A 114,158-nucleotide genomic window follows, 5' to 3' on the forward strand; every position below is an offset into this window, starting at 1 on the left:
CGCTCGAGCAGGCCTATCGGCTCACGGTGGAGAAGCAGGGTGACAAGTGGTTCGTCAAGGACGTCCGCGGTGCGAGCCGGGCCGTGGAGTGAGGCCGGTGGCCGGGCCGGTGGTCGTGACGGCCATGAGCAGGAGGACCCACATTGATCGTGCAGACCATGGTGCAGACGCTGGAAGGTCTTGCCACCCCGGCCCCGAGCCCCACCGGAGTGGACACCCAGGGCCTCGCCGATTTCCTGCGTGGCTTCTTCGGTCCGCTCTTCCTGGTGGTCGTCTCGGTCGTTGCGATTTTTTTCCTTTTTACCCGTGAAATCACCAGGTTCGTGCAGTTCATTATTCTGGCGATCGGCATCGGCATTATTTTCTACGTACCCAACATCATCGAGGTGACGGCTCGGGCGATCGCGGGGGCGCTTGGCATCAGGTAGCCGGGATCGAGTAGCGGGAGAGGAGGGGGAACCAGGTGGATCTGCCCACGTACACCAATATCTGGCGGATCGAGAAGCGGCTGTACAAACTGTACGACCTTCGCCTGCCAATGCCGCTTCCGGTCGTCTGGATCGGTGTCTTTCTTGGGGTTCTGGCCGTCTGGACACTTCTTCTCCGGTTACTCCGCGTCCCTTTTGAAACCCCCTGGCACGTGCTCTATCTCGTGCCGCCCGGCGTGGTGACGTGGCTGTCCACCCGCCCGGTCATCGAGAACAAGCGGCTCACCGAGCTGCTCCAGTCGCAGCTCCGGTACCTGGGCGAGCCGCGCACCTGGTGCCGCATGGCCCCCGCCACGGAGCCGGACGAGATCCGGTTCGAGGCCCGCGTCTGGCGTCTGCCTCCGGAGGCCGCCCACGCCCTCGCGGCGAAGCGGGCGAAGCGCCGCGCCAAGGCGGAGGCGGCGGCCCGCAAGCGCGCCCGCGGCCGTGCGACCTCCCCGGCCACGGTCCCGGCGGCGCCGGCGGCGAAGTCCCCGGCGCCCTCCCCGGCGCGGGCGCTGCGGGGCCGCGCCGCGACCTCGGCCGCACCGCCGCTCGCCATCGGGGCGGGCGAGCCCGCGGCGGGGTCCGGGAACGGCGCGCGGGCCCGGGCGGGCGCGCCCGCGGAACCGGCCCTCCGGCCCGCGGAGCCGACGCCGGTCGCCGCCACGCCCGCCGTGCCGGGTGACGACGCCGCCGACCGCCACGTGGTGGGCGAGATCAACCCCGCCGTCGCGGCCGCGGCGGCCGCCGTCACCGGCGCACGCGCCGACGCGGACGCGGCCGGGGACGGCGCGACCGCCCGGCGCGACCGCGGACGGGCACGTGCCGACGACGGCACCGCGGCCCGGCACAAGGAGGCCGTCACCGCGGGGCGGCCCGATGACGCCGAGCGCGGCGTGGCCGAGCCCGTGCCCGTGGCGAGCGCGAGCACCGATGCCGCCCGGACCGCCGACGACGGGGCCGGCGCGGAGCGGCCGCTGCAGTGGGGCGACGTGACCACCCCGCCGTGGAGCAGCGCCGCGGCCGCGGCGGACGAGACCGGTGCCTCGGTGGAGACGCGGGAGGACGACGCCGTCACCTCGCCGGGAGGCGGCGTGGTACGGCTGCTGCCCGTGCTGGGCACCGATGTCCGGGTTGCCCGCCGGAGGGGCGAGCGGGGGCCCGCGGCCTCCGGGTCCACGCCGGAGGCGGGCGACCGGCCCGCCACGCCCGCCGGGCTCGGCGTCGAGGCCCTGCGCAGGCTGCGCCGCCTCGCCACCGGCGCCGAGCGCACGGCGGAGACCGGCCCGGCCGAGGCGCCCACGACCCCGTCGCCGTCCGCGGAGCCCTCGCCGGTGGCCGCGGAGACGGCGCACACCACCGCGCGGCGGGCGGAGGCCGCGCCGGATCGTGCGGCGACGGCCCCGGCGACCGGCGGCCCGGACCGGCCCGCCGACGCCACGGCGGACGAGCCCGTCACCGCGGCGAGCACTGCGGCGAGCACCGCGCCGAGCGGCGCCACCACGGACGCCGCCGCGGCGCATGGCACGGCGCACGGCACGGCGGTCGGCGGCACCGCGCCGACGGCCGCACCGCAGCAGGACGCCCGGCCGCCGGAAGCGGGCCGGACGAGCGCCGCGGCCGAGGACGCCGCGGCCGACGACGACCTCGCCGAGGCGCGGCGGCAGCACCGCAGGGGCAGGCCGCCCCGGCGCAGCCGGCCGCCGCAGCGGCGCGGCCCGGCCACCCCGGTCACGATCCGGGCCGTGCCCGCCCCCGACCCCGCCGAGGCGACCAACCCGGCCGCGCCCGCCGTACCCGACCCGGCGGTCCGCCGGTTCCCCGAGCCCAAGGTGCGCCGGGTGGAGGCGGTGGTCGGCCGCGACACCTCCGGCGGCTGGCGGCGGCTCGCCCAGGTCGTGGTCGGCGTGGGCACCGGCCGCAGCGACGGCAGCGAGATCGACGAGGCCCGCGCCCGGTCGGCGATCAGCACGAGCAAGCGCATCGTCGTGCTCGGCTGCACCGGCGGCGCCGGGCAGACCACCACCGCGCTCATGCTCGGCCACACCCTCGCCACCTACCGCGAGGACCGGGTGCTCGCCGTGGACGCCAACACCGGCCCGCGCACCCTGTCGCACATGATCGCGGCCGAGTCGCCGGAGACGCTCACCTCGCTGCTCGAAGGCCTCGACGAGGTGAGCGGCTACCTGAGCATGCGCGCCTACACCACCCGCTGCGCCTCCGGCCTGGAGGTGATCGCCGCCGACACCGACGAGCACGCCACGCAGCGGCTCGCCGACCGGTCGATCCTCTCCGACCAGCGGCTCGCCGAGGCGATCCGCATGCTCGACCGGCACTACAAGCTGATCCTGATCGACCCGGCCGCGGCCGTGGCCGCCCGCGTCCTGCCGTACGCGGACCAGCTCATCCTGGTCGCCCCGGCGAGCGCGGACGCCCCGGACGCGATCGCGATGACCTACGACTGGCTCGACGGCCACGGCTGCAGCGACCTGCGCCGCCGCGCGGTGCTCGTGGTGAACGGCGTGAGCCGCCGCAGCCAGGAGGACGTCGAGCAGGCCGAGAGCGTGGCGAGCGGCCGGTGCCGGGCGATCGTGCGGGTGCCGTGGGACGAGGAGCTCGCCCCCGGCGGCACCGAGCCGCTCGAGCTCGGCCACCTGCGGGCCGCGACCCGGCGCGCGTACGTGGCGCTCGCCGGCGTGGTGGCGAGCGGGCTCGGCGCGGAGCGGCTGCGGGACCGCGCGGCACGGGCGGCGAACGAGGACCGATGACGCGGCGAGAGAAGTGGTGAACCGGTGACCAGGGCGTCGAGGGCACGAAGCAGGCTGGCCGTACGGTATTTCGACGACCGCATCCTCCTCACCGACACGGCGGCCTGGGCGTACTTCCGGCTGCCGACGGTGAGCTACGAGTTCATCACCGCCGAGGAGCGCGAGGCCCTCGCCAACAACATCACGATCGCGCTCGCCGCGATCCGCATGCCGGACGCCGAGGTGCACCTGCGGGTCGCGCACCGCGCCTACCCGGCGGCCGAGTGGGCGATGCAGCTCAACGAGACCTCCGACCAGGGGCCGGGCTGGCGCGAGTACCTCGAGGAGATGTACCGCCACGTGTGGGCGAAGGACTTCTGGACCAAGGAGGTCTACCTCGGGGTACGGCTCGGCCAGCGCGGCGCCCAGCTCGGCACCGGCTTCCTCGCCCAGCTGTTCGGCGCGTACCGGCGCGGCGAGCGGATCCTCGGCCTCGAGGACGACCACGTGCCGGAGCGGGAGATCGACCGGTGGACCGACGCGGCCGAGCGGCTCGGCCGCGCCCTCGCCTCCAGCGCGCTGCACGCCCGGCACGCCACCGCCACCGAGATCGCCTGGCTGTTCCAGCACGCGGTCCACGGCTCGATCGGCGACCCGCCGCCCCCGGCGTCGCGGTCCCGCGGCTGGGGCCGGGGCGAGATCGAGATGCTCGTCGAGGGCCAGATCCACAACGGCCGGTCCATGCTGTGCGTGGAGCAGCCCGCGGGCGAGTCGTACGTGGCGCACCTGTCGTTCGCCCGCTTCCCCGACCTCATGCCGTTCCCGGACGGCGAGCCGTGGCTGCACTTCGCCGACCAGCTGCCGTTCCCGGTCGAGGTGTCGAGCCGGATGCGGCTGGTGCCGCCGGTGCGGGCGAGCCGCGACGTGGCGCGCAAGCTCGCGCACGCCCGGGACATGGACATCCACATCCGGGAGGCGGGCGCGGAGGCGCCGCTCGCGCTCGCCGAGCAGATCGACGCCGCCCGCATGCTCGAGCACGGCATCACCAAGGAGCGGCTGCCGTTCGTGTACGGCTGGCACCGGCTGATCGTGTCCGCCCCGACCGAGGAGATCTGCCGCCAGCGCATCGAGGCGGTGATCGAGCACTACCGCGACATGGGCATCGACGTGGTGAACTCCACCGGCGACCAGTGGTCGCTGTTCTGCGAGTCGCTGCCCGGCGACCGGGTGCGGGTGAACGCCTACGCCCAGCGGCAGCCGCTGCGCACCATCGCGGGCGGCATGGCCACGGCCACGGTGGAGCTCGGCGACCGGCCGGAGGAGGGCGGCTGGGTCGGGCCGTACATCGGGGAGACGCTCGGCCGGGCGCGGTCGATCGTGCACTTCGACCCGCTCGTCGCGGCGGTGCGCAACCGCCCCACGGCGATCGCGATCACCGGCGAGCCGGGCGGGGGTAAGACGACTCTGGCCCTGCTCCTCATCTATCAAATGGCGCTCCGAGGTGTCACCATCGCGGTGATCGACCCGAAAGGAGACGCCGAGTCGCTCGTGCGATTGCTGCAGAGGCGTGGCCGCAAGGCGCGCGTCGTCCCGCTGGGGTCGGCCGCGCCGGGCCTGCTCGACCCGTTCTCCTTCGGCGACGATCTCGCCACGAAGAAGACGATGGCGACCGAGACGCTGCGGCTGCTGCTGCCGCGCATGTCCGAGGAGCGCGAGTCGGCGATGATCCAGGCGGTGGCCGCGGTGGCGAACGGCCCGTCGCCGTCGCTCGGCAAGGTCGTGGAGTACCTCGAGCGGTCCGACGACCCGGCGTCGAAGAACCTCGGCGCGGTGCTGCGCTCGATGTCCGAGATGCACCTCGCCCGGCTGTGCTTCGACCCGTCGGGCGGGGAGCGGTTCGAGACCGCCGGGTGGACCACGGTGTTCACCCTCGGCGGGCTCACCCTGCCGGACGTGGCCACGAACCGCGACGACTACAGCTACGAGCAGCGGCTCTCGGTCGCGCTGCTCTACCTCGTGGCGCAGTTCGCCCGCGGGCTGATGAACGGCCTCGACCGGCGCCTGCCCAAGGCGATCTTCCTCGACGAGGCGTGGGCGATCACCTCCACGCCCGAGGGCGCCAAGCTCGTGCCCGAGGTGAGCCGCATGGGCCGGTCCCGCAACACCGCGCTCGTGCTGGTCTCGCAGAACGCCGGCGACCTGCTCAACGAGCAGGTGACGAACTGCCTGTCGTCGGTGTTCGCGTTCCGCTCCACCGAGCGGGTCGAGGTGGAGAACGTGATGGCGCTGCTCGGCGTGGAGCCGACCGAGGAGCACAAGGCCGTGCTGCGGTCGCTCGGCAACGGCGAGTGCATCTTCCGGGACCTCGACGGCCGCGCCGGCCGCATCGGGGTCGACCTGATCTCCGACGAGCTGCTGCGGTGGCTCGACACGAATCCGACGCATGACAAGCCCGTCGGCGAGGCCGACGATCCGCACGGCGGTGCGGACGTCACGGACGCTCGTCTCGGCGGCGTGCAAGGCGGGGGCACCGGCGGTTCGGGGGCGGTGACGCAGGAGGTGCGGTCATGAGGGTTCCCGTACGGGAACGGCGTAACCGGGTGGGCGGCACGGCGGGCACCGCGGCGAGGGCGCGCGAACCGGTACGGCGGCGCAGGCGGCTGGTGCGGCGGGTCGCGCTCGCGCTCGTCGCCGCGATCGGCCTCGCGCTGGCGCCGCTCGCCTTCCCGAACTCGGCGGCGGTCGCCGCGCCGTGCGACATGTCCGGGGATCTCACCCCGGCGGTGGTCGGCAGCGGCGTGGACGGCCTGATCAAGCCGCCCCCGGCGACCATCGCCGCCCCGGAGCCCGAGGGCGGGGCCGGCGACCCGTCGGGCACCGGGCCGCAGCAGGGCTCGGCCGGCCGACCCGAGCCGAAGACCAACTACGAGCGGTACGGCATGGCCGGCCAGTTCTGGCACACCTACGACCTCGGCTGCACCGACATGGGCGCGGTGCTCGGCAACGCCTGGGCCAACACGATCTTCTCCACCGCCAAGGCGCTCAACCGGCTCACCATCACCACCTACCAGGCCGCCGCCACCGAGGGGCCACTGCGGGCGATCAAGGACGTGGTGGACGACATCGTCACCAACCTCGCCAACGCCCTGTACTGGCCGTACCTGCGGGTGATCGTCATCCTCGCGGCGATCTGGCTCGCCTGGTACGGGCTGATCCGCAAGCGGGCGACCGTCACCACCGAGGGCGTCATCTGGATGGTGTGCGCGGTCACCGTCGCGGTGTGGTTCTTCAGCCGCCCGGGCGACTTCACCGGCATGGGCACCACGGTCACCGACAAGACCGGCGAGATCGTCACCTCGGCGTTCGCCGGGCTGCCCGGCGCGGCGGGCTCCTCCTGCCTGCCGCTGAAGGGCCAGGACGGGCCGGACGCGGTGCCCGCGTCCTACGACGGGGTGTCCGTGGTGGACCGCAACGCCGACCAGCTGTGGTCGACGTTCGTGTGCAAGCCGTGGCTGATGGGCGTGTTCGGCACCGCCGACCCGTCGACCACCCAGGTGAAGACCCTCGGCGCGAAGCTGCTCGACATCCAGGCGATCGACGTGCAGGAGCAGGGCGCGCAGCCGCAGAACTCCGCGGCGCACCAGGCCCGGTACGTCGAGGAGATCGTCACCCCGATGCGGAGCACCCCGACGTTCTTCCTGTTCCAGGGCAAGGACTGGACGTCGCGGCTCGGCATCGCGTTCGGCGCGCTCGTCGCCGCGGTGGTCGCGGGCCTGCTGATCTTCCTCGTCGCGGTGTCCCTGCTCGTGCTCAAGATCGGCTTTTTGATCCTGCTCATCCTCGGGCCGGTCTTCCTGCTCATCGGCGTGCACCCGGGCACCGGGCGGATCATCGCGATGCGCTGGCTGGAGATGCTCATCGGCACGCTGCTGCGGCAGGCCCTGCTCGCGCTGCTGCTCGGCGTGCTCGTGTACGGCTACGCGCTGATCATGTCCACCGGGCTGCCGTGGGGCATGCAGATCACGTTCATGGCGCTGCTCACCATCGCCACGTTCTTCTACCGGCGGCCGTTCCAGCACCTGTTCGCCTCGATGGACGGGCACACGATCACCACGCGGGTGCTCGGCGAGGCGGCCACCGCCCCGACCCTGTCGCGGGCCGCGGCGGTGCTGCCGCCGGTCATGGGCTACCGGGTCGGCCGGTGGACGCTGCGCCGCGCCGAGCCGCTCATCTCGGCGGCGGCCCGCGGCCACGCCGCCGGATCGGCCGCGGCCGCGGCGGCCACCGGGGTGGCCCAGGGCCGGGTGCGTGCCGAGGAGGGCGCGGCGGCGGGCGCTGCGGCCGGGGTCCGGGTGGCCGAGGGCGGCCGGCCCGCGCCGCTGGAGACCGAGGCGGCCGGGCGGCGCAGGCTCGCCGGGGCCGCGCCGCGGACCGGGTCGGCCCCGCCGCTGCGGCTGTCCGGCGGCTCGGGCGGCGCCACGGCGTCCGGCGCCGGCGCGGCGACGCGGGTGACCCGGGCCGCGGCGACCCGCGCCACCGAGGGCGGCTCGTCGCGCCTCGGCGGCTGGTTCAGCGGGTCCGGCGGCGGCTGGGCGTCGCACCGGTCCTCCGGCGGGTCGTCCCGGTCCTCCGGGAACGGCTCCGGCGGCGGGGGCTGGTTCGGCGGGCGGTCGCGCGGCTCGTCCGGCGGCTGGTTCGGTGGCGGCTCGCGCGGCTCCGGCGGGTCGGGCGGCTCGTCGCGGAGCTCCGGCACCGAGCGGTCGCGCTCCTCGTCGTCCGGCGGCGGCGGGCTGTTCGGCGGTGGCTCCTCGGCGCCGCGCCGTACCGCGGCCACCGTGCACGAGAGCGGGCCGTGGGCGCGCAACGGGTCGCGGCCCGAGCCGCCGCCGCTGTGGTTGCCGAGCCGTTCCGAGGAGGACACCGGGCCGTTCTGGCTGCGTCCGGCGAAGCGGGACTCCGACGACTAGGGACCGGCCGCGATGTCGCAGGGTATCGACGGCAGGAGGGTCGTCTTCGCCGCCGTGGTCGCCGTGCTCGCGGCCCTCGGCGTCTACCTGCTGGTCGCCCCCGACCCGCAGGACGGCGAGGCGGGCCCGGCCGGCACCCCGGCGGCGGGCGGCGGGGAGGGCACGGCGGCGCCGCGTGCCTCCGGCTCGGCCGCGCCCTCTCCACCCGCCTCGGTGAACCCGCAGGAGTTCGACATCTACGCCTACCTGCCGTGGTCGCGGGAGCAGCTCGCGGCCTCGGCGGACGTGGCGCGGCGGTTCCTCGCCCAGTACGCCACCCACCGGCACGACGAGGACCCGATCAGCTACGCGGAACGGCTGAAGTCGTTCACCACCACCGAGCTCGCCACCTCGCTCACCCGCACGGTCACCGACCCGCGGCGGGTGGAGCAGGAGCGGGCCGACCAGGTGGTGTCCGAGGGCACCGCGCGGATCCGGCAGATCCGCACGTTCGGGGAGAACTCCATCACCTGGGTGGGCACCGCGACCGAGCGCATCACCGCGGCGAGCGGGCGGCGGGAGGTGGTCCAGGAGTACGCGGTGACCACGATCCAGGTCGGTGAGGCCTGGAAGGTCTACGACTTCAACCTCGCCGAGGCCGGGCAGGAGGGCGACGCCGCCGGTCCGGCCCCCGGCGGCTCCGGCGGTGAGGAGCGGGCGGAATGACCGCCGGCGGCATGGGCTCCGGCCGCTCCCGGGGCCACCTGCTCATCGTCGTGCTCGCCCTGTCCGGGCTGCTGCTGGTGGTGCTCGTCGTGGCGCCGATGCTGCTCACCACGTTCACGCTGCCGTTCGGCGGCCTCGGCTTCGGCGCGGACTGCGCCGAGGCGGCCGCCGACCGCGAGGACCTCTCGAAGACGGCGCGGGACGACATCCCCGAGGACTACCTGAAGCTGTACAAGGAGCACGGCGCGCGGATCGGCGTGCAGTGGAACGTGCTCGCCGCGATCGGCAAGCGCGAGACCGACCACGGCCGCTCCACGCTGCCCGGGGTGCGCAGCGGCACCAACTACGCCGGGGCGGCCGGGCCGATGCAGTTCCTCATCAGCACCTGGGGCGGCAAGCCGCAGATCGACGTGCGGTCGGAGAAGTTCAACGGGTACGCCTCGGACGGCGACGGCGACGGCATCGGCGACGTGTACAACCCGGCCGACGCGATCCTCGGCGCGGCGAAGATGCTCAAGCGCAACGGCGCCCCCGACGACCTGCGGCGCGCGATCTTCGCCTACAACCACGCAACCTGGTACGTCGACCAGGTGCTCGAGATCGCCCGGCGGTACGCGGCCTCCGGCGAGGTGGAGACGCTGCCGGACTCGAACCCGCTGTGCGACCCGTCGTACGTGAACGGCGCGCCCAGCCGGCTCGTGGCCAAGATCCTCGACTACGCGCTCGCCCAGCGCGGCAAGCCGTACCGATGGGGCGGCACCGGGCCGGACGCGTTCGACTGCTCCGGCATCGTCTACATGGCCTACCGGCACGCCGGGCTGACGATCCCGCGCACCACGTTCGGCCAGTGGCCGTTCGGGGTGCGGATCGAGCCGGGCGAGGAGCAGCCGGGCGACCTGGTGTTCTTCAACACCGGCCCGGGCACCCGGCCGGACAGCCCGGGGCACGTCGGGCTCGTGGTCGCGCCGGGCAAGATGATCGAGGCGCGGTGCACGAACTGCGGGCCGATCAAGGTGACCACGTACCGGGACCGGCCGGCCCTGGTCGGCTTCACCCGGCCGCTGGAGAACCCCGAGGTGAAGGAGCAGGTGCGCCGCCTCGGCCTCGCCTGACGGTGTCCTCGTCCGGCCCGCCCCGGCCCGGTTCCGGCATTTCCCCGGCCGTGCCGTACCGGGGACCCAATGCGCCGGCGGGCATTCGCCGCGCATACGAAAGGTAACGGCTGCCCATCGACCACAATGCGGTCGTTCGCCGGTCGCCGCCGTCCTTTAGGGTCTTCTTTCATGGGCATAGTGGTGGGGGCCGCGATCATCTCGGACGGCAGGCTGCTCGCCGCGCAGCGTGCCGCGCCCGCGGAGCTCGCCGGGGGGTGGGAGTTCCCCGGCGGCAAGGTGCACCACGGGGAGACCGACGAGGAGGCGCTCATCCGGGAGTGCCAGGAGGAGCTCGGCGTCGTGGTCTCGCTCGGCGAGCGGGTGGGCGGGGACTGGCCGCTCGGCGACGACATGGTGCTGCGGGTGTGGTTCGCCACGGTCGTCGCGGGCACGCCGGTCGCCCGGGAGCACCTGGCGCTGCGCTGGCTCGCCCCGGACGAGCTGTTCGACGTGCCCTGGCTGCCCGGGGACCTGCCCGTGGTACGGCGGGTGCGGCAGATGCTGCCGGACCTGCTCGGCCTGAGCGAATGAACCGGGCGCCGGGGTACCAAAACCCGCGCGACCTGGGTGAATGACGCCGCGAATAGGACGCGCCACGAATTGCACCAAAGCGCCTGACTGGGAGTGTTGACGACTCGTGGCGCGATTTCTACTTTGCAGTTGCTTTCCCAAACTAGTATTCCTCTGACCCGAATTGCGAAGCGAGGACGGCGGAGGAACGGCGGTGATCCGATCCACCCGAATGACGGCGGTGACCGCCGTCGTGGCCTCGCTCGGCCTGACGGGTGCGGTGCTGCTCGCGGCCGCCCCCACGTTCGCGGCGAAGGCGTCGAGCCGGGCCGCCGCGGCCCCCACCGCCCCCGGCTTCACCGAGCCGGGCGGGGACCGGATCGACCCCGCCCAGCCCACGGTCGACGTCACCATGACCGTCACGGTGACGGCGCAGCCGACCGAGACCGCCGACCCGGTGGTGACGGTCACCACCACGGTCACCCCGGTGCCGACCGTGACCCGGACCAGGACCGTACGCCCGTCGCCGACCCCGCCGAGCGACCCGCCGGCCACCTCGCGCACCACCCAGCAGCCCGTCCTGCCCACGCAGGCGCCGATCCAGCCCCCGGCCTCGCCGCCGGACACGACCACGAGCGGGGAGCCCACCGAGCCGCCGATCACGTTGCCGTCGGCGTCCCCGTCGCCGGAGCAGACGCAGAGCGCCACGCCGGTGGACACCTCCACCGAGTTCACCGAGCCCACCCCGGACTCGGTGGCGATCGAGATCCGGAACGCCTCGCCGGAGTACGACGAGATCGGGGTGAGCCGGCAGCTCGCCGTACCCGGCATCCTGCTCGTGCTGCTGGTGATCTTCGCGGTGTTCCTGGTGCAGAGCCGGCTGCAGCGCATGGCGCACGCGGCGGTGCGCGGCGGCAAGGGCGCCCCGTCCGCCGGGACCGCGGCGGCGAGCCCGGCGCCGTACCCGTTCGCGCCCGCCTACGCACCGGTCATCGGGTTCGTCCCGGTGCAGCCGATCATGATGCAGCCGGGCTACTTCGGCCATCCGCCCGGGTACGTCGATCCGAGCACCGGCCTGCCGTACCCGGTGCCGCCGGGCGGGCCGATGCCGCCCGGCGCGGCCCCGCAGGCCTTCCCGCAGGCGCCCGCGCAGCCCGGCGCCGGGTATCCCGGCCAGGGCGTGTCCCAGGCGGGCCCGGCCGCGTCCTGGCAGCCCCAGGCGAACGTGCCGCAGGGCCACCAGGCCGCCCCGCCCGCGACCGGCCCGGTGTGGCCCGGCGGGGACCCGGCGGCGGGCGCTGCGGCCACGCCCGGCTCCGGCGCGCCCTCCGGCGGCTGGTTCACCCCGCGCGCCCGGACGTCCGGCGGGGGAGCGGGGCAGGCCGATCCCGACGCCGAGGCCACCTCGGTGCTGTTCGGCCGCCGGCGGCCCGCGGGGGCGCTCGAGCCCGGTCCCTCGGCGTCGATCCCCGGCCCGGCGGTGGAGACGGTCTCCATCGAGCGCCTCGGTCCCGACGGACGGCCGATCGGGCGCGAGGACGAGCAGGAGTCCGGCGAGCCGGACTCCGGCCCGAAGAAGGGCGCCGAGGGCAGGCGCCGCGGCCGCCACGCCAAGCCCTGACCCGGCCCACGCGCCCCCGGCGTACGGCACACCGCCGCGGACCTCGCATCCCCTCGCGCACGCCGTACGCGCGACCTTCCGGAAAAAGGGAAACGGGCGCGGATCCCCGTGACGAGGATCCGCGCCCGTGATGACGCGTGGCGGTCCGGGCGGCATCAGCGGCCGGCCTTCTCCGTCTTCTCCGAGCGCCGGAAGATCTTGCTGCCGAGCCAGACGAGCGGGTCGTAACGGCGGTCCACGACACGCTCCTTCATCGGGATCAGCGCGTTGTCAGTGATCTTGATGTGCTCGGGGCAGACCTCGGTGCAGCACTTGGTGATGTTGCAGAAGCCCAGGCCGTGCACGTCCTGCGCGAGGTCCTTGCGGTCCTCGACGTCGTAGGGGTGCATGTCCAGCTCCGCGATCCGCATGAGGAAACGCGGGCCCGCGAAGTGCGGCTTGTTCTCCTCGTGGTCGCGGATCACGTGGCAGACGTTGTTGCACATGAAGCATTCGATGCACTTGCGGAACTCCTGCGAGCGGTCCACATCGACCTGCTGCATGCGCATCTCGCCCGGCTTGACGTCCTTCGGCGGCGTGAAGGACGGGATCTGCCGCGCCTTCTCGTAGTTGAACGAGACGTCGGTGACCAGGTCCTTGATCACCGGGAACGTCCGCATCGGCGTGACGGTGATCGTCTCGTCCTCGGAGAAGGTGGACATCCGGGTCATACAGCCGAGGCGCGGCTTGCCGTTGATCTCCATGGCACAGGAGCCGCACTTGCCCGCCTTGCAGTTCCACCGCACGGCGAGGTCGGGCGCCTGGGTGGCCTGCAGCCGGTGCAGGACGTCGAGGACGACCTCGCCCTCGTTCACCTCGACGGTGTAGTCCTCCAGCCTGCCCTCGCCGCCCTCGCCACGCCAGACGCGGAACTTCGCCTTGTAGCTCATCTCAGCCCTTCTTCCCCGCCACGGCGTCGTAGTGTGCCAGCTCTTCGTCGGTCAGGTACTTGCTCAGCTCTTCCCGGTCGAACAGGGTGAGCAGGTCGTCCCGCATGAGCGGCTGGGGCTGCTCCTCGACGGCGACCGAGCCGTCGTCGGCGAGGGAGCAGACAAGCAGCTTGCGCCGCCACTCGGGCGACATCGCCGGGAAGTCGTCGCGGGTGTGGCCACCGCGGCTCTCCTCGCGGAGGAGCGCCGCCTTGCCCACGCACTCGGAGACGAGCAGCATGTTCCGCAGGTCGAGGGCGAGGTGCCAGCCGGGGTTGTAGATCCGGCCGCCCTCGGCGCCACAGTTCGCCGCGCGCTCCTTGAGCTTCGCGATGATCTCGAGCGCCTCGGTGATCTCGTCGGCCTTGCGGATGATGCCGACGAGGTCGTTCATCGTGCGCTGCAGCTCGGCGTGCACCTCGTACGGGTTCTCGCCGCCCTTGCGCTCCAGCGGCGCCAGGGCCTCGGCCTCGGCCCGCCGTACCTCGTCGGCGGAGACCTTGGGCCGGGTCTTCAGCGCGTCGACGTACGCGGCCGCGCCCGCGCCCGCCCGCCGGCCGAACACCAGCAGGTCGGACAGCGAGTTGCCGCCGAGCCGGTTGGAGCCGTGCATGCCGCCCGCGACCTCGCCGGCCGCGAACAGGCCGGGCACGGAGGCCGCCGCGGTGTCGGCGTCGACCTCCACGCCACCCATGATGTAGTGGCAGGTCGGGCCGACCTCCATCGGCTCCTTGGTGATGTCGACGTCCGCCAGCTCCTTGAACTGGTGGTACATCGACGGCAGCTTCCGCTTGATCACCTCGGGGGCGAGCCGGGTGGACACGTCGAGGAAGACGCCGCCGTGCGGGCTGCCCCGGCCGGCCTTCACCTCGGCGTTGATCGCGCGGGCGACCTCGTCACGCGGCAGCAGCTCGGGCGGGCGGCGGTTGTTCTGCTGGTCGGTGTACCAGCGGTCCGCCTCCTCCTCGGTGGTGGCGTACTTGTCCTTGAACACCTCGGGGATGTAGTTGAACATGAACCGCTTCCCCTCGGAGTTCCGGAGCACGCCACCGTCACCGCGCACCGACTCGGTGACGAGGATGCCGCGCACCGACGGCGGCCAGACCATCCCGGTGGGATGGAACTGGATGAACTCCATGTTGATGAGGTTCGCGCCCGCGCGCAGCGCCAGCGCGTGGCCGTCGCCGGTGTACTCCCAGGAGTTCGAGGTGACGCGGTAGGACTTGCCGATGCCGCCGGTGGCGAGCACCACCGCCGGGGCCTCGAAGACGACGAACCTACCGGTCTCCCGCCAGTAGCCGAACGCGCCGGCGATCGCGCCCTTCGGCCCGAACGCGGGGTTGTCGTCCTTGAGCAGCGTGGTGATCGTGCACTCGGCGAAGACCTTGATGAACGCCTCGGGGTCGCCGTGGACGCGCTCGTCCTCCTGCTGCAGCGCCACCACCCGCTGCTGCAGGGTGCGGATCAGCTCCAGGCCGGTACGGTCACCGACGTGGGCGAGCCGGGGGTACTCGTGACCGCCGAAGTTCCGCTGGCTGATCTTGCCGTCCGGCGTGCGGTCGAAGAGCGCACCCCACATCTCGAGCTCCCAGACGCGGTCCGGGGCCTCCTTGGCGTGCAGCTCGGCCATCCTCCAGTTGTTGAGGAACTTGCCGCCGCGCATGGTGTCGCGGAAGTGCACCTGCCAGTTGTCGTTGGGGTTGACGTTGCCCATCGCCGCGGCCGCGCCGCCCTCGGCCATGACCGTGTGCGCCTTGCCGAACAGCGACTTGCACACGATCGCCGTACGCTTGCCCTCCTGCCGGGCCTCGATCGCGGCGCGCAGTCCGGCTCCGCCGGCGCCGATGACGACGACGTCATATTGGTGACGTTCGATATCCATTTCTTCAGTTCCCTACGCGAACGGAAAGTCGATGATGCCCTTTGCGACGAGGCGCACGTACAGGTCGGCCACGATCACCGAGACCAGCGAGGCCCAGGCGAGCTGCTGGTGCTTGGCGTTCAGCTTGGAGATGTAGGTCCAGGCCTTGTAGCGCAGGGGGTGCCTGGAGAAGTGGTTGAGCCGCCCGGCGACGATGTGGCGGCAGGAGTGGCAGGAGATCGTGTACAGGACGATGAGGGCGGCGTTCACCACCAGGATGACCGTCCCCAGCCCGATGTGACCCCAGTTCCCGTTCTCGTCACGGAACGCCAGGATCGCGTCGAAGGTGAGGATGGCACCGATGAGGAGCGCCACGTACCAGAAGTAGCGGTGGATGTTCTGGATGATGAGCGGGAACCGGCGCTCACCGGTGTACTTCCGGTGCGGCTCGTTCACCGCGCAGGCCGGCGGCGACAGCCAGAACGACCGGTAGTAGGCCTTGCGGTAGTAGTAGCAGGTGAGACGGAAGCCGCCGGGGAAGGCGAGGATCAGCAGAGCCGGTGGCAGTACCCACCAGTCCCCGACCGGGGCCCACCCGAAAAGACGCGCGCCCTCCGGGCAGCTTGAGGCCAGGCAGGGCGAGGAGAACGGTGCGATGTACGGCTCGGCGAAGTAGTCGGGGTCGAAGGCCGCCCAGAGGCCGTACACGACGAAGCCCGTCAGGCCTAGGAAGGTGGCCAGTGGTCCCAGCCACCAGCGATCGGTCCGGAGGGTACGTGCGCGGATCTGGGCGCGGTGCTTCCGTTGCGTCGTGGGTTCTCTGGCCGGGGGCCCGGCCACCATCTGGGTCATCGGCGACCTCTCCACCTCCCCGGGACCTCACTCCGCTATGAGTGGTCCTGGTGAGTTTTTACTGAATGCCTTGTCATCGTCGCGGACCGCACAGCCTACTCGGCACGCGACTTGGTGGGGCATACGTTACGACGCCCGTCTCCCTCGTAGTGCAGAGGGGGTTCACCTAGGTGCAGCGCTTCATGTGATTTCGGTCACGTCGGACGCCGCGCCGCCGGGGGCGGCCGGTGGCCGTCGCCCGGTGCGGGGTGCCTGCCGATCGTGACGCGGAACTCGTCAATCCGGCGTTCTACCTGGTTGAACCGGTCGAAGTCTACCGGCCCCGGAAGGCCGGAGTTCGCATGCGGGCCGCCGCCGCGGCGGGTGGGCGGGGTCTTTCTCACGTGGCCAGAATCACAATCAGAATCCGATTCTAGCGAACTGTGCGCCCGCATCGCAGAACGGTTCTTGCGCGACACGCGCGGATCGAGGAAAATTCGCCGGTTCGCGGCCCCGCGGGGGTGCGACAGGAGTGACAGGAGAGCCGCCCCGGCACTCCCGGGGCGGCGGATTGGTGCTCCGGCCGTGGCGGCGCGGCCGAGGGTGACACGGCCGAGTGACCCGGCCGCGCCCGCGTTGGGCCTCAGGTGGTGGCGAGGGCGACGGTCGGGGAGAGACGCGCGGCGCGCATCGCCGGATAGATGCCCGCGAGCGTGCCGATCGCCCCCGGCCTGCTCGGGCGGGTACGGCGGGAGCGTCCCCGGGACGTTCCCAGGCCCGCCGGACGATCCGCCGCAGGCGGTCCGCCGCCCGCCGCCCGGGTGCCGCTGTGGCACCGGCTGGGCCTGCGCGCGGCTCACCCTGCTGTACGGCGTGCTGTTCTTCGTGGCCGGATCGACGCTGGTGTGGATCGGCTACCTGCTCGTCGCCCGGGCACTGGGCCAGCGGTTCGTGGTCAAGGTGGGCGCGGTACGGCTGCCGCCCTCGACGCCGGTGCCGGAGAGCAGCCCGGCCCCGACGGCGAGCCCGATGCCGGTCGAGGAGGTGCCGCCGCCGGAGTACGCGCAGGAGGTGGCCGCCGCCTACCAGGAGCGGGCCGAGGTGGTGCACGACGAGGTGCTGCGCTACCCGGTGCTCGTGATGATCGTCGTCGGCGTGGTGGCGCTGGCGTTCGGCCACCTCGTGGCGGACCGGGCGCTGCGCCCGCTCAACCGGGTCACCGAGACGGCCGAGCGGCTGTCGGAGAGCACGCTGCACGAGCGCATCGCGCTGCGCGGGCCGAACGACGAGGTGAAGCGGCTCGCCGACACCTTCGACGCGATGCTCGACCGGCTGCACCGGGTGTTCGACGCGCAGCGCCGGTTCATCGCCAACGCCTCGCACGAGCTGCGCACCCCGCTGGCGATCAACCGTACGGTGCTCGAGGTGTCGCTGGAGGATCCCGAGGCGTCGCCGGACCTGAAGGCGATGGCCCGCGCGCTGCTCGCCACCAACGCCCGCTACGAGCGGCCGATCGAGGGGCTACTGCTGCTCGCCCAGTCCGAGCAGGAGCCGGCGGTGCGCCGCGCGGTGGACCTGCGGCCGGACGTGCTGTCCGTGCTCGACCAGCTCGACATGCAGCCCCGCAAACGGCAGGTGACCGTGCACCGGGATCTCGCGCCCGCGGTCGCGCAGGGGGATCCGCTGCTGCTGGAACGCTGCGTGTACCACCTGCTGGAGAACGCGGTGAAGTACAACGTGCGCGGGGGAGACGTGTGGGTGACGGTGCGCGCGGCGAGGGTCCGCGACGGCGCCGCGCCTGGTGCCGGCGCCGGTCCGGGCTCCGGGTCCGGCGCGCACGGTGAGGGCGGCGAGGTGGTGGTGACGGTGGAGAACACCGGCCCGCTGGTGTCCCCGCACGAGGTGGACGACCTGTTCGAGCCGTTCCACCGTACGCAGGGGGAGCGGGTGCGCTCGTCGCGCGGGGCCGGTCGCGGCCTGTCGATCGTGCGCGCCATCGTGACCGTGCACGGCGGGTCGGTCGAGGCGCGGGCCCGGCCCGAGGGCGGCCTCGCCGTCACCGTGCGGCTGCCGTCCACCTGACCCGCTCAGCCGAGCTCCTCGATGACCTCGCGGCGGAGGGCGGCGAGGTCGAGGCCCGACTCGGCGATGACGCGGGCGCCGAGGCCGTCGCGTTCGCGGATCAAACCGAGCAGGACGTGGCCGTCGCCGATGTGGTTGTGCTTGAGCGCGATCGCCTCGCGCAGCGCGAGCTCCAGCACCTTCTTCGCCCGGCCGGTGAACGGGACGTGGCCGAGCGCGGACCGCCTGCTCCGGGCGGGCCGGTCGAGGGCGCCGGGGCCGAACGCGGCCTCCACCTTCTCCCGGACCGCGTTCAGGTCGATGCCGATCTCGCTGAGCAGCTCGGCGTCGAGATCCCGGTCCTGCCCGCTCAGCCGCCGCACGGCCTCGACCGCGGCCTCGTGGCCGAGCCCGTGCCGGATGAGGGTACGGCCGGCGAGGGTGTCCGGCATGGTGAGCATCGCGAGCAGGAGGTGCTCGGTCCCGATGTGCCCGTGGCCGAGCCTGCGGGACTCCGCCTGGGCGGCGGTGGTGAGCTGCCGGGCCTGCTTCGTGAATCGCTCGAACATCGTCAGTCGTCCCCTCGTGATCTGAAGAGTCCGCGCTTGGCGGCGTACTTCTTGTGCACCGCCTGCCGGGTCACGCCCAGCAGGTTCGCGATCTCCTGCCAGGTCCAGCCCTGTTCGCGCGCGTTGCGCACCTGAAGTTCCTCGAGCCGGTCGGCGAGCTCCCGCAGCGCGCGTACGGCCCGCAGGCCGATGGCCGGATCCCGGCTGCTCGCGTCCGCGGCGACCTTGGTGGTGTCCGTCATGGTGTCAACCTAAGTTGCCTCGCCGAAGCTGTCAACCCTGGTTGACGTCTCAGGCGGTGAAACACCCCGAGGCGGGCGCCGCGGCGCTTGTTACGGTGGCCGTGCGAAAGGAGGCGCGGACCATGACGGCGCGCGGGGTCTACACCCACGGTCACCACGAGTCGGTACTGCGGTCACACCGCTGGCGCACCGCCGAGAACTCGGCGGCCTACCTGCTGCCATACCTCACCCCGGGGATGCGGCTGCTCGACGTCGGCTGCGGACCCGGCACGATCACCGCCGACCTCGCCGCGATCGTCGCCCCCGGCACGGTGACGGCCCTGGAGGCGACCGAGGACGCGCTCGACCTCGCCAGGGCGGAGGCCGCGGCCCGCGGCCGGGCGAACATCGAGTTCGCGGTCGGCGACGCGCACGCGCTCGGCCTCCCCGACGACGCCTTCGACGCGGTCCACGCCCACCAGGTGCTCCAGCACCTCGCCGACCCGGTGCAGGCGCTGCGCGAGATGCGCCGGGTGTGCCGGCCCGGCGGCGTGGTCGCGGTGCGGGACTGCGACTACGCCGGCATGATCTGGTACCCGGAGCTCCCCGGGCTGGCGGAGTGGGCGGAGCTCAACTCGCGGGTGGTGCGCGGCAACGGCGGCGAGCCGAACGCGGGCCGCCGCCTGCTCTCCTGGGCGCGGGCCGCCGGGTTCACCGAGATCACGCCCACCGCCTCGGTGTGGTGCTTCGCCACCCCGGAGGACCGGGCCTGGTGGGGCGGCCTGTGGGCGGACCGCGTCCGCGCCTCCGCGTTCGCGGGCCACGCCCGCGGGCACGGCGCCACCGACGCCGACCTGGAGCGCATGGCGGCCGCGTGGCGGGAGTGGGCCGCCGCGGAGGACGGCTGGTTCGTCGTCCCCCACGGCGAGCTCATCTGCCGCGCCTGAGCGCTCAGGAGGCGTCCGGCGCGGGCACGCCGAGCGCCCGGCGCAGGAAGTCCACCTGCAGCAGCAGGAGGTTCTCGGCCACGACCTCCTGCGGGGTCATGTGGGTGACCCCGGACAGCGGCAGCACGGTGTGCGGGCGGCCCGCGGCGAGCAGCGCGGACGACAGCCGCAGGGTGTGCGCGGCGACCACGTTGTCGTCGGCGAGCCCGTGGATGAGCATGAGCGGGCGGGTCAGCTTCTCCGCGTCCGCGATGATCGAGGACCGGTCGTAGGCGTCCGGGTGCTCGTCCGGGTGGCCGAGGTAGCGCTCGGTGTAGCCGGTGTCGTACAGCCGCCAGTCGGTGACCGGCGCGCCCGCGATCGCCGCGTGGAACACGTCGGGGCGGCGCAGCACGGCGAGCGCGGCGAGGAAGCCGCCGAACGACCAGCCGCGGATCGCGACCCGGTCGAGGTCGAGGTCGTCCGGGTACCGCCGGGCCACGTCGTGCAGCGCGTCCACCTGGTCCTCGAGCACCGGCGTGGCGAGGTCGAGGTGGACCGCCCGCTCGAACGCCGGGCCCCGGCCGGGCGTGCCGCGGCCGTCGGTGACGATCACCGCGAACCCCTGCTCGGCGAACCACTGCGACACCAGGAAGGCCCCCTGCGCGGCGAGCACCCGCTGGGCGTGCGGCCCGCCGTACGGGTCCATGAGCACCGGCAGCCGGGCCGAGCCGGGCCTGTGCCAGGAGGGGAGCAGCAGCGCGGTGGCGAGCTCCCGCTCACCCGCGCGCAGCAGCGACACCCGCAGGTCGAGGCCGGGCCGCTCGGCGAACGAGGCGATCGGTACGGCGGGCCGTCCCGGCGCGTGCACCCGCACCGCGACGCCCTCCTCGTCGAGCGACTGCCGGACCACGAGCAGCGTGCCGCCCGCGAGCCGCCCGGAGTGCACGCCGGGCCCCGCCGGGCTCACCCGTTCCACGCCGCCCTGCGGCGACCAGGTGTACAGGTGGATCGACGTGGGGTCGTCCTCGCTCGCCCGGAACAGCACGGTGTCGCCGTCCACGTCGCTGACCCCGCGCACCTGCAGCCCGGGCGGGGTGACCGCGCGGTCCCCGGCGAACAGCCGGTTCGTGTCGCCGTCGATCGCGATCAACACCGGCGTCCCGTCCGACAGGAACGCGGGCACGCCCGCGTGCACGTCCACCCACGCCGGGTCGGTGTCCTCGCGCAGCAGCGTGGTCTCCCCGGTCGCCGGGTCGACCCGCCACAGCCGGATCGTCCGCTGGTCCCGCGGCATGGTCACGATGACCAGGCCGTGCCTGCTCCACCGGGCGTTCGCCAGGTACTCGTCCTCGAACGGCACGGGGACGCGCGTCCCGTCGAGCCCGATCACGAACAGGCCGACCTCGGCGTTCGCGGTGCCGGCCGCCGGGTAGGCCATCGCCGTGGGCTCGCGGTCCGGGTTCGCCGGGTCGGCGATGTGCCAGCGGGTCACCGGCGCGTCGTCCGCGCGCTCGACGAGCAGCGCGGTGCCGTCCGGGGACCACCAGTAGCCGCGGAACCGGCTCAGCTCCTCGGCGGCGATGAACTCGGCGAGGCCGTACGTGACCGTCTCCGTCTCGGGCTCGGCGAGCGCGCGGTCCTCGCCGGTGGCGAGGTCGATCACGTGCAGCGCGCCGCCGGTGACGTACGCGACGCGGCCGCCGTCCGGGGAGAGGCGCGGGTCCACGACCGGCCCGGCGGTCTCCAGGCGGCGCACCCCGAACTCCCCGTCGCGCAGCCCCGCCAGGTACAGCGTGCCGGAGAGGGCGAAGACCGCGGCGGTCACCTCGCGGTCGGTGGCGTACGCGACGATGCCGCCCGCCTGCTCGCGGGCGCGCTCGCGGCGGGCGCGCTCCTCGGGCGGCAGGTCCTCCTCGGCCGGGGCGAGCCGCCGCGGGTCGACGATCATCCGCTCGGCCCCGGTGGCGACGTCGAACTCCCACAGGCCCGTCACCGGATCGGTGCCGGAGGTGGTACGCAGGAAGACGATGCGGCCGCCGTCCGGGCTGAGCGTGAAGTCGCGCGGCACCCCGAGGGTGAACCGGCGGGTCCGGGCGTGCAGGCGCGGAAAGCTCTGGGTCATGGACACCAATCCTGCCAGTGCCGATACGCTCGAAACATGAGTGATCGGCGGTTACTTCTCGTGCACGCCCACCCCGACGACGAGAGCATCACCACCGGCGCCACCATCGCCAAGTACGCCGCGGAGGGCGCGCACGTCACGCTGGTCACGTGCACCCTCGGCGAGGAGGGGGAGATCATCCCGCCCGAGCTGGCGCACCTCGCCGCCGACCGGGAGGACCGGCTCGGCGAGCACCGCATCGGCGAGCTCGCCGCGGCGTGCGCCGCGCTCGGCGTGCGGGACCACCGGTTCCTCGGCGGGCCCGGCCGGTGGCGGGACTCCGGCATGATGGGCGCCGCCTCGAACGACCACCCGCGCTGCTTCTGGCGGGCGGACGTGGACGAGGCCGCCGGGGAGCTCGTGAAGATCATCCGCGAGGTGCGGCCGCAGGTGCTCGTCACCTACGACGAGAACGGGTTCTACGGGCACCCCGACCACATCCAGGCGCACCGGGTGGCCTGGCGCGCGTTCCACCTCGCCGCCGACCCGGCCTACGGCGAGGGCGAGCCGTGGCCGATCGCGAAGTTCTACCACACCGCGCTGCCGCGGTCGGTGATCAAGCGCATGGCCGACGACCTGCGGCGCAGCGACGTGGGGTTCCTCCCGGCCGACGCGGTCGACGAGCCGTCGTACGGCTGCGCGGACGAGGACGTGACCACCGAGATCGACGCGCGGGAGCACGTCGCGGCGAAGCTCGCCGCGCTGCGCGCGCACGCCACGCAGGTCACCGTGCGGGGACAGTGGTTCGCGCTGTCGAACAACATCGGCCAGGAGGCCCTCGGGGTGGAGTACTTCATCCTGCGGGCCGGGGTGCGCGGGCCGGCCGGCGTCGGCGCGCCGTACGAGACCGGCGGGCTCGGCGAGCCGTACGACCGGGAAGACGATCTGTTCGCCGGGGTCGACCAAGGGTGATCGATGCGCAACATGCCTGCTGAGCCGCCCGGAGCGGGGGAGGGACCCGGCACGGCCGAGCGGGCCGTCCCGCCGGGGGCGGCCGAGCCCGCCGTGGCCGGCGCCGGGAACGCGGGAGGCGCCGGAGACGCGGCGGGCGCCGCGCCGGAGCCACCGGATCGCCCGGCGGACGCGAGCGACGCGGACGGCACGGAGGGCGCCGACGGCAAGGACGGCCAGGAGCCGCCGGGGGAGGGCGAAGCGGTGCCGGACTCCGCGGCCGAGGAGGTCGGCCAGGCGATGCTCACCGGGGCCACGTACGGCGTGCTGTTCGTGCTCGGGGTGTTCCTCGGCATCGTCGGCGCGCTGGAGCACTCCTGGTACCTCACCGGCGGCTTCCCGACGGTCGCGATCGCCTGGCTGGCCGTGCTGTTCGCGGTGCCGTACGCGATGGCCCGGCTGATGGGCACCCGCCTCGCCGCGGTGATGGTCGCGGTCGGCTGGGGGATGATCTCGGCGGTGCTCGCGGTGCACCGCGCCGAGGGCGACCTCGTCATCGCGGGCACGTTGCCCGGCTACGTCTACCTGTACGGCGGCATGGTGGCGGTGGCGGTCGCCGTGGTGCTCGCGCCGTCCTCGTCGAACGGGTCGTGGCTGCTCACCCCGCGGTTCGGCGCCCCGCCGCCGGACCGGGACGGCGGGCGGCCGGACTAGGCGGGCCCGGGCTTTCCCGCCGGGCCGCGGGCGCGGACAATCGAGCCATGGGCGCCTGGCTCCGGATCCGGCAGGTGGTGAACCTCCTCAACCTGTCCACGCCGCTCGGCCTGCTCATCGCCGTGGTGGGCCGGGCGCGGATCCGGCGCGGCGCGTACGGGCTCATCCTCGCCTGCGGATTCCGCATCCCGACGATGGCCGGGGCGTTCACGGTCGGGAACGTGGTGCTGACCGGCCGGGACGAGGGCTACCTCACCGGCCGGCTGCTGGAGCACGAGTCGCGGCACGCCACCCAGTACGCCTGGTGCCTCGGCCTGCCGATGATCGTGCTCTACCTGCTCGCCTCGGCCGCCTCCGTCGCGATCTGCGGCAACCCCGGCTCGTGGAACGTGTTCGAGCGGCGCGCGAACCTCGCCGACGGCGGCTACCGGGACGTCCCCCCGTGGTGGCGGGCCGCGCGGCGGCGCGCGGGCGGCGATCCGGGCCGGGCCGCCGGGTGAGTCGCGCCGCGGATTCCGCGGCTTTTTGCGGCTGATTTCCCGATGTGTGCGAAGACATTCTGAAAATCGGCTGAGCGACGCATGTTTTCCACCGAGCGGGAATGATCAAGGTTGGGCGACGCGCGTCCGGCGGCGTTCGTCCAGACCAGACAGCGCTACGAACAGGAGCGTCCATGTCGCAGACCGTTCGTCGTGGAAGCCTCGCCCCGGCCCCGCCCCGCGAACGGGGCCGGCCGTCGCACTTCAGGGACCGCCTCACCCACCCGGCGCCGGGCTTCCGGGAGGTCCTGCTGGTCGCCTGGTACGGGGCCCTGCGCCGGGAGAACGGGGACGCCGACCGCATCCCGGTGAAACGCACCGGGCTGCCCCCGGTGACCGCCACCGACACCGCGGTCACCTGGGTCGGCCACGCCACCTACGTGCTGCGCATCGGCGGCCTGACCGTGCTCACCGACCCGGTCTGGTCGCAGCGCATCCCGGGCGTGCGCCCGCGGCTCACCCCGCCGGGCGTGGCGTGGAGCGACCTGCCGCCGGTGGACGCGATCGTGATCAGCCACAACCACTACGACCACCTCGACGCGCCCACGGTCCGCCGGCTGCCCCGGGACGTCGCGGTCTTCGTGCCGCTCGGGCTGCGCCGCTGGTTCACCCGCCGGGGCTTTGCCAACGTGACCGAGCTCGACTGGTGGGAGAGCGCCGAGCTCGGCGGGGTGACCTTCGCCTTCGTGCCCGCCCACCACTGGAGCCGCCGCGGCGTGTTCGACACCTGCCGCACCCTGTGGGGCGGCTGGGTCCTCGACACCGAACGGCACCGCGTCTACTTCGCCGGGGACACCGCCTACGGCCACCACTTCCGGGACATCGGCGACCGCCACCCGGGCATCGACCTCGCGCTCATGCCGGTCGGCGCGTACGAGCCGCGCCGGTACCTCAGCGGCGCGCACGTCGACCCGGCCGAGGCGGTGCAGGCCTGCCTCGACGTGGGCGCGCGGCGCATGGCCACGATGCACTGGGGCACGTTCGCGCTCTCCGCCGAGCCGCCGCTCGCCCCGGTCGAGGAGGCGCGCCGGGCGTGGGCCGCGCACGGCCGGGACCCGGCCGACCTGTGGGACCTCGCCGTCGGCGAGACCCGGCTGCTGCCCGGCTGACGCTCGCGACTCGGTCGCGGCTCAGTCGAGGACCACCTTCTGCCCCTCCGGGGTGTCGGCGACCTTCACGCCCATCGCGGCGAGCTCCTCGCGCAGCCGGTCGGACGTGGCCCAGTCGCGTGCCGCCCGGGCGCGCTCGCGCCGCTCGAGCAGCTCGGCCGCCCCCGGCGGGAGCGTGGGCGCGGCCCCGATGTCCCGGGACAGGTCGAGCCCGAGGACGTGGTCGAGCTCGAGGAAGGTCTCGAACCGGGACCCGGGCGGCACCGACTCGTCCCGCTCCAGCTCGCGCAGCACGCGCAGCGCGGCCGGCGTGTCGAGGTCGTCGTCGAGCGCGGCCTTCGCCCGCGCGGCGTACTCGGCCGCCATCGGCCGGCTGGGGTGCTCGGCCCACTCCGCCACCCGCCGCCGCCAGCGCCGCAGCGTGCGGTCGGCCGCGCGCAGCGTGTCCCAGGTGAGGTTCATCTGCTGCCGGTACCGGTGCTCCAGCATCGCCAGCCGTACGGCGAGCGGGTCGAGCCCGGCCTCGACCACGTCGCGGACGAGCACGACGTTCCCCGCCGACTTGGCCATCTTGCGCCCGTTGAACAGCAGGTGCTCGCCGTGCACCCAGTGCGCGACGACCTCGTGGCCCACCGCCGCGTTCGACTGCGCCCGCTCGTCCTCGTGGTGCGGGAAGCGCAGGTCGATGCCGCCGGTGTGGATGTCGAACCGGTCGCCGAGGTAGCGCAGCGACATCGCCGAGCACTCCACGTGCCAGCCGGGGAAGCCGCGTCCCCACGGCGCCTCCCAGGTCAGCTCCCGGTGGGAGTGTTTCCACAGCGCCCAGTCGGCGTGGAACCGTTTCCGCGGGTCGGGTTTGTCGAACCGGTGGCCGGGTTTCAGCTCGTCAAGGCGATTTCCCGAAATCTCGCCATAATCCGGGAAAGATTGGGCGGAGAAGAAGACCGACCCGTCGTCCACGACGTACGCGTGGCCCTTCTCGATCAGCTTCGCGATCAGCTCGATCATGAGGTCGATCGACTCGGTCGCCCGCGGCGTGTACTCCGGCGGCCGGATGTTGAGCGCCGCGATGTCCTGGCGGAACGCGTCCTCGTAGAACCGCGCGACGTCGAGCGCCGACCGCCCCTCGGCCCGCGCCTGCCGCAGGATCTTGTCCTCGCCGGTCGGATCGATCTCCGCGTCGTCCACGAGATGCCCGACATCGGTGATGTTCTGGCACACCACCACCCGCAACCCGTGCCGCTCGCACACCCGCCGGATCATGTCCGACAGCAGGTACGAGCGCAGGTTGCCCACGTGCGCGTACCGGTACACGGTGGGCCCGCAGGTGTACATCCGCAGTCCCCGCGCCCCGTCCGGCACGACCTGCTCCACCCGCCTCGCCTTCGTGTCGTACAGCCGCAGCATGCCTCGAGCCTAGACGACCGCCCCGCACCCGCCCAGGCGCGCGGCGAGCGGCATCCGGTACGGCGGGGCTCAGGCGGCGGTGGGGTCGAGGAAGGAGAGGATGTCGGTGTCGCCGCGCTCGCGCAGCACGGCGAGGATCTCCTCCTTCATCGTGCCCTCGGGCAGCCCGAGCCGGGCGCCGATCAGGCGCAGTCCCTCGGCCTCCGAGGCGACCGGGGCGGTGTACCCGATCAGGTGGAGGGCGCGGGCGAGCGGCGGCAGCTGCGGGGAGGCCGCGGGCAGGAACCGGGTGAGCAGCTCGCCGGCGTCGGAGACGGTGAGGAAGACGTGGTCGCCCTCCATCGCGTTGTACTCCTGCAGGATCGTCCGGATCGAGCCCACGGTCGGCCGGTCGGTCCAGGTGATCGGCACGTCGCCGCTCGGCGTGCTCGTGGTGACCCCGCCGCCGGGGGCGAGGCCGAGGTGGGCGGCGAACCCCGGGGGCAGCGGGAAGCTCGCCCCGCGCAGGTGGTCGGCGGTGACGTCGATGCGGTGCCACCAGCGGCCGTCCCGGCTGCGGAAGCAGCGCACCGAGAGCGCGACGTCCTTGCGGGTCTGGTAAGGGTCCGGCTGGTCCACCCGGATCCACCCGGGCTGGGCGGTCTCGTAGCCGGGCGCGCCCGGGTAGCCGCGCCCGGCCGCCCCGGCCATGCCGTACCGGCCGGGCACCTCCGGGCCCGCGGGCGCGGCGGGCTGCTCGGCGGCGGGACGGTCCGCCTCGCGGGCGCCCATCTCCGGCATCTCGGGCACGCCTGCGTACTCCTCGCCGCCCCAGCGGCGCAGGCCGTACCGGTCGCGGTCGACGCGCAGGAACCGCTCGTCCGAGGCGAGCTGGTTGCGGATGCCGACGAGGCTGTAGTCCTCGCCGATGCGCCGCTGGATCTCCTCCGGGGTGAGCGGCTCGCCCGCCACGGCGAGCACGGCCTCGGCCTTGTCGCCCGCGCTGCGCGGCCAGGGCACCACGTGCCCGTCGAGGATGCGCAGGTTCGGCACCGAGGCGAGCCAGCGTTCGGCCACGTCCTCGCGGATGCCGAGCCGGGCGACGAGCGCGACCGCGTCGTCGAGCTTCACCGGGCCGTCGGTGAACAGCTGCCGGGTCTTCTCCCGCAGCTCGTCCGCGCCGCCCGCGACGAGCCAGCCGTCCACCTGCTCGTAACCGGCGAGCAGGGTGCGCACGAACCGCCAGGCGGGCACGCCGAGCGTGCGCAGCTCGGTCCGGTGCCACGGCACCGCCGCGGCGAGGTCGTCGGCCGGTACGGCGGCGCCGAGCCGGCCGCGCAGCCAGTTGAGGTGCGCCACCAGCGGGGCCGCCTCCGGCCGGGTGAGCGCCTCGTCGACGTGGTCGCGCAGGTCGCGCTCGATCTGCCGGATGCGCTCCCGGGTGACCGAGAACCGCTGGGCGAGCTCGTCGAGGGTGACCCGGTGCTCGGCGTACACCCGGTCCCGGGCGATCGCGAGCTGCCGCTCGTCGAGGTCGGCGAACAGCTCGTCGATGAGCTCGGGCAGCGGCCGGTCCGGGCGGGCGGGCGTCTCCGGCAGCCTGCCGGTCTCGGAGGCCATGAGCCGGTCGAGCACCTCGGAGAAGAGCCGCTGCACGGTCTCCCGGTCGCCGGGGGTGCGCAGGCTCTCCGCCGGATCGACGAACCTGAGCAGCGGCAGCACGTCACCGAGCGGGATATGGCCCCAGTTGGCGATGGCGAGGTCCGCGAGCCGGGCCGCCACCTGGGGGGTGCCGATCAGGGCGCAGGCGCGGTCGAGCGGGAGCGCCTGCCACCACGCGTCGGGCAGCCGCGGGTCGTTCGCGATCGGCTCCACCTGTCCGGGCGGGGTCCAGCGCAGGGGAGGCACGATGTCGCACAGGCTCAGGTTCATCGGTTCCAACCGGACACGGAATATGAAGAAGAAATCATCAAATATCGGGAGATGTGCGGATTAGCGTAGGGGATCAGGGCGGCAGGAAGGGACTGGCCCGTCCCGTATAGGAAACGTAGAGCACCTCGCGCGTCCTCGTGCAGGCGGTGTAGAGCAGGCCCCGCTCACGCTGCATGTCGTGGGCGCGGGCCGCGGCGTCCTCCTCGGCCGGGGTGAGCGCCTCCGGCGCGGGGACGACCCCGTCCGCCACCCCTATCACGGCGACCCGGGTGAGCTCCAGCCCTTTCATGCCGTGCAGGCTGGTGACCTTCACGTCGACGCCCGCCTCGCGCAGCGCGGCCCGCGCCGCCCGGACCAGCTCGGGCGAGCGCGCCGCCACCGCCACGTCCTCCGGCGCGGCGCCCTCCGCGAGCCACTGCCGCACCTGCGCGACGAGCCCGGCGAGCTCGGCCTCGAGCGACACGTACCCGCGCACCACCGGCCGCTCGCCGCCGCGGATCGCCCGCAGCCCGTCGAACCCGGTGCTGCCCGCCACCAGCCCGTCGGCCGGGCCGCCGCCGCGCAGCCGTACCGCCCAGGTGAGGATCTCCCGGGGCACCCGGTAACAGGTGCTCAGGTGCGCCCGGCGGGCCGGGATGCCCACGTCGTCGAGGGACACGTGGGTGTCGAACATGCGCTGGTGCGGGTCGCCCACGACGAAGACGTCGTCGGGCCCGGGCGGCACCGCGGCGCGCAGCAGCCGCCACTGCGCCGGGTGCAGGTCCTGCGCCTCGTCCACGATGAGATACCGGTACGGCTCGCGCCGCCGCCCGCCCGCCTCGAGCAGGTCGCCGGTGCTGCGGCCGAGCACCAGCGACGCCTCGGCGGCGAGCTGGAGCAGGGTGCGCCGCCCGGTGGCGGCGAGCCGCGCCTGGAACTCCTCGATGCACGCCCACACCGTGCGGCGCTCGTCCGGGCCGAGCTCCACGCCGCGGCCGACGCGCGGGGCGGCGAGGTACTCGTCCAGGCCGCGCAGGTTCTGCGCGAGCACCACCTGCTCCCACTCGCGGGCGAGGAACGCCGGGCCGCGGCCGCAGCCCACCGCCGCGGCGGCCTGCCGCCACAGCTCGGCGAGCTCGCCCGGCTGGGCGAGCTTCGGCGGCCTGCCCTCGGCGTCGGCCACGATCCGGTGGGCCAGCCGGTCGATGTTCACCACCTCGACGCGGCGCCGCGCCTCCTCGTCGTCGATGAGCAGGTCGAGCCGCGCGGACAGGTCGGCGGCGAGCCCCTGGGAGAGGGTGACGAACAGCACCGTGCCCTCGGCGCGCCGGGCGAGGTGGGCGGCCCGGTGCAGCGCGACGAGCGTCTTGCCGGTGCCCGCGCCGCCGGTGACGAGCACCGGCTCGGGGTAGCCGTCGCCGTGGGCGAGCCGGTGCTGCGGCGGGTCGAGGAAGGTGCACCACGCCGGCCGGGTGAGGATGCGCTCGAGCGTGGCCGGGCCGGCGAAGGCGGCCTGGTCCGGGCTGCGGGCGAGCGCGGCGACGAAGTCGTCGGGGTCGATGTCGCCGGCGGGGACCGCCCGCCGGGCGTCGAGCGCGCGCCAGGCCGCGGCCATGCTGCCGCCCTGGGCGAGCACCGCGAGCGGGGCGTACTGGCTCTCCGGCAGCAGCGGCTCGGCCGCCGCGAGGTGGGACTCGGTGCTCATCAGCCGGACCAGCCGCAGCAGCCGCAGGTCGATGCCGAGGTGGAGCAGGTCGCCGTCGCACACGTGGGCGAGCAGCCGCCGGTCGGTGGCGGCGGCCGCGCGGCGCAGCGCGGGCTCGATCTCGTCGAGTGCCTCGGCGTCCCAGCTCTCCACCACCCCGATCGCGCTGTTCACCGTGTACCGGTGGCGGCGCGCGTAGGTCCACGCCTGCTCGTCGGGCAGCACGGTGATGAACCAGTAGAGGTCGCCCACCCGCAGCGCCACCGCCCGCAGCCCGTCGGCGAGCCGTAACGTCACCACGCGGCGGTCCCGGGCGTGCCGTACCCGCTCGGGGACCGGGGCGTCGGGGGCGCCCGCGAGGAACCGGCGGACCGCGGCCAGGACGTCCTTGCGCGCCGGCCACGCCAGACCGTTCAGCTCCCTGGGGAACTCTGGGGAGATCGCGAGTCGCGGCACGGACACCTCGGCTGGGTGGTACGGGGTTCGGTGGGGCTGCGCGTCACGAGGGACGGAATGTGCCGGGTGGCTGCGCTACCGGGGTGGGGACATGGGTGGCTCGCGATGCCGAACAGTGATCAGTGGGTGACCGGGGTGGCGAGCAGCGAGAGCAGGTCGCGGTCGCCCCGCTCACGCAGCCGCCCGAGCAGGTCGGCGCGCGGCGTCGCGCCGTCCATGCCCACGCGCGTGGCGATCACCCGCAGCGCCTGGTCCATGGTGCCTCCCGGCGCGGTGTAGCCCACCAGCCGCAGCGCCTGGGCGGCCTTGTCGCCGCCGGCCACCGCGGGCAGGTGCCGGGCGCGCAGCATGCCGTCCTCGGTCACCGTGACGAACAGGTGCCCGCCCACCTGGGCGCCCGCCTCGATCAGCAGCGGGCGGATCGTCTCCAGCGCCGGGCGCGCCTGCCAGGCGAGGGTGAGCTCCCCGGTGGCGCACCGCACGGTACGGCTCTCGCCGGGCTGCATGCCGAGGTAGGCGGCGAACCCGCTGGGGATCGCGCACGGCCCGCCCGCGAGGTGGTCCTCGGAGACGTCGATGCGGAACCACCAGCGCCCGTCCGGCTGCTTGAAGCAGCGCCGGGTGAGCGCGACGTCCTTCAGCCCCGCGCCGCCGTCGCCGCCGTCCCGCACCACCGGGCGCGACGGCGAGGAGACCAGGTCGAGCCGCGGCTCGCCGGACACGGACGCCCCGGGCACCCGCTTCGGCAGCGGGTCGGCCCCGGCGCCCGCCGGGGCGGGCTCGGGCGCGGGGGCGTCCGGCACCGGCGGGCGGTCCGCCCACGGGATGGGCTCCGGCATGGGCTCCGGCCCGGCCCCGTACGGCGGCCGCAGCGGCTTGGCCGGCCGGTCGCCGAGCGGCGGCTCGGCCGCCGGGACCGGCTCGGGCCCGGCCTCCGGCCCGCCCAGGCCGGGGAAGGCGGGCTCGAGCGCGTCCGCCGGCATCTCGCCCCGCCGCTCGGGCTCGGCGGGCGGCACGTCGGGCTCCGCGGCGGGCGCGGGTACGGCGGGCGCCGCCTCGGCCGCCTCGGGAAGCGGCTCGGCGGCCTCGGGCCGCTCGGCGGCGTCCGGTCCGGGGGCCTCCGGCCGGTCGGCGGCATCCTGACCGGCGGCCTCCGGCTCGGGCCGCTCCGGCTCCGGCCGTACCTCGGCGTCGGGGTCGGTCGCCTCGGCCGGCTTGCCGCCCGGCCCCTCGATGCGCAGGCCGGGCACGCTCTCCAGCCACTCCCGCGCCACCTCGGCGTGGATGCCGAGCGAGGCGACGAGCCGGGTGGCCTGCGCGACGGTGGGCGGCCGCTCGGCGTCGAGCACGAGCCTGCGGGTCTTCTCCTGCAGCTCGGCGAGGTCACCGGTGACCAGCCAGTCGCCGGTGAGCCGGTGCTCGGGCAGCGTGGCGAGCACGAACTGCCACGCGGGCACGTCGAGGGAGCGCAGCTCGCGGGAGTGCCAGTCGGCGGCGGCGACCAGCCGCGACTTCGGCGCGGCCGCGCCCAGGGACTCGGCGACCGTCTCCAGGTGCCGCCGGTACGGCTCGGCGTCCGGCCCGGCGAGCCAGTCCGCGAGCCGCCGCCGCAGCCGCTCCTCCAGCTCCACGATGCGCTCGGTGGGCACCGCGAAGAGCTTGGCGAGCTGGTCCGCCTCGGAGGGCTGGTCGGTGAAGATCCGGTTCTGGGCCACCGCCCACGCCTGGTCGTCGAGGTCGGCGAAGGCCGCGTCGACGAGCGCGAACAGGTCCGACGGGTCCCGCCTGCGGGTGCCGGGCGCCGGGGTCGGGGACTCCTGGCCGGGCAGCTCGGCGGCGGGCGCGGACTCCACCGCGGACGCGGGCAGCGACGAGGAGGCCGGGGGGAACGCGGCGGGCCCGGCGGGCGGGAACATCGCCGGGGGCAGCGGCTCGGCCTTGGCCTCGCGCTCGGCCCGGCCGGCGGGCTCGGCCCGCTCCCCGGCCGCCCCGGGCCCCTCGGCGAGCTTGCCGAACACCGCGCCGAACAGCGCGGTCAGCATCGGGCGGGCCTGGATGAACGGCTGGTCGAGCAGCTCCCGGCCGGTGAGCGCGAGCAGCCCGGCCCACGACCCGGCCCGGTCGAGCGCGATCTCCACCTGCGGGTCGTCGGCGTCGTCGGGGCCGGCCACGTACAGCGCGGGCAGGATGTCGCCGATCGCGGCGGCGGGCCAGTGCTCGAGCGCGAGCTCGGTGAGCAGCTCGGCGAGGCGGTCGGCGGAGAGCACGGCGAGCACGCGCGCCATCGGCAGCGACCGCCACCAGGCGTCGGGGAGTCCGTCGCGCTCGACCGGCTCGGTGAGGGTCCGGATGCGGGCGGCGTCACTCCAGCGCAGGGGTGGGACAAGGTCACTGAGGCAGAAGTTCATCTGTTCCCCATCCGGCTCTTCACTCTCGACCCACGGGTGACAGCCCGCAGACCAGACCATAGTCTGGCAAACCCGGCGTCGCTGTGGGGGTGTCCCGCCCGCCGTGCCGACGCGGCTCTCCACGCGCCTCTCCACGTGGCGCACCGCGCGGGGCGGGCGCGGGCGTCGCGGCCACCCGGTGAACGACTGACTGTACGCCGAAACGGCCGCCGGGACGAACCCGCCGCACGACCAGCCCGGCCGGATGCCGCGGGGTGAACGCTGTCAATAACCTGCTGGTGAACAGAGCATCGCCACGTGATCACGCGACGTGGCACGGGCCCGGCCGGGCGGCGGCTCAGTCGAGCACGGCGGCGAAGCGCAGCCGGACATAGTCGGCCACCCACTCCGAGCCGCGCCGCAGCGCCGGGGCGGCGAGCTCGTTCACCCGGTGCAGCAGCGGCTCGACGATCGCCGGGGGCACCTCGGCGAGCAGGTAGCCCGCGAACATGCGCACCCAGTCGGCCGCGCCGTTCGGGCACTCGTCGAGCGGCGTGGGACGGTCGAAGTACTCCAGCAGCCGCACGGTGAACCCGGCCTTCTCCAGGCGCAGCGCGTACTCGGCGGGCGACGGGAAGTACCACGGCAGCTCCGGCTCGCGCAGGCCGTACTCGCGCCACGCCGTGGACATCGCGGCGGTGAGCGCCGCGCAGTTGCCCGCCCCGCCCATCTCCGCCACGAACCGCCCGCCGGGCCGCAGCGCCATGCGCACGCACCGGATCACCGCGTCCGGGTCCCGGCTGAGCCAGTGCAGCGCCGCGTTGGAGAACACCGCGTCGTACGGCTCGGCGACCACGAAGTCGTACCCGTCGGCGACGATGAAGTCGAGCCCGGGGTAGGTGGCGATCGCCCGCTCGATCATCGCCCGCGAGCCGTCGATCCCGAGCACCTGGGCGCCCCGGGCGGCGATGTCCGCGGTGAACACCCCGGTGCCGCACCCGAGGTCGAGGATGCGCTCGCCGGGCCGGGGGTCGAGCAGTTCCACCAGGGGCGCCCCGTGCGCGGACACGTAGCCGAAGGAGCTGTCGTAGGCGCGTTCGTTCCACCGGGTGGGGGCCGGTGTGTCGTGTCGCAGCATGCTCAGCTCACAATCTCGGACACCGGGTCCGACCGCCGTCTGTAATGGCTGCCACTCTAGGGCTATGTGAGCCGAACTCGTGCTCTTCGCCGGGGTGTCGCGCCGACCCCGCTGACCTGCGTGATCACCCCGTCACCGGGGGTCACCCGGGACCCTCAGCGCATGTGTGCCGCCCAGTTCGCGCGCAGGTGTTCGCGCGCCTCGTCGATCTGCGGGATGGTGAGCACCACGGGCTCGCCGGTCGCCCTCGGCAGCCGCGCCGCCGCCTCGGCGTCGAGCGTGCCGCGCATCTCCATCGCCTCCATGCGTACCGGCCGGACGTGCCCCTGGAGCAGCAGGTTCTGCCCCTCGTCGGAGAAGAGGAACTCCTGCCACAGCCGCGCGGCGGCCGGGTGCGGCGCGTCCTTGTTGATCGCCTGGACCCGGTAGTCGGCGAGCACGGCGTCGCGCGGCACCACGACCTTCCACGCCGAGCCGTCGGGGGAGGTGGTGGCGCCCCGGGCGAGGTGGGCGTAGTCCCAGTCGATCAGCACGGTGGCGCGCCCCGGCGGGGCGAGCGCGTTGAGCCTGCGCAGGTCGGAGAAGAACTCGACGCCGCGCCGTACCTGGGGCCGACCCCCCTTGAGCGAGGCGGCCATCACCGCGTCGAACGCCGCCGCGACCTGCCGCGGGTCGCCCGGCAGCGCCACCTTCGCCCCGGAGTCCGGCCGCAGCAGGTCGGCGAAGGTCGCGGGCGGCTTCACCCGGCGCGAGTCGTACCCGATGGAGACGTATCCGCCGTAGGCGGCGTACCAGGCGCCCTTGTGGTCCTTCAGGTCGTCGGGGATCTCGTCCCAGACCGCGACCCGGTACGGCCGGAACCGGCCGGCGTTCGCCACCGCGACGTCGAGCCGCAGGTCGAACACGTCCGGCCGGACCTTCTTGGCGAGCTCGATCTGCCGCCCGCTCGGCGCGTCCGGCTCGGCGAGCCGGACGTTGATGCCGTACTCCTTGCGGAACCGGTCGATGAGCGCGCCGAAGTTGTTCCGGTCCCGGGACACGCCGATGAGGGTGAGCTCACCCTCCTTCCGCGCGGCCCGGACGAGCCCGTCGAGGTCGCCGAACCCCTCGCGGAGCGTCGTGGCCTGCGGGTTCGCGCTCGCGGGCGACGTGGCGGCGGGGCGCTGCTCGCCCGATCCCGAGCCCGAGCAGGCGGCGAGCGCGCAGGCGGCGAGGGAGCACGCCCCGAGCAGGGCGAGCGCCCGGACGGTACGGCTGGCATGCGACGTCACGGACCACATACTCGCCGTGATCGGTCGCGGCGCCCCGGGGCGGCACGGCGAGCAGGAACTTTCCAGGAAGAATCTCGAGGAAAACGTCAAGGAGACGGCCGGCGCGCGGGCGGGTCCGGCACGACCTTGGCGGCGACCACGGTCTCCTCGGCGATCTCGACGAGCGAGCCGTCCCGGCGGCGCACCGTGAGCGTCCCGTCCCGCCAGGACTCCAGCACGCCGACCGCGTCGCGGAAGCCCTCGGGAACGCGGCGCCGTACCGAGACACGCCGACCGACGTCCCCCGGCGTGATCCTTACCACTAGTCTTGCGCCGTAGTGGGGGGACACGGACAGGCGACCCCCTCGCGTTTCGATTACATGGCCTGCACCGCAATACTAGGGCTAAGACCCGCGGTCGAGCCGTGCCGTGGCGCAGGAGAAGGAGCCCGAGGTGACCTACGTCATCGCACAGCCTTGCGTGGATGTCCTGGACAAGGCGTGCATCGAGGAATGCCCCGTGGACTGCATCTACGAGGGCGAGCGCATGCTCTACATCCACCCCGACGAGTGCGTGGACTGCGGGGCGTGCGAGCCGGTCTGCCCGGTCGAGGCGATCTACTACGAGGACGACCTTCCCGAGCAGTGGAAGGACTTCTACAAGGCCAACGTCGAGTTCTTCGAGGACCTGGGCTCGCCCGGCGGCGCCTCGAAGGTCGGCAAGATCGGTAAGGACCACCCGATCGTGGCCGCGCTTCCCCCGCAGGGCGAGGGGCACTGACCGTCGTGTCCGCACCCTCCCGGGCGCTGCCGGACTTCCCGTGGGATCGGCTCGCGCCGTACAAGCGGACGGCGCAGGCCCACCCGGACGGCATCGTCGACCTCTCGGTGGGCACCCCCGTCGACCCGGTGCCCACCGTCGTGCGGGAGGCCCTCGCGGCCGCGTCCGACAGCCCCGGCTACCCGACGACGCACGGCACCGCGGAGCTCCGTGAGGCCGCCGCCGGGTGGCTGCGCCGCCGTCTCGGCGTGCACGTCGACCCGGCCGCGGTGCTGCCCACGATCGGCTCCAAGGAGCTGGTCGCGTGGCTGCCGACGCTGCTCGGGGTACGGCCCGGCGACCGCGTGGCCTTCCCCGAGCTCGCCTACCCGACCTACGACGTGGGGGCGCGCCTCGCCGGCGCGACCCCGGTCGCCACGGACGGCCTGCTCGCGCTCGGCCCCGAGCGGGTGCCGCTGGTGTGGGTGAACTCGCCGTCGAACCCGACCGGCCGGGTGCTGCCCCCCGAGCACCTGCGCAAGGTGGTCGCGTGGGCGCGCGAGCGCGGGGCGGTGGTCGCCTCCGACGAGTGCTACATCGAGCTGGGCTGGGAGGAGCGGCCGATCTCGATCCTCCACCCGGACGTGTGCGGCGGCTCGCACGAGGGCCTGCTCGCGGTGCACTCGCTGTCGAAGCGGTCGAACCTCGCCGGGTACCGGGCGGGCTTCGTCACCGGGGACCCGCGGCTCGTGCGCGAGCTGCTCGAGGTCCGCAAGCACGCCGGGATGATGGTGCCCGCGCCGGTGCAGGCCGCGATGACCGCGGCGCTGCGCGACGACGCGCACCTGGAGGAGCAGCGCGCCCGGTACGCGGCGCGGCGGGCGAGACTGCGCCCGGCGCTGGAGCGGGCCGGGTGGCGCATCGAGCACTCCGAGGCCGGGCTCTACCTGTGGGCCACGAACGGCGCGGACTGCTGGGAACAGGTGCGCGATCTCGCAGAAAAAGGGATATTGGTGGCGCCGGGCGACTTCTATGGTCCGGCAGGCCGGAAACACGTCCGTATCGCCGTCACCGCGACCGACGAACGGATCGATGCGGCGGTGAGCCGACTCCAGTAGGATCGCGCGCCATGACAGCAGCGGTAGTGCTCATCCTGAGCATCGCCACGCTCGTCGTCGTGCTGGGCGCGTACATCGCCACCACCCGCCAGGACCGCCGGGAGGCGGCGCAGGCGGCGAAGGCCGCACGCCGGACACCGGCCGAACCGGCCATGCCGAACCCGGCCCCGGTGCCCGAGCCGCCACCCGACTACTTCGACCCGCGCACCATCAAGGTCGGCGACTTCATCGAGTGCCAGGGCACGCGCTCCCGGGTGCTCGGCGCGCTGCACAAGTCGACCCGCCAGGGCGACCACTGGACCGAGTACCTGCTCGACGACGGCAGCAGGGTCTACCAGCGGCTGTCGGTGCGGGAGAAGACCGGGCCGGACCCGGACTCGCCCGCCCACCTGGAGGTCATGCTCTGGACCCAGGTGCCCACCCAGGGCATGGTCCCGGCCAAGAGCACGCTCATCCTCGAGGGCGTGGAGTTCGCCCCGCTGGAGCGGGGCACGGTCGCCTTCCGGTCCGAGGGCATGACCATGCACCCCGACCGCGGGCTCATGGACTACGCCGACTACCGCGCCACGGACGGGCGGCGGCTGTCGTTCGAGCGGGTGCAGGGCCAGCCGTGGACCGCCGCGTACGCGCTGCCGCTGCCGCCTGGCTCGATCAAGGTCGAGCGCCTGCCCTGAGCCGTCCCGCCCGGCCGCGTCGCGCCGCCGCGGGACGGGCGGGCGCGGCCATCGCCGCCGCCTCCGACCGGCGCGTGGCCGCGGCGCCGGACTCCGTCCACCCGTCGTCCCCGGACTCCGCCCGCCAGATCAGCCCGCCGAGGCGCACGTGGGCGATGCCGTACTGCTGGGCGTGGGCGACCGCGAACGAGGCGATGAGCCAGCCGCGTTTGCCGGTCGCGGTCACCCGCAACCCGGTGCCGCCGGTGGAGCGTTCCTCGACCAGGGCGCGCGCCCCGGCCGCGCCGAGCGTCCGGGTGAGCAGCCGGCGCGCCGCGTCCACCCGCGCCGGGGCGGGCGTCGCCTTCGCCGGGTAGGTGCAGTGGACCGCGTGCGGCACCCGCCCGGTGAACGCGGCGGCGAGGATCTCCGCGTCCTCCTGGTGGTCGGCGTACGCCGAGCCGTCCGCGGAGCGCTGCACCGCCTGCGCGGCCTCCTCGATCGGCATGCGCTGGTAGTCCTTCACCTTCTCCAGCGCGGCGAAGAACCGCCGGGTGGCGTACACCGGGTCGAGCAGCTGCTTCTTGGTGCCCCAGCCCTGCGACGGCCGCTGCTGGAACACGCCGAGCGAGTCGCGGTCGCCGTACGGCAGGTTGAGCAGCTTCGACTCCTGGATCGCGGTGGCGTAGGCGATCTGCACGGCCCGCTCGGGCAGCCCGCGCCGCGCCGCCACCGTCGCGATGATCGCGGAGATGCGGGCCTGCTCGATGTCGAGCACGCGCTCGCCCTGCGGGGTGCGCACGAGGCACTGCTCCACCATGATCAGCGGTTCGGCCCGGCGGAGCAGGAAGTACACCCCGGCGTAGATCCCCGCGCCGAGCACGGCGACGACGACCACGACCGCCAGAACCCCACGGGACACACGCAACGCCACGGTCATGACCGTACCCGGCCTACGGCCCTCCCGGTGCCGCTAGGCTTCGTTGACATCCGCGGGCGGGGCCGCCGCAGCGGCCGCTGCCAGGGACGATTCCCGGCCGCCCGGCCAGAAGATCGACGCGAAAGAGGCGTGGGGGAGATGGGCGCTTCACTCGACCTGTCAGCGGACGTCGGCACGCTCACCGCGCGGCTGGTGGACATCGAGTCGGTGAGCGGCGCCGAGCGCGAGCTCGCGGACGCGATCGAGGAGGCGCTCACCCCGCTGCCGCACCTGCGCGTGTTCCGCGACGGCGACGCGATCGTGGCCCGCACCGAGCTCGGGCGGCCCGAGCGCGTGGTGATCGCCGGGCACATCGACACCGTGCCGGTCGCGGACAACCTGCCCTCCCGCGTCGAGGGCGGGCTGCTGTACGGCTGCGGCACCAGCGACATGAAGAGCGGGGTGGCGGTGGCGCTCCGCCTCGCCGCCCACCTGACCGCGCCGAGCCGCGACGTCACCTACGTGTTCTACGACTGCGAGGAGGTCGAGGCCGAGCGCAACGGCCTGCTGCGGATCAGCCGCCGCCACCCCGACTGGCTCGCGGGCGACTTCGCCGTGCTCATGGAGCCCACCGACGGGGTGATCGAGGGCGGCTGCCAGGGCTCGCTGCGCGCGGACGTGGTGGTGCCGGGCAAGCGCGCGCACAGCGCCCGGTCCTGGCACGGGGTGAACGCGATCCACGAGGCCGGGCCGGTGCTCGACCGGCTGCGCGGGTACACGCCGCGGCGGCCGGTGGTGGACGGGCTGGAGTTCCACGAGGGGCTCAACGCGGTGTTCATCCGCGGCGGGGTCGCGGGCAACGTGATCCCCGACGAGTGCGTGGTCACGGTGAACCACCGGTTCGCCCCGGACCGCACCGTGGAGGAGGCGTTCGCGCACGTGCGCGAGGTGTTCGACGGCTACGAGGTACGGCTCACCGACGCCGCCCCCGGCGCGCGGCCCGGCCTCACCCACCCGGCGGCGGCCGCGTTCACCGCCGCGGTGGGCGGCACCCCGCGGGCGAAGCTGGGCTGGACCGACGTGTCGCTGTTCTCCCGGCTCGGCGTGCCCGCGGTGAACTACGGGCCGGGCGACCCGACCCTCGCCCACCAGCAGGCCGAGCACGTGCGGCTGGAGGCGATCGCCGAGTGCGAGCGCCGCATGCTCGCCTGGCTCGGCTAGCCGTACCCGCCGGGTGTGCCGGGCGGTCCGGGAATCCGGCGGAGAAAAAGAAAGTGGCCTTCCTCGCCGGCCATCTGGCGGGGAAAGCCACTTTCAGTCCCGAGCAGCACCCTCGCCTCTTAGACGCGGCCGCGCGCGCCGCAGGTTCCGGGGCGGGTTCAAGATTTTTCCGGCGGCGTTCCGGCGCCCTTCCGGGGCCGGGTCAACCTCGCCCGGCCTGCGGCGACGCGGGCCGCGGGCGGGGACGGCCGCGACCGGGACCGCGTGTGGCGCGTCGGACGGCGGCAGCACGATCACACAGCCACTAGCGTGACGGTATGAGCATCCGACGACGTGAACGACGCCAAGGGCAGGCGGTGCTGCGCGGCCGGTTCGTTCCGGAGACCACGCACGACCAGCGCCTGCTCGACCGCAGACGGTCGGCCGACTGGCTGCACATGGACCCGTGGCGGGTGATGCGCATCCAGGCGGAGTTCGTCGAGGGCTTCGGGGCGCTCGCCGAGCTGCCCCCCGCAGTGACCGTGTTCGGCTCCGCCCGCACCCCGCGGGACTCCGCCGAGTACGAGCTCGGCGTACGGCTCGGCCGCGCCCTCGCCGAGGCCGGCTACGCGGTGATCACCGGCGGCGGGCCGGGCTGCATGGAGGCGGCGAACAAGGGCGCCCGCGAGGCGGGCGGCATCTCGGTCGGGCTCGGCATCGAGCTGCCGTTCGAGCAGGCGATGAACGAGTACGTCGACATCGGGGTGGAGTTCCGCTACTTCTTCGTCCGCAAGACGATGTTCGTGAAGTACGCCTGCGGCTTCGTGGCGCTGCCGGGCGGCTTCGGCACGCTGGACGAGCTGTTCGAGGCGCTCACCCTGGTGCAGACCGGCAAGGTGACCTCGTTCCCGGTGGTGCTGCTCGGCACCTCGTACTGGGGCGGGCTCGTCGACTGGGTGAAGGGCACGCTCGCGGTGGAGGGCAAGATCTCGCCGCAGGACGTGGACCTCATCTCGCTCACCGACGACGTGGACGAGGCCGTGCAGATCATCGTCGACGCCGACCGGGCACACCGGGAACGGCGCGAGGGCGGCTGGAGCGTGCGCCGGAACGGCTCCGGCGGCGACGGCGAGGACTGACCGCGCCCGCCGAGCCCGGCCGGGCCGCGGCCCCCGGCGGTCCCGGCGGCGCCGCCGTACCGCCTCCTCCGGTAAAGGTTTGGCCCGCGGGCGGTCTCGGGCACCCCGAACCCGGAGCCCGAATCGCGTCAGGGAGCTGGTGTGCACATCTGCGTGTTCTGTTCGTCGAGTCAGCGGATCGACAAGAAGTACCTCGACCTCGCCGACGAGGTGGGCGCCGTGCTCGCCGCGCGAGGGCACACCCTCGTCAGCGGTGGCGCGATCGTCTCGTGCATGGGCGCGGTGGCCCGGGCGGTACGCCGCGGCGGCGGCCGCACGATCGGGGTGATCCCCCAGCTGCTCGTCGACATCGAGGTGGCCGACCACGACTCCGACGAACTGATCATCACCAGGGACATGCGCGAGCGGAAGGCGATCATGGACGCCCGCTCGGACGCCTTCCTCGTGCTGCCCGGCGGCATCGGCACCCTGGAGGAGCTGTTCGAGATCTGGACCACCCGCGTGCTCGGCGCGCACGACCGGCCGCTCGTGCTGCTCGACCCGTGGGGCCTGTACGAGCCGCTGCGCGCCCTCGTCCAGGGCATGTACGACGCGGGGTTCACCCGCGCCGACGTGTTCGACGCGATCAGCTGGACCACCACCGTGGAGGAGGCGTTCACGCACCTGGAGCGCCCCGGCATCCCCCTCCACCCCACCCCCGGAGAGATCGGCGAGGCCGCTCCCTGAGCCCGGGCCCCGGGGTCCGTCCGAGTGCGGCGGGCGGCGGGTACCGGCCCGCGACTTGTGGCACGATGCCTATGTGCTGGTCGTACTCGCCGTTGCCGCGCTCGCCGTCCTCGGGTGCGTGGTCGCGGTCGCCTTGGGCCACGGCGGTGAGATGGCCGAGTTCCCCCCGGACGTCCCGCCGCTCGAGCTGCCCGAGGCCGGGCGGCTCACGGCGGTCGACTTCATGTCGCTGCGGCTTCCGGTGGCGCTCGTCGGCTACCACACCCAGACCGTGGACGAGACGCTGCGCCGCGTCGCCACCGCGCTGAGCGAGCGGGACACCCGGATCGCGATCCTCGAGCAGCAGATCGCCGAGCTGCGCGGCACCCGCCTGCCGGCCCGCCAGGAGGCGTACGCCGGAGGGGCGCGGCCGCCGCACACCGAGCACCTGCCGCGGCCGCCGCAGGGCGAGCCGACCGAGCTCCACACCCCCGCCACCGCGGCCCGCGACGCCACCCGGCCGCTGACGCCGCCCGAGGGCGCCGACGCGGTGGCCACGCCGCCCACGGGCGAGCAGGCCGTGCGGAACGGCACGGCGCGGCAGGAGCCGACGGAGGACCTGCCCGCCGCCCCGGACGCCCCCGACGAGGCGGCGAAGGACGCCGCCGCGCAGGGGGAGCCCAAGGAGGACCCGGCGGCGGAGGCGAGCGCGCCGCAGGACGCCGCGCGGCAGGACCCCGGGGAGAGGGACGCGGGGGAGAAGGACGCCGGAAAGCCGGGCGCCGCCGGGAAGGCCTCCGAGGAGAAGGGCTCCGGGAGGCCGGGTGCCGGAAAGGGCGCCGCGAAGGCCGCGGTGGCCGACCCGCTGGAGGGGGAGGAGGACTGGTGAGCGGCCCCGGCGACGGCCGGGTGCGCTGCTCCTGGGCGACCTCGGCCCCCGACTACGTCGCCTACCACGACGAGGAGTGGGGCCGCCCGGTGCACGGCGACGACCGGGTGTTCGAGCGCATCAGCCTCGAGGCGTTCCAGTCCGGCCTCTCCTGGCTGACGATCCTGCGCAAGCGGGAGAACTTCCGCGCCGCGTTCGCCGGGTTCTCCATCCCCGCCGTGGCCGCGTTCGGCGAGGACGACGTCGCGCGGCTGCTCGCCGACCCCGGCATCGTCCGCAACCGCGCCAAGATCGAGGCGACGATCCACAACGCCCGCGCGGCCCTCGAGGTCCCGGGCGGCCTGTCGGAGCTCGTGTGGTCCTACGCCGACCCGGACGCCCCGGCCCCGCGCACCCCGCAGGACGTCCCGGCGCGCACGCCCGCCTCCGCGGCCCTCGCCAAGCGGCTGCGTGCCTACGGCTTCCGCTTCGTCGGCCCCACCACCGCGTACGCGCTCATGCAGGCGATCGGCCTGGTCAACGACCACCTCGCGGACTGCTGGGTGCGCGACCGCGCGGTCGTCACCGGCCGCTGAACGTGGGCCGCCGCTTCTCCAGGAACGCCTTGACGGCCGCGCGGTGGTCCTCGGTCGCCGCGCACCCCGCCTGCAGCTCGGCCTCGAGCTCCAGCGCCTCGTCGAGGGTGTGGACGGCGGCGAAGTCGAGCGCCCGCTTCGTCGCCGCGTAGGCGACCGTGGGCCCGGCCGCGAGCCGCCGGGCGAGCTCGCCCGCGACGGTGGGCAGCTCGTCGCCCGGCACCACCCGGTTCACCAGCCCGAGCCGCAGCGCCCGCTCCGCGTCGACCTGCTCGCCGAGCAGCAGCAGCTCCCGGGCGACCGCAGGCCCGGCGAGGCGCTGCAGCGTCCACGACACCCCGCTGTCGGGCGCGAGGCCGACCCCGGCGAACGCCATCACGAACCGCGCCCCCTCCGCGGCGATCCGGAGGTCGCAGGCGAACGCGAGCCCCGCCCCGGCGCCGGCCGCGACCCCGTTCACCGCGGCCACCGTCGGCTTGCCCATGCCGGCGAGCAGCCGCACGATCGGGTTGTAGTGCTCCCGGACCGTGTTCATCAGCGGCTTCTCCGCCACGCCGTTCGCCCCGCCCGCCATCCCGGCGGAGTGTTCCCGCAGGTCCTGCCCCGCGCAGAACGCCCGGCCCGACCCGGTGAGCAGCACCGCCCGCACCCCGGCGTCGTCCCGGGCCCGCTCCAGTGCGCCCAGCAGCTCGAGCTTCATCTCCAGGGAGAGGGCGTTCATCGCGTCCGGGCGGTTGAGCGTGATCGTGGCCACCGCGTCGGCGACCGCGTAGCTGACCGTCATGAGACTCCTTTGTCCTCGGCACCCGAGCCCGGGGCGCCCGATGTGGTCGGCTCACCGGCGAGACACCGGTCCACGAAGGCCGCCGCGGCGGGCAGCAGCCGGGCCGCCTCCTGTTCGAAGTACGCCCTCGCCTTGTCCCCCGGCCACCCGGGGGGTAACAGCTCGGCCGGCAGGCCGGGGTCACGGAACAGGAAGTTCCGCCAGCCGTGCACGAGCCTGCTGCGCACCGCGAACACCCGGCTCTCCAGCTCCACGCGCCGCGGGTCGTCGGCGGGCAGGTCGTCCCGCAGCGCGTCCTGCGGCAGCGACCCGACGAGCCGCACCGCCTGGTCGAGCCACTCCTCGTACGCCGCGCCGATCGCGGTCAGGTCCCAGGCGCGGGCCACCAGCTCGCGCGGGTCGTCCTCCAGCCGCGCGTCGAACCGGTCGGCGTGCACCCGCTCCCCGGTGAGCAGCTGGTCGAGCTCGGGCGCGGGACGCGGGCCGATCCAGGTGGAGTCCGACAGCGGCGCGTAGCCGAGGAAGGCGAGCTCGGCGCGGATGCGCTCCCGCTTGGACCGCTCGCGCACCGGCTCCAGCACCACCACGTGCCAGCGGCCCGACCAGGTGATCGCCCCCGCCCGGTAGACCCGCGCCGCCGCCTCGTCGAGGCGGCGCACCGCCTTCGGGGTGACCGCGTACCCCGGGCCCTGCGGCAGCCGTTCCGGCACCAGCCAGCCCTGCCGTACCATGCGCGAGATCGCGGTCCGTACGGCCGGCGCGGCGATGCCGAGCGGGGCGAGCAGCCGGACCAGGGCGGCCACCGAGGCCCGTCCGCCGCGAGAGCGCAAGTGGTCGCCGAAGAGGTCGAACAGCGCGGCTCGGGCATTCACACGCCCCAGTTTGGCGGCAAGTTAGTGGCCGCGACAACGCATCTTGGGAGGAGATCGTTACCTACCTGGGTGTCGGACGCGGGATAATAGGACATCACAGAATGACGTGTGAACTGAGGCCGGTCTCACTGACGGGTCGTGGTTGGGAACACGCAGTCCAGTAGCAGGAAGGGATAGCACGCATGGCGGCGATGAAGCCGCGGACCGGCGACGGTCCGCTGGAGGTCACCAAGGAAGGACGGGGCATAGTCATGCGGGTCCCCCTGGAGGGTGGCGGGCGGCTCGTCGTCGAGCTCTCGGCGGATGAGGCCAGTGCCCTGGGCGATGCTCTGAAGAATGTCGTCAGCTGACACCCCTGGTCGGTCGGCTTTGATCTGATACGTCACGGCCCTGGCTGTTTTGGCTTCCTCGGGTGGCTCTCCCCTCGGGTGGCCGTCGGGAAGCGGGTCACGCCAGGGCCGTCGGCATGTTTCGGACACGCCGCGGCCCGGCCGGTCCGCGCGGTCGCCGTGCGTGGCCACCTTCTGCGTGCTCATCCCGGGTGGCCACCGGTGCGCCCGTGGGCCGGGTGCGCCCGCGCGGCGTGAGAGTGCACGGACGGAGTGGAGACGCGGTGCCGATACAGACCTCGACGGAGTTCGCGACCCGGCAGGAGCCCGAGGCGGCGGAGCTGCTCGCCGTGCCGTACGGGGCGGACCTCGCCCCGGACGTGCCGCTGCCGCTGCCGCCGGAGGCGCTGCTGCGCGAGTACGACGCCAAGGGTGAGGCGGGCGAGATCGTCGAGGTGCCGGTGGCCCGCGGCGACCGGGTGGGCCGGGTCCTGCTGTACGGCGTGGGCGACGCCGGGCCGCAGGCGCTGCGCAGGGCCGGGGCCGCGCTCGCCCGCCGCGCGCGGGGGCGCGCCGAGCTGACCATCGCGCTGCCCGAGGCGGAGCCGGCCGCCTGGGCGGCGCTCGCCGAGGGGGCGCTGCTCGCCTGTTACGCGTTCAAGATGCTCGGCTCGAGCGGCGGCGAGCCGGGCGTGGGCGAGGGCAAGGGCAGGCCGGTGGAGCGCATCCGGTTCACCGGGCCGGAGCCGGCCCGCGACGCGGTACGGCGCGGCGAGGTCTTCGCCCGGGCCACCGCGCTCAACCGGGACCTCGCCAACACCCCGTCGTCGATCAAGAACCCGGAGTGGCTCGCCGAGCAGGCGGTCCGCATCGCGGCGGAGACCGGCCTGGAGGCGGAGGTGTGGGACCCCGAGCGGCTCGCCGCCGAGGGCTTCGGCGGCATCCTCGCGGTCGGCCGCGGGTCCGCGCGCCCGCCCCGCCTGATCAAGCTCGAGTACCGGCCGCGCGAGGCCGCCTCGGCGCGGCACGTGGTGCTCGTCGGCAAGGGGATCACGTTCGACTCCGGCGGCCTGTCGCTGAAGCCGAACGACAACATGAAGTTCCAGAAGACCGACATGGCCGGTGGCGGCGCGGTGATCGCGATCATGAGCGCGCTCGCCGAGCTCGCCGTACCGGTGCGGGTTACCGGCCTCGTCGCGGCGGCCGAGAACATGCCGTCCGGTACCGCCCAGCGCCCCGGCGACGTGATCACCCACTACGGCGGGCGCACCGTGGAGGTGCGCAACACCGACGCCGAGGGCCGCCTCGTGCTCGCCGACGCGCTCGCCTACGCCGCCGAGCGGCTGGACCCGGACGCGATCATCGACATCGCCACGCTCACCGGCGCGATCGGCATCGCGCTCGGCCGCGAGTACGGCGCGGTGTTCGCGAGCAGCGACGAGCTCGCCGCCGACCTGCTGCGCGCCGGGGAGGCGACCGGGGAGCGGCTGTGGCGTATGCCGCTCGTCGAGGACTACCGGCCCGCGCTCGACTCCGAGGTCGCCGACCTCGCCAACGTGGAGACCGACGGCACCTACGGCGCGGGGTCGATCACGGCCGCGCTCTTCCTGCGCGAGTTCGCGGGCGGGCGCCCGTGGGCGCATCTCGACATCGCCGCCGTCGGCCGTACCACCTCCGACGAGGGCATCCACGCCAAGGGCGCCACCGGGTACGGCGTGCGCCTGCTCCTCGGCTACCTCACCGCGGCCTGACGGCCGCATGGGCGCCGGCCGCGTGCGCTCAGGGCAGCTTGACGGCGGCGAGCAGGCCGTCGCCGAGCGGCAGCAGCAGCGGCCGGAGCCGTTCGTCGTCCCGGATCAACCGGCCCACCTCGCGCATCGCGGCCGTGTCGGGGTCGCGCCGGATCGGGTCGGTCACCCGCCCGCCGAGCAGCGCGTGGGCGAACGCGACGATGCCGCCGGGCCGCAGCAGCCGCAGCGCCTCCACCAGGTAGTCGGCGTACTCCTGCGGCTCGGCGTCGCAGAACACCAGGTCGTACCCGCCGTCGGCGAGGCGCGGCAGCACGTCGAGCGCCCGCCCGGTGATGAGCCGGACCTTGCTGCCCGCGAACCCGGCCTGGGAGAACAGGTGCCGGGCGAGCCGCTGGTGCTCGACCTCCACGTCGACGCTGGTGAGCGTGCCGTCCGGGCGCATGCCGCGGAGCAGCCACAGCCCGGACACGCCGCACCCGGTGCCGATCTCCACGACCGCCCGGGCGTTGATCGCGGTGGCGAGGAAACACAGGGCCGCGCCGGCGCCCGGTGGGAGCGGCTCGGCCCCCCACTCGATCGCGCGTTTTCTGGCCTCCTGGAGAGTCTCGTCCTCCGTGTGGAACCCATCGGCGTAGGCCAGGCTCGCCTCCGCCGGACCGGCTGGCGTCGGGGCCATCTGGTCCATCTCCTCCCCGCTTCGCATGGCTCGCAGCCTAGGGGAGACGGCTGCGAACGGGAACTCGCGCCACAACGGGGACGTTGCACGCTTTGGATGGGTTTTATGCAGGCGAGGACAGGCAGTGGCCGTGCACGAGGGGACGAAACCAGGCACCATGGCAGTAGCGGTGGCCCCGACGAGAGGAGTGCCGGTGGATTACGCCCACCAGGCGGGTGCTCCCTATGACGCGTATCCCGCGGGGGAGTGGACGCCGCCCACCTGGGAAGAGGTCGTCCGGACCCATTCGGCGCGGGTGTACCGCCTCGCCTACCGGCTGACCGGAAACGTGCACGACGCAGAGGACCTCACCCAGGAGGTCTTCGTCCGTGTCTTCCGGTCGTTGTCGAACTACACGCCTGGCACGTTCGAGGGCTGGCTGCACCGCATCACCACCAACCTCTTCCTCGACATGGCGCGGCGGAAGCAGCGCATCCGGTTCGAGGGGCTGGCCGAGGACGCGGCCGAGCGCATCAAGGGACGGGAGCCCACCCCGGCACAGGTGTACGACGACGCGCACCTCGAGCCGGACATCCAGGCCGCGCTCGACGCCCTCGCGCCGGAGTTCCGCGCCGCGGTCGTGCTGTGTGATATTGAGGGGTTGTCCTACGAGGAGATCGCGGCCACGCTCGGCGTCAAGCTGGGCACGGTTCGCAGCCGCATCCACCGTGGTCGTGCCCAGCTTCGCGAGGCCCTGGAGCACCGGGCACCGCGGGACTCCGAACGCGGCGATCAGCTCCCCCCGTCGATGACCCGTGGGGAGGAACGATGAGCCATCTGGGAGAACTCGTCTCGGCTTTGGTCGACGGCGAGCTGGGGCACCGGGAGCGCGAGCGCGCGCTGGCGCACCTGACGTTCTGTGCCGACTGCCGCCGTGAGGTGGAGGCGACACGGGCGCTCAAGTCCCGCCTGCGGTCGCTCGAGTCGCCGGCGGTGCCCGCCGACCTGACCATGGCGCTGCTGCGGATGGCCGAGCCCGGCGGCCCGCTCCCGCCACGGGTACGCCCGTTCGAGCCGAGGGGCGGCCTCGGGTACGGCACGGCCCCGCTCGACAACCGGCCGCGCCGGGGCGGTGCGGCGTCATCCGGCCCGGGCCGTCCGGGCCGGTCCCGCCGGATGGGCTACGTCGCGGTGGGCGTGGCGTCGGCCGCGATGGCGCTCGGCACGCTGTTCATGCTGGGCGGCCCCGACACCCGCCAGCCGGTGGCGCCGCCGGTGGAGATGTTCGCCAACCAGCACCGGGGCGTCCAGTACGGCCAGTACACCCCGCTGCCGCCCACGGTGACGCCGACGCAGTCGCCGCGGTGACGGACCGGGCACGACCGGCCGCGCCCGGGCGCGGCGGCACGCTGCTGCTCCTGCTCGCGGCGTTGGCGCTGTGCCTGACGACGGCCGTGCCGGTCGGCGCGGGCACGCCCTCGCCGGCCGCGGGCGACGGCCCGGACGTGGGCCACCTGCGCGCCCGGGGCTGGCCGGTCCCGGGCACGCTGCCGCGCCGGCTGCGGCTCGTGCTCGCCGAGGAGCGGCGGCTCGACGGCCGCCCGGTCACCGGCGGGGAGGACACCGACGGCACCTACGTGCACCTCGGCTACTCGGACGGCGAATCGGTGGTATCAGTCTTCATTCAGAAAGGACGCCTCGATGCGACCTCTCTGTCGGACTGGCATGTACGGGAGCGTTTCGGGCATACGATCTGGGTCCGGGACCCCGGGAACGTGATCTGGTCGAGCGGCGATTATGTTTACACCGTGCTCGCCGACGCGCCGGCGGACGTGGTCGACGCCGCCGTCGCGGCGCTGCCGCACGATGCCGAGCCCGGCCTCTGGGAGCGGCTGGCGCGCAATGTGGACCGAGCCCTCACCTGGATGGGACGCCTCGGCTGATCCACGTCCTTTACGGCCCGCGTATGCCGGTTTGAGCAGTATTACCGTCGCGGCCGTGACCCGTGCCGCGGACCGCGTGTTGTGGTGCAGGGGAGTGACGCATCGATGACCGACGAGACCCGCGACGGCCGGGAGGGCGCGCCCGTTGGCACCGAGGGCGGGTCGGGCGCCACCTCCGAGGAACGGACCGAGCGGCGGGGACGTCCGGAGTTCTTCCCGGCAGAGGACGGTCCGCCGATCACCCGCGACGCGCCCCGGTGGGAGGGCCTGGGTGAGCCCGCGGGCCACCCGCCGCAGGCTCCGCCGACCCAGCCGTACGGCCCGCCGGACCGGCCGCAGGAGGGCGACGCGCCGGGGCGGGCGTCCTGGCAGGAGCCGGGCGGCCCGGACCGGCCGCCCATGGATGGCGGCGCGCCGGGCACCGGACCGGTGCCCCCGCCGGGCAACCCGGGCATCACCTTCCGCATGCCGCCGCCCCCGCCGCCGCAGAACGCGGTCGGCATGGGCCCCGGCTGGGCGCCTCCGCCGGCCCCGCCCGGCGGCAACCCGGGCGGCCCCGGCCTGCGCGGCCTGCCGAGCCTCGGCGTGCTCGTGGTGCTCGCGGTCGTGGTCGCGCTGATCGCGGGCGGCTTCGGCGGCGTCGGCGGCTACCTGCTCGCCCAGCGGGACGGCGCGTCGGTCACCGACCCGTCGTACACCATCGAGCCGGCCCCCACCGGCAACGTGAACCGCGACCCCCAGTCGGTCGCGGGCGTGGCCGCCCGGGTGCTGCCGAGCGTGGTCTCGCTCGAGGTGCGCGGGGTGCGTGAGGGCGGCACCGGGTCCGGCTTCATCATCCAGGGCGGGTACGTGGTGACGAACAACCACGTGGTCGCCCCGGCGGGCCGGTTCGGCCAGATCACGGTGAGCTTCAACAACGGCAAGACCTCCCCGGCGAAGCTCGTCGGCACCGACCCCAGCTCCGACATCGCGGTGGTCAAGCCCGAGAACCTGTACGGCATGCCGACGATCACCCTCGGCGACTCCGACAGCGTGGTGGTCGGCGACCCGGTGATCGCGATCGGCGCCCCGCTCGGTCTCACCGGCACGGTGACCACCGGCATCGTGAGCGCGGTGAACCGGCCGGTGCAGGCCGGTGGCGAGGGCGGCTCCGACGTCGCCTGGATCAACGCGATCCAGACCGACGCCGCGATCAACCCCGGTAACTCCGGCGGCCCGCTGGTCAACGCCTCCGGCCAGGTGATCGGGGTGAACTCGGCGATCGCGTCGCTCGGCAGCGGCAGCCAGAGCGGCAACATCGGCCTCGGCTTCGCCATCCCGTCGAACCAGGTGCGCCGCATCGCCCAGGAGCTGATCACCACGGGCGTGGCGAAGACCCCGCGCATCGGCATCAGCATCGACCAGACCTACACCGGCGAGGGCGTGCGCATCGCCACGAGCGTCTTCCAGGGCCAGGCGCCGGTGGAGGAGGGCGGCCCCGCGGACAAGGCCGGGCTGAAGCCGGGCGACATCATCCTCGCCATCGACGGCAAGCCGATGCTCAGCGGCGACCAGCTCATCGTCACGATCCGCAGCAAGGCGCCGGGCGACAAGATCAAGGTGACCTACCGGCGGGCGGGCAAGGAGCACACCACCGAGGTCGAGGTCGGGGCGACGGTGCCGAACCCGCAGCCGTCCTGACGGCGGCTCGGGGCCGGGCAGGGCAGGGCGAGCGTTAGTCTGGTTGCGTACTGGCGCTCGTCGTAGGAGAACGCGGTGTTCGGACTCGGTTGGCCTGAGGTCTTGGCGCTCGTGGTCATCGCGCTGCTGGTCTTCGGCCCCGAGAAGCTGCCACAGGCCGCCCAGCAGGCCGGGCGCGCCCTGCGGCGGCTGCGCAGGATGGCGAACAACGCCCGGGCGGACCTCCAGGCCCACCTCGGCCCCGAGTTCCGCAACTTCGACCCGGCGGACCTCAACCCGAAGCACTTCGTGCGCAAGCACCTGCTCGATGACATCGAGCGGGACTGGTACCGCACGCCGAGCCCGGCCCTGCCCGGGTCGTCCCGGGCCGACGACCCGCTCGACGACCTCTACACGCCGCCGTCGTTCACCCCGCAGCGCTCGCTGAACTACGGCGAGATCCCGCCGTACGACCACGAGGCGACCTGACCGGGGCCGGTCACTCCTCCGGCGGGGTGAACGTCCTGGTACGGCGCAGCCCCGCGGCCCGCCCCTTGGCCGCGATCACCAGCGCCATCTTCCGCGACGCCTCGTCGATCATCTCGTCGCCGAGCATCGCCGCGCCGCGCCGCCGTACCGTGGTGTGGTACTCGTAGGCGTCGAGGATGAGCTCGGCGTGGTCGTAGTCCTCCTGGCTGGGGGAGAACACCTCGTTCGCCGCCTCGATCTGGCCGGGGTGGAGCACCCACTTGCCGTCGTAGCCGAGCGCGGCCGACCGCCGGGCCACCCGCCGGAAGCCGTCCACGTCGCGGATCTGCAGGTACGGCCCGTCGATCGCCTGCAGGCCGTGCGCGCGGGCGGCCATGAGCAGCCGCATGAGCACGTAGTGGTAGGCGTCGCCCTCGGTGTACCCGGGCGGCTGCTCGCCCACCACGAGCGTGCGCATGTTGATCGACGCCATGAAGTCGGCGGGCCCGAACACGAGCGTCTCCAGGCGAGGCGAGGCGGCGGCGATCGCGTCCACGTTCACCAGCCCGCGGGCGCTCTCGATCTGCGCCTCGATGCCGATGCCGCCGACCGGCAGCCCCAGGCCGCGCTCGAGCTGGGTGAGCAGCGTGTCGAGCCAGGCGACGTGCGCGACGTCCTCCACCTTGGGGAGCATGAGGCAGTCGATCCGGTCGCCGGCGCGCTCCACCACCTCGATGACGTCCCGGTACGCCCAGTGCGTGGTGGCGTCGTTGATCCGCACCACGCGCACCTTGCCGGACCAGTCGCCCTCGCGCAGCGCCGCCACCACGTTGCGCCGCGCCTCCTCCTTGGCGAGCGGGGCGACCGAGTCCTCCAGGTCGAGGAAGACCTCGTCGGCGGGCAACCCTTGCGCCTTCTCCAGGAACCGCGGGTTGCTGCCGGGGACCGCGAGGCAGGAACGCCGGGAACGCATCATGAGGCCAACGGTAGCGGAGCGGAGATCAGGAGTCCGCGCCGGTGGTGGCGGTCGCGGTGCCCGCGAGCGGCCGGTGCGGTTGCTCCGGCGCGGCGGCCCCGTCCTCGGCCGGCCGTCCGCTCCGGCCCGCGCCCCGGGCGGCGGTCTGCGCGAGCAGCGCCCCGGCGATCACCACCGCGCCGCCGACGATCTGGAACGGTCCGAGCGCCTCGCCCACGAGCACCCAGGCGATGACCGCCCCGGCGACCACCTCGAGCGAGGCGACCGTGGAGCCCACCGCGGCGGACAGCCGGCGCACCGCGGTCACCCCGGTGATGTACGCGACCACGGTGGCGACCACGACGAGCACGGCCGCGGCGGCGAACGCGGGCAGCGTGGTGCCGTTGATCGTGGCGGTCTCGCCGAGCGCGGCCCACGGGATGTCCCACGGCCGGCTCAGCGGGACGAGCGCGACCGTGGCCCCGGCGAAGCCCCAGGCGATGAGGCCGAGCGGGTCCATCTCGTCCCCGAAGCCGTCGCTGATCAGGAAGTACCCGGCGCACCCGGCCGCGGCCGCGGCGGCGGCGAGCAGGCCGAGCCCGTCCAGCCGCATGCCCTGCCACACCTCGACCACGACCGCGAGCCCGGCCACGCTGATGACCGCGCCGAGGTAGGCGGCGCGGCCGGGCCGGATGCGGCGCACCAGCCGGACCCAGGCGACCACGAGCACCGGCGAGGTGAACTCGAACAGCAGCGCGACCCCGACCGGGATGCGGGTGATCGCCACGAAGAACAGCGCCTGCACCCCGGCGACCGCGATCAGCCCGTACGCCGCGACGAGGCCGATCCGGGAGCGCGGGATGCGCAGCGCGCGCGGCCGTACCAGGGCGAGGATCGCGAGCAGCAGCACCGCGGAGGCGGCCATGCGCAGCCAGGCGGCCTCCAGCGGGGCGAGCCCGGCGGCGCCGAGGAACTTCGCCATCGGCCCGGAGAACCCGAAACAGCAGGAGGAGAAGAGGGCGATCGCGAGACTCGTGCGCCGCATGCGTCACCACCCTGTAAGTACCGTCAAACGTCTTGGATGCTGTCATAGCGGCCGATACGGCGGCAAGTTGATTAACCATGTGCAATCGGGCAAAAGACCCCGAACCGGGGACGGGTGACCGGGAGGTGCGATGGTCTCCTACGCTGCCGATGTGAGGATCTTCATCGCACGCCTCGCCGGGACTCCGGTGTTCGACCCGAACGGGGACCAGATCGGCCGGATCCGGGACGCGGTGGTCGCGCTCCCCGGACCGCGGCCCCCGCGGGTGCACGGCTTCGTCGTCGAGGTCCAGCCGCGCCGCCGGGTGTTCATGCCGATCACCCGGGTGCGCAGCTTCGGCGCGGGCTCGGTGGTGTTCACCGGGCGGCTCGACCTGCGGCGGTTCGAGCAGCGGGCGAGCGAGACGCTCGTGCTCGCCGACATGCTCGACCGCGAGGTCACCGTGCGGCGGCGGGGCGCGCCGGACGACCCCGGCATCACCGGGAGCGTGCTCGACGTGGCGATGGAACGGGACCGCGCCGGCGACTGGCTGCTCACCAAGGTCGCGGTGCGCCGTCCGGGGCGGGGCCTGCGCCGCGGCGAGACGATCGTCGCGGACTGGGAGGAGGTCACCGGCTTCGAGAGCCTGCAGCCGGACCAGGGTACGGCGAGCCTGCTCGCGGCCTTCGAGCGCATGCGGCCCGCCGACCTCGCCAGCGCGCTGCACGCGCTGCCGCCCAAGCGGCGCGAGGCGGTCGCCGCCGCGCTCGACGACGACCGGCTCGCCGACGTGCTCGAGGAGCTGCCGGAACGGGACCAGATCGGCATCCTCACCACGCTCGCCGCGGAGCGCGCCGCCGACGTGCTCGAGGCGATGGCCCCGGACGACGCGGCCGACCTGCTGCAGGAGCTGCCCGCCGACCGCGCCCAGGCGCTGCTCGAGCTGATGGAGCCGCGCGAGGCCGCGCCGGTGCGCCGCCTGCTCACCTACGCCGAGGACACCGCGGGCGGCATGATGACGAGCGAGCCGGTGATCGTGCCGCCGACCGCGACCGTCGCCGAGGCGCTCGCGCACATCCGCCAGGAGGACATCACCCCGGCCGTCGCCGCCCAGGTCTACGTCACCCGCGCGCCGTACGAGACCCCGACCGGGCGCTTCCTCGGCGTGGCGCACTTCCAGCGGCTGCTGCGCGAGCCGCCCTCCTCGCTCGTCGGCGCGGCGATCGACCGGACCATCGACCCGATCCACCCGGACTTCAGCCTCGCCGAGGTCACGTCCTACCTCGCGACGTACAATCTGGTCGCCGCCCCGGTGGTCGACGAGCTCGGGCGCCTGGTGGGCGCGGTGACCGTGGACGACGTCCTCGACCATCTCCTGCCCGCCGACTGGCGGGAGCGCGAGGCGGAGATGCCGGAGGGCGCCAACGATCCGGAGGATGGGGAGGACCCGGACACCCGGACGTCACCCTCGTAAGGCGCAAGGAGCGACGGATGGCGGCTGACCGACTCGATCTGCCCAGGGAGACCCGCGGGGTACGGCTGCGCCCGCACTACGATCCCGAGGCGTTCGGGCGGCTCTCCGAGCGGATCGCGCGGTTCCTCGGCACCGCCAGGTTCCTCGTCTACATGACCGCGTTCATCACGGTGTGGATCGCGTGGAACACGCTCACGCCGTGGCGGTTCGACCCCTATCCGTTCATCTTCCTCACCCTCATGCTCTCCCTGCAGGCCTCCTACGCCGCGCCGCTCATCCTGCTCGCGCAGAACCGGCAGGCCGACCGGGACCGGGTGCAGGCCGAGGAGGACCGGCTCACCGCGGCGCGCAACCAGGCCGAGATCGAGTACCTCACCCGGGAGATCGCCTCGATCCGCATGGCGCTCGCCGAGCTCGCCACCCGCGACTACCTGCGCTCGGAGCTGCAGCACCTGGTCGAGGAGCTGCGCGACCGGGTCCCGGAGCGCCGCTCCGGCTGACCCCGGCGGCCGCCGGTACGGCCCGGCCCGCGGTACGGCGGGCTCAGGAGCGGCGGCGGTCCGGCGGGCAGGCGCCGCCACGGCTGAGCAGCTTGGTGAGCACCGCGGTGCACCTGCGCAGCTCGTCGTCGTCGAGCAGGTCGAGGAAGTGGCCGCGGATGGCGCGCTGGTAGGTGGGCGCCGCCGCGTCCCGGCGGGCCGCCCCCTCGTCGGTGAGCACGGCGTACAGGCCGCGGGCGTCGCTCGGGCAGGCCTCGCGCCGCAGCAGCCCCTCGCTCTGCAGCCGGTCGGCGAGCCGGGTCAGGCCGCTGCGGGAGAGCAGCACCCGGTCGGCGAGGTCGTTCATGCGCAGCCGCCGCTCCGGGGCCTCGTGGAGGTGGGCGAGCACCTCGAAGGCCGGCAGGGACAGGCCGTGTTCCAGCAGCAGCTCGGCCTCGAGGGCGCGGGTGATCTGGACCTGGACGCGCTGGAGCAGGCGCCAGAAGGTGAGTTCCTCGGGTGTGAGGGCGGTTCCGCCGCCGGCCGTCACCGTCACATCCGGCATCCTAGAACGTTCGCCACGTGTGGCACATAGCTCTCGTGATCGCCGTGCCCGCGTGTTCCAGGCTCCCTGGTGGCTCCGCCGTACCGCCGGTGCCGCCGTTCCCGGCACCCGGGGCGGTCCATACCATGGAGCCATGGCTCCCACTCCAGAAGCGGTCAGGGCGGCGCTGGCCACGGTCAACGACCCTGAGATCCGCCGGCCCATCACCGATCTCGACATGGTCAAGAGCATCGACATCACCCCCGAAGGGGTGGTGCGGGTCGGCGTCTATCTCACGGTCGCGGGCTGTCCGCTCCGCGACACCATCACCCGCCAGGTCACCGAGGCCGTCGGCCGGGTCGAGGGCGTGACCGCGGTCGAGGTGGAGCTCGACGTGATGAGCGCCGAGCAGCGCAAGAACCTGCAGGCCAAGCTGCGCGGCAGCCGCGCGCCGGAGAAGGAGATCCCGTTCGCCAAGCCCGGCTCGCTCACCCGGGTGTTCGCGATCGCCAGCGGCAAGGGCGGCGTCGGCAAGTCCTCGGTCACCGTGAACCTCGCCGCGGCGATGGCCGCCTCCGGGCTGAAGGTCGGCGTGGTCGACGCCGACATCTACGGCCACAGCGTGCCGCGCATGCTCGGCGTGTCCGAGCGGCCGACCAAGGTGGAGGACATGATCCTCCCGCCGGTCGCGCACGACATCAAGGTCATCTCGGTGGGCATGTTCAAGCCCCAGGCGAACATGCCGGTGGTGTGGCGCGGCCCGATGCTCGACCGCGCGCTGCACCAGTTCCTCACCGACGTGTACTGGGGCGACCTCGACGTGCTGCTCATGGACCTGCCGCCGGGCACCGGCGACATGGCGATCTCGGTGGCGCAGCGGCTGCCCAACGCCGAGATCGTCGTGGTGACCACCCCGCAGGTCGCCGCGGCGGAGGTGGCCGAGCGGGCCGGGTCGATCGCGGCCCAGACCCACCAGCAGATCGTCGGCGTCATCGAGAACATGGCGTGGCTCGCCTGCCCGCACTGCGACGAGCGCATCCCGGTGTTCGGCGAGGGCGGCGGCCAGGCGGTGGCCGACGGGCTCACCCGCATCATCGGCACCAAGGTGCCGCTGCTCGGCCAGGTGCCGCTCGACACCCGGCTGCGCGAGGGCGGCGACGCGGGCAAGCCGCTCGTGCTCACCGACCCCGACTCGCCCGCGGCGGTGGAGCTGCGGCGCATCGCCGACCGGCTCGCCAAGCGGTCCGGCAGCCTCGTCGGCCGCCGGCTCGGCCTCTCGCCGGCAGGCCGCTGACCCGACATCCCCGCATCCCCGGTCTCCGGGCCCGCCGGGTCCGGGCCGGGGGGAGGGGACGCCCGCCCACGGCGGCGGGTCGTCACCCCTTGGCGCGCCCTCGGGTGACGGGATCTCGTCGCATCGCCGTTCGCCGAACGTACGGCCGGACCTGTACGGCCGGGCCGCCGCGTCGCGCTTCCCGCGATTTCTCCTGCATTTCCGACAAATCGCGCTCGTTATGGCCGCGAGGAATGCACCGGCGCTTTGTCGGGAAATGCAGTTCACTTTGCCCTGGTGATGGGCGGCGTCGTTCCGTATTGGCGAAGGATCACGTGTCCTGTATCCCGGCTATCCATGCGATCTGACACGCTTCAGGAATGAACCGGAGTCAGTTCGCCCACAGGAAATCGTCGGTATTTTCCGTCGGATCGCTCGCCGCGCTGACGGTCGCCGGCGCCGCGGTGCTCGGGCTCGGCGTGCCCGCCGCGGCCTCGCCGGAGCCCACCGCGAAGCAGGGCGCGGGTTCCGCCGGCTCCACCGCCAGGAGCACCACCCGGGACGCCGGTGCGGGCGCGGCCCGGAAGAAGGCCAAGACCACCGCGAAGGGCGTGGCCAGGCGCCGTGCCGCCGCCGCGCACCTCACCGTGCTCAGCTACAACGTCTGCGGCGGGAGCTGCAAGAACCACCTGACGGTCGAGGCGTGGGCGCGCCGCATGGAGCGGCACCTGACCGAGAACGACGCCGACGTGATCCTCTTCCAGGAGCTGTGCCGGGGGCAGTTCGACGCGCTCCGGCGCACGCTCAGCGGCCGGTACGAGGGCCGGTGGGCCGGCACCGTCGGCGACAACGAGGGCTGCGGCAAGCAGTGGGGGGCCGGCGCGGACGCCACCTCGAACCGGCGCGGGTTCGGGCTCGCCACCTTCGTCCGCGGCTCCGGCTCGATCGTCGCCGAGCGCGTCTGGTGGCTGCCGAACCACGGCACGAACGAGCCGCGGGCGCTGCACTGCGTCGACGCCGAGCCGCGCGGCCGCCGGGTCCGGGTGTGCAACACCCACCTCGACTGGCACGACGACACCCAGCAGGTGCAGGCCGAGTTCGTCGCCCGGCTCGTCTCGCCGTGGGCGGCGCACATCCCGGTCGTGCTCGGCGGCGACCTCAACGCCGAGCCGGACGAGCGGTCGATGGCCCTGTTCTACGACCACTCCGGCGGCCGCGGCGTGTTCCAGGAGGTCGACGAGACCGACCGCACGTACTTCGGCGAGCGGTGCGCGGCGACGGCGGCCCGCTGCCGGTCCGGCGAGGGCACCGACGGGCCCAAGAAGCTCGACTACATCTTCCTCAGCCGCCGCCACTTCACGGGGGTCGTCGGCGACGCGGTCGTCGAGAAGGACGTGTCCGACCACGCGCTGCTGCGCGGGCGCGCGACCTGGCGCAACCTGCCGCCGCGCGCGGACTTCTCCTGGCATCCGTCCCGAGCCTCGTAGGGCCGGGGGTGCGACCACGCGGAGAATGATCACATGGATCAACCGCCCTTTCCCGGCCCTCCGCCGCACCCTCCGGCCCCGCTGAGCCCACCACGGCGGCCGTGGCTGGTGCCGCCACCGCCCGGCCTGCCCTACCACCGGCTCGCGTGCACCCCGGTGAACCGCTGGTGGCGCCCGCTGCTCGGCACCCTGCTCGTCGCCGCCGGGTTCGTGCTGATCGGCGGGTTCGTGGTGGTGGCCGGCATGTTGGTCGCGATCTTCGCCGGGCTGCCGGTCGACCCCGCGGGTGCGTCGTTCCTCGGCGACCCGTTGCTCACGCTGACGGTGCTGCTGCTGTCGATCGCCCTGGTGCTCCCGATCGCGTACGGCGCGGCGGCGCTGGTGCAGCGCCGCCCGCCGGGCACCCTCTCCTCGGTGGCCGGGCGGCTGCGCTGGCGGTGGCTGGGGCTGTGCCTGCTGGTGGCGGTGGCGGCGGGGGTGCTCGGCCAGCTCGCCCTGGGCATCGCCCTTGCGGTCACCGGGGAGGACGGCGGCGAGCTGCTCGGCTGGGTCGGCTGGGAGACGTTCGGCCCGGCGCTCGTCATCACCCTCGTGCTCGTGCCGTTCCAGGCCGCCGCCGAGGAGTACATCTTCCGGGGATGGCTGCTGCAGGCGTTCGGGGCCTACCTGCGCTCGCCGTGGCCGGGCATCCTGCTGGGCGCCGCCGGGTTCACCGCGCTCCACGCCTACACCGACTGGGGCATCGTCGACGTGTTCACGTTCGGTGCGCTGATGGGGTGGATCTCGGTGCGCACCGGCGGCCTGGAGGCGGCGATCGCGATCCACACGGTGAACAACCTCGTGGCCTTCCTGGTCAGCAGCGCGACGGGGGAACTGGAGAACACGCTGCGCCAGGGTTCCGTGCCGTGGCAGTCGCTGGTCGGCACCGCCGTACAGCTTGTGACATTCACCGTAATAGTGCTGTTTTTTGCGCGAAAGAGGGCAATTCAGACAGTCTCTCGATAAATCTCACTAGAGAGGTCTCGCCATAACGGTCCTCGGCATGTTGCGCTGTTCTGGTCCAGGTAAACTGCCGACGAGGAGGTGCTGAGCGTGGCCTCGGGTCCCGAAGAACCGCGCTCACCAGAGTGGTCGCCCCAGGAGAGTGCCGATCCCGGGGGGAGGACGGCACACGGGGACGCACATCCGCCCCGTACGTCACCTCCGCCACCTCCGCCGACGCTGCACCATCTGCCGCCGAACCCCGCCGACGACGCGCCGCGCCGCGCTCCCGCGGCCTCACCGTGGGCGCTCCCGCCGTTCACGGCGCCCATTCCGGAGGGGCCCGTTCCGGAGGGGCCGATTCCGGAGGGGCCCATCCCGGAAGGGCCTGTTCCGGAGGGGGAGGACCCGCGCGCCGGTGACCCGCCCGTCCGGCGGGACCGTCCGCCCGGGGAGCGGGACGGCGTCCCGGCCGAGCCGCCCGCGGCCCAGGCGCCGCCGCAACCGCCCCCACCGGGCACGCCGCCCGGGACGTCGCCGGGGGCGCAGCCGCGGTCCCACGCGCCGCACGGCCGCCACCCCTATCCGTCGCCGGGCACCCCGATCCCCATCGACGAGCTCGCCGAACGTTTCTCCGGCCGGGCGCCCGAGGGCGGGCTCACCGCGAAACCCCCCGACACCGGCGCCGAGGAGCCCCGGAGGGGGGTGCACGATCCCGGCCGCCCGCCCGCCCACGCCCGGGACCCCGGCCCGGCCGAGGCGGACCCGCGGCAAGAACAGGACATCGGGGGAGGGACCACCTGGAACCCCCTCCCCGGGGAGGAGGAAGGCGACCGGCGCGCGTCCGGGCCCGGCGAGGGGGCCCGCGAAGGTGCACAGGACGCCGCCGGTGGCCGCACCGGACGCCGAGGGCGCAGGCGACGCGCCGCCGGCCCTTTTCCGGACGCCGGCCCGCAGGCCCGGCCGGAGCCCTCGCCCGGCGATCCCCGGTACGGGCCCGGATACATGCGCGCGGTGTGGCCACCCGAGGCGGTGGCGCGCGAGGAGGCCGCGGCGTACGCCGGATCGGAGGCCCAGGCCGGTCCGGGGCGCGAGGCGGACCCCACGGCCGTCACCGCCCCCGCCCCGGCCGCGCCCACGGCGCCCACGGATGAGCCCACCTTCGTCCCCGCGGAGGGCCACGGACAGGAGGCGGACCCCACCGCGCCGATCCGCCGGATCGGCGCGCCGCCGGGGGTACGGCCCGCCGGGCGGTCGCGGCCGGACTCGCCCCGGCGCGGGCGGCGCGGCCTGCGCGGCCGGGGCCGCCACCACCGCGAGGACCCCCGCCCGCTGCGGCGGCGCCGCCGTCGCCTGCTGCTGCCCGTGCTCGTGCTCGCCGTGATCGCCGGGGCGGGCGCCCTCGGCTTCTCCGTGGTGAGCATGCTGCAGCGGCCCGCCCCCGCGGGGGTACGGCTCGCCGCCGGTGCGGGCACCGCGGCCGACGACGTGTTCCGCGCCCCGCCGGGCGCGGCGGGCAGCGGGTCCAGCCAGGTGCTCAACGCGGTCACCTCGGTCGGCTCCACCGTCGTGGCCGTGGGGAGCGACACCACCAGCCCGGTGCCCCGGCCGCTCTTCCTCGTCTCCACCGACGGCGGCGCCACCTGGGAGCTCGGCCAGGTGACCGGCCCGGCCGGGGTCGAGGCCCGGGCGGGGACCGCGGGCCGGGTGACCGGCGGCGGCGGGCGCTGGCTCGCCGCGGGCACCGAGGCGCCCGCGAGCGTGGGCGCGCGCGGCGCGGGCCTCGGCCTCGCCGGTCCCTCGGGGGTGACCGCGCGCGGCATGTGGACGTCCGCCGACGGCCGCTCCTGGACCGCGGTCGACCCGGCGCGGCTGACCGTGTTCGGCCCCGGCGACCGCATCGCCGACCTCGCCCGCACCGCATACGGCTTCGTCGCGGTCGGCTCCACCCGGCTCGGCGAGGACCGTACCGGCCCGGCGGCCTGGGTCTCCCCGGACGGGCAGGAGTGGACCCGCGTCGACCTGACCGGGCTCGGCTCCGGCGTGCGCGGCGTGCGCGCGGTGGTGGCGAACGGCGACCAGGTCGTGGCGCTCGCCGACGCCGGCTCGGGCGAGTCCGGCGTGGCCGTGCTGCGCTCGGCGGACGGCGGCCGGAGCTGGCGGAGCGCCGAGCCCCCGGCGGACGGCCGGATCGGGTCGGGCGCGCTCGCGGTCGCGGGCGACGGCTTCGTGCTCGTGCCCACCCGCCAGGTGACCGGCGGGCGGGTGAAGGTGTACTGCTCGCGCACCGGCGACTCCTGGCGCTCCTGCGGCGAGATCGGGCCGCTCGGCTCGGAGGGCCTCGGGGTGCGCGGGCTGGCCTCCTCGGCGGCGGGCCTCGCCGCGGTCGCCGAGACCGGCTGGCAGGAGTACACCGTCTTCACCAGCGAGGACGGCACCACCTGGGCGAAGGGCGCCGAGCTCGGGAAGATCCCCGGCACCCTGCGCGGCGTCGCCATCACCGACCAGGGCACCCTGGTCGCGGGCGGGGACGAGCCGGTCGGCGACGTGGACAACCTGCCGGTGCTGATGACCGCGCGCAAGGGCGGGAAGGCGCGGGCCGTACCGTCGGACGAGATCGCCGGGCTCACCCGGTCGGCGCGGGAGATCGCCCGGATCGCCGCCGGGGCGAACCTGTTCGTCGCCGTGGGCACCGCCCAGGGCGACGCGGGCATCTGGACCAGCCCGGACGGCGACCGGTGGACGACGATCGGCGCGGACGCGCTCGGCGGCCCCGGGCGGCAGGCGCTCGCGGACGTGGCGCACGGGCCCGAGGGCTGGCTCGCGGTCGGCGGCACCATGCCCGACCCGGCCGTCGCCCGGCCGCTGCTGGTGACCTCGCAGGACGGCGCGCGGTGGCGCCGGGTCGGCGAGTCGGCCGTCCCCGAGGTCCCGCTGGGCGTCTACCACCTCGTCCCGCACGCGGTCGCGGCGGGCCGCGACGGCTACGTGATCGCCGGGGAGCAGCGGTCCGGCGCGGACGGCACCGCGGTGCTGTGGTACACCCGGGACCTGCGCCGGTTCGAGCGCGCCGGGAAGCTGCCGTCGTCCGGGGCCGGGGTGCGGCTGCACGACGTCGCCGCCACCTCCTCCGGCTACGTCGCGGTCGGCGGCTCCGGCGCGGTCGACCGGGAGACCGGGGTGGTGTGGACGTCCGCGGACGGGCGCACCTGGACCGGCCGCGCCCGGCCCATGCCGGAGGGCGCGCGCTCGGCCCACCTGCGCCGCGTGCTCGCCACCTCCACCGGCCTGGTGGCGGTCGGCACCGCGGTCACCGGCGAGGGGCGCCGCCCGTTCGCCGCGCACTCCACCGACGACGGCCGCACCTGGGCGTTCACCTGGCTGCCCGCGGAGGCCTCCGCGACCGTGCTCGACCTCGCCGTGGCCGGGTCGGCCTTCGTCGCGGTCGGCTCGTACGGCGCGCCCGGCGACGGCGCGGTGTGGATCTCCGCGGACGGCCGCGACTGGCGGTACCGCGAGCTGCGCGGCGCGGGCCTGTCCGGCGACGGCAGCCAGTGGCTCGGCACGGTCGCCGCGCTCGGCGACCGGGTGGTCGCCATCGGCCGCTCCACCACCTACACCGACGACCACCTCACGCTGTGGCGGACCACGGTGACCCGATAGCGGAGGGCGGGCGACGCCGTCAGCCCGGCGGGACGACGCGCCACTCGGTGAGCGCGTCGATCAGGCCCGGCGTGAGGGGGAGGCGGCGCAGCTCGTCCGGGTGGTACCAGCCCGCGTCCGCCGCGTCGTCGCCCGGGGTGAGGGTGCCGTGGGCGACCGTGGCGAGGTAGTCGTTGATCTCGAACACGCCGCCGCCCGGGGCCGGGCGGTCCACGGTTCCGGCGAGGCGGCCGACCCGGACGACCAGGCCGGTCTCCTCGCGCACCTCGCGCACCACCGCCTCGGCGTCCGTCTCACCCGGCTCCACCCGGCCGCCCGGCAGCGACCACAGCCCCGCGCCGGGCGGGCGGGCCCGCCGTACCAGCAGGAGCCGGCCCGCGTCGTCGAGGACGATCGCGCCGACACACTTTATCCGCACATGACCAAGATTACGGCTGGATAACGGCGGTGGCCTTGACTTATGGGCGCGTCCCGCCGCACGGTGAGGAGTTGTGAGAGCCGCGCCTGTCTGCCCGCGGTGCTTCGGCCCGCTGCACGAACCGAGCGCCTGGTCGAGCGCCTGGCGGTGCGGCGTGCACGGCGACGTCCCGCCCCTGCACACCCACCGGCCGTCGGACGCCGCCTTCGACGCCGTACGCCGCATGGCCCGGGTCCCGGTGTGGATGCCCTGGCCGCTCCCGGCCGGCTGGCTCGTCACCGGGTTCGCCGAGGCCGGGGACGAGCGCTCCGGCGGGGTGGCCACCGTGGTCGCGCTGTCCGGCCCGTCGGTGACCTGGGGGCCGGCCGACATGCTGCTCGTCGCCGAGGAGCCGGGCGTCGGCCTCGGCGCGGCGTACGCGGGCCTGTCCGGGCCCGACCCGGGGGACGGCGTGGGAGACGGGCCGCCGCACGCCAAGGTGGACATCCGCGGCCACCCCACCCCGCTGTGGTGCGTGGAGGGGGTGCCGCCCGACCGCGCGGTCTACGTCGGCGAGGCGCTCGGCAACTGGCTGTGGGCGATCGCCTGGCCGGCCGAGGTCGGCTGCCTGATCGCGCTCACCGAGTTCGACCTGCGCGACCTGAGTGACCCCGACCAGATCTTCGACCTGCCGTACGGCGCGTTCTCCCCGCGGCTGCAGATCGATCGCTGACCGGCCGGCCGGTCGGCGCGCGGCGCCCGAGGACGGCCACGGACCGCACCGCAGTCGGTAGGGTTTACAGGCGTGACAGCGCGTATCGAGCGAGTGGTGACGTCGGGCGTCGTCGACATCGACGGCACCGAGCACAAGGTGGAGAACAACACCTGGATCGTGGGCGACGACGACGAGGTCATCGTCATCGACCCGGCCCGCGACGCCGAGAAGATCATGGAGAAGGTCGGCGAGCGCGAGGTGCTCGCCGTCATCTGCACCCACGGCCTGCCGGACCACGTCGGCGCGGCGATCGAGGTGGCCGCCCGCGACGAGGCCATGGTCTGCCTGCACCCCAAGGACAAGAAGATCTGGCGGGAGACCTGGCCGGAGACCTGGCCGGACATCGAGGTCGAGGACGAGGGCTTCTTCGAGGTCGCCGGGGTGCGCCTGGAGGTGCTGGAGACCCCGGGGATCACGCCGGGCGGCATCTCGCTCTACTGCGAGGCGCTCGACGTGGTGTTCACCGGCAAGTCGCTGCAGGCGGACGGCCCGGGCAAGATCGGCGGCGTGTACCCGGCGCTGCCCGACCAGCTCACCTCGATCGGCTCCCGCCTGTTCACGCTGCCCGGCGCCACCCGGATCCTGCCGAACCACGGCGAGGAGGCCACGATCGGCGACCTGGAGCCGCACTTCGACGACTGGGTGTCCGGCTCGCTCACCCGCAAGGAGGACGAGAGCGAGGCCGACCCGGCGAAGGCCGCCCCGCTCGTCGACGGCACCAAGGTCGCGGGCATCAAGCTCTCCCTCGACGACGACTGAGCCGGCGTGCACCAGCTCGCCCTCGACGGCATGCCGCGCCGCCTGTACGCGTGCACGCCGTCCCGGCTCAACACCTGGCTCGACTGCCCGCGCCGCTACCGGTTCACCTACCTCGACCGCCCGGCGCCGGCGAAGGGGCCGCCGTGGGCGCACAACAGCGTCGGCGCCGCGGTGCACAACGCGCTCGCCGCGTGGTGGCGGGAGCCGTACGAGCGGCGCACCCCCGAGGTCGCGGGCAGGCTCGTGGCCACCGGCTGGATCGGTGACGGGTTCCGCGACGCGGAGCAGTCGGCCCGGTGGCGGGAGCGCGCCCGCGCCATGGTGACCGCGTACGTCGGCGGCCTCGACCCGTCCGCCGAGCCGGTCGGCGTGGAACGCCAGGTCGCCACCAGGACCGACACGATCGCCGTGACCGGGCGGGTGGACCGGATCGACCGGCGCGGCGGCGAACTGGTGATCGTCGACTACAAGACCGGCCGCCGCGCCCCGGACGCCGACGAGGCCCGCGCCTCGCTCGCCCTCGCCGTCTACGCGGTCGCCGCCGCCCGCACGATGCGCCTGCCCTGCCGCCGGGTCGAGCTCCACCACCTGCCGACCGGCCGGATCGCCGCCGCCGAGCACACCGCCGAGTCCCTCGACCGGCACATGCGCCGGGCCGAGCGGATCGCGGCCGAGGCGGCCGAGGCCGACGAGCGCTACCGCGAGTGGGCCCGAACCCGCCCCGGTACGGCAGGCCGGCGCGGCGACGGCGCGCCGGCGGACGTGCCGCCCGAGCTCGACGCCCTGTTCGCGCCCCGGCCCGGCCCGCTGTGCTCCTGGTGCGACTACCGCCGGCACTGCCCGGAGGGGCAGGCCGCGGCCCCGGCCCGGCGGCCGTGGGACGGCCTGGCCGAGGAGGAGATCGAGGCCGGCTGACGCCCGCCCGGCCCGGGCCGCGGATCGGGGCCGGGGATCAGGACTGCACGAAGCGGTGCTCGGACGCGTTCCAGAACCGGGTGAGCGCGGCCGCGGTGGTCTCCGGCGCCTCGACGGCCGGGCTGTGCAGGGCGCCGGGCACGACCACGCACTCCGCCCCGAGCCGGTCGGCCATCTCGGCCTGCAGGTGCGGCGGCCAGCCGTCGTCGTGCTCGCCGTACAGCACGAGCTTGGGCACGTCGGCGTCGGCGAGCTCGTCGACCCGGTCGGGGGCGGTGAGCACCTGCTCGCCCATGGTCTGCATGCCGACGAGGTTGTTCGCGAAGATGCGCTTGCGCAGGAAGGCGATGATCTCGTCGGGCACGCCCTGCGCCATCGCCTCGGGCTCCAGGTGGTTCTCCCAGATGCGCTCCAGGCCCACCTCGGGCACCAGGCCGAGCAGCGAGCGGGCGGCCTGCTCGCGCGGGCCCACGATCGCGCCCGGCCCGGAGCTCATCAGGGTGAGCGAGGCCGCCTTCGTCGCGCCGCCGAGCACGGTCTCGCGCACCACGAGCCCGCCGAAGGAGTGGCCGAGCAGGTGCACCGGCTCCCCCTCGCCCACCACCCCGGCCACCGCGGCCACGTCCGCGCCGAGCGCGGCGCAGGTGTAGGCGGCCGGGTCGTCCGGCCCGGGCGTCTCGTACTGACCGCGCATGTCGATCGCGATCACCCGGCGGCGTCCCGCGTCGGCGAGGCTCTGCAGGACCGCGAGGAAGTCCTCCTTGCTACCGGTGTACCCGGGCACGAGCAGCGCGGGCCATCGCTCGGCGACCCCGCTCACCGGCAGTGCCTCGAGAGCGGCGAACCACCCGGCGGGCGTCTCGATCCGGATCGGCGTCACCCCGGGCGGCAACGTCAGGAAGCGCGGCGTACTCACGTGGCACCACAATACCCAGCCCGCATCTCCGGGACACCATGGAACGGTACGCCCTGGGTGGAAACCGGCGCGCCGACGGGCGCGGCGTCCGGCGGCAGGGCGCGCGGAGCGGCCGAGGGCCGTGCCGCGGTGCGGGTGACCCTCGGCGCGTCCGATTCTCCCGGCCCGTCTCGCCGGTCTCCCCGGCGCTCGCCGGGACGGCGTCAGCCGCCGTTGCGGCGCCGGCGCCGGCGGCGGGAGCCGCTGCGCTCGGGGACCGACGGCGCGACGTAGTCGTCATCGTCGTCGGGCACGCCCAGGTCCGGCGCCCGGAAGATCACCGTGAACGGGTCCGGCGGGATGATCCGCTCCGGCTCGGGACGGCGCGGCGCGGGCTCTTCGCCGGTGAAGCCGTCGATCGGCTCCTCGGCGTGCCCGTCGGAGCCGCCGACGTACTCGTCGTCCCGGACGTCCTGGTCCGGTTCGACCGCCGGCAGCCGCTGCGTGTCGGCGAGTGCCTTGGCGAGGGCCGCCTTGTTGGCCCCTCGGCGTGTGCGCTTGGGCGGCAACGCCTCGACCTCCTCGGTGACGGCCGGCGCGACGGTTTCGACGACCGGGCCGGTCGCGCCGGCGTCGGCCTCGGTCGCCTCGACCGGGTGGGCGGCACGCTCGGCGAGCCGCCCGCCGCGGGTGCGGCGGCGCTGGCGCCGCGGCCGGTCCTCGCGCTTGCGGGACCGCGCCCGCCCGGTCTCGCCGACATCCTCGAGCTCCTCGGCGTCGAGCCCGGCGCGGGAGCGCTGCGCGTGCGGCAGCACGCCCTTGGTGCCCTCCGGGATGCCGAGGTCCGCGTAGAGGTGCGGCGAGGTGGAGTAGGTCTCCTTCGGCTCGGGGACGCCGAGCTTGAGCGCGGCGTTGATGAGCTTCCACCGGGGAAGCTCCTCCCACTCGACGAAGGTCACCGCCGTGCCGGTACGGCCGGCCCGCCCGGTGCGCCCGATCCGGTGGACGTAGGTCTTCTCGTCCTGCGGGCAGTCGTAGTTGACCACGTGGGTGACGTCGTCGATGTCGATGCCGCGGGCGGCGACATCGGTGGCGACGAGCACGTCGACCTTGCCGTTGCGGAACGCCCGCAGGGCCTGCTCGCGCTGCCCCTGGCCGAGGTCCCCGTGCACCGCGGCGGCGGCGAAGCCGCGCTCGAGCAGCTGCTCGGAGACCATCTGGCAGGCGCGCTTGGTCTCGCAGAAGACCATCGTCAGCCCACGGCCCTCGGCCTGCAGCAGCCGGGCGAGGATCTCGATCTTGTCCATCCGGTGGGCGCGCCAGATGTGCTGCACCACCTGCGGCTGGACGTCGGACTCCAGCAGCGGGTCCTCGGCCCGCACGTGCGTCGGCCGGTTGAGGTACCGGCGGGCGAGGGCGACGACCTCGCCGGGCATCGTGGCCGAGAACAGCAGCGTCTGCCGGTTCTCCGGGATCAGCTTGATGATCCGCTCGACGTCGGGCAGGAAGCCGAGGTCGAGCATGCGGTCGGCCTCGTCGAGCACGAGCATCTGCACCTGGCCGAGGTCGAGGTGCTTCTGCTTGACGAGGTCGAGCAGCCGGCCCGGCGTCCCGACGACGATGTCCACGCCGAGCTTGAGGGCCTCGATCTGCGGCTCGTAGGCCCGCCCGCCGTACACCGACAGCACCCGGGATCCGAGCTTGCCGCCGGCGAGCGTGAGGTCCTCGGTGACCTGCAGGGCGAGCTCGCGGGTCGGCACGACCACCAGGCCCCGCGGCTTCTTGCGGTTCTTGCGGGGCTTGCCCACCCGTTGCAGCATCGCCACGCCGAAGGCGTAGGTCTTGCCGGTCCCGGTACGGGCCTGTCCGATGACGTCCTGACCGCTGATCGCCAGCGGCAGCGCCATCTCCTGGATGGAGAACGGTGTGACGATGCCCTCGGTCTCCAGGGCATCCGCTATCTCCGGTATGACTCCGAGGTCTCGGAACGTCGTCAGCTTGGCCTGCCTATCCTCTGCCGAAGGCGGGCCTCCGGGACCCTGCACCGTGATGTCCCCCTGTGGGGTCCGCGCGGAGTGACGCCTTCAACGGTTCCAGCGACCGCCGTGGAGTCGAGCCGTTCTTCGGGGCTCCGGGAGCACCGTGGGGGGCCGGGGGAGACTCCCCGGGGATGACACGGTTCCCGGATTAACACAGTGCGGTCGCACCTACCTTGCACTCTACTCGATACCACAACACCGGGCCGATGTCTTTATGTTCCCCTCCCGTGTTTAGTCTGCACACATGAGTGATACCTCAAGCGGCGTCGTCGATCTACTGGGTGCGCTGGCGTACGCGGAACTCACGGGCTTCCTGCGGCTCGCGGAGGACGCCGCCACGCTCGCCCCCACGCTCACCGACCGGGCCGAGCTCAGCGATCTCGCGGCCGTGGAGCACCGCCACTTCCGGTTGCTGCGCGACCGGCTCGTCGAGCTGGGCGCCGACCCCGAGGAGGCGATGGCCCCGTTCGTCGACGCCTTCGATTCCTGGCACGCGCTGACCAGGCCGTCCGACTGGCTGGAGGCCCTGGTCAAGGCGTACGTGGGCACGGGTATCGCGATGGACTTCTATCGGGAGGCCGCCCGGCGGGTGGGCCCCGACATCGCCGGACTGGTGGAGGAGGCGCTCGCCGACGAGGGGCGCTCGGAGTTCGCGGTCGAGCGGGTGCGCGCCGCGCTCGAGCGGGAGCCGAAGGCGGCCGGGCGGCTGGCGCTGTGGTCCCGCCGGCTCGTCGGCGAGGCGCTGAGCCAGGCGCACCGGGTCGCCGCGGCGCGCCCGGCGCTCGCCGCCCTGCTGGTCGAGGCGGACGAGGGGGAGGACCTGCCCGCGGTCGGCCGGCTGTTCGCCCGGCTCACCGAGCAGCACGCCAAGCGCATGAGCGCCCTCGGGCTCAGCGCGAGCTCCTGACCGTTCGCGCCGGCCGTACGCCTGATCGATCCTGCCGATCAAGCCCGCCGCGCGTCCGCACACCGCGCGGGTACGGCGGCGCGCCCGGCCGGCCGTACCGGGCGCGCCACCGGGCGGGTCCGGTACGGCGCCGCGATCCGTGCCGCGGCGGGACGACGACGCGCACCGCCCCGGCGTCCGGCCGGGGCGGGACGGCGGGCGCGCGGCCCGCCGCCTCGGCCCGGCCGCCTCGGACGCCGGCGCGGCGGCACGCCGTACCCGGTCGCCGGTCAGAGCGAGTTGCCGAAGCCCGCGGGACGCTGCTCCTTCTCGCCGATCTCCACGAAGCCCAGCGCCGACACCGGGACGAGCACGCTGCGGCCCTTGGTGTCGGTGAGCGTGAAGACGCCGTTCCCGCTGATCGCCTTGATGAGCCGCTGCTCGACCTGCTCGGGCTCGAGGTCGGTCTCGACCACCAGCTCGCGGTGCACCGAGCGCACGCCGATCTTCACTTCCATGCTGCTCCCTCTCTCGGCCCTGTCGGTCGCGACGCCCGCCGCGGTGGCGGCGTACCGTCGCGGGTCTCCTGGCACCTGTCGTGCCGGCGGAGTACGGCCATGCTTCACCGCGCCGTCCCGATGCGCGCGACGTTATCGCGCCTGGCGAAACGGCGCGCACGGGCCGTGGGGGGTCGCGCCGGGGTGGCCGGGTCGGTGGGACGGTCCAAATCAGCTCGTGCGGGGGAAACCGCTGATCCCCCGCCAGGCGAGGCGCGCCATGAGCTGTTCGGCGGAATCCTTGGGGATCTTGCCCTGGGTGCTGATCCAGTACCGGGCGCTCACCTCGGCCATGCCGACGAGGCCGACGCCGAGCAGGTGGGCCTCGTCGCGGGAGACGCCGGTGTCCTCCTGGATCACCTGGGCGATCATCTCGGCGCAGTCCTGCAGCGCGCGCTCCACCCGCTCCCGTACCGGCGCGACGTGGCGCAGGTCGGACTCGAACACCAGGCGGAACGCCTCGCCCTGGCTGGAGACGAAGTCGAAGTAGGCGCGGAAGGTGTTGCGGACCCGCTGCTTGTTCTCGGTGGTGGAGGAGAGCGCCGCGCGCATGCGGCCGATCATGTCCTCCACGTGCATGTCGAGCAGCGCGAGGTAGAGCTCGAGCTTGCCCGGGAAGTGCTGGTAGAGCACGGGCTTGCTCACCCCGGCACGCTCGGCGATGTCGTCCATCGCGGCCGCGTGGTAGCCGTTCTCCACGAACACTTCCTGTGCCGCCGTGAGCAACTGGCGGCGCCGCACCATGCGGGGCAGACGCGTGGTGCGTGGTTTGGCGTCCGGGGTAGCCGTCACGACAGTCTCCTTGCGAGGACGAGTTCTCCGAACGGGCCGACGAGGACGAGAGTGCCCGCCCAGGCCGCCCGCAACCACCAGCGGCGCAATCCTACGCACTGGTAGGTGCGTCGCCGCGCCCGCTACCGGTAGTCGTCCTCGTCGAGGTCGACCGTGCGATCGTCGTTGAGCACGGCGGAGGGGTCCACCTCGAGGGAGAAGCGCCGCGGCCACGACCGCTGCTCCTCCTCCCGATCGCGCACCGAGCGCTGCTGTTCGGCCGCGTCGGCCTCCGGCGCCTCGATCGAGAGCTCGTCGGACGAGAGCTCAGCGGACGCCGCCTCGCCGAGGGAGGAATCGCCACGAACATCCATCTCCGACATCTGTCGTCCCTCTCGTTTCCGGATCGCCCGAGGCCGTCGCCTCTGTCGACACCAGCCTACGGCCAATCGCCCCGGTCAGCGGTGAGGTGGCCCGACAAGCGATCACCCCTCGGCGAGGGCGCCGAACAGATCGCCGTACTCGGCCACCCGTTTCAGCACGTCCGCGGCGGTGAACACCATTATCGGCGGCACGCCGGGCCGCGGGACAGGCCGGGTTTCGGACGCGGCACCGCCTGATTCGGGCGTCGTGCCGGACGGGGCCCGCGGCGGCGCGGCCCCGTGCTCGGCGCAGGCGGTCACCTCCGCCCACCGCAGCGGGGTGGACACGGTCGGGATCGGGTTCGCCCGCAGCGAGTACGGCGCGACCGTGGTCTTGGCCGGGTTGTTCTGGCTCCAGTCGATGAACACCTTGCCGGGCCGGGCCTTCTTCGCCATCACGCTGGTCACCCGGTCGGGGTACCGGGACTCCAGGTGGCGGGCGACGTCCCGGGCGTACCCCGCCGGGTCGGCGACCGCGGCGCCCGAACGGCCGCGCAGCGGCACGTACAGCTGCATGCCCTTCCTGCCGCTGGTCTTGGGCAGCGGGTCGAGCCCGTCGTCGCCCAGCAGGTCGCGCAGCAGGCAGGCGACGCGGCAGCACTCGACGATCGTGGCGGGCGGGCCGGGGTCGAGGTCGAAGACGAGGGTGTCCGGCGGCAGCGGGTCGCCGTGCCGGTCCACCCGCCACATCGGCACGTGGAGCTCGATCGCGGCGAGGTTCGCGAAGTAGATCAGCGTGGGCAGGTCGTCGACGACGGCGAAGTCGATCGTCTCCCGGTCCTTGGTGCTGCCGGGCACGGGCAGGGTGACCCGGCGTACCCAGTCGGGGGTGTGGCCGCGGGTGTTCTTCTCGTAGAACGACTCGCCGGCCACGCCGTCGGGATAGCGCTTCACGGTGAGCGGGCGGCCGGCGAGGTGGGGGAGGATGACCGGGGCGATCCGCGTGTAGTAGTCGATCACCTCCGCCTTGGTGAACCCCGCCTCGGGGTAGAGCACCTTGTCCAGGTTGCTCAGCAGCAGCTGCCGCCCGCCGACGGTCACCGGTACCCGCATGTCTCCCCCTCGGCCGGTATTGCCCCACCTCTCCCGGGTACCTGCCCATATGCGGGAACGTGATAGGGCCGGGAGGAACGAATGCGCAGCATCTGGAAGGGTGCGATCTCGTTCGGGCTCGTCACGATCCCCGTGAAGCTGTACTCGGCGACCGAGCAGCGGGACGTCGCGTTCCACCAGGTGCACCGCACCGACGGCGGGCGCATCCGGTACCGCCGGGTGTGCAGCATCGACGGCCAGGAGGTGGAGTACGCCGACATCGCCAAGGGCTTCGAGCTGCCCACCGGCGAGATGGTCGTGCTCACCGACGAGGACCTGGAACAGCTCCCGCTGTCCACCTCGCGCCGCATCGACGTGCTGCAGTTCAGCCCGGCCGAGCAGATCGACCCGATCCTGTTCAACAAGTCGTACTACCTGGAGCCCGAGGCCGCCGCGAGCAAGCCGTACGTGCTGCTGCGCGACGCGCTGGAGGCCTCCGGCCGGGTGGCGATCGTCAAGGTGGCGTTGCGGCAGCGCGAGTCGCTCGCCGTGCTCCGGGTACGCGACGGCGTCTTCGTGATGGAGACGATGCTCTGGCCGGACGAGGTGCGCCAGGCCGACTTCTCGTTCCTCAACGAGAAGATCGACGTGCGCGCCCAGGAGCTGCAGATGGCGCACTCGCTCATCGACACGATGACCGCCGACTTCGACCCCTCCCAGTACCACGACGCCTACCGGGAGGCGCTCGAGCAGATCATCGAGGCGAAGGTCGCGGGCAAGGAGGTCGTGCAGCCCGAGCGCGCGCCGGAGGAGGGCCCGGCCGTCGACCTCATGGCCGCGCTGCGGGCGAGCGTCGAGGCCGCGAAGAAGAGCCGGGCCGCCGGCGGCGAGGCCGCGGCCGTGGCCGGCGAGGCCGCCGCGGCGCCGGCGCAGGGCGGCAAGACCACCGCCAAGGCCGCCGGGACCGGCAGGTCCGCCGGTAAGCCGGCGGGAAAGGCGAAGGCCGGAAAGGGCGCGGAAAAGGACACCGCGGAAAAGGACACGGAGAAGAAGGCCGCGGAAAAGGCGAAGGCCGCGCCGAAGCGCCGTACCCGGAAAACGGCGTGAATGCCGCGGCGTTTCCGCCGCGTCGCCCGCACGATTTCCGCGCGTGAAAGTTTCACGAACACCCCGTGATCGGCGGCCGCCCGTTCGTTCGCCGCGCTCGTCCGGTACGGCGGGCCGCCCCGGCATGCCTCCCGCACGGCCCGCGGCGGCCCCGGCGGCGCGGTGGCGCTCAGGCGGCCGTACGCCGGGGGACCACGGTGGCCGTGGCTCCCCGGCGTACGGGTGTCGGGAGTGCGAATCGAATCGTGTGGACGTGAACGCAGCGGTCGGAAGGGGCGGCGGTCCTCCACCGGTCCGGCGGACTCGCGGCATGGAGTCCCGCCTGATCGTCGCCGGGGCCGGTCACCGGGCCCCGGCGACGACGCGGTGCGAAGGTTCGCCGTGACGCCCGCGCCGGGCGGGCGTCACGACGGTGCGCTCACCGTCCCCGGGCCGGGCGGCCCGGAGACGGGTTCACGCGAGGGAGCCGATCACCAGCCCCAGTCGTCCGAGCCCCAGCTCAGCTTGTTGTGGCCGAAGCCCTTGTGGCCGAAGCCCTTGTGGCCGAAGTCGAACTTGTCGAACTTCTTGTGGCCGAAGTGCTTGTGGTTGAAGTGCTTGTGGTGGTGCTGGGCCCAGGCGCCGCACTTGACGACCCGCGTGGCCACCTTCTTCACCACGTAGTGGCCCTTGCCCTTGCCGAAGTAGCGGCCGAACTTACCGCCACCGCGCTTCTTGACGTACTTCTTGTGCGACCGGGCGACGCAGAGCCTGGCGGCGCCGGCGTGGCCGTGGCCGTGGCCGATGAAGTGGCCGTGGCGGCCGTGACGGTCGTGCCCCCAGCCGTCGTCCGCGTGGGCGGGCGCGGCCATCGCGGTGAGCGCGCCACCGCCGGCAATGGCCGCGGCGGCGAGAGTACTGGCGAGACGCTTGAACTTCATCCTCACTCCTCGTGTTCGAGGGGGGCTATGAGCGTGATGTCCGGACTCGTCACGCCAAAAACCGATACGTACCGAGATCTCCTGAATGCGGAGAGTTAATGGCCGCCATATGATATGCGGGCAAACTTCCGTTGACTCGCCTGTGCGGGCCTAATCAGAACAGGGCGACACGGCCGGGCTGTTTGCTCACGTGGCGGGCGATTAGGTACCGCTTAGGTGGAACAGGTGATGGACCGGAAGGAAACGGGTGATGAAGGAACCGATCGCGCCGTGGCCGGGGCGGTTCATCGACCTCGGCAAGCTCACCATGCACGTGCGATCGACCCCGGATGGCCCGTCGGAGACCGGGGTCTTCGTGCACGGCCTTGCCGGTTCGGCGACGAACTGGACCGACCTCATGGCCGAGCTTTCCGACGTGATCACCGGGTACGCGGTCGACCTGCCCGGCGCGGGCTACTCACCACCCCCTCCGGACAACGACTACTCGGTGACCGGGCACGCCCGTGCCGTCATCGCGTTCCTCGAGCACCTCGTGGCCGAGCGAGGCGGCCGGCCGGTTCACCTGTTCGGCAACTCGCTCGGCGGCGCGGTGGGGGTACGGGTGGCCGCGACCCGCCCCGACCTGGTCCGCACGCTCACCCTCGTCGCGCCCGCCCTGCCGCACATCGTCCCCCGGCGCGGCCCGGCCCGCATCGCGTTCTCCGCCACCCCGCGCATCGGCGACTGGGTGGTGAGCCAGCTCTTCCGCCACATGTCGCCGGAGAAGCGGGTACGGGCCACGATGGCGATGTGCTACGCCGACCCCTCCCGGGTGCACCCGGCGCGGGTCGCCGAGGCGGTGGCCGAGCAGCGCCGCCGCGACGAGCTGCCGTACGCCGGGCCCGCCCTGGTGGAGTCGGCACGCGGCATCGTGTTCGAGTACCTCAAGGAGTACGCCCCCTGGTACGCCAACCGGGGCGGCATGGACGGGTCGCTGTGGCGGCAGGCGGCCCGGGTGCAGGCGCCCACGCTCGCCGTGTACGGCCTGCACGACCGGCTGGTGCACCCGCGCTCCGCGGTCCGCGCCGCGCGCACCTTCCCCGACATCCGCGTGGTGATGCTGCCGCACGCCGGGCACACCGCCCAGTCCGAGTTCCCCGACGTCGTGGCGCGGGAGTTCCGGGGGCTGCTGCGGCACGCCCGCGTGCTGGAACGGGAGGTCGCGGGCGGCCGATGCGCGTGACCTACCCTGGGAGGGAATGCCGGAACGGCCGGGCTAGGTTGTCGATGAAGACGGCGAGCCGTACCCGTGACGGCTGGTCGGATCACGAGGTTTCCCCTGAAACGGGAGCGTAGAACTGTGTCGTTGCCACCGCTGGTAGAGCCGGCCGCCGAACTGACGGTTGACGAGGTCCGACGCTACTCACGTCATCTGATCATCCCCGACGTGGGGATGACCGGGCAGAAGCGCCTCAAGAACGCCAAGGTCCTGTGCGTCGGCGCGGGCGGTCTCGGCTCGCCCACGCTGATGTACCTGGCGGCGGCGGGGGTCGGCACGCTCGGCGTGATCGACTTCGACGTGGTCGACGAGTCCAACCTGCAGCGCCAGGTCATCCACGGCCAGTCCGACATCGGCCGGCTCAAGGTCGAGTCCGCCGCGGCGACGGTCCGGGAGATCAACCCGTACGTGAACGTGGTGACCCACAACACCTCGCTCACCACGGACAACGTGATGGAGATCTTCTCGCAGTACGACCTGATCGTCGACGGCACCGACAACTTCGCCACGCGCTACATGGTCAACGACGCGGCGGTGCTGCTCGGCAAGCCGTACGTGTGGGGGTCGATCTACCGGTTCGACGGCCAGGCGAGCGTGTTCTGGGCGGAGCACGGGCCGTGCTACCGCTGCCTCTACCCGGAGCCGCCGCCGCCGGGCATGGTGCCGTCCTGCGCCGAGGGCGGGGTGCTCGGCGTGCTGTGCGCGTCGATCGGGTCGATCCAGGTGAACGAGGCGATCAAGCTCATCACCGGGATCGGGGAGCCGCTGGTCGGCCGCCTCATGATCTACGACGCGCTGGAGATGAAGTACCGCGACGTCAAGGTCCGCAAGGACCCCGAGTGCGCGCTGTGCGGCAAGAACCCGACGATCACCTCGCTGCTCGACGACTACCAGGCGTTCTGCGGCGTGATCTCGGACGAGGCGGAGCGGGCCGCCCAGGGCTCGACGATCACCGCGCTCGAGCTCAAGGAGATGATCGACCGCGGCGACGACATCTTCCTCGTCGACGTGCGCGAGCCGAACGAGTACGAGATCTGCAGGATCCCCGGCTCGGTGCTCATCCCCAAGGGTGAGTTCCTCGACGGCTCCGCCCTGGAGAGGCTGCCGCAGGACAAGAAGATCGTGCTGCACTGCAAGTCTGGCGGGCGCAGCGCGGAGGCGCTCGCGGTGGTGAAGAACGCGGGCTTCTCCGACGCGGTGCACGTCGGCGGCGGCATCCTCAGCTGGATCAAGAACGTCGACCCCAGCCTCCCCGAGTACTGACGAGGCGGGTCCGCGCGACCCCGTGCCCGGCCGCCCGGGTGCGGGGTCGCTCGCGTCCTGCGGGCGGTGCCGTACGGTCGCGGGCGCGCCGGCGGTCAGCGGTCGTCCGGCGCCGGCGCGGCCGCCCCCTCGCGGCGGCGCTCGGCCGTGCGGGCGTTGCGCGTGGCCATCCACCGGGGCAGCAGCGGCGCGGTGACGGCCACGACGAGCAGCAGGCAGCAGGAGGCGGTGGTGCGCGGGTAGGCGAGGCCCGCGGCGGAGAACGCGGCGATCAGCGCGTACCCGGCCACGATGCCGCCCACCAGCCAGGCGCCGAAGGCCACCCACACCATCGGATCGATCAGCGAGCGGTGCGGCCGCATCGGCCACCGGGAGACGTCCCGGAAGAACTTGACCATGAACGCCGCGTACCCGGCCGCGGTGAGCAGGACGCCGGCCCAGGCCACCGGGCCGGTGAGCACCTCGGTGGAGAACTGCACGACGGCGACGCCCGCCCAGATCGCGACGAGGTACCAGGAGGGGAACAGGGGCGGGGCGTTGCGCAGCGTCCGGCGGCGGGTCCGCTCGACCTCCTCCAGCGCCCGCGCCGCCTCTTCGGGCGAGATGTTCATGACCGCCTCCTCTGACTGACCGTGGAACGTGGGTGCCGCGCGCCGGGGCGGCAAGGTGGACACCAAGGTGGGCGGTGCCGCCGTGCCGTACGGCCGTGCCGGCTCCGGGGAGCGCGCGGCACGAAGCGAGCGGGGGACAGGGGTGCGCCGGGCCGCGGCGGGCGCTCAGCGGGGCAGCACGCTGTGGCCGGAGCCCGCGACGATCGCCTGTAGCGCGGCCACGTGCGCCTCGTAGGCCTTCCGCCCCTTGGGGGTGAGGCTGTACCAGGTCTTGGGCCGCTTGCCCACGTACCCCTTGCGGATCCGGACGTATCCCGCGGCCTCCAGCGCGGCGGCCTGCTTCGACAGCGCCGAGTCGCTGATCTCCAGGGTGTCGCGGACGAAGGCGAACTCGACCTCCTCGGAGGCGGCGAGCAGCGCCGTGATCCGCAGCCGGGTCGGCGCGTGGATCACCGGGTCCAGTTCGGGCGCCATGCCTCCCTCGTCTCCCCCCGGGCGGCCTGTTCCCGGCGGGCGATGCGTGCGGCCATCCACTGTCCCAGGGCCGGGGCCGTGACGGCGACGAGCAGGAAGGTCAGCAGGGTGCCCCCGGTGCGCGGCGGGGCGAAGCCGGTCCCTGCCAGGGTGATCGCGGCCACGACGTTGAGCACCGTGCAGGCGCCGAGCCAGACGGTGAACCCGGCCCAGGCCCACGGGTCGCTGACCGCCGCCCGCCCGGATCCGCCCTGGCCGCGCACGACCCGGACGAAGAGCACGACCACGAGGGCGAAGGCGAGGACGGCCCCGGTCATGGCGAGGGCGGAGGCGGCGCCGTCGAGGAGCTCGGTGGCGGCCTGCGCGGCGCACAGGAACCCCCACAGGGCGACCGGGTACCAGGCGAGGAACGTCACCGGCGCGGCGCGGCCGGTGCGCCCGGTTCCGGCGGCGTCGTTCGCGGTGGGCGGCATGCCGGGCTCCCTCCGTTTTCCTGCTGGCATCTACTTTCCTGACTGGAAAGTACTTTCCTGTCTCACGAGAGTCAATTCAGGAGGACCAATCGGGACGGATCGCCAGATGAGAGGCGGTCTGCCGGTTAAAGTCGTGCAGGTGGGCGAGCACTGGGAGCGGAGCGGCGGGCGTGCCACCCGCCCGCGTTCGTGGTCGGCGCTCGTCGTGGTCACCGTGCTCGCCTTCGGCTGCGCGATCGTCGCGGGGGTGGCCGGCAGCGTGGCCGGGGCCGAGCTGACCCGCGGCCCGGACGCGGCCGAGATCCAGCGCGCCTCCGCCGAGGAGATCGCCCGGCGCTGGCAGGTGTGGCCGGTCAAGCGCATCTTCCCGGCCACGCTGCCGTACGTGACCGAGCAGGGCGGCCAGGAGCGGGCCCGGCGCGTGGGCGTGTCCACCCGCACCGACTGCCAGGCCGCGGTGGACGCCCGGCTCCGGGCGACGTTCCGCGCCGCGGGCTGCCGGGCCGTACTGCGGGCGACCTACCTCGACGCGCTGCAGGGCGTCGTGGTCACCATCGGCGTCGCCGCCTTCCCCGACGCCGCCTCCGCCGCGCGGGCGCACGCCGCGTTCCCCAAGGGCGGCAGGCCCTCGCCGGGCCTGCGCGCGCTGTCCTTCCCGCGCACCGTCGCCGACCGGTTCACCGCGGCGGGCCGGCAGCACGGCTACGCGCGGCAGGAGGGGCCGTACGTGGTGGCGGTCACCGCCGGGCAGGTGGACGGCCGTCCCGCCCGGGCCGTCGGGCACCAGCGGGAGACGCTGTTCGCGTTCACCGCGGATCTCGCCGACGGCGTGCTGCGCAACCTCGTCACCCCGGTCGTGCCGGACTGCACCGCCAAGGAGTGGCTGTGCTGAGCCGTACCGCGCCGATCCGTCGTGCGCTCGCCCGTGTCACGGCGGTCCTCGCCGCGCTGCTCGTGCTCACCCCCGTGCTCTGCGGCGCCGTGCCGTACGGCGGGGCGGACGGCCTGCTCGCCGCCACGGCGTACGCCGACCAGGTGCGCGGATCCCAGGAGGAGGTGCTGCGCACCCTCGACGTGGAGCGGGCCTGGAGGATCACCCGGGGCAAGGGCGTGCTGGTCGCGGTGCTCGACTCTGGGGTGGACCCGCGCCACCGCGACCTGGTCGGCTCGGTGATCACCGGCAGGGACTTCACCGTCGGCGCCAACCCGCCCGGGGTGCCGCCGAAGCGGCTGCACGGCACCTACATGGCCTCCCTGATCGCCGGGCACGGGCACGGGCCGGGCCGCCGCAACGGGGTGATCGGGGTGGCGCCGGAGGCGAAGATCCTCTCCGTCCGGGTGATCCTCGAGGACGAGGAGCCCGGCTTCCGCGCCTTCAACTCCGAGCCGCGCTTCGAGAAGGTGGTGGCGCGCGGCATCCGGTACGCGGTCGACCGGGGCGCCCACGTGATCAACATGTCGATCTCGAAGGACCAGCCCACCCGGGCCGAGCGGGCCGCGATCCGGTACGCCATCTCCAAGGGCGTGGTGCTCGTCGCCGCCGCGGGCAACGAGGGCGCGGGCAAGCGCAACGCCCCCTACTCCTACCCGGCGTCGCTGCCCGGGGTGATCTCGGTGGCGGCGGCCGACAAGTCGCAGCGGCGGGCCTCGTTCTCCAACCGCAATTCGCTGGTCACCGTGGCCGCGCCCGGCGTGGACGTGCTCGGGGCCGGTCCCGGCGACGAGTACTGGATCGGGCGCGGCACCTCGCAGGCGACCGCGCTCGTCTCCGGGGTGGCCGCGCTGATCAAGTCGCGGTACCCGAAGATGTCGCCCGCCCTCGTGGCGCAGGCGATCACCGCCGGGGCGCGCGGCCGCCCCGCCGGGGGCTACGACCCGGGCACCGGGTTCGGCGTGGTGAACGCGGCGCTGGCGCTGCGGCACGCGGCGCTGCTCGCCCGGCACCGGCACGTGGCGAGCGGGCCCGGCGTGCAGGACCCGGAGAAGCCGATCAGGCCGGAGACCGGGGTGCCCACCGTGAGCACCGGCCCGATCCGGGTGGTGCACCGGGACCGGGGGAAGATCGCGCTGTACGGCGGGATCGCGGTCGCCGCCGGGATCGGATCGCTCGCCTGCTTCTTCGTGATGCTCGTGCTCATCCGCCGCATGAGGCGAAAAGAACACCGTCTACCACAGGAGATTCCGGAACCCCAGCGGCCCGCGCTATCGACGTAGCATCGGAGTATGAAGCCTGAGGGTGCGAAGGGCCGGCGGGGTGCGCCGTGGCCCGTTCGCGGCTCAGGCACGCGGGCGCCGAACCTCGTGCCCGACCGGCGCGGCCGGGACCGCCCGGCCGGCGGCCGCGCCTGGACGGCCGGCCTGCGGCGCGGCGAGGCCGCCCGGGCCGCGCAGGCCGCGCGCGAGCGCGAGGAGCTGGAGCGGGGGATGCGCCGCCGCGGCCTGTTCCTCGCCCTCATCGGCGTGATCCTCGTCGTCGCGGCCACCAACGTGCTGCTCGGCACCCTCGGCCTGCTCCGGGAGACCCGGTCCCGGCCGCTCACCGCGGCCGAGCGCGCCGAGTACGTGCGCCAGGACGTGGCGCGCCGCTGGCACACCTGGCCCGCCACCCGGATCTTCCCCTCCGAGGTCGAGTACACCGGGCTCGGCCGTACCCAGCGGGTGGCCCGCCGGGTCGGCATCGCCCCCGAGACGAGCTGCCGCGGCGGGCTCGACTCCCCGGTCGCCGGGGTGCTCGAGGAGTACGGCTGCCGCACCCTGCTGCGCGCCACCTACGTCGACCAGTCCGCCGCCTACGCGATCACCGTCGGCGTCGCCGTGCTGCGGGACGAGGAGGCCCGGGCCGAGGCGGCGACCAGGCTTCCGGTCGACGACCGGGTCGGGGTGCGCCCGGTGGCGTTCCCCGGCACGGTCACCGAGAACTTCGGCGCGGCCCAGCGGCAGCGCACCGGCTGGGTCGCGACCGGGCCGTACATCGTCTTCACCACCTCCGGGTACACCGACGGACGCACCCGGGAGGCGGTGCCGCCGGAGGAGATCCTGCACAGCGAGCTGTGGCCGGTCGCCCAGACGATCGGCGGCCAGATCGCCCGCGCGCTCGGCCGGCCGCCCGACGTACCGCGTTGCACCCAGGGGAACGTGTGCTGAGGAGTGTGCTGAGGACAGGCGTGCCGACCCGATCAGGCCTGCGGCGGGCGCTCGCCGCGCTCACCGCCACCACGCTCGCCGCGCTCGTCGCGGGCGTGCCCTCCGCCGCCGCGGACGCCCGCGGGCGGGCGGACATCCGCAAGGAGCAGCGGTGGGTGTTCGACGCGCTCAACATCGAGCGGGCCTGGAGGTCGGGCAAGGGCGCCGGGGTGACCGTGGCGCTGCTCGACACCCGGGTGCAGGCCTCGGTGAAGGAGCTCAAGGGCAAGATCACCGAAGGCCCCGACCTGTCCGGGTTCTTCTACGGGGACCTGCCGTCGCCGGTGGGCGAGCACGGCACCCAGATGGCCTCGCTCATCGCCGGCTCGGGCCGGGACGGCGCGCTCTCCGGCGTCGCGCCCGACGCGCACATCCTGTCCATCCCGATCGCGGTGGAGCGGGGCGACACCAGCATGCTTCCGGGCAGCGCCGCGGACGCCGAGTTCGCCCGGGCGGTCCGGCACGCGGTGAGCCACAACGCCGCGGTGATCGTGGTGCCCAGCGGCCGGTACGGCGCGCAGCGCATCGGCGCCGAGGCCGTCGCCTACGCGCTCGCCCGCGGCGTGCCGGTGGTGGCCTCGGTGGGCGACGACGGCGCGAGCGAGGCGAGCAAGGAGAACGGCACCTCGTACTGGCGGTTCCCGGCGGGCTACTCCGGCGTGATCGGCGTGGCCGCGGTGGACCGGGACGGCAAGCCCGCGGAGTTCAGCAGCGACAACCTCTCGGTGCTGGTCGCCGCGCCCGGCGTGGACGTGCCGGCGGCGAGCTCGCGCGGCGGCCGTACCACGGTCAGCTCGACCGACGCCGCGGCCGCGCTCGTCGGCGGGGTGGTCGCGCTGATCAAGGCCCGGCACCCCACGCTGCGGCCCGAGCTGGTCGCCCAGGCGCTCGCCTCGTCCACCCGCCACCGCCCGGAGGCCGGGTACGACGACCGGGTGGGGTTCGGCGTGGTGGACGCCGCGGCCGCGCTCGAACGGGCGGCGCAGCTCGCCGGGTACCAGGCCGGCCTGCCGGTGGAGGAGGGCCACCGGTTCGGCGGCGGGTCGGCCGCGCCGGAGCCGTCCCGCCCGGGCCCCGACCCGTTCCGCATGTGGGCGTACGGCATCGGCGTGGCGTTCGGCCTCGCCGCGTTCGCGGGCGGCGTGCTCGTGCTCGTCCGGCGTTCGGAACGCGGTTGATCACAATGCGGACGCGATTCGGGCGCTCTTCGGTGGCGGTTTGAAACCAGTTCTGCTGCGTTTCTCCTGCGTGCCGTTTTTCCGGCGTGGCCGGTTGCGGCCATTCGCTATCGTCGCGGCACATGGGATACCAGCTGCGCGTGGAACGTGATTCTCCGCTCGCCTACGCCGAACTCGCCGAACCGGCGGTGACCGAGGCGGGGTTCGCGGTGCGCGGATCTCAGGACGGCGTGGAGATCGTGGCACGCCACGCCGACGGGGAGCACCTGGTCGCCTCCTGGCGGCAGGAGGCCGGCTCCGGGTCGGTGACCGGCGAGCCGGTGTCGGACTGGCAGGTGGCCCAGCTCGTCCGCCTGTCGGAGGCGCTCGGGGGACGCCTGGTGGGGGAGGACGGCGAGTTCTACCGCCTGCGCGACGGCGTGGTCGAGCAGGTGAGCGGCTCCCACGTCTACGAGTTCGGGAAGATCGAGGAGATCCTCGCGGCCGGTCCGGCCCAGTGGAGCGAGTGACGGGCCGCCGACCGGCGGCGGACGGCCGGCGCGGCCGGGGCACCGGGGGAGGACGGGGGCGTGCGACCGGAGTACGTCGAGCGGGTGCTTGAGGTGGTCGAGCGCATCCCGCCCGGCAGGGTGATGTCGTACGGCGACATCGCCGAGTACCTCGGTGAGGGCGGCCCCCGCCAGGTCGGCCGGGTGATGGCGCTGTGGGGCGGCGCGGTCTGCTGGTGGCGTGTCGTGCGGAGTGACGGGAGCCCTCCGCGCGGCCACGAGCAGCAGTGTCTGCGCAGGTGGCGGGAGGAGGGGACGCCGCTGCGCGGAGAACGCGCCGACATGCCCCGGGCCCGGTGGCACGCCGATCCGGCGTGAACGGAGGTACCGGCATTACCATCGGAGGAATACCGGTATAGCCGAGCGTTTCCGAAAGGTGGTGCCCCTCCGTCATGCCCACCGGCGCGACGCCCGTGCGCCCAGGCGATCTGCTCGCCGAGCGAATCCGGGCCGTCCAGGATCTGTTCGACCGGGGAGAGGCGCTGGAGGGGCTGATCTTAGCGGTCGACACCACCGGCCTCTCCCGCGCCGACCGCCGCCGCCTGCACACCGAGGTGCTGTGCGGCCCGCTCGGCGCCCGGCTCGACAGCGCGGCCCGGCGGGGCCCGGAACGGCGGCGGGAGGCGATCGAGGCGCTGCGCCCTTTTCTCGCCACGGTCGAGCCCCGGGTCAAGCGCAACCTGCCGGTGATGCGCCGCCTCGCCTATCACCTGATCGAGACCCGGGATCCCACCGAGCTCGCCGAGGGCGAGGACCTGGCGAAGCTCGCCGCCGCGCAGACCGAGCCGTTCCGCCGGGTGCGCCGCGGCCTGCGCTGGTACGCCGAGTCGCCGGTGGAGCTGCCCAAGGACCAGGCGCCGCGGCTGACCCGGCTGCGCCGTGCCGACCTCGTCCCGGTCACCCAGGTCGACGACATCTCCTGGACCGCGGACGGGCGGCTGCGGGTGACCGGGCACGCCTACCTCGCGGGCCTGTCGGTGCGCAGCCGCCGGTTCAACCGGGCCCGGGTGATGCTGTACGGCCCGCGGTGGCTGCCGCCGATCGCGATGCGGACCACCCGGATCCACCGGCCGCAGGTCACCCACGGGGCGGCCGAGCCGGGCTGTAACTACGACTGGGCGGGCTTCGTCGCCGAGGTCAACCCGTTCGCGCTGCGCTGGCGGGCCGGGGTCCGCGCGGTGGTGCGCGGCGCCATGCGGCTGCTGCGCGGCCGGCCGATCGTGCGCGACACCGCGACCTGGCGGGCCGAGATCGTGATCTGGAGCCGCGCGGCCCGGGCCAAGGGCCTGCTGCGCGGCCCGGCGCAGGGCCGTACCGAGCGCCCCGACGGCCGCGAGGTGAAGCCCGGCCTGTGGGTGCGGCCGGTGTGGACCTCGGACCGCGCGCTGCAGATCGTGCTGCAGCCGACCCGGGCCGAGCTGCTGTCGGCCTCGCTCGACGGCGACACCGTGGAGATCGTCGGCTTCCTGCCGGGCCGCCCGATCACCAAGGGCCGCGCCCGGCTGGGCGGGTACCGCGTCGCCGCCGAGTTCACCCCGGTCACCGGCGGCACCCGGTTCTCCCTCACGCTGCCCGCGCAGGCCCTGCTCAAGGAGCGCGAGGTGCGCCGCCTGTGGGTGGAGCCGAAGGGCATGCCCGCCGCGTCCGTCCAGCTCACCGACGGCGCGGAGGCCCGGCTCCTGGTCGGCGACCGGGAGATCGCGGTGCTGCGGGACCGGCGCGACCGGGCGACGATCGCCTCGTACCGCATCCGCCCGTTCATCACCTCCGCGACCTGGGAGGTGGACCGCGACGGGCGCAGTGGCACGCTCACCCTCACCGGTGACTACCCGGACCCCGACCCGGGCCCGCGCGAGCTGGTGCTCCGCCACACCTCCGGCCTCGTCTTCCACGTGCCGCTGACCCGGGAGGGCACCCGGTTCACGGCGCGGTTCGCCCCCGGGGCGATGCCGCGGTTCGGCGGCACGACGGTGCTGCCGAGCGGCGTGTGGCACATGTCGGTCACCGGGACGACCGCCAAGGGCCGGGCGCTGATCGTGCCGATGCGGTTCTCCCACCCGGCGCTCGCCGGCCTCGACGAGTCGCCGGTGGAGATCGCGGGCCGTACCTACCGGATCGTGTCCACCCGGTTCGACGTGCCGATCCTGGTCGTCGCGGAGAAGATCCCCGACGACGAGAAGGGCGCCGCGGGCGACTGGGCGCTGCGCCGCGTCTTCTACCCGGCCGAGCGCTCCCGGGAGCTGTGGGACGCGACCGTGTACGTCAGCTTCGACGGCCGGTGCTACGCCGACAGCCCACGGGCGATCTACGAGGAACGGCTGCGCCGCGGCGACGACCGCGAGCACATCTGGGTGGTCCGCGACGGCGCGTTCACCCCGCCCGACTCGGCCGCGCTCGGGCTCGCCCACGGCATCACCCCGCGGGTGGTGCGCGAGGGCGGCCGCGAGCACTACGAGGCGCTCGCCCGGGCCAGGTACATCGTGACCAACTCGATGCTGCCGCCGTGGTTCCGCGCCCGCGAGGACCAGGTGGTGGTGCAGACCTGGCACGGCACCCCGGTCAAGCGCATCGGCGTGGACCAGCCGCACATGTCGCGCACCCCCAGGCCGCCGGTGTGGTACCGGCAGGCCGCCGAGGTGCGCAACTGGGACCTGCTGGTGGCGCAGAGCCCGTGGGCGGCGCGCATCCTGCGCCGGGCGTTCCGGTACGAGGGCGAGGTGCTCGAGTGCGGGCTGCCGCGCAACGACCTGCTCGCGGACGGCGACCGGGACGCGCTCGCCGCGGCGGTACGGCGGCGCCTCGGCGTGCCCGAGGGCAAGCGCATCGTGCTGTACGCGCCGACCGCCCGGGACAACGACCGCAAGAACTCCTCGCTCCGGCTCGACCTCGCCGAGCTGCGCCGCGCGATCGGCCACGACCACGTGCTGCTGGTGCGCGGCCACATGCTGCAGGCGTACCCATCGGCGCCGGGCCTCGCCGCCCCGGACTCGGCCGCGGCGAAGGCGATGGCCGCCGACTCGCTGCCGGTCGCGCCCGCCGGCCCCGAGGGGGCGCGGCCCAGCCCGAAGCTGCTCGCCCGGCGCGCCGCGATGGCGAAGGCCAGGGAGAAGGCGAGGACCGGCAACGCCGCGTTCGCGCTCGACGTCACCACCTATCCGGACGTCACCGAGCTCATGCTCGTGGCGGACGTGCTCATCACCGACTACTCGGCGGTGATGTTCGACTTCGTCGTCACCGGCCGGCCGATCCTGCTGTACGCCCCCGACCTCGACCGCTTCGAGGAGATCCGCGGCCTCTACCTCGACCTGTCCACCCAGGCCCCGGGCCCGCTGCTGTTCGAGCAGTCCGAGGTGGTCGACGCGCTGCGCTCGATCGAGCGGATCACCGCCGCGTACGCCGAGCGCTACGCCTCCTTCGCCCGCCGCTACGCCCCGCACGACGACGGCAAGGCCACCGTCCGCCTCGTCGACCACGTCTGGCGTCCGAGCTGACCACCGCGCCGCGGGTGGGGTTCGGCCACGCCCGCGGCGCCTTCGCGGCCGTGGGCCGGTGGCGTCATGGCGTCGCCGCGGCAGGGAGGCCGTCGCGCGCCGGTCGCCCGGTCCGCCGGCGGGGGCGCGATGCGCCTTGCGGCGTTCACCTGGTTCGGCGATGTTCCACCCCGCCGTGAGACCCACCTCGGCCGTCGCGTGGCGTACGTGAGCGGCATGCCGAGGTCCTGCCCGTGATCCGGGGTGCCCGCCGGTCTGCGCCGCTCGGACCGTCGTCGCGGTCTCGCCCGAGGCGGCAGGTGGCTTCCTTGCGCCTCCGCGGCGGTGACCGAGTGCTCGTGCGAACCGGCTCACCGATCGCCCTGATCGCGTCCGGGGCGACGAACCATCGGAAGGCGGCCGCTCGTCCGGCCCCCCGTCCTTCACGTCCGCTCCAGGTGATCGACGCGCTTCGCGTCGAGCGGCCGCCGTGGTGCACCTCCTGCCGTGCGCGGGGCGGTGCCGTTGGGTGGCGATGTGGCGGACACGTCGTCCGCCGCCCGGAGCGATGGACACCGCGGTCGCCCCGAACATGGCGCCGGCCAGGGGTTGCGTTATTTGACCTACGTGCCGTTCTTGTCTGGCGTGGGCGGCGTGTCGGTTCTGTCGATCGTTGCCGCTGGGAGTAGGGTGATCCGCTATCCCTGAAGTTGCACGATCAACCGCCGTGGTCTGCTGGAATACAGAGTCGTGAGTGGTCAGACCTACCGCCTGGTGCGGCGCGGGGGCCTGGGGCATGAGTCCACCGTCGTGCTCGACGAGCACCAGCGGGCGGTGGTGGAGCATCCGGGCGGCCCGCTGCTCGTGCTCGCCGGGCCCGGGGCCGGCAAGACCACCACGATCGTGGAGAGCGTCGCGTACCGGGTGGAGCACCGCGGCCTCGACCCCGAGCGCGTGCTCGTGCTCACCTTCAGCCGCAAGGCCGCGGGCGAGCTCCGCGACCGGATCACCGCGCGCATGCGCCGTACCACGCGCACGCCGCTCGCCCTCACCTTCCACAGCTACGCCTACGCGCTGCTGCGCCGCCGGGCCGTGCTCGTCGGCGAGCCGCCGCCGCGGCTGCTCACCGGCCCGGAGCAGCTGCTCGAGGTACGCCGCCTGCTCCACGGCGAGCTGGAGGAGGGCGCCCGCCACTGGCCGCCGGACATGCGCGAGCTGCTCAAGACCCGCGGCTTCGCCGAGGAGCTGCGCGACCTGCTCGCCCGCGCGGCCGAGCGCGGCCTCGGTGGCAACCACCTGATCGAGCTGGGCCGCAGCCACGGCCGGGACGACTGGGTCGCCGCCGGGCGGTTCGCCTTCCGGTACGCCGCCCGGTTCGACCTCGACCCGGTGCCCACGCTCGACTACGCCGAGCTGATCCGCGCCGCCGCCGCACTGCTGCGTGACGACCCCGAGGTGCTGCGTCGCGAGCGCGCCGCGTACGACCTCGTCGTCGTCGACGAGTACCAGGACGTCGACCCGGCCCAGGAGGAGCTGCTCCACCGGCTAGCCGGGGACGGCCGGGACCTCATCGTGGTCGGCGACCCCGACCAGTCGATCTACGGCTTCCGCGGCGCCGACGTGCGCGCGATCATGCACTTCCCGGAGCGGTTCCCCACCCGCACCGGCGAACCGGCGCCGGTGGTCGCGCTGCGCACCTGCCGCCGCGCCGGCGCGGAGCTGCTCGCCGCCTCCCGCCGCATCGCGCGGAAGCTGCCCGTGCCGCCGGGCGTGCCCGCGGGCCGGGACGGGTACCGCGACCTCGTGCCCGCCCCCGGCACGGCGCCCGGCGAGGTGCGGGTGGTGATCGCCGACAGCGAGAGCCAGGAGGCCGCGGTCGTCGCCGACACGCTGCGCCGCGCCCACCTGCTCGACGGCGTGCCCTGGTCGCGCATGGCCGTGCTGGTGCGCTCCGCGGCACGGCAGGTGCCGACGCTCCGCCGGGCCCTCGTCGGGGCCGGGGTGCCGGTCGTGGTCGCCGGGGACGAGGTGCCGCTCGTCGGCGAGCCCGGGGTGCGCCCGCTCATCACGCTGCTCACCGTGGCCGCCCGCCCCGAACGGCTCGACGCGGCCACCGCCGAGGAGCTGCTCACCGGTCCGCTCGGCGGTTCCGACGCGATCGGGGTACGGCGGCTGCGCCGCGCGCTGCGCGCCGCCGAGAACGAGGCGTTCGGCGAGGCGGCCGCCCGGCCGCCCGAGGAGCTGCTGGTCGCCGCGCTCCGCGACGAGCGCGAGCTGATCACCGTGGAGGCCCAGGCGGGCGAGCACGTCGTCGCGCCCGCCCGCCGCGTGGCCCGGCTCATCGCCACCGCCCGCGACGCGATCGCCCGCGGCGCCGGCGCCGAGGAGGTGCTGTGGGAGGTCTGGCAGGCGAGCGGCCTCGCCGAGCGGTGGACCGAGCAGAGCCTCGCGGGCGGGGTGCGCGGCGCCCAGGCCGACCGTGACCTCGACGCGGTGGTCGCGCTCTTCGACCAGGCAGCCCGGTTCGCCGACCGCATGCCCAAGGCCGGAGTGGAGGTCTTCCTCGACGACCTGTCCTCCCAGGAGATCCCCGGGGACACCCTCGCCGAGCACGCCCCCGAGGGCGAGGCCGTACGCATCCTCACCGCGCACCGCGCCAAGGGCCTGGAGTGGGACGTCGTCGTGGTCGCGGGCGTCCAGGAGGGCACCTGGCCCGACCTGCGGCTGCGCGGCTCGCTGCTCGGCGTCGAGGAACTCGTCGAACTCGCCGCCGGATCGTCGATCGGCGTGGCCCCGCGCCGACCCGCCGACGCCCCGCCGCCGGACCGCGGCGCGGACCGCCGGCCGGTCGAGGTCTCGCTCATCTCCAAGATGCTCACCGAGGAGCGGCGGCTGTTCTACGTGGCGGTCACCCGCGCCCGCCGCAGGCTCGTGGTCACCGCCGTGGGCGGGGAGGACTGCGAGCAGCGCCCGTCCCGGTTCCTCACCGAGCTGCTGCCGGACAAGACCGAGCCCGCCAAGGTGGACGAGCACTCCCGCTGGCTCACCATGTCCGCGCTCGTCGCCGACCTGCGCGCCGCCGTGTGCGATCCGACCCGCCCCGAGCCGGTACGGCGGGCCGCGGCGCGGCACCTCGCCCGGCTGGCGAAGGCGGGCGTGCCCGGTGCGGATCCGTCCGAGTGGTACGCGCTCACCCCGATCTCCGACGACCGGCCGCTGGAGTGGCCCGGCGGGGTGGTGGTGATCTCGCCCTCGTCGGTGGAGAGTTTCACCAAGTGCGGCCTGCGCTGGCTGCTCGAGCACGCGGTGGGTGCCTCGGGCACCGACACCGCCCGAGGTCTCGGCTCGGTGATCCACGCGCTCGCCGCGCTCGCCGCCGCTGACGACCCGGCCGAGACCCTCGCCAAGCGGCTCGACGAGGTGTGGGACCGGCTCGACTTCGGCGGAGTGTGGTTCAACCGCAAACAGCGCGAGCTCGCCGAGCAGATGGTCGCCCGGTTCGCCCGGTGGCACGAGGAGAACCGTTCCGGCATGGTCGCCGCCGAGCAGGCGTTCGCCGTGATGCTCGGCGACGACGTACGCATCCAGGGCCGGGTCGACCGCATCCAGCGGGACGAGACGGGCCGCCCGCTGATCATCGACATCAAGACCGGCGCGTCGAAGCCGTCCGAGGCCGAGCTCGAACGCCACCCCCAGCTCGGCGTCTACCAGCTCGCCGCGCTGCTCGGCGCGTTCACCCGGCTGGGGCTCCCGGCCGAGCCGGGCGGGGCCGCGCTCGTGCAGGTGGGCAAGGCCGCGGGCACTGGCGGTGTGAAGGAGCAGCGCCAGCGCCCGCTCGCCGATGACCCGGATCCGGACTGGGCGCGCGACCTCGTGCGGGACGTCGCCACGGGCATGACGCAACCCACGTTCACCGCGCGGGTGAACGATGGCTGCCGCACCTGCGCGGTCAAGACGAGCTGCCCGGTGAACGACCGCGGGGGGCACGTGTGCTGAAGCGGGCGCAGGAGATCGCGAAGCATCTCGAACTCCCCTCGCCCACCGACGAGCAGGTGGCGGTGCTCGAGGCCCCGCTCGAGCCCATGGTGGTGATGGCGGGCGCGGGCTCAGGCAAGAGCGAGACGATGGCGGGCCGCGTGGTCTGGCTCGTCGCGAACGGGAAGGTACGGCCCGACCAGGTGCTTGGCCTCACCTTCACCCGCAAGGCCGCGGCCGAGCTCGCCGCCCGCGTCCGCGCCCGGCTCGCCGCGCTCCAGGAGGCGGACCTCATCCCCAAGCAAGTGGCCACCGACGGCGAGCCGACCGTCTCCACTTACCACGCCTACGCCGCCCGGCTCGTCACCGACCACGCGCTGCGCGAGGCGCTGGAACCCACCATGCGGCTGGTGAGCCCTGCGGTCGCCTGGCAGCTCGCCGCCGGGGTGGTCGGCCGGTACGACGGGCCGATGGACGAGGTCGACCTCGGGCCCGCCTCGGTGACCGCGGCCGTGCTCGACCTCGCGGGCGAGCTCGCCGAGCACCTGTGCGAGGTGGACCGGGTGCGCGAGATCGGCGAGTGGCTGGACCGCATGCTCGCCGCGGTGCGCCGCCCCACCAAGGCGCAGCGCGAGGTGCTGCGCACCCAGCGGGTGCGCGAGCGGCTCCTCCCGCTCGTGGCCGAGTACATCCGGGTCAAGCGCGAGCGCGAGGTGATCGACCACGGCGACCAGATGGCGCTCGCCGCCCGCATCGCCGTACGGCACCCGGAGGTGGGGGAGATCGAGCGGAGCCGCTTCAAGGTGGTGCTGCTCGACGAGTACCAGGACACCAGCCACGCCCAGCTCGTGCTGCTGCGCGCGCTGTTCGGCGGCGGCCACCCGGTCACCGCGGTCGGCGACCCCTGCCAGTCGATCTACGGCTGGCGCGGCGCGTCCGCCGGGAACCTGCGCCGTTTCCCCACGGACTTCCCCAAGGCCGACGGCAGTCCCGCGTCCGTCCGCAAGCTCTCCATGAGCTTCCGCAACGGCGAGTACGTGCTGCGGGCCGCCGCCCGCGTGCAGGAGCCGCTGCGCCGGGAGACAAGCGAGGTCCCGGTGCTGCGGCCGGGATCGTCGCGCGCCGGACGCGGCAAGGTGATCGCCGCGTTCCATGCCACGGCCGAGGAGGAGGCCGAGTGGATCGCCGAGCGCGTGGCCGCGTTGCACGGAACGACCGACCCCGACGGCCTGCCCAGGCCCGAGGAGGAGCGCACCGAGCCGCTGCGGTACCGCGACATCGCCGTACTCGCCCGCAAGCGCGCCCAGTTCCCGATGCTGCGCCGCGCGCTTCAGGCCCGCGGCATCCCGGTCGAGGTGGTCGGACTCGGCGGCCTGCTCACCGTGCCCGAGGTCGCCGATATCGTGGCGACGCTGCGGGTGCTCTACGACCCGAGCGCGGGCGACGCGCTGGTGCGGCTGCTCACCGGCCCCCGCTGGCGCATCGGCCCCCGGGACCTGAGGATCCTCGGCGAGTGCGCACGCGAGCTCGACCGGGAGCTGCGCGGCCGCCCGGACGACGAAACGGAGGAGGGTGGCGACCCGTCCGCCGCTGGATCCGCGGCGGGCACGGTCACCGGGGCGTCCGCGAACGGGTCCGGGGAGGCCGAGCGCCCAGACCCCCTCCAGGAGGCGATCGCCGAGCTCAACGCCGAGCGCGGCAGCCTCGTCGACGCCCTCGACGAGTTGCCCGACCGCCCGGATTGGCTGGCCAGATTCTCCCCGATCGCCAGGGACCGCCTGCCCAAGCTCGCAGTGGAGCTGCGGGCGCTGCGCGCGCACGCCGGGCAGCCGCTACCCGACCTCATCACCGAGATCGAGCGCCGCCTCTGCCTCGACATCGAGGTGGCCGTGCGCGGCGGCGGCACCCTCACCGCCCGCGCCGACCTCGACGCGTTCCTCGACGCCGCCGCCCGCTTCGCCTCGGACTCCGAGGACGCGTCGCTCGGCGGGTTCCTCGCCTACCTCAAGGCCGCCGAGATCGAGGAGTTCGGCCTCGAGACGGGCGGCCGCGTCGGTGAGGGCGACAGCGTGAAGCTCATGACCGTGCACGCGGCCAAGGGCCTGGAGTGGCCGGTCGTGATCGTGCCCGGGCTCTCCCGCGCCACCACGAGCAAGGGCGCGCTCGCCAAGGGCAGCGTCTTCCCGGCCACCCCGGTGACCAACCCGCGGTGGACGGAGAACCCGCGCCGCCTGCCGTACCCGCTGCGTGGGGACGCGGCCGACCTGCCCGCGCTGGCGAGCCTCGACAAGGACGACCTCGCGGCGTTCGAGGAGCAGTGCCGCGAACGGGAGCTGCTCGAGGAGCGGCGGCTCGCCTACGTCGCGGTCACCCGCGCCCACTACCTGCTCATCGCCTCCGGCTACCGCTGGGGTACCTCGTCCCGGCCGCTCGAGCCCTCCGAGTTCCTCCGGGAGATCGTCGAGGCCGGTGCCGAGGTGGCATGCTGGGCCGAGCCCACCGGGGAGGCCGCCGAGGATGAGCGCAACCCGATGCTCGCCGAACCGGTCGAGGCGCCGTGGCCGGTCCCGCCGTCCGGTCCCCGGTACGAGGCGGTGCTCGCGGGCGCCCGCCTGGTCGAGGAGGCGCTCGCCGACGACAAGGTCACGGTCGCCCCGGTCGGCGAGGAGGCCGATCTTTTGCTCGCCTGGGCCCGGGACGTCGAGCTGCTGCTGCGCGAGCGCGAGCAGCTCGCCCGGCGCGGCGGCGGCCTGGTCGAGCTGCCCGCGCACCTGTCGGTGTCCTCGCTCGTGACGCTCGCCGCCGACCCGCGCGAGCTCGCCCGCCGGATCCGGCGGCCGGTGCCCCGCCGCCCGGCCCCGCTCGCCCGGCGCGGCACCGCGTTCCACCGCTGGCTGGAGACCCGCTGGGGGCAGCAGCGGCTCATCGACGACCTGGAGCTGCCCGCCGCGGACGATGCCGACGAGCTCACCGACGTCGAGGCCGAGCTGAGCGAGCTGCAGGCCCGGTTCGAGGAGAGCGAGTGGGCCGACCGCCGCCCGATCGCCCAGGAGGTGCCGTTCGAGACCGTGATCGGCGGCCAGCTCGTGCGCGGCCGCATGGACGCGGTGTTCCGCGAGGGCGACGGGTATGTCGTGGTCGACTGGAAGACCGGCGAGCCGCCCCGCGGCGAGGCCGCCCGCGCCGCGAGCGTGCAGCTCGCCGCCTACCGCCTCGCCTGGGCCGACCTCGCCAAGGTCCCGCTGCACCGGGTGAGCGCCGCGTTCCACTACGTCCGGTACAACCGCACCGTGCGCCCGGTCGACCTGCTCGACGCCGCCGGCCTCGCCGCGCTCATCGAGACCGTGCCGCTCGCCTAGCCGTCCTCATCGCAGGTAGTGGAAGCCCGGTTTGGGGTGCATGAGGAAGTCGTGGTGTGAGATGTTCCACGCGTACGCGCCCGCCATGGCGAACGCGACCACGTCGCCCACGGCGAGCTCGGCGACCGGCACCCGGCGGGCGAACACGTCCTTCGGCGTGCAGAGCTGGCCGACCACGGTGACGTGCTCGTCGCGTACCCGGGGGCCGTCGGAGCCCGGGCCGGGGATCACGGTGAACGGCTGGTCGTGGCCCTTGGTGACCGGGGTGCGCAGGTGGTGGGTGCCGCCGGTGACGATCGCGAAGGTCTCGCCGTGCACCCGCTTGACGTCGATCACCTGGGCCAGGTAGTGGCCGCAGTAGACGGTGAGCGCGCGGCCCGGCTCGATGCGCAGCACCTCGCCGGGCCGCCGGAGCACGGCGAGCCCGCGGCCGTAGGCGGCCCAGTCGAACCGCGCGGCCGGGTTCCGGTAGTCGACGGCCATGCCGCCGCCGAGGTTGATTTCGGCGAGGCCGAGGTCGCGGGCGTACCCGAGCACCCGGTCGGCGAGCTCGAGCATGCGCGCCGCGTCGAGCCCGCTCGCCAGGTGGGCGTGCACCCCGCGCAGCCGCAGGTGCGGCGCGCCGTCGAGCAGCCGCAGGCACTCGGCCACCCCGTCCTCGTCCATGCCGAACGGGGTCGCCCCGCCGCCCATGGCGAGCGCCGCGCCCTCGATCGACGCCTTGAGGTTGGCCCGCAGCAGGATGTCCGCGCCCTCCGCACCGGCGATCCGGGCGAGGCGGCGCAGCTCGTGCGGGCTCTCCACGTGCAGCCGCCAGGCGCCGAGGGCCAGCTCGGCGTCGGTCTTGCCGGGCCCGCCGAACGCCAGCCGGGCGTCCGGGAAGAGCGAGCGCACGTGCACCACCTCGCCGCCGCTCGACACCTCGAAGCCGTCCACATGCGGCGCGAGCGTGCGCAGCAGCTCCGGGTCCGGGTTCGCCTTCACCGCGTAGAACAGCTCGACGCCGGGCAGCGCGGCGCGCACCGCCGCCGCGTGCCGGTCGAGCGCGGGCAGGTCGTAGACGTACGCGGGCAGCGCGCCGGTGGCGGCGAGCCGCAAGGCGAGCTCGGCGAGCGCGTCCGGGTGGGCCGTCGGCACGGATGTGGTCATGCGCGGGTGCCTCCTCGTCGGTCGGGTACGGCGGGCAGGGGCGGCCAGGGGGATCAGGCGGCGCCGGCGAGCGGGTTGGCGATCGGCACGTAGCCCGCGGCGCGGTCGGCCTGGGCGGCCCAGCGCACCGAGAGGTTCGCCTTCGCCGGGAGCGGCGCCCCGGCGAGCAGATTGGTCAGCGGCAGCGGCCACCCGGCGCGCTCGGCGTACCGCGCGAGGCGCTCCCGCGCGATCGCCCACAGCGGCGCGGGGTCGGCGTCCGGCCCGGCCACGGTCGCGGCGATCTCCGCGAGGTGGTTCACCACGAGGCAGTACACGACCCGGTTCCAGCCGCGCACGGTGTCGTAGGTGAGCGCCTCGGCGACCCGCTCGGGCAGCCCGGACAGGTCGTGGCGGCCCGCGACGAGCTTGGTGCCCTCCATGTCGCGGAAGATCACCTCGGCGGGCATGCCGGCGGCGTCCACGCCGACGAGCACGTTCTGCACGTGCGGCTCGAGCACCACGCCGTACCGGAAGTACGCCTCCAGCACCGGCGGGGCCACCCGGTCCACGTACGCGGCCCACCAGCCCTCCGGGTCGCGCCGCCGCGCCTCGGCCACGAACTCCGGCACCGCCGTACCGGCGAGCCGCCGCTCCTCCTCGCCGAGCGCGAGCGCGCCCGCGAGCAGCGGCGTGACCCCGGGGCCGCAGGCCGCCCGGGGATCGGTCCGCACGATCACGCCGAGGCCCTCGAGCAGCCGCGGCGAGATCGACGCCGACCGGTACCCGGGCTCGGGCAGCCAGCGGGTGCCCGGGAACGCCTCGGCGAGCTCGGCGAAGACCGGGCGCAGCCGCCGGGTGAGCTCGACCGCGCCGGTCAGCTCGTACCAGGAGTTCTTGCGCACGCAGTTGGTGATGCGCACGTTCAGGGAGAACTTGAGGCAGTGGCCGGTGACCGGGTCGGACACGGTGCGCACCGAGGAGGTGGGGGTCACCGTGCCGGGCGCGTCCCCCAGGTCGAGCAGGCGGCCGTCGCGCAGCGGCGCGGCCAGCTCGTCGGCGAGCAGCGACAGCTGCCAGGGGTGCGCGGGCAGCAGGGTGTACCCGTCGGGCGCCGCGCCGAGCCGGTCGAGCACCGCGGCGTCGCCCTCCCCGGCGGCGAGATCGTTCCGTACGGCGAGCAGCCGCAGCGGGAACCTGGCGTGCACCTCCGGCGCGTAGCGCAGCCACTCGGCGTCCGTGCCGCCGCGCGCCTTCGGCGACGGGTGGAACGGGTGGCCGAACAGCAGCGCCTGCTCCGAGGCGAGCCAGGGGTCGTCCGGCGGGTCGGCGCCCTCGCGCTCCTTGAGCAGCACGGCGGTGGTCTCCCGGCTCGCGGCGACCTGGGCGGCGAACTCGGCGTTGCCCCCGCCGAGCTCGGCCACGACGAGCCGGGTGAGCAGGTCGGCGCCGAGCGGCCGCCAGGCGCCGTCGCACAGCCACTCGGGTGTGCCCGCGACCCGCACCGCGGTCCCGCCGTGGGTGCGGGCGCGGATCAGCGTGCCGCCGATCTCGCACAGCAGGTACGGCCGGGCGGGCCAGACCCGGCCACGCGGCCCGGCCACCTCCCGGACGCAGCAGCGGAGCAGGGCGGCGAGCGACGCTCGCTCGGCGGCGCAGACGGGCGAATCGAGCACGAGGCTGTCCATAGGTGAAGGCACCCCTCCAAGTAAAGAACGGATGGCGATCTCGGGGTAGTGCCGCCGGCGACGACGGCCGGGTCGCGGGCAGGGGGCTGTGGCGGCGGGGCCGCGGTGCGGGGGATCCGCGGTACGGCCCGGCTCAGCGGTGGCGGGCGGGCTCGGCCGGTGGGTGGCGCAGGTAGTTGGGGCCGCTCGTGCCGTAGTACTTGTTCACGTCCCGCGCCCCGGTGCGGGCCTTGTCGACGAGCGTGCCCGCGGTCACCATCGACTTGCCGACCAGACGGGCCGCGTCCAGCGTGCGGGCCCGCAGCAGCCGGGCCATCGGGTGCCCGCCGTACTCGTCGAGCGCGTCGGCGAGCACCTCGCGCACCAGCCGCACCCCGCGCGCCCCGGCGACGTCGAACGCGATCGCCGCCGCGGCGAGGTGCAGGGTGATGGTGACGAACACGTCGGCGAGCGCGTGCGGGTCGTCGGTGAGCATGCGCTCGTCCCGGAACTCCGGCACCGGCACGCCCGCCGCGGCGAGCGCGTCCGGGGAGACGAGCAGGCCGTCGTTGTCCTTGATCAGCAGGCGCAGCGGGCCGCGGCCGAGCACGAGGGCGAGGTTCTGCTGGTGCGCCTCGAGGGCCACGCCGTACCGGACGAACAGCCGCACGTTCCAGGTGAGCAGCACGGTGAGGTACTCGCGCAGCAGCGCCATCGCGTCGCCGCCGTGGTACCGGCGGGCCAGCTCGTCGATCACCCGCCCCGGGCCGGGCGCGGGGGCGGGCAGCGCGGCCACCGTGACGATCTCGCCGGGCGGGTGCCGCCGCAGCAGCCAGCCGAGGTACTCGTGGCCGGTGTGCGCGAACGCCTGCTCGTCGGCGAGCTCCACCGGCAGCCGCTCGCGCGCCGCGATCGCGCGGAGCATGCGCTCGGCGGCGGCCCCGTCGTGCAGCGTGCCCGGCTTGATCGACCGGCGGTTGCGCAGCCCGAGCGTGCTGGTGACCAGCGGCAGCTTCAGGTGGACCGGCGGACCGGCGGACGCGACCACCTCGACGGTGCGCATCGACAGCGTGGGCCGCACCGGCAGGTACGGCGTGGCGCCCACGACCACGCCGGGGATCTCGCGCACCGTGCCGGCGGTGAGCGGGTGGACCGGGAAGAGCGTGTGCGTGGCGGCGAGCCGCTCGGGCAGGCCCGCGTCGCGGAACGACGGCCACCACGGCTCGGTCTCGGCCCGGCCCGGGCCGCGCACCACCCGATCGGCCGGCACCGCGGCCCAGCGCAGCCGGAACGTCGGCGCGAACTCCGGCGCGTACGCGCGCAGCTCGGCCTCGGAGAGCCCGAACCGGCAGCGCGCGGTCGGGTAGACCGGGTGGTCGAGGAACGCGGCGAGGCTGTCGTACCCGGCGGGCCCGAGCCGCCCCTGGTCGGCGAGGTGGGCGAGCACCCGCTCCCGGTCCCGGTCGTGCGCCTCGAGCGCGCGCAGCGCCTGGCGGCACTCCTCGGCGAACGCCCCCACCCCGGCCGCGTCCGCCGGGTCGGCGACCGCCTCCAGCGCCGCCAGCACCTCCGCCAGTCCGGGCGTGTCGGCCGGGTCGACGGCGAAGTCCTGGAACAGGCCGCCCGGCACGAGCCGTACCCGCCGCCCCGAGGGCAGGGTGAGCGCGACCCCGGTGCGGTCCCGGGACACGCGCCCGGCGAGGTTGCCGTAGTCCTCGCGCAGCAGGGCGTCGAGCACCCGGCGGGCGAGGTACGCCTCCCGGCCCGGCAGCGGGGAGCGTTCGTCGGCCGCGGTCATCGCACCACCCACGGATGCTCCCGGCGAAAGCGCGCGATCCGGTCGTCCACCGCGGCCCGGTCCGGCCCCACGGCCCGGATCACCGCGAGGTAGTCCCGGTTGGTGTGGGTGAGCCGGATCTCGTCGCCCACCGCGCGCAGCGGCCGGTGCCACAGCCGCACCTCGCCCGGCCACTCGCCCTCCGGCGGCGCCTGCCGTACCGTGCCCTCCCGGTCGGCGACCACGCTGAGCGCGACGCCGTGCCGGGCGGGCCGGGCGGGCGGCTCCGGGGCGGGCTCGCCCGCGTGCACCCGCAGGATCCACTCGTGCAGCGGCACGCCGAGCACGTCGGCGAGCAGGAAGTCGCAGTTGTCGCCGATGACCCGGTAGTTCACCTCGATCAGTCGTGGCCCCTCGCCGGTCACGACGTACTCGGTGTGGCAGGCGCCCAGGCCCACCCCGATGGCGTCGAGGGCGCGCAGCACGTGCCCGACCTCCGGGTCGCCGGGCTCCCGCGGGTCCCAGTCGAGCCGCTCCTCGACGAAGTACGGCGGCGCGCCGAGCCGCGTGGCGAAGCCGCCGAGCACGTGCCGGGTGCGCCCGTCGCCGAGGGTCTCCAACGTGCGCAGCGGGCCGTCGAGGTACTCCTCGGCCACGAGCACGGCGCCCGGCCGCCGGGTCCAGATGTCCGTGGCGACCCGGATCAGCTCGGCCTTGTCCCGGCAGAGCACCACGTCCTCGCTCGCCACCCCCTCGCGGGGCTTCACCACCACCGGGTACGGCAGGCCGTCCGGCGGCGGCGCGTGCGGGCGCAGCCGTACCGAGCGGACCGTCTCGACCCCGGCGGCGGCGAGCGCGCGGCGCATGAGCGCCTTGTTCTTCGCGGTGAGGCAGGCCCGCCAGTCCTTGGCGGGCAGGCCGAAGTAGGCGGCGGCGAGCGCGGTCGCCGCCTGCAGGTGGTCGGAGTTCGAGAAGACTACGTCCGGGGCGTGGTGGGCCGCGATCGTCTCGATCACGGCGGCCGCGTCCCGCACGTCGGTCTCGATCACCTCGGCGGGGCCGTCGGCGTAGTCGCCGGGCCGGTCGGTGAGGAGCGTCACGTCCCAGCCCAGCGCCGCGGCGGCGGGCAGGAAGCCGGCGGTGACCGAGTCGGTCGGGTTGAGCGTGGTGAGGTACAGCCGCACGCTGGGCCCCCAATGCAGGTAAGGCTAACCTAACCCGCTGCATCCTAACCCGAATCCAAGATCAAACGGTGGGCCGACATCGCAAGTCGCCGCGGGGTGCGCCAAGATGGGCGCGTGGAGGACAGGGAGGGACTGCTGGGGCCGCTGCTGCTCTCGCGCGGCACCGTCAACCGCTCGGCCGCGCTGCGGCAGAACGGCGAATGGTTGGAACGTGCCTGGGCCGACGAGCGCACCCGGGTGCTGCTCGTCGCCGACGGCCGCGCGCCGGTGCGCCACGAGGGGGAGGCCGCCTCGCTCGTGCTGGTGCCGCCCTCCCAGGCCCCGGACGGGGACCGCTACCTGCTCGGCGTGGACGAGGACGGCACGGCCTACTTCGCGGTGCCCGCCAAGGCGCCGGAGGGCGAGCGCTGGGAGGGCCTGCGCCGCGCGGGCGCGCTGCTCGGCGACCGGGACGCCGGGCTGCTGGTGACCGCGGTCGCGCTGGAGGCGTGGCACGCCACCCACGGGCACTGCCCGCGGTGCGGCGCCCGCACCGAGATCGCGGCCGGCGGGTACATGCGGGTCTGCCCGGAGGACGGCAGCCAGCACTTCCCGCGCGTCGACCCCGCGGTGATCATGCTGGTGCACCAGGGCGACCGGTGCCTGCTCGCCCGCGGGCCGCAGTGGCCGGAGAACCGGTTCTCCGTGCTCGCCGGGTTCGTCGAGCCCGGCGAGTCGCTGGAGCAGGCGGTGGTACGCGAGGTCGCCGAGGAGGTCGGGGTGACGGTGACCGCGCCGCGCTACATGGGCAGCCAGCCGTGGCCGTTCCCGCGCAGCCTCATGCTCGGCTTCTTCGCCCGCGCGGTCTCGGCGGAGCTGCACCCCGACCCGGCGGAGATCGCCGAGGCGCGCTGGCTCACCCGGTCCGAGCTGCGCGAGGCGGTGGAGTCCGGCGAGCTGCTGCTGCCCGGTCAGGTCTCGATCGCGCGGCGGCTGATCGAGACCTGGTACGGCGGGCACCTGCCGGGCGAGTGGTGACGGCGGCCGGTGGCGCGCCGGCCGGTGAGGTCGACGCGCCGCTCGTCGCCGTGGGCGGCCGGTGGGTCAGCCCGAGACCGCCTGGCCGTTCAGCCGGGCCTTGATCTCGATGACCGACGGGTTCGTCGCGGCCGTGCCGTCCGGGAACACCACGGTGGGCACCACGCGGTTGCCGTTGTTCACGCTCATCACGAACTCGGCGGCATCCGGGTTCTGCTCCACGTCGATCTCGCGGAAGCTGATCCCCTCCCGGGTGAGCTGGCTCTTCAGCCGCTTGCAGGGGCCGCACCAGCTGGTGGTGTACACCGTGAGCGTCATGAGGACCGAATCCCTTTCACGTCCCTTTTGCCTGCTTTGGCGATCGGTGGCAACACCCGGGACGTGCCGGATGTTCCCGCGACCGCCCACCGCCCGGCTCCGGGCCGGTGCGCGGCACACAGTGTCCGGGCAAGAGGGCGCGGTGGAGCGTCAGGACACGGCGGGCGTCACAGGCCCGCGCTCGGCAGCGGGCCGAGCCGGGCGGCGAGCCAGGCCTGGATGCCCTCGGCGACGCCCGGCTGCCGGTACAGCGCGGTGCTGTGCGCGGAGCCCGGCAGCACCCGGACGGTCATCGGCACCCCGGCCTTGTTGAGCTGCTCCTTCAGCAGCCTGCTGTGGTACGGCGGCACGAACTCGTCCTGCGAGTGCAGGGTGAGCATCGGCGCGTCGCCCGGGCCGGCGTGCCAGGGCACCTCCATGCTGCGCCACACCTTCTCGCACCGCAGGCGGGTGGGCAGGCAGTTGCCCGCGAGCGCCACCGCGGCGCGGCGCAGCCGCTGCTGCGCGGCGGTGCCGCCCTCGTCGCCGTCGACGAACGCGGTCATCGGGGAGATCACCGGCGAGACGCCCACCACGGCCTTGAGCCCGGGCTGGCCGTTGCGGTAGGTGCCTGCGGCGGCGGCGAGGTGGCCGCCCGCGGAGAACCCGATGATCGCGTACCGGTTGCGGTCGAACCCGAACAGCTTCGCGTACCGCCGCGCGGTCTGGATCGCGCTCAGCGTGTCGTACCGCTGCGCGGGCCAGGGCGCGTCCTGGGAGAGGCGGTAGTTGAGGTTGAAGACCGTGTACCCCTGCTCGACGTACGCGCGCACGATCGAGGCCATGCCGCGCTTGTCGCCGCTGTTCCACCAGCCGCCGTGGATGACGAACACGCCGGGGCGGGCCAGCCCGTCCTCGCGGTACCAGACGTCCATGCGCTGCCGGACGTGCCGGCCGTACCGGACGGTGCGCACCGCGACGCCCGGCGGGACCTCGGTCATGGTCGCCGTCGGCTCCGGGGTCCGCTCCGCCTTGGCGGTCGCGCTGGCGGAGGGGGAGGCGGACGGACTCGGCTGCGCGTGCGCGGGCACGAGCGAGCCCGAGAGCAAGACGGCGGCAAGCGCCAGGGAACCCACAGTCACCGCTGAGCGCACGAGTCCGTTTCCCTTCCCCGAGCTACCTTCCATCCCAATTGTGGCGGAACCTTGATCGTTCCGGGTAACCGCAGCGGGCCGTTTCTTTACTTGCGAATGACGTTCGCATGACCCGTTGCTGGAAGGATGATGCCAGCACCCCGCCCCCGGCGCACGTTTGGAGACCTGATTGGAACCCGAGGACGTACTGACCGGTCTCGACCCCGAGCAGCGTGAGGTCGCCCTCGCGGTGCGCGGCCCGGTGTGCGTGCTCGCCGGGGCCGGCACGGGCAAGACCCGCGCGATCACGCACCGCATCGCGTACGCCGTGCTGAGCGGCGTCGTCGACGCGCGCAACGTGCTCGCGGTTACCTTCACCACGCGCGCCGCCGGGGAGCTGCGCCGGCGGCTGCAGGCGCTCGGCGCGCCCGGGGTGCAGGCGCGCACCTTCCACGCCGCCGCGCTGCGCCAGCTCCACTACTTCTGGCCGAAGGTGATCGGCGGCGAGCCCCCGCGGGTGGTCGAGTCGAAGCTGCCGCTGCTCACCGAGGCGTACCGCACGCTGCGGCGCGCCGTGGACCGGACCGAGCTGCGCGACGTCGCCGCCGAGATCGAGTGGGCGAAGGTGCTGCAGGTCGGCCCCGAGGAGTACGCCGACGCGGCGGCGAAGGCGGGCCGCGCCACCTCCGTCCCGGCCGAGGAGATCGCCCGGCTGTACCAGGCGTACGAGCTGCTGCGCCGGGAGCGGCACCTGGTCGACTTCGAGACCATCCTCGAGCTCATGGCCGCGGTGATGACCGAGCACCCCGAGGTCGCCGCGCAGGTCCGCGCCCAGTACCGGTACTTCGTCGTCGACGAGTACCAGGACGTCAACCCGCTGCAGAAGCTGCTGCTCGACACCTGGCTCGGCGGCCGCGACGACCTGTGCGTGGTCGGCGACCCGAACCAGACCATCTACTCGTTCACCGGGGCCACGCCGCAGTACCTGACGAACTTCACCGTGGAGTTCCCGGACGCGAGGGTGCTGCACCTGGTGCGGGACTACCGGTCCACGCCGCAGGTGGTGACGCTCGCCAACCGGGTGATGACCGGCTCCCGGAGTGCGCGCCGGCTGCGGCTGGTGGCGCAGCGCCCGGACGGGCCCGAGCCGGTGTTCGCCGAGTACGACGACGAGCCCGCCGAGGCCGAGGGGGTGGCCCGCGGCATCCGCGAGCTGCTCGCCGCGGGCGTGCCCGCCCGCGAGATCGCCGTGCTGTTCCGGGTGAACGCCCAGTCCGAGACGTACGAGCAGGCGCTCGCCGAGGCGGGCGTCCCGTACGTGCTGCACGGCGCCGAGCGGTTCTTCGAGCGGCCCGAGGTACGGCGGGCCGTGGTGCTGCTGCGCGGCGCCGCCCGGTCCGCCGGGGCCGCCGATCCGCTCGTCCCGGCGGTGCGCGACGTGCTCGTCGGCGCCGGGCTCACCCCCGAGCCGCCCGCGGGCGGGCAGGCCCGGGAGCGCTGGGAGTCGCTCAAGGCCCTCGCCGACCTCGCCGAGCAGTACGCGGCGCAGGCCGGGGACGCGGCCGACCTGGCCGGGTTCGTCGCCGAGCTGGAGCGGCGGGCCGCCGAGCAGCACGCGCCGCAGGTGGAGGGCGTGACGCTCGCCTCGCTGCACGCCGCCAAGGGCCTGGAGTGGGACGCGGTGTTCCTCGTCGGCCTCACCGACGGCACGCTGCCGATCACCTACGCCACCACGCCCGAGCAGGTGGAGGAGGAGCGCCGCCTGCTGTACGTCGGCATCACCCGGGCCCGCGAGCACCTGCACCTGTCCTGGGCGCTGGCCCGCTCGCCGGGCGGCCGCCGGGTGCGGCGCCCGTCCCGGTTCCTCGACGGCCTCGTCCCGGCCACCGCCGGCCGCGGCACGGCCCCGGCGTGGCAGCGCCACGACGACGGGCCGCGCCCCGCGCGGCGGCGCCGTACGCTCGCCCTCCCCGTCACCTGCCGGGTCTGCGGGGCCACGCTCGTCGGCGGCCCGCAGCAGAAGCTCGGCCGGTGCGCCGACTGCCCCGCGCCGTACGACGAGGAGCTGCTCGAGCGGCTGCGCGCCTGGCGCGCCGCCGAGGCGGCCCGCGCGAAGGTGCCCGCGTTCGTCGTGTTCACCGACGTCACCCTGCAGTCGATCGCGGAGCGGGTGCCGACCACCGAGCAGGAGCTCCTCGCCATCACCGGTATGGGTAAGGTCAAGGTCGACCGGTACGGCGCGGCGGTGCTCGCCATCTGCCGCGGCGCCGAGCCCGACGAGCTCGCCGATCTCGACGGGGCCGCCGGGTGACCGGCGGCCGACTGACTGGGGGAGTCCGGTGAACAAGGCGCTGAGGGAGGTGCTCGACCTGCTCGACCTGGAGCAGATCGAGCTCGACATCTTCCGCGGGCGCAGCCCCGCCGAGCGCATCCAGCGCGTCTTCGGCGGCCAGGTGGCCGCGCAGGCGCTCGTCGCGGCCGGCCGTACCGTGCCGGAGGGGCGGCAGGTGCACTCGCTGCACGCCTACTTCATCCGGCCGGGCGACCCCAGCGTGCCGATCGTCTACTACGTGGACCGGACCCGGGACGGCCGGTCGTTCACCACCCGCCGGGTCACCGCGATCCAGCACGGCAAGGCGATCTTCACGATGTCGGCGTCGTTCCACATCGCCGAGGACGGGCCGGGCCACCAGGCCACGGCGATGCCCGAGGTGCCGGACCCGGAGAGCCTGCCCACCTACGCCGAGCACGTGCGGAACGCGAACGGGCTCGACCCGGGCATCCGCGAGTGGCTGTCCCGGCCCCGGCCGGTGGACTTCCGCTACGCCACCCCGCTCGTCTGGGAGGCCAAGGCCGATCCGGCGCTGCGCGGCTCCTCGACCCGGGTGTGGTTCCGCTACGACGCCGACCTGCCCGACGACCCGCTGCTCCACGTGGTGCTCGCGGCGTACGCCTCGGACTTCACGCTCGTGGACACGGTGCTGCTCGCCCGGGGCCTGGCGTGGGGCGCGTCGGACATCACCGCGGCCTCGCTCGACCACGCGATGTGGTTCCACCGGCCGCTGCGGGTCGACGACTGGGTGCTGTACGCCCAGGAGGCGCCGTGGTCGGGGTCGGCGCGCGGCCTCGCCCGCGGCGAGATGTTCACCCGTTCCGGGGAGCTCGCGGTGTCGGTGGTGCAGGAGTGCCTGCTGCGCACCGCCGACTGAGCACGACTGAGTACGACGCTGCAAAACCGCAGGTAGAAAATATGTTGCTCAGTTGACCCGGCGCAGTTTAGGGTCTAGGTCGAGTCAGTCGGACATTCCGTACCGCTCTGTACCGAAGGAAAGAGGTGAGTTCCGGTGGCTGCGATCACTCTCCGTGCCGCCACGCCGTGGCTCGCCTCTGTGTGCCCGAACGCGAACGCTGCCGATCTCGTCGCCGAAGCGTCGGTCGCCGCTGAGCGCAAAGTGCTCGGCTTCGCCGCCGATAACGCGTCGGTTCAGGCTGCCCTGGGCCTGCCTGCCGGCATCCGTGGCGAGAGCGGCGTGTACGCCAACCGACCGATGACCGCGCACGGCGAGCAGCGGCTCGTTCCTGCCGGACGAGTGCGTGGTCCGCATCCCTGGAGAGACCCGGTCAGACTCTGTTGACCGGCGTAGAGCCTCTGGGCCGCGGATCCGCACAGGATTCGCGGCCTTGTTGTTGTCGGCGGCAAATCGATGACCCACAAGGTGGCCCAACCAAGATCAACCAACCAGTTCACGACCGACTCTGTGAGGTGACGCAGATGGCGGCATCGATCACGGACCTGATCGATGAGGTCGAGATTCCCTGCCGCAGCGACCCTGACCTCTGGTTCGCCGAGTCCCCTGAGGACGTGGAGTTCGCGAAGGCGCTGTGCGGCGGCTGCCCGATCCGGAAGGCGTGCCTCGACCGGGCCCTGGAGCGCGCCGAGCCGTGGGGTGTCTGGGGCGGCGAGCTGATCATCCGCGGCGCGATCGTGCCCCGGAAGCGGCCGCGTGGCCGCCCGCGCAAGAACCCCGTCGCGGCCTGACCCTCCTACGGCAACCGATCCCACCCCTCAGCACGGAAAGGACGAACCGGAAATGGAACTGAATCCCCTGAGGAGCACGACCTTGCTATTCGCCAACGAAGACCTGGTGCGGGAGCGACTACATAGCCTCCACCGGGAGGCGGAGGAGCTCCGCGTCGCCCAGCGGCTCGGCCGGCTGCGCCGGGCGCGCCGCCGGGCGGAGCGCGCGGCCGAGCGCCTCCGCCAGGCCGAGAGCCGGCTCTAGCCGCCGGCCCGCCCGGACCCCGGCCCCACCGGGCCGGGGCGCCGAGGTGAGGCGCCGGGGCGAGGCGCCGGGATGAGCCGCCGTGCGGGAACCGTCGGCGTGCCGTACGTGGACGCGGTTCCGCGGTGCGCGTGACGCATGGCGCGGTGTGCATGACGAAGTCCGTGATCCCATGAGGGGCGGGCCCCACCGGGCCCGCCCCTCTCGCGCTTTGCCGGCCGCCCTGCCGGCCACGCGGTCCGTCGTGCCGCCGGTCGCGGGTCCGCCGCGCCGTCCCCGGTCAGCCTCCGACGGAGGCGAGGGCGGCGTCCTGCTCCGGATCGTCGTCGGCGAAGCCCGGCACCCAGCGGATCACCTCGTCGCGGAACCGGGCCGTGGTGCCGAGCTGGCACAGCACGCCCACCCCGGCCGCGTGCACCCGGTGGATGAGCACGTACGCCGGGGGCAGGTTGAGCCGCCGCACCACGCCGTTCGACCGGATGTCCGCGACGCTCGCGAACTGGCGCTGCAGCCACTCCCGGCTGAAGGTGAACTCCTCGACCCGGGTGGGCTCGACGTACGGGGCGAGGAAGGCGCGCAGCTCGTCCGGGTCGACGGTGATGTGCGGCAGGATGAAGCCCTCCCGGCGCAGGCCCCGGATGACGGTCTCCATGTCGCCCTCGTTGAAGATGCGGATGAGGGTGCCGAAGACCTTGGGGTAGCCGCCGGGGAGGCGGTTCACCGCGCCGAAGTCGAGCACGCCCATCCGCCCGTCGGGCAGCATGCGGAAGTTGCCGGGGTGCGGGTCGGCGTGGAGCATGCCCACCCGGGCGGGCGAGCTGAACAGGAACCGCGCGAGCAGCAGCCCGGCCCGGTCCCGCTCCTCCTTGGTCCCGTCAGCGATGATCTTGGACAGCGGCACGCCGTCCATCCACTCGGTGACGATGATCGCCTCGTTCGCCGCCACCACGTCCGGGATGTGGAAGTCCGGGTCGTCGTGGTACTCGAGCGCGAAGGCGTGCTGCGCCTCGGCCTCCCGCAGGTAGTCGAGCTCCTCGGCGACCCGCTCGCGCACCTCGGTGAGCACGGCCTTGATGTCGAGCCCGGGCAGCAGCGCCCCGAACAGCTTGCCGACCCGGGCGAGCTGCTTGAAGTCGGACATGAGCGCCTTGCCGACACCCGGGTACTGGATCTTCACCGCGACCCGGCGGCCGTCCCGCCAGACCGCCCGGTGCACCTGGCCGATCGACGCGGCCGCGGCCGGCGAGTCGTCGAACTCGAGGAACAGGTCGCGCCAGTCGTCGCCGAGTTGCTCCCGCAGCACCCGGTGCACGGTCGCGGTGGGCAGCGGCGGCGCGGCCTCCTGCAGCTTGGTGAGCGTCGCCCGGTACGGCCCGGCGATCTCGGCGGGCAGCGCGGCCTCGAAGATGGACAGCGCCTGGCCGAGCTTCATCGCGCCACCCTTGAGCTCGCCGAGCACCTTGAAGATCTGCTCGGCGGTGCGCTGCTGAATCTCCTCGGCCACCACCTCGGCGGACCTGCCGCCGATGCGCTTGCCGAGGCCGATCGCGGTGCGTCCGGCGAAACCGAGGGGGAGCGCCGCGAGCTTGGCCGAACGGGTGACTGCACGACGGGGGAGGTCACTCACGCGACCATTCTCCGTAAATCTCTCTCAATTGGACAGCAGCCACATTCGGGATGTGGCTTCCAGGACCACTTCCGCCGGCGCGAGTCGGGGGGAAGGTCAACCGAACTGCCGATCAGATGACTCGCACGACCCTCGACGAAAGCCAACACTTGCCCCGCAGTATAGGCGGCGACCAGCGTGGCCAGCACCGTTCCGCCCGCGACCTCACCCGCCGGGTAGCCGCCGAGCCGCGCGCTCACCATCGCCCGCCCCGGGTCGCGGTCGCGCCGGTGAAATTCCACGCACCGCAGGCAGGCGGTGCGCCCGGGCAGCACGAGCGGCCCCGCCGTGCCGAACCCCTCGAACGCCGCCGCGGGCAGGTGCGGCACCCCGGCCTCGGCGAGCTCGGCCACGAGCACCGGGTCGAGCGGGCCCACCGGCGCGAGCACGGCGAGATCCGGCCGCGGCGCGCCGTCGCCGGGCCGCGCCGCCGCCCTGCCCGGCCAGGCGTTCACGGCGGGCGCCACGCGCCGGGCGAGCTCCACCGCGCCCTCGTCGCGCGGCCGCCCCACGTGCTCCCAGCCGAGCCCGCCGGGCACCAGGTCGCGCCGCCGGGCCGGGCCCGGATCGACCACGCACAGGTGGCCGACGCCCGCCGCGGCGAGCAGCGCGACGATCTGGGCGCCCACCCGGCCGGCGCCGTACACGCGGACGTGCGCCGCGCGGCGCCGCCGCATCGCGCCGAGCCCGCCGTCGGTGGCCCCGGTCACCACGGAGAGCTCGTCGAGGTCGGGCGCGAGCCGGTCCCGCTCGGCGAGCGACAGGCCGCCGAGCGCGTCCGGGCGGACCGCGGCGTCGTCGAGCACGCCGCACCCGGCGAGCAGCCCGAGCAGCTCGCGCACGGCCGCCTCGCCGAGCCCGTGCCGCCGCGCCCGCGCGACCACCTCGGGCACGGTCGCGGTGCCGTCGAGCGCGTCGATCACCTCGCGGACGGCGGGTTCCACGTCGGCGAGCACCACCGCCCGCGCCGGGTGCACGCCGAACTGCAGGCTGCGCCCGCCGCGGTCGAGGCGGCGCAGCGCCGGTTTGACTCGTGGCCTCATGGACGGAGACCCTGCCACACCGCGCCCCGGGCCGGGGCGGGGTCGGCACCCGCCTGTGGATAACTCCTCGACTGTGATTTACATCACACTTTTGCCGTGCGGCGATCGCGCCGCACGCACGGGGCGGCCGCCGCGAATCCGCTGCGTTTCGCCGTTGTGGCGGCGGTCTGGACCACTCGGCGCGCCGCCCGCGACCGCGTCACACAAATAGGGATTGACCAGCGAAAACGTGATCGCCCCCCTGTGGAAATTCGCGAGACTGGGCTACCGTGCATATGTGTCCCCCGAGACTGTCGAGGTTCGGCGGAGCGCACGGCGCCGACGGACCGTATCCGCGTATCGCGATGGCGACAAGACAATAGTGCTGCTTCCCGCCGGACTGAGCAGGACCGACGAGGAACGGTGGGTCCGCCGCATGCTCGACCGGCTCGCGGCCAAGGAGCAGCGAAGACGCCCCACCGACGAGGATCTCATGGAACGGGCGAAGGAGCTTTCCGCCCGCTATCTCGACGGGAAGGCCGTGCCGCGCAGCGTGCGCTGGGTGGAAAATCAGCGGCACCGCTGGGGATCCTGTACGCCCGACCAGGGAACGATCCGGATTTCCACCCGGATTCGCGGCATGCCCGCCTGGGTCGTCGATTATGTGATCATGCACGAGCTGGTGCACCTGCTCGTACCCGGCCACGGCCCGCGCTTCTGGAAGCTCGTGGAACGTTACCCCCGAGCCGAGCGGGCACGCGGTTTTCTGGAGGGATTTTCCATGGCCGCCAACGCCGCAGCGGAGGAATATTGATCGCTCCCGCAGCCGGACCCGAGGCCGACGCGCCCGGCGGCCCGGCGCCGCGGAGCGCGACCGTACGCCGCGTCGCGGGCGTGCTCATCCGACCCGAGACGGCCGGTGCCGCGCCCCCGGGCGTGGACCCGGACGCGTTCCTCGCCGCGGTCGCGGAGGACACCTACGAGGTGATCGCGGGCCTCGAGCTCGTCCGGCCGGTCATCCTGCACACCGGCCTCGACGAGCTCGCGAACGAGATCGCCTGGCCCGGCACGCCGGTGATCGGCCTGCCCCCCGGCGGCCCGGTGCTCGCCCGGGCCTTCGCCGCGCTGCGGCCGTACGGCGACGAGGCCGTGGTGGTCGCGGGCGACGCCCCCGACCTGCCGCCGCTGCTCGTCGGCAAGCTGCTGCGGGAGCTCGGCCGCGCCCCGGTCACGGTCTGCCCCGCCGAGGACGGCACCGCGGTCGCGGTCGCCGCCCGGCTCCCGCTGCCCGACTGGGCCGCGGTCGAACTCGACGAGGCGGACATCGTCCGCCGCCTGCGCGCCGCCGCCCCCGGCCGCCGCATGGTCGCCACCGGCCCCGGCTGGCACCGGCTGCGCCGCCCGGCCGACATCCACCGCCTCGACCCCGGACTGGAGGGCTGGGAGGGCACCCGCGCCCTGCTCAGCGCGGCAACCGGAGCTCGGTGAACACCGCCCGGTGGTCGGTGCGCGGCAGCGTGTGCACCTCGTAGCCGGTCACCGCGAGCCGCCGGTCGGCGAGCACGTGGTCGATCGTGATGATCGGCGGCATCACCCGCCGGTTCGCCGGCCAGGTGGGGATCAGCCCCTTGCCGCTCGCCTCGGCGGCGTCGACGTACCCACGCTCCACAAGGCCACGGAACTCGGCGTGGTCGAGGCTCGCGTTGAAGTCCCCGGCGAGGATCCGGTACGGCCCCTCGGACGGCGCCGACGGCAGCGCCCGCAGGCCCTCCCGCCACAGCGCGGTCATCCGCGGGCCGAGCGGCGGGTAGGTGTGCACGGCCACGAGCTCCACCTGGCCGCCTCCGGGCAGCGTGAGCCGCGCCGCCGGCATGTTGTGCCCGATCGCCTGGAACATGCCGGTCACCTCGGTGAGCGGGTACCGCGCGTACAGGCCGCTGCCCCCGGCGCCGAACTCGTCGTGCAGCACGCGGTGCGGCAGCAGCTCCTTCAGCCCGGCCTCGTCGAGCTCCGCCACCGCCGCGGGGGAGAGCTCCTGGGCGCTCAGCACGTCGGGCCTGACCCGGCGCACCAGGTTCACCACCGCCTCGGCGTCGGCGCGGCCGAACAGCAGGTTGGCGCTGAGCACCCGCAGCGTCGGCCCGTCCGCCGCGGGCTGCGCCGAGGCCGTCATGCGTGGGATCACGGCCGCCGCGAGCGACGCGGTGGCCGCCACCGCCACCGCGATCGCGAGCCGCCGCCGCGACAGCACCGCGAGCAGCAGCGCCACGAGGGAGGCGAGGACCGCGTACGGCGTGGCCGTCATGAGCTGGGCGGTGAACGAGCCGCTCTCCAGCCCGCCGAGCCGGACCACGGCCCACCAGGCGAACGGCGTGACCGCGATCCAGGCGAACCAGGCGGACACCTTCGGCCGCCCGCTCCGCGGGGTGACGATCACCCCGCCGACCGCGGACCGCGATTCCGTGACGTCCACGCTGCCCTGCTCCACTCCCGGGCTCCCGTTCCCGGATCCGTTCCCGGATCCCCTCCCGGGCGTCACGCCCGGCCACCCTGGCGACCGACTTTACCTGGGCGTGACATAACGCGCGTGCAAAGAGCGCGCCCGGGCGACCAGCCGCCGGGTCGCGTCGTCGGTCGGCTCCGGCAGCGCGTCCACCGGGAACCAGCGCAGATCCAGCGACTCGTCGCTGATCACGGCCTCCGCGCCCGGGGGCGCGACCGCGCCGTACTCCAGATCCAGGTGGTAGCTGTGCGGCGGGTGACACCACACCCGGTGCCGGTCGAGCGCGAGCGGCCCCGGCAGCAGCCGCAGGTCCGGGATGCCGGACTCCTCAACGGCCTCCCGCAGCGCGACCTGCGCCACCGTGGTGTCCCCGCGCTCGCAGTGCCCGCCCATGGGCAGCCACATGCCCGCCTTGCCGTGCAGCGTGAGCAGCACCCGCTCCCCGTCGTGGGAGAGCACCGCGGTGGTCGCGGTGACGTGCCCGGGCACGCACTCCCGCCACATGCCGTCCTCGTGCGCGCGCAGGTGCCGCAGGAAGCGCACGCGCAGCTCCTCCTCGGCGGCGGACGGCGCGCGCCACGCCTCCAGCACCGCGATCGCGTCCGCGCGCAGCCCTCCGGCGCGGGACGCCTCCTCCGCCACGCTCACGCGGACGGCGCGGCGTCCCCGCCGCCCGGTGCGGGCCCGTCGCCCTCGTCGTCCCGGCCGCCCTCGCCGAGCGAGGAGATGTCGAAGTCCCCGCCGCCGCGCACGAACGACGTCGGGTCGTCGAGGTCCTCGGCGGTCGGCATGAGGTCGGGGTGGCTCCACACCGCGTCCCGGCCCTCGATGCCCCGGGCGTCCTTGAGCGCCCGCCACAGCGCCGCGGCCTCCCGCAGCCGCCGCGGCCGCAGCTCCAGGCCGACGAGCGTGGCGAAGGTCCGCTCGGCCGGGCCGCCGGTGGCGCGGCGGCGCCGTACCGTCTCGGCGAGCGCGGAGGCGGCGGGCAGCTTGCCGGTGGCCGCGTCGTCGACGACCGTGCTCACCCAGCCTTCGACCAGCGCGAGCAGCGTCTCCAGCCGGGCGAGCGCCGCCTTCTGCCGCTCGGTCTCCTGCGGCTTGATCATCGCGCCGCCGGTGAGGGCCTCCTGGATCGCCTCGGGGTTGGTGAGGTCGAGCCGGCCGAGCTGCTCCTCGAGCGCGGACACGTCGATCGTGATGCCCTTGGCGTACTCCTCGACCGCGCCGATCAGCCGCGCCCGCAGCCACGGCACGTGGTTGAACAGCCGCAGATGGGCCGCCTCGCGCAGGGCGAGGTAGATCCGCACCTCACCCGGCGGGATGTCGAGGCCGTGGCCGAACTTGGCGACGCCGCCGGGCAGCAGCGCGGCGTTCTCCGACAGCGGCAGCCCGATGTCGGAGGAGCCGACCACCTCGCCGGCGAGCGTGCCGAGCGCCTGCCCGATCTGGGTGCCGACCATCACGCCGCTCATCTGCTTGAGCATGCCGATCAGCGGCCCGGCCATCGCCTTGGCCTCCTCGGGCAGGCCGGCCGAGGAGATCGTGCCGCCCATCGTCTCGACCATGCGCTCCGCCAGCGGGTCGCACAGCTGCTTCCACACCGGCACGGTCTTCTCGATCCACTCCGACCGGCTCCACGCCTCCGGAGAGTTGAT

The 114,158-nt window shown here is 74.2% G+C and carries 102 protein-coding genes (2 of these 102 cut by a window edge); 60 read left to right on the plus strand and 42 right to left on the minus strand.

The features are described from left to right. The 9 genes from FHX40_RS01760 to FHX40_RS01800 all read left to right on the plus strand — a co-directional run. A protein-coding gene (locus FHX40_RS01760; protein WP_142257980.1) for a conjugal transfer protein crosses the window boundary here: on the plus strand, window positions 1-92 show its end. The gene continues 913 nt to the left of window position 1, outside the view; 92 of the gene's 1,005 nt are visible here — the last part of the coding sequence; the start codon falls outside the window, past its left edge; its stop codon occupies window positions 90-92. Window positions 93-158: 66 nt separating this feature from the next. Continuing rightward, complete coding sequence (locus tag FHX40_RS01765; protein ID WP_229788926.1) at window positions 159-428, plus strand: hypothetical protein; 270 nt, start codon at window positions 159-161, stop codon at window positions 426-428. Window positions 429-463: 35 nt separating this feature from the next. Further along, the gene (locus FHX40_RS01770) at window positions 464-3,238 is read left to right on the plus strand and encodes a conjugal transfer protein (RefSeq protein WP_142257982.1); all 2,775 of its coding nucleotides are present in this window, start codon (window positions 464-466) and stop codon (window positions 3,236-3,238) included. Window positions 3,239-3,262: 24 nt separating this feature from the next. Continuing rightward, on the plus strand, window positions 3,263-5,788 hold the full coding sequence (locus FHX40_RS01775) for an ATP-binding protein (protein ID WP_142257983.1): 2,526 nt from the start codon (window positions 3,263-3,265) through the stop codon (window positions 5,786-5,788). Beyond that, complete coding sequence (locus FHX40_RS25985) at window positions 5,785-8,184, plus strand: type IV secretion system protein (protein WP_142257984.1); 2,400 nt, start codon at window positions 5,785-5,787, stop codon at window positions 8,182-8,184. Before FHX40_RS01775 ends, FHX40_RS25985 begins: the two co-directional genes overlap by 4 nt. Window positions 8,185-8,196: 12 nt before the next feature. Then, window positions 8,197-8,889, plus strand: coding sequence for a hypothetical protein (locus tag FHX40_RS01785; protein WP_142257985.1), 693 nt, complete (start codon window positions 8,197-8,199; stop codon window positions 8,887-8,889). Then, complete coding sequence (locus FHX40_RS01790; RefSeq protein ID WP_142257986.1) at window positions 8,886-10,001, plus strand: C40 family peptidase; 1,116 nt, start codon at window positions 8,886-8,888, stop codon at window positions 9,999-10,001. Before FHX40_RS01785 ends, FHX40_RS01790 begins: the two co-directional genes overlap by 4 nt. Window positions 10,002-10,172: 171 nt before the next feature. After that, window positions 10,173-10,574 carry a (deoxy)nucleoside triphosphate pyrophosphohydrolase gene (locus FHX40_RS01795; RefSeq protein WP_229788864.1) on the plus strand — a complete coding sequence of 134 codons (402 nt, stop codon included), beginning with the start codon at window positions 10,173-10,175 and terminating at the stop codon, window positions 10,572-10,574. A gap of 220 nt (window positions 10,575-10,794) precedes the next feature. Then, the gene (locus FHX40_RS01800; RefSeq protein ID WP_170198677.1) at window positions 10,795-12,174 is read left to right on the plus strand and encodes a hypothetical protein; all 1,380 of its coding nucleotides are present in this window, start codon (window positions 10,795-10,797) and stop codon (window positions 12,172-12,174) included. A 155-nt stretch (window positions 12,175-12,329) separates the two neighbouring features. Here the strand turns inward: FHX40_RS01800 and FHX40_RS01805 are convergent, their stop codons facing one another. From FHX40_RS01805 to FHX40_RS01815, 3 genes are read right to left on the minus strand one after another with little or no spacing between them, the layout of a single operon-like run. Further along, window positions 12,330-13,103 (minus strand): succinate dehydrogenase/fumarate reductase iron-sulfur subunit, encoded by a 774-nt coding sequence (locus FHX40_RS01805; RefSeq protein WP_142257989.1) that lies wholly within the window; start codon window positions 13,101-13,103, stop codon window positions 12,330-12,332. Window position 13,104: 1 nt separating this feature from the next. Then, window positions 13,105-15,024 carry a fumarate reductase/succinate dehydrogenase flavoprotein subunit gene (locus tag FHX40_RS01810; protein WP_142257990.1) on the minus strand — a complete coding sequence of 640 codons (1,920 nt, stop codon included), beginning with the start codon at window positions 15,022-15,024 and terminating at the stop codon, window positions 13,105-13,107. A 12-nt stretch (window positions 15,025-15,036) separates the two neighbouring features. Continuing rightward, window positions 15,037-15,855 carry a hypothetical protein gene (locus tag FHX40_RS01815; RefSeq protein WP_211350135.1) on the minus strand — a complete coding sequence of 273 codons (819 nt, stop codon included), beginning with the start codon at window positions 15,853-15,855 and terminating at the stop codon, window positions 15,037-15,039. An 852-nt stretch (window positions 15,856-16,707) separates the two neighbouring features. Between FHX40_RS01815 and FHX40_RS01820 the strand changes: the two genes are divergently transcribed. Then, complete coding sequence (locus FHX40_RS01820) at window positions 16,708-17,916, plus strand: sensor histidine kinase (RefSeq protein ID WP_229788866.1); 1,209 nt, start codon at window positions 16,708-16,710, stop codon at window positions 17,914-17,916. A gap of 5 nt (window positions 17,917-17,921) precedes the next feature. On the opposite strand, the gene FHX40_RS01825 is transcribed toward FHX40_RS01820, so the two are convergent. Further along, window positions 17,922-18,464, minus strand: coding sequence for a Clp protease N-terminal domain-containing protein (locus FHX40_RS01825; RefSeq protein WP_142257991.1), 543 nt, complete (start codon window positions 18,462-18,464; stop codon window positions 17,922-17,924). A gap of 2 nt (window positions 18,465-18,466) precedes the next feature. Next, the gene (locus FHX40_RS01830) at window positions 18,467-18,706 is read right to left on the minus strand and encodes an RNA polymerase subunit sigma-70 (RefSeq protein ID WP_142257992.1); all 240 of its coding nucleotides are present in this window, start codon (window positions 18,704-18,706) and stop codon (window positions 18,467-18,469) included. Window positions 18,707-18,828: 122 nt separating this feature from the next. On the opposite strand from FHX40_RS01830, the gene FHX40_RS01835 reads away from it, so the two are divergent. Then, window positions 18,829-19,632 (plus strand): class I SAM-dependent methyltransferase, encoded by an 804-nt coding sequence (locus FHX40_RS01835; RefSeq protein ID WP_142257993.1) that lies wholly within the window; start codon window positions 18,829-18,831, stop codon window positions 19,630-19,632. Window positions 19,633-19,636: 4 nt separating this feature from the next. On the opposite strand, the gene FHX40_RS01840 is transcribed toward FHX40_RS01835, so the two are convergent. Then, window positions 19,637-21,736, minus strand: a complete 2,100-nt coding sequence (locus FHX40_RS01840; protein ID WP_142257994.1) for a S9 family peptidase — start codon at window positions 21,734-21,736, stop codon at window positions 19,637-19,639. Between the two features lie 36 nt (window positions 21,737-21,772). On the opposite strand from FHX40_RS01840, the gene mshB reads away from it, so the two are divergent. The 4 genes from mshB (at window position 21,773) to FHX40_RS01860 (ending at window position 25,028) form a co-directional block, all read left to right on the plus strand. After that, window positions 21,773-22,687, plus strand: coding sequence for an N-acetyl-1-D-myo-inositol-2-amino-2-deoxy-alpha-D-glucopyranoside deacetylase (mshB, locus tag FHX40_RS01845; protein WP_142257995.1), 915 nt, complete (start codon window positions 21,773-21,775; stop codon window positions 22,685-22,687). Window positions 22,688-22,699: 12 nt separating this feature from the next. Next, window positions 22,700-23,380 (plus strand): DUF6113 family protein, encoded by a 681-nt coding sequence (locus FHX40_RS01850; RefSeq protein ID WP_142257996.1) that lies wholly within the window; start codon window positions 22,700-22,702, stop codon window positions 23,378-23,380. A 47-nt stretch (window positions 23,381-23,427) separates the two neighbouring features. Then, on the plus strand, window positions 23,428-23,880 hold the full coding sequence (locus FHX40_RS01855; protein ID WP_142257997.1) for a hypothetical protein: 453 nt from the start codon (window positions 23,428-23,430) through the stop codon (window positions 23,878-23,880). Window positions 23,881-24,053: 173 nt separating this feature from the next. Further along, complete coding sequence (locus FHX40_RS01860) at window positions 24,054-25,028, plus strand: MBL fold metallo-hydrolase (RefSeq protein WP_142257998.1); 975 nt, start codon at window positions 24,054-24,056, stop codon at window positions 25,026-25,028. Window positions 25,029-25,049: 21 nt separating this feature from the next. Here the strand turns inward: FHX40_RS01860 and cysS are convergent, their stop codons facing one another. The 7 genes from cysS to FHX40_RS01895 all read right to left on the minus strand — a co-directional run bounded on the left by cysS (window position 25,050) and on the right by FHX40_RS01895 (window position 35,584). Then, on the minus strand, window positions 25,050-26,435 hold the full coding sequence (gene cysS / locus FHX40_RS01865; protein WP_142257999.1) for a cysteine--tRNA ligase: 1,386 nt from the start codon (window positions 26,433-26,435) through the stop codon (window positions 25,050-25,052). A 69-nt stretch (window positions 26,436-26,504) separates the two neighbouring features. Beyond that, entirely contained in the window at window positions 26,505-28,346 is a 1,842-nt protein-coding gene (locus tag FHX40_RS01870) for a sigma factor-like helix-turn-helix DNA-binding protein (RefSeq protein WP_142258000.1), read from the minus strand. A gap of 73 nt (window positions 28,347-28,419) precedes the next feature. Further along, the gene (locus FHX40_RS01875) at window positions 28,420-30,492 is read right to left on the minus strand and encodes a UvrD-helicase domain-containing protein (RefSeq protein WP_229788868.1); all 2,073 of its coding nucleotides are present in this window, start codon (window positions 30,490-30,492) and stop codon (window positions 28,420-28,422) included. A gap of 113 nt (window positions 30,493-30,605) precedes the next feature. After that, the gene (locus FHX40_RS01880; protein WP_142258001.1) at window positions 30,606-32,894 is read right to left on the minus strand and encodes a hypothetical protein; all 2,289 of its coding nucleotides are present in this window, start codon (window positions 32,892-32,894) and stop codon (window positions 30,606-30,608) included. A gap of 337 nt (window positions 32,895-33,231) precedes the next feature. Beyond that, window positions 33,232-34,011, minus strand: a complete 780-nt coding sequence (locus FHX40_RS01885) for a class I SAM-dependent methyltransferase (RefSeq protein WP_142258002.1) — start codon at window positions 34,009-34,011, stop codon at window positions 33,232-33,234. Between the two features lie 155 nt (window positions 34,012-34,166). After that, entirely contained in the window at window positions 34,167-35,282 is a 1,116-nt protein-coding gene (locus FHX40_RS01890; RefSeq protein ID WP_229788870.1) for an ABC transporter substrate-binding protein, read from the minus strand. 86 nt (window positions 35,283-35,368) lie between these two features. Further along, window positions 35,369-35,584, minus strand: a complete 216-nt coding sequence (locus FHX40_RS01895) for a putative acetyltransferase (RefSeq protein ID WP_229788871.1) — start codon at window positions 35,582-35,584, stop codon at window positions 35,369-35,371. 130 nt (window positions 35,585-35,714) lie between these two features. On the opposite strand from FHX40_RS01895, the gene fdxA reads away from it, so the two are divergent. From fdxA to FHX40_RS01910, 3 genes are read left to right on the plus strand one after another with little or no spacing between them, the layout of a single operon-like run. After that, window positions 35,715-36,041: a ferredoxin gene (fdxA, locus tag FHX40_RS01900; protein WP_142261484.1), complete on the plus strand. Its 327-nt coding sequence runs from the start codon at window positions 35,715-35,717 to the stop codon at window positions 36,039-36,041. A 5-nt stretch (window positions 36,042-36,046) separates the two neighbouring features. Beyond that, window positions 36,047-37,138 carry a succinyldiaminopimelate transaminase gene (dapC, locus tag FHX40_RS01905; protein WP_170198678.1) on the plus strand — a complete coding sequence of 364 codons (1,092 nt, stop codon included), beginning with the start codon at window positions 36,047-36,049 and terminating at the stop codon, window positions 37,136-37,138. Window positions 37,139-37,149: 11 nt separating this feature from the next. Next, window positions 37,150-37,812 (plus strand): DUF4178 domain-containing protein, encoded by a 663-nt coding sequence (locus tag FHX40_RS01910; protein WP_142258006.1) that lies wholly within the window; start codon window positions 37,150-37,152, stop codon window positions 37,810-37,812. Here the strand turns inward: FHX40_RS01910 and FHX40_RS01915 are convergent. Continuing rightward, a complete protein-coding gene (locus FHX40_RS01915) occupies window positions 37,790-38,725 on the minus strand; it encodes a hypothetical protein (RefSeq protein WP_189136221.1) in 936 nt (311 codons plus the stop codon). The two genes, FHX40_RS01910 and FHX40_RS01915, sit on opposite strands and share 23 nt — an antisense overlap. Before the next feature lie 144 nt (window positions 38,726-38,869). Here FHX40_RS01915 and dapE point away from each other — a divergent pair, with 144 nt between their 5' ends. The 5 genes from dapE (at window position 38,870) to FHX40_RS01940 (ending at window position 43,218) form a co-directional block, all read left to right on the plus strand. Next, the gene (gene dapE / locus FHX40_RS01920; protein ID WP_142258007.1) at window positions 38,870-39,931 is read left to right on the plus strand and encodes a succinyl-diaminopimelate desuccinylase; all 1,062 of its coding nucleotides are present in this window, start codon (window positions 38,870-38,872) and stop codon (window positions 39,929-39,931) included. Window positions 39,932-40,248: 317 nt separating this feature from the next. Continuing rightward, window positions 40,249-41,049: an LOG family protein gene (locus FHX40_RS01925; RefSeq protein ID WP_142258008.1), complete on the plus strand. Its 801-nt coding sequence runs from the start codon at window positions 40,249-40,251 to the stop codon at window positions 41,047-41,049. Window positions 41,050-41,190: 141 nt separating this feature from the next. After that, complete coding sequence (locus tag FHX40_RS01930) at window positions 41,191-41,775, plus strand: LOG family protein (protein ID WP_142258009.1); 585 nt, start codon at window positions 41,191-41,193, stop codon at window positions 41,773-41,775. A 73-nt stretch (window positions 41,776-41,848) separates the two neighbouring features. Further along, the gene (locus tag FHX40_RS01935) at window positions 41,849-42,643 is read left to right on the plus strand and encodes a hypothetical protein (protein ID WP_142258010.1); all 795 of its coding nucleotides are present in this window, start codon (window positions 41,849-41,851) and stop codon (window positions 42,641-42,643) included. After that, window positions 42,640-43,218, plus strand: coding sequence for a DNA-3-methyladenine glycosylase I (locus FHX40_RS01940; RefSeq protein ID WP_142258011.1), 579 nt, complete (start codon window positions 42,640-42,642; stop codon window positions 43,216-43,218). The genes FHX40_RS01935 and FHX40_RS01940 overlap by 4 nt, the downstream gene beginning before the upstream one ends. On the opposite strand, the gene FHX40_RS01945 is transcribed toward FHX40_RS01940, so the two are convergent. Together FHX40_RS01945 and FHX40_RS01950 are read right to left on the minus strand one after the other, a co-directional pair. Then, a complete protein-coding gene (locus tag FHX40_RS01945) occupies window positions 43,205-44,002 on the minus strand; it encodes an enoyl-CoA hydratase-related protein (RefSeq protein ID WP_142258012.1) in 798 nt (265 codons plus the stop codon). The genes FHX40_RS01940 and FHX40_RS01945 overlap by 14 nt on opposite strands. Continuing rightward, the gene (locus FHX40_RS01950; protein ID WP_142258013.1) at window positions 43,999-44,874 is read right to left on the minus strand and encodes a PaaX family transcriptional regulator; all 876 of its coding nucleotides are present in this window, start codon (window positions 44,872-44,874) and stop codon (window positions 43,999-44,001) included. The genes FHX40_RS01945 and FHX40_RS01950 overlap by 4 nt, the downstream gene beginning before the upstream one ends. 182 nt (window positions 44,875-45,056) lie before the next feature. Between FHX40_RS01950 and FHX40_RS01955 the strand changes: the two genes are divergently transcribed. Together FHX40_RS01955 and FHX40_RS01960 are read left to right on the plus strand one after the other, a co-directional pair. Continuing rightward, window positions 45,057-45,224: a DUF3117 domain-containing protein gene (locus tag FHX40_RS01955; RefSeq protein ID WP_093263226.1), complete on the plus strand. Its 168-nt coding sequence runs from the start codon at window positions 45,057-45,059 to the stop codon at window positions 45,222-45,224. Window positions 45,225-45,487: 263 nt separating this feature from the next. Then, on the plus strand, window positions 45,488-46,954 hold the full coding sequence (locus FHX40_RS01960; RefSeq protein ID WP_229788872.1) for a leucyl aminopeptidase: 1,467 nt from the start codon (window positions 45,488-45,490) through the stop codon (window positions 46,952-46,954). Window positions 46,955-46,982: 28 nt separating this feature from the next. Here the strand turns inward: FHX40_RS01960 and FHX40_RS01965 are convergent, their stop codons facing one another. Further along, a complete protein-coding gene (locus tag FHX40_RS01965) occupies window positions 46,983-47,657 on the minus strand; it encodes an O-methyltransferase (RefSeq protein WP_280525098.1) in 675 nt (224 codons plus the stop codon). A 130-nt stretch (window positions 47,658-47,787) separates the two neighbouring features. Here FHX40_RS01965 and sigE point away from each other — a divergent pair, with 130 nt between their 5' ends. The 5 genes from sigE (at window position 47,788) to FHX40_RS01990 (ending at window position 51,700) form a co-directional block, all read left to right on the plus strand. After that, on the plus strand, window positions 47,788-48,441 hold the full coding sequence (sigE, locus tag FHX40_RS01970; RefSeq protein ID WP_189136222.1) for an RNA polymerase sigma factor SigE: 654 nt from the start codon (window positions 47,788-47,790) through the stop codon (window positions 48,439-48,441). Next, window positions 48,438-48,977: an anti-sigma factor family protein gene (locus FHX40_RS01975; protein WP_142258016.1), complete on the plus strand. Its 540-nt coding sequence runs from the start codon at window positions 48,438-48,440 to the stop codon at window positions 48,975-48,977. The genes sigE and FHX40_RS01975 overlap by 4 nt, the downstream gene beginning before the upstream one ends. Further along, window positions 48,974-49,552: a hypothetical protein gene (locus tag FHX40_RS01980; RefSeq protein ID WP_142258017.1), complete on the plus strand. Its 579-nt coding sequence runs from the start codon at window positions 48,974-48,976 to the stop codon at window positions 49,550-49,552. Before FHX40_RS01975 ends, FHX40_RS01980 begins: the two co-directional genes overlap by 4 nt. Before the next feature lie 105 nt (window positions 49,553-49,657). After that, a complete protein-coding gene (locus FHX40_RS01985) occupies window positions 49,658-51,232 on the plus strand; it encodes a S1C family serine protease (protein ID WP_142258018.1) in 1,575 nt (524 codons plus the stop codon). A 75-nt stretch (window positions 51,233-51,307) separates the two neighbouring features. After that, entirely contained in the window at window positions 51,308-51,700 is a 393-nt protein-coding gene (locus tag FHX40_RS01990) for a sec-independent translocase (RefSeq protein ID WP_142258019.1), read from the plus strand. A gap of 10 nt (window positions 51,701-51,710) precedes the next feature. On the opposite strand, the gene FHX40_RS01995 is transcribed toward FHX40_RS01990, so the two are convergent. Together FHX40_RS01995 and FHX40_RS02000 are read right to left on the minus strand one after the other, a co-directional pair. After that, a complete protein-coding gene (locus FHX40_RS01995) occupies window positions 51,711-52,652 on the minus strand; it encodes an HpcH/HpaI aldolase/citrate lyase family protein (protein WP_142261486.1) in 942 nt (313 codons plus the stop codon). A 28-nt stretch (window positions 52,653-52,680) separates the two neighbouring features. Beyond that, on the minus strand, window positions 52,681-53,679 hold the full coding sequence (locus tag FHX40_RS02000; RefSeq protein WP_142258020.1) for an EamA family transporter: 999 nt from the start codon (window positions 53,677-53,679) through the stop codon (window positions 52,681-52,683). A 151-nt stretch (window positions 53,680-53,830) separates the two neighbouring features. On the opposite strand from FHX40_RS02000, the gene FHX40_RS02005 reads away from it, so the two are divergent. Then, on the plus strand, window positions 53,831-55,132 hold the full coding sequence (locus FHX40_RS02005; protein ID WP_425329283.1) for a magnesium transporter MgtE N-terminal domain-containing protein: 1,302 nt from the start codon (window positions 53,831-53,833) through the stop codon (window positions 55,130-55,132). A gap of 17 nt (window positions 55,133-55,149) precedes the next feature. After that, window positions 55,150-55,632, plus strand: a complete 483-nt coding sequence (locus FHX40_RS02010; RefSeq protein ID WP_142258022.1) for a DUF1003 domain-containing protein — start codon at window positions 55,150-55,152, stop codon at window positions 55,630-55,632. A 43-nt stretch (window positions 55,633-55,675) separates the two neighbouring features. Here FHX40_RS02010 and FHX40_RS02015 read toward each other — a convergent pair whose 3' ends face one another. Further along, complete coding sequence (locus tag FHX40_RS02015; RefSeq protein ID WP_229788873.1) at window positions 55,676-56,167, minus strand: MarR family winged helix-turn-helix transcriptional regulator; 492 nt, start codon at window positions 56,165-56,167, stop codon at window positions 55,676-55,678. 142 nt (window positions 56,168-56,309) lie between these two features. Here FHX40_RS02015 and FHX40_RS02020 point away from each other — a divergent pair, with 142 nt between their 5' ends. From FHX40_RS02020 to FHX40_RS02040, 4 genes are all read left to right on the plus strand, one after another. Then, a complete protein-coding gene (locus FHX40_RS02020; protein ID WP_142258024.1) occupies window positions 56,310-57,449 on the plus strand; it encodes an Mrp/NBP35 family ATP-binding protein in 1,140 nt (379 codons plus the stop codon). Between the two features lie 359 nt (window positions 57,450-57,808). Continuing rightward, on the plus strand, window positions 57,809-58,915 hold the full coding sequence (locus FHX40_RS02025; RefSeq protein WP_142258025.1) for an endonuclease/exonuclease/phosphatase family protein: 1,107 nt from the start codon (window positions 57,809-57,811) through the stop codon (window positions 58,913-58,915). Window positions 58,916-58,948: 33 nt separating this feature from the next. Beyond that, window positions 58,949-59,920, plus strand: a complete 972-nt coding sequence (locus FHX40_RS02030) for a CPBP family intramembrane glutamic endopeptidase (protein ID WP_142258026.1) — start codon at window positions 58,949-58,951, stop codon at window positions 59,918-59,920. 981 nt (window positions 59,921-60,901) lie between these two features. After that, window positions 60,902-63,559, plus strand: a complete 2,658-nt coding sequence (locus FHX40_RS02040) for a WD40/YVTN/BNR-like repeat-containing protein (RefSeq protein ID WP_142258027.1) — start codon at window positions 60,902-60,904, stop codon at window positions 63,557-63,559. Window positions 63,560-63,578: 19 nt separating this feature from the next. Here FHX40_RS02040 and FHX40_RS02045 read toward each other — a convergent pair whose 3' ends face one another. Beyond that, window positions 63,579-63,977, minus strand: coding sequence for an NUDIX hydrolase (locus FHX40_RS02045; protein WP_142258028.1), 399 nt, complete (start codon window positions 63,975-63,977; stop codon window positions 63,579-63,581). A 73-nt stretch (window positions 63,978-64,050) separates the two neighbouring features. Here FHX40_RS02045 and FHX40_RS02050 point away from each other — a divergent pair, with 73 nt between their 5' ends. From FHX40_RS02050 to FHX40_RS02060, 3 genes are all read left to right on the plus strand, one after another. After that, on the plus strand, window positions 64,051-64,689 hold the full coding sequence (locus FHX40_RS02050; protein ID WP_142258029.1) for a DUF6758 family protein: 639 nt from the start codon (window positions 64,051-64,053) through the stop codon (window positions 64,687-64,689). 72 nt (window positions 64,690-64,761) lie between these two features. Further along, window positions 64,762-65,490, plus strand: coding sequence for an MBL fold metallo-hydrolase (locus FHX40_RS02055; protein ID WP_142258030.1), 729 nt, complete (start codon window positions 64,762-64,764; stop codon window positions 65,488-65,490). A gap of 6 nt (window positions 65,491-65,496) precedes the next feature. Further along, window positions 65,497-66,405, plus strand: coding sequence for a RecB family exonuclease (locus FHX40_RS02060; protein WP_142258031.1), 909 nt, complete (start codon window positions 65,497-65,499; stop codon window positions 66,403-66,405). Window positions 66,406-66,442: 37 nt separating this feature from the next. On the opposite strand, the gene FHX40_RS02065 is transcribed toward FHX40_RS02060, so the two are convergent. Then, window positions 66,443-67,321 carry an alpha/beta fold hydrolase gene (locus FHX40_RS02065; RefSeq protein WP_142258032.1) on the minus strand — a complete coding sequence of 293 codons (879 nt, stop codon included), beginning with the start codon at window positions 67,319-67,321 and terminating at the stop codon, window positions 66,443-66,445. Between the two features lie 203 nt (window positions 67,322-67,524). Then, window positions 67,525-69,207, minus strand: a complete 1,683-nt coding sequence (locus FHX40_RS02070; RefSeq protein WP_189136223.1) for a DEAD/DEAH box helicase — start codon at window positions 69,205-69,207, stop codon at window positions 67,525-67,527. A 376-nt stretch (window positions 69,208-69,583) separates the two neighbouring features. On the opposite strand from FHX40_RS02070, the gene FHX40_RS02075 reads away from it, so the two are divergent. Further along, complete coding sequence (locus FHX40_RS02075; protein ID WP_142258033.1) at window positions 69,584-70,246, plus strand: ferritin-like fold-containing protein; 663 nt, start codon at window positions 69,584-69,586, stop codon at window positions 70,244-70,246. Between the two features lie 269 nt (window positions 70,247-70,515). Here the strand turns inward: FHX40_RS02075 and FHX40_RS02080 are convergent, their stop codons facing one another. The 4 genes from FHX40_RS02080 to ligD all read right to left on the minus strand — a co-directional run bounded on the left by FHX40_RS02080 (window position 70,516) and on the right by ligD (window position 73,028). Further along, complete coding sequence (locus FHX40_RS02080; protein ID WP_142258034.1) at window positions 70,516-70,743, minus strand: DUF3107 domain-containing protein; 228 nt, start codon at window positions 70,741-70,743, stop codon at window positions 70,516-70,518. A 210-nt stretch (window positions 70,744-70,953) separates the two neighbouring features. Beyond that, window positions 70,954-71,574, minus strand: coding sequence for a TetR/AcrR family transcriptional regulator (locus FHX40_RS02085; protein ID WP_142258035.1), 621 nt, complete (start codon window positions 71,572-71,574; stop codon window positions 70,954-70,956). A 122-nt stretch (window positions 71,575-71,696) separates the two neighbouring features. Next, a complete protein-coding gene (locus tag FHX40_RS02090; RefSeq protein ID WP_244941577.1) occupies window positions 71,697-71,936 on the minus strand; it encodes a hypothetical protein in 240 nt (79 codons plus the stop codon). 102 nt (window positions 71,937-72,038) lie between these two features. Further along, on the minus strand, window positions 72,039-73,028 hold the full coding sequence (gene ligD, locus FHX40_RS02095) for a non-homologous end-joining DNA ligase (protein ID WP_142258037.1): 990 nt from the start codon (window positions 73,026-73,028) through the stop codon (window positions 72,039-72,041). Between the two features lie 81 nt (window positions 73,029-73,109). Between ligD and ku the strand changes: the two genes are divergently transcribed. After that, window positions 73,110-74,114, plus strand: a complete 1,005-nt coding sequence (gene ku / locus FHX40_RS02100; protein WP_142258038.1) for a non-homologous end joining protein Ku — start codon at window positions 73,110-73,112, stop codon at window positions 74,112-74,114. Between the two features lie 470 nt (window positions 74,115-74,584). Here ku and FHX40_RS02105 read toward each other — a convergent pair whose 3' ends face one another. After that, on the minus strand, window positions 74,585-75,034 hold the full coding sequence (locus tag FHX40_RS02105) for a hypothetical protein (protein WP_142258039.1): 450 nt from the start codon (window positions 75,032-75,034) through the stop codon (window positions 74,585-74,587). Window positions 75,035-75,284: 250 nt separating this feature from the next. Here FHX40_RS02105 and FHX40_RS02110 point away from each other — a divergent pair, with 250 nt between their 5' ends. Together FHX40_RS02110 and moeZ are read left to right on the plus strand one after the other, a co-directional pair. Further along, window positions 75,285-76,256 (plus strand): alpha/beta fold hydrolase, encoded by a 972-nt coding sequence (locus FHX40_RS02110; protein ID WP_142258040.1) that lies wholly within the window; start codon window positions 75,285-75,287, stop codon window positions 76,254-76,256. 117 nt (window positions 76,257-76,373) lie between these two features. Continuing rightward, the gene (gene moeZ, locus FHX40_RS02115) at window positions 76,374-77,555 is read left to right on the plus strand and encodes an adenylyltransferase/sulfurtransferase MoeZ (protein WP_142258041.1); all 1,182 of its coding nucleotides are present in this window, start codon (window positions 76,374-76,376) and stop codon (window positions 77,553-77,555) included. A 95-nt stretch (window positions 77,556-77,650) separates the two neighbouring features. Here moeZ and FHX40_RS02120 read toward each other — a convergent pair whose 3' ends face one another. From FHX40_RS02120 to FHX40_RS02130, 3 genes are all read right to left on the minus strand, one after another. Continuing rightward, complete coding sequence (locus tag FHX40_RS02120) at window positions 77,651-78,166, minus strand: hypothetical protein (protein ID WP_142258042.1); 516 nt, start codon at window positions 78,164-78,166, stop codon at window positions 77,651-77,653. Between the two features lie 165 nt (window positions 78,167-78,331). Then, complete coding sequence (locus tag FHX40_RS02125; RefSeq protein WP_142258043.1) at window positions 78,332-78,640, minus strand: winged helix-turn-helix domain-containing protein; 309 nt, start codon at window positions 78,638-78,640, stop codon at window positions 78,332-78,334. Continuing rightward, window positions 78,616-79,113, minus strand: coding sequence for a hypothetical protein (locus tag FHX40_RS02130; protein WP_170198679.1), 498 nt, complete (start codon window positions 79,111-79,113; stop codon window positions 78,616-78,618). The genes FHX40_RS02125 and FHX40_RS02130 overlap by 25 nt, the downstream gene beginning before the upstream one ends. 106 nt (window positions 79,114-79,219) lie before the next feature. Here FHX40_RS02130 and FHX40_RS02135 point away from each other — a divergent pair, with 106 nt between their 5' ends. The 9 genes from FHX40_RS02135 (at window position 79,220) to FHX40_RS02175 (ending at window position 94,826) form a co-directional block, all read left to right on the plus strand. Continuing rightward, on the plus strand, window positions 79,220-80,005 hold the full coding sequence (locus tag FHX40_RS02135; protein WP_244941578.1) for a sensor domain-containing protein: 786 nt from the start codon (window positions 79,220-79,222) through the stop codon (window positions 80,003-80,005). After that, the gene (locus FHX40_RS02140; protein ID WP_229788877.1) at window positions 79,999-81,327 is read left to right on the plus strand and encodes a S8 family serine peptidase; all 1,329 of its coding nucleotides are present in this window, start codon (window positions 79,999-80,001) and stop codon (window positions 81,325-81,327) included. The genes FHX40_RS02135 and FHX40_RS02140 overlap by 7 nt, the downstream gene beginning before the upstream one ends. Before the next feature lie 9 nt (window positions 81,328-81,336). Then, on the plus strand, window positions 81,337-82,257 hold the full coding sequence (locus FHX40_RS02145; protein WP_142258045.1) for a hypothetical protein: 921 nt from the start codon (window positions 81,337-81,339) through the stop codon (window positions 82,255-82,257). Window positions 82,258-82,277: 20 nt separating this feature from the next. Beyond that, on the plus strand, window positions 82,278-83,474 hold the full coding sequence (locus FHX40_RS02150; protein ID WP_170198680.1) for a S8 family serine peptidase: 1,197 nt from the start codon (window positions 82,278-82,280) through the stop codon (window positions 83,472-83,474). 122 nt (window positions 83,475-83,596) lie between these two features. Continuing rightward, window positions 83,597-83,983, plus strand: coding sequence for a hypothetical protein (locus FHX40_RS02155; RefSeq protein WP_142258047.1), 387 nt, complete (start codon window positions 83,597-83,599; stop codon window positions 83,981-83,983). Window positions 83,984-84,043: 60 nt separating this feature from the next. Then, on the plus strand, window positions 84,044-84,340 hold the full coding sequence (locus FHX40_RS02160) for an MGMT family protein (protein ID WP_142258048.1): 297 nt from the start codon (window positions 84,044-84,046) through the stop codon (window positions 84,338-84,340). 74 nt (window positions 84,341-84,414) lie between these two features. Next, window positions 84,415-87,513, plus strand: coding sequence for a CDP-glycerol glycerophosphotransferase family protein (locus FHX40_RS02165; protein ID WP_229788879.1), 3,099 nt, complete (start codon window positions 84,415-84,417; stop codon window positions 87,511-87,513). Window positions 87,514-88,242: 729 nt separating this feature from the next. Next, window positions 88,243-91,488: an ATP-dependent helicase gene (locus FHX40_RS02170; RefSeq protein WP_229788881.1), complete on the plus strand. Its 3,246-nt coding sequence runs from the start codon at window positions 88,243-88,245 to the stop codon at window positions 91,486-91,488. Further along, a complete protein-coding gene (locus tag FHX40_RS02175) occupies window positions 91,485-94,826 on the plus strand; it encodes an ATP-dependent helicase (protein WP_373286899.1) in 3,342 nt (1,113 codons plus the stop codon). Before FHX40_RS02170 ends, FHX40_RS02175 begins: the two co-directional genes overlap by 4 nt. Window positions 94,827-94,832: 6 nt before the next feature. Here FHX40_RS02175 and FHX40_RS02180 read toward each other — a convergent pair whose 3' ends face one another. The 4 genes from FHX40_RS02180 to FHX40_RS02195 all read right to left on the minus strand — a co-directional run bounded on the left by FHX40_RS02180 (window position 94,833) and on the right by FHX40_RS02195 (window position 100,582). Continuing rightward, window positions 94,833-95,975, minus strand: a complete 1,143-nt coding sequence (locus FHX40_RS02180) for a type III PLP-dependent enzyme (RefSeq protein ID WP_142258050.1) — start codon at window positions 95,973-95,975, stop codon at window positions 94,833-94,835. Window positions 95,976-96,028: 53 nt separating this feature from the next. Continuing rightward, window positions 96,029-97,630 carry an IucA/IucC family protein gene (locus FHX40_RS02185; RefSeq protein ID WP_229788887.1) on the minus strand — a complete coding sequence of 534 codons (1,602 nt, stop codon included), beginning with the start codon at window positions 97,628-97,630 and terminating at the stop codon, window positions 96,029-96,031. 145 nt (window positions 97,631-97,775) lie between these two features. After that, a complete protein-coding gene (locus FHX40_RS02190) occupies window positions 97,776-99,419 on the minus strand; it encodes an IucA/IucC family protein (RefSeq protein WP_142258052.1) in 1,644 nt (547 codons plus the stop codon). Continuing rightward, complete coding sequence (locus tag FHX40_RS02195; RefSeq protein ID WP_142258053.1) at window positions 99,416-100,582, minus strand: ATP-grasp domain-containing protein; 1,167 nt, start codon at window positions 100,580-100,582, stop codon at window positions 99,416-99,418. Before FHX40_RS02195 ends, FHX40_RS02190 begins: the two co-directional genes overlap by 4 nt. Before the next feature lie 114 nt (window positions 100,583-100,696). Between FHX40_RS02195 and nudC the strand changes: the two genes are divergently transcribed. Then, entirely contained in the window at window positions 100,697-101,599 is a 903-nt protein-coding gene (nudC, locus tag FHX40_RS02200) for an NAD(+) diphosphatase (protein WP_142258054.1), read from the plus strand. A 66-nt stretch (window positions 101,600-101,665) separates the two neighbouring features. On the opposite strand, the gene FHX40_RS02205 is transcribed toward nudC, so the two are convergent. Further along, window positions 101,666-101,917: a mycoredoxin gene (locus FHX40_RS02205; protein ID WP_142258055.1), complete on the minus strand. Its 252-nt coding sequence runs from the start codon at window positions 101,915-101,917 to the stop codon at window positions 101,666-101,668. 167 nt (window positions 101,918-102,084) lie between these two features. Then, a complete protein-coding gene (locus tag FHX40_RS02210; RefSeq protein WP_229788889.1) occupies window positions 102,085-102,897 on the minus strand; it encodes an alpha/beta hydrolase in 813 nt (270 codons plus the stop codon). 322 nt (window positions 102,898-103,219) lie between these two features. Between FHX40_RS02210 and FHX40_RS02215 the strand changes: the two genes are divergently transcribed. The 5 genes from FHX40_RS02215 to FHX40_RS02235 all read left to right on the plus strand — a co-directional run bounded on the left by FHX40_RS02215 (window position 103,220) and on the right by FHX40_RS02235 (window position 107,312). Then, the gene (locus FHX40_RS02215; protein ID WP_142258057.1) at window positions 103,220-105,340 is read left to right on the plus strand and encodes an ATP-dependent DNA helicase UvrD2; all 2,121 of its coding nucleotides are present in this window, start codon (window positions 103,220-103,222) and stop codon (window positions 105,338-105,340) included. Window positions 105,341-105,368: 28 nt separating this feature from the next. Next, window positions 105,369-106,238 (plus strand): acyl-CoA thioesterase, encoded by an 870-nt coding sequence (locus FHX40_RS02220; protein WP_142258058.1) that lies wholly within the window; start codon window positions 105,369-105,371, stop codon window positions 106,236-106,238. Window positions 106,239-106,373: 135 nt separating this feature from the next. Then, entirely contained in the window at window positions 106,374-106,664 is a 291-nt protein-coding gene (locus tag FHX40_RS02225; RefSeq protein WP_142258059.1) for a hypothetical protein, read from the plus strand. 137 nt (window positions 106,665-106,801) lie between these two features. Beyond that, the gene (locus FHX40_RS02230) at window positions 106,802-107,068 is read left to right on the plus strand and encodes a WhiB family transcriptional regulator (protein ID WP_142258060.1); all 267 of its coding nucleotides are present in this window, start codon (window positions 106,802-106,804) and stop codon (window positions 107,066-107,068) included. An 82-nt stretch (window positions 107,069-107,150) separates the two neighbouring features. Continuing rightward, window positions 107,151-107,312 carry a hypothetical protein gene (locus FHX40_RS02235; protein ID WP_229788892.1) on the plus strand — a complete coding sequence of 54 codons (162 nt, stop codon included), beginning with the start codon at window positions 107,151-107,153 and terminating at the stop codon, window positions 107,310-107,312. Window positions 107,313-107,592: 280 nt separating this feature from the next. On the opposite strand, the gene FHX40_RS02240 is transcribed toward FHX40_RS02235, so the two are convergent. Both FHX40_RS02240 and FHX40_RS02245 read right to left on the minus strand, forming a co-directional pair. Beyond that, window positions 107,593-108,939: an ABC1 kinase family protein gene (locus FHX40_RS02240; protein WP_142258062.1), complete on the minus strand. Its 1,347-nt coding sequence runs from the start codon at window positions 108,937-108,939 to the stop codon at window positions 107,593-107,595. Further along, window positions 108,936-110,021, minus strand: coding sequence for a ThiF family adenylyltransferase (locus FHX40_RS02245; RefSeq protein ID WP_142258063.1), 1,086 nt, complete (start codon window positions 110,019-110,021; stop codon window positions 108,936-108,938). Before FHX40_RS02245 ends, FHX40_RS02240 begins: the two co-directional genes overlap by 4 nt. Window positions 110,022-110,298: 277 nt before the next feature. Here FHX40_RS02245 and FHX40_RS02250 point away from each other — a divergent pair, with 277 nt between their 5' ends. Beyond that, window positions 110,299-110,814 (plus strand): M48 metallopeptidase family protein, encoded by a 516-nt coding sequence (locus FHX40_RS02250; RefSeq protein ID WP_189136225.1) that lies wholly within the window; start codon window positions 110,299-110,301, stop codon window positions 110,812-110,814. Between the two features lie 80 nt (window positions 110,815-110,894). Beyond that, entirely contained in the window at window positions 110,895-111,488 is a 594-nt protein-coding gene (locus FHX40_RS02255; RefSeq protein ID WP_142261491.1) for a glycosyltransferase family protein, read from the plus strand. Here FHX40_RS02255 and FHX40_RS02260 read toward each other — a convergent pair. The 3 genes from FHX40_RS02260 to FHX40_RS02270 form a co-directional block, all read right to left on the minus strand. Continuing rightward, window positions 111,463-112,473, minus strand: coding sequence for an endonuclease/exonuclease/phosphatase family protein (locus tag FHX40_RS02260; protein ID WP_244941579.1), 1,011 nt, complete (start codon window positions 112,471-112,473; stop codon window positions 111,463-111,465). The genes FHX40_RS02255 and FHX40_RS02260 overlap by 26 nt on opposite strands. Before the next feature lie 90 nt (window positions 112,474-112,563). Continuing rightward, window positions 112,564-113,151 (minus strand): NUDIX hydrolase, encoded by a 588-nt coding sequence (locus FHX40_RS02265; protein WP_229788897.1) that lies wholly within the window; start codon window positions 113,149-113,151, stop codon window positions 112,564-112,566. Beyond that, window positions 113,148-114,158, minus strand: the 3' portion of a protein-coding gene (locus FHX40_RS02270) for a zinc-dependent metalloprotease (protein WP_142258065.1). 228 nt of this gene lie beyond the right edge of the window; only the last 1,011 of its 1,239 coding nucleotides appear in the window; its start codon lies beyond the right edge, outside the window; it ends in the stop codon at window positions 113,148-113,150. Before FHX40_RS02270 ends, FHX40_RS02265 begins: the two co-directional genes overlap by 4 nt.

Source organism: Thermopolyspora flexuosa (genome assembly GCF_006716785.1).
Taxonomy (GTDB): domain Bacteria; phylum Actinomycetota; class Actinomycetes; order Streptosporangiales; family Streptosporangiaceae; genus Thermopolyspora; species Thermopolyspora flexuosa.

Bases quoted from the DNA above. Each gene is read 5' to 3' on its own strand.
- FHX40_RS02120 (WP_142258042.1), bottom strand. From the start codon at position 78,166: ATGAACATCTCGCCCGAAGAGGCGGCGCGGGCGCTGGAGGAGGTCGAG.
- FHX40_RS01765 (WP_229788926.1), top strand. From the start codon at position 159: ATGGTGCAGACGCTGGAAGGTCTTGCCACCCCGGCCCCGAGCCCCACC.
- FHX40_RS01965 (WP_280525098.1), bottom strand. From the start codon at position 47,657: ATGCGAAGCGGGGAGGAGATGGACCAGATGGCCCCGACGCCAGCCGGT.
- FHX40_RS02070 (WP_189136223.1), bottom strand. From the start codon at position 69,207: ATGGCGCTGCCGCTGGCGATCAGCGGTCAGGACGTCATCGGACAGGCC.
- FHX40_RS01995 (WP_142261486.1), bottom strand. From the start codon at position 52,652: ATGCGTTCCCGGCGTTCCTGCCTCGCGGTCCCCGGCAGCAACCCGCGG.
- FHX40_RS02025 (WP_142258025.1), top strand. From the start codon at position 57,809: ATGAACCGGAGTCAGTTCGCCCACAGGAAATCGTCGGTATTTTCCGTC.
- ku (WP_142258038.1), top strand. From the start codon at position 73,110: ATGCGCAGCATCTGGAAGGGTGCGATCTCGTTCGGGCTCGTCACGATC.
- FHX40_RS02105 (WP_142258039.1), bottom strand. From the start codon at position 75,034: ATGAAGTTCAAGCGTCTCGCCAGTACTCTCGCCGCCGCGGCCATTGCC.
- FHX40_RS01790 (WP_142257986.1), top strand. From the start codon at position 8,886: ATGACCGCCGGCGGCATGGGCTCCGGCCGCTCCCGGGGCCACCTGCTC.
- FHX40_RS01885 (WP_142258002.1), bottom strand. From the start codon at position 34,011: ATGCTGCGACACGACACACCGGCCCCCACCCGGTGGAACGAACGCGCC.
- FHX40_RS01975 (WP_142258016.1), top strand. From the start codon at position 48,438: ATGAGCCATCTGGGAGAACTCGTCTCGGCTTTGGTCGACGGCGAGCTG.
- FHX40_RS02000 (WP_142258020.1), bottom strand. From the start codon at position 53,679: ATGCGGCGCACGAGTCTCGCGATCGCCCTCTTCTCCTCCTGCTGTTTC.
- FHX40_RS02010 (WP_142258022.1), top strand. From the start codon at position 55,150: ATGGCGGCTGACCGACTCGATCTGCCCAGGGAGACCCGCGGGGTACGG.
- FHX40_RS01810 (WP_142257990.1), bottom strand. From the start codon at position 15,024: ATGGATATCGAACGTCACCAATATGACGTCGTCGTCATCGGCGCCGGC.
- FHX40_RS01785 (WP_142257985.1), top strand. From the start codon at position 8,197: ATGTCGCAGGGTATCGACGGCAGGAGGGTCGTCTTCGCCGCCGTGGTC.
- FHX40_RS02075 (WP_142258033.1), top strand. From the start codon at position 69,584: ATGAGTGATACCTCAAGCGGCGTCGTCGATCTACTGGGTGCGCTGGCG.
- FHX40_RS02135 (WP_244941578.1), top strand. From the start codon at position 79,220: ATGAGAGGCGGTCTGCCGGTTAAAGTCGTGCAGGTGGGCGAGCACTGG.
- FHX40_RS01855 (WP_142257997.1), top strand. From the start codon at position 23,428: ATGGGCGCCTGGCTCCGGATCCGGCAGGTGGTGAACCTCCTCAACCTG.
- FHX40_RS01825 (WP_142257991.1), bottom strand. From the start codon at position 18,464: ATGTTCGAGCGATTCACGAAGCAGGCCCGGCAGCTCACCACCGCCGCC.
- sigE (WP_189136222.1), top strand. From the start codon at position 47,788: ATGGCAGTAGCGGTGGCCCCGACGAGAGGAGTGCCGGTGGATTACGCC.
- FHX40_RS02165 (WP_229788879.1), top strand. From the start codon at position 84,415: ATGCCCACCGGCGCGACGCCCGTGCGCCCAGGCGATCTGCTCGCCGAG.
- FHX40_RS01985 (WP_142258018.1), top strand. From the start codon at position 49,658: ATGACCGACGAGACCCGCGACGGCCGGGAGGGCGCGCCCGTTGGCACC.
- FHX40_RS01840 (WP_142257994.1), bottom strand. From the start codon at position 21,736: ATGACCCAGAGCTTTCCGCGCCTGCACGCCCGGACCCGCCGGTTCACC.
- FHX40_RS01815 (WP_211350135.1), bottom strand. From the start codon at position 15,855: ATGACCCAGATGGTGGCCGGGCCCCCGGCCAGAGAACCCACGACGCAA.
- FHX40_RS01955 (WP_093263226.1), top strand. From the start codon at position 45,057: ATGGCGGCGATGAAGCCGCGGACCGGCGACGGTCCGCTGGAGGTCACC.
- cysS (WP_142257999.1), bottom strand. From the start codon at position 26,435: ATGCTGCGGCTGTACGACACGAAGGCGAGGCGGGTGGAGCAGGTCGTG.
- FHX40_RS02180 (WP_142258050.1), bottom strand. From the start codon at position 95,975: ATGACCACATCCGTGCCGACGGCCCACCCGGACGCGCTCGCCGAGCTC.
- FHX40_RS02205 (WP_142258055.1), bottom strand. From the start codon at position 101,917: ATGACGCTCACGGTGTACACCACCAGCTGGTGCGGCCCCTGCAAGCGG.
- FHX40_RS02130 (WP_170198679.1), bottom strand. From the start codon at position 79,113: ATGCCGCCCACCGCGAACGACGCCGCCGGAACCGGGCGCACCGGCCGC.
- FHX40_RS01945 (WP_142258012.1), bottom strand. From the start codon at position 44,002: ATGACGGTCAGCTACGCGGTCGCCGACGCGGTGGCCACGATCACGCTC.
- FHX40_RS01925 (WP_142258008.1), top strand. From the start codon at position 40,249: ATGAGCATCCGACGACGTGAACGACGCCAAGGGCAGGCGGTGCTGCGC.
- FHX40_RS02090 (WP_244941577.1), bottom strand. From the start codon at position 71,936: ATGTCGGAGATGGATGTTCGTGGCGATTCCTCCCTCGGCGAGGCGGCG.
- FHX40_RS01850 (WP_142257996.1), top strand. From the start codon at position 22,700: ATGCCTGCTGAGCCGCCCGGAGCGGGGGAGGGACCCGGCACGGCCGAG.
- FHX40_RS01860 (WP_142257998.1), top strand. From the start codon at position 24,054: ATGTCGCAGACCGTTCGTCGTGGAAGCCTCGCCCCGGCCCCGCCCCGC.
- FHX40_RS02210 (WP_229788889.1), bottom strand. From the start codon at position 102,897: ATGACCGAGGTCCCGCCGGGCGTCGCGGTGCGCACCGTCCGGTACGGC.
- ligD (WP_142258037.1), bottom strand. From the start codon at position 73,028: ATGCGGGTACCGGTGACCGTCGGCGGGCGGCAGCTGCTGCTGAGCAAC.
- FHX40_RS01835 (WP_142257993.1), top strand. From the start codon at position 18,829: ATGACGGCGCGCGGGGTCTACACCCACGGTCACCACGAGTCGGTACTG.
- FHX40_RS01830 (WP_142257992.1), bottom strand. From the start codon at position 18,706: ATGACGGACACCACCAAGGTCGCCGCGGACGCGAGCAGCCGGGATCCG.
- FHX40_RS02125 (WP_142258043.1), bottom strand. From the start codon at position 78,640: ATGGCGCCCGAACTGGACCCGGTGATCCACGCGCCGACCCGGCTGCGG.
- FHX40_RS25985 (WP_142257984.1), top strand. From the start codon at position 5,785: ATGAGGGTTCCCGTACGGGAACGGCGTAACCGGGTGGGCGGCACGGCG.
- FHX40_RS01805 (WP_142257989.1), bottom strand. From the start codon at position 13,103: ATGAGCTACAAGGCGAAGTTCCGCGTCTGGCGTGGCGAGGGCGGCGAG.
- FHX40_RS02145 (WP_142258045.1), top strand. From the start codon at position 81,337: ATGAAGCCTGAGGGTGCGAAGGGCCGGCGGGGTGCGCCGTGGCCCGTT.
- mshB (WP_142257995.1), top strand. From the start codon at position 21,773: ATGAGTGATCGGCGGTTACTTCTCGTGCACGCCCACCCCGACGACGAG.
- FHX40_RS02030 (WP_142258026.1), top strand. From the start codon at position 58,949: ATGGATCAACCGCCCTTTCCCGGCCCTCCGCCGCACCCTCCGGCCCCG.
- FHX40_RS02155 (WP_142258047.1), top strand. From the start codon at position 83,597: ATGGGATACCAGCTGCGCGTGGAACGTGATTCTCCGCTCGCCTACGCC.
- dapE (WP_142258007.1), top strand. From the start codon at position 38,870: ATGGGCGCTTCACTCGACCTGTCAGCGGACGTCGGCACGCTCACCGCG.
- FHX40_RS02230 (WP_142258060.1), top strand. From the start codon at position 106,802: ATGGCGGCATCGATCACGGACCTGATCGATGAGGTCGAGATTCCCTGC.
- FHX40_RS01910 (WP_142258006.1), top strand. From the start codon at position 37,150: ATGACAGCAGCGGTAGTGCTCATCCTGAGCATCGCCACGCTCGTCGTC.
- FHX40_RS02080 (WP_142258034.1), bottom strand. From the start codon at position 70,743: ATGGAAGTGAAGATCGGCGTGCGCTCGGTGCACCGCGAGCTGGTGGTC.
- FHX40_RS02020 (WP_142258024.1), top strand. From the start codon at position 56,310: ATGGCTCCCACTCCAGAAGCGGTCAGGGCGGCGCTGGCCACGGTCAAC.
- FHX40_RS01880 (WP_142258001.1), bottom strand. From the start codon at position 32,894: ATGAACTTCTGCCTCAGTGACCTTGTCCCACCCCTGCGCTGGAGTGAC.
- FHX40_RS01795 (WP_229788864.1), top strand. From the start codon at position 10,173: ATGGGCATAGTGGTGGGGGCCGCGATCATCTCGGACGGCAGGCTGCTC.
- FHX40_RS02110 (WP_142258040.1), top strand. From the start codon at position 75,285: ATGAAGGAACCGATCGCGCCGTGGCCGGGGCGGTTCATCGACCTCGGC.
- FHX40_RS01870 (WP_142258000.1), bottom strand. From the start codon at position 28,346: ATGAACCTGAGCCTGTGCGACATCGTGCCTCCCCTGCGCTGGACCCCG.
- FHX40_RS02040 (WP_142258027.1), top strand. From the start codon at position 60,902: ATGCGCGCGGTGTGGCCACCCGAGGCGGTGGCGCGCGAGGAGGCCGCG.
- FHX40_RS02245 (WP_142258063.1), bottom strand. From the start codon at position 110,021: ATGAGGCCACGAGTCAAACCGGCGCTGCGCCGCCTCGACCGCGGCGGG.
- FHX40_RS02190 (WP_142258052.1), bottom strand. From the start codon at position 99,419: ATGACCGCGGCCGACGAACGCTCCCCGCTGCCGGGCCGGGAGGCGTAC.